Annotated in this window: 83 protein-coding genes and 1 tRNA gene (1 of these 84 running past the window's edge); 15 read left to right on the top strand and 69 right to left on the bottom strand. The window is 60.1% G+C overall.

Annotated elements, in window-relative coordinates:
- Window positions 1-99: 99 nt before the first annotated feature.
- From FGQ61_RS01530 to FGQ61_RS01500, 7 genes are all read right to left on the bottom strand, one after another.
- On the bottom strand, window positions 100-588 hold the full coding sequence (locus FGQ61_RS01530; RefSeq protein ID WP_099432485.1) for an S-ribosylhomocysteine lyase: 489 nt from the start codon (window positions 586-588) through the stop codon (window positions 100-102).
- 202 nt (window positions 589-790) lie between these two features.
- Window positions 791-1801, bottom strand: coding sequence for a LacI family DNA-binding transcriptional regulator (locus FGQ61_RS01525; protein WP_171021470.1), 1011 nt, complete (start codon window positions 1799-1801; stop codon window positions 791-793).
- A 182-nt stretch (window positions 1802-1983) separates the two neighbouring features.
- A complete protein-coding gene (locus tag FGQ61_RS01520) occupies window positions 1984-3402 on the bottom strand; it encodes a 6-phospho-beta-glucosidase (protein ID WP_171021469.1) in 1419 nt (472 codons plus the stop codon).
- 146 nt (window positions 3403-3548) lie between these two features.
- Complete coding sequence (locus FGQ61_RS01515; protein ID WP_138374337.1) at window positions 3549-4997, bottom strand: PTS transporter subunit EIIC; 1449 nt, start codon at window positions 4995-4997, stop codon at window positions 3549-3551.
- Window positions 4998-5067: 70 nt separating this feature from the next.
- Window positions 5068-5907: a PRD domain-containing protein gene (locus FGQ61_RS01510; RefSeq protein WP_040360113.1), complete on the bottom strand. Its 840-nt coding sequence runs from the start codon at window positions 5905-5907 to the stop codon at window positions 5068-5070.
- 249 nt (window positions 5908-6156) lie between these two features.
- A complete protein-coding gene (locus FGQ61_RS01505) occupies window positions 6157-7131 on the bottom strand; it encodes a nucleoside hydrolase (RefSeq protein WP_138374336.1) in 975 nt (324 codons plus the stop codon).
- Between the two features lie 30 nt (window positions 7132-7161).
- Window positions 7162-8124: a ribokinase gene (locus FGQ61_RS01500; protein WP_138374335.1), complete on the bottom strand. Its 963-nt coding sequence runs from the start codon at window positions 8122-8124 to the stop codon at window positions 7162-7164.
- 186 nt (window positions 8125-8310) lie between these two features.
- Between FGQ61_RS01500 and FGQ61_RS01495 the strand changes: the two genes are divergently transcribed.
- Window positions 8311-10527, top strand: coding sequence for an acyltransferase family protein (locus FGQ61_RS01495; protein ID WP_138374334.1), 2217 nt, complete (start codon window positions 8311-8313; stop codon window positions 10525-10527).
- 110 nt (window positions 10528-10637) lie between these two features.
- Here the strand turns inward: FGQ61_RS01495 and FGQ61_RS01490 are convergent, their stop codons facing one another.
- From FGQ61_RS01490 to trhA, 8 genes are all read right to left on the bottom strand, one after another.
- Window positions 10638-11834 carry an Nramp family divalent metal transporter gene (locus FGQ61_RS01490; RefSeq protein WP_138374346.1) on the bottom strand — a complete coding sequence of 399 codons (1197 nt, stop codon included), beginning with the start codon at window positions 11832-11834 and terminating at the stop codon, window positions 10638-10640.
- A 74-nt stretch (window positions 11835-11908) separates the two neighbouring features.
- Window positions 11909-13753, bottom strand: a complete 1845-nt coding sequence (locus FGQ61_RS01485) for a magnesium transporter (RefSeq protein ID WP_117758587.1) — start codon at window positions 13751-13753, stop codon at window positions 11909-11911.
- Between the two features lie 328 nt (window positions 13754-14081).
- On the bottom strand, window positions 14082-15488 hold the full coding sequence (locus FGQ61_RS01480) for a polysaccharide deacetylase family protein (RefSeq protein ID WP_229025834.1): 1407 nt from the start codon (window positions 15486-15488) through the stop codon (window positions 14082-14084).
- A 72-nt stretch (window positions 15489-15560) separates the two neighbouring features.
- Window positions 15561-16316 (bottom strand): PRC-barrel domain-containing protein, encoded by a 756-nt coding sequence (locus FGQ61_RS01475; protein WP_055252569.1) that lies wholly within the window; start codon window positions 16314-16316, stop codon window positions 15561-15563.
- On the bottom strand, window positions 16316-16705 hold the full coding sequence (locus FGQ61_RS01470; protein WP_117742967.1) for a YtxH domain-containing protein: 390 nt from the start codon (window positions 16703-16705) through the stop codon (window positions 16316-16318). The genes FGQ61_RS01475 and FGQ61_RS01470 overlap by 1 nt, the downstream gene beginning before the upstream one ends.
- A gap of 136 nt (window positions 16706-16841) precedes the next feature.
- The gene (locus FGQ61_RS09665) at window positions 16842-17675 is read right to left on the bottom strand and encodes a cyanophycin synthetase family protein (protein WP_229025833.1); all 834 of its coding nucleotides are present in this window, start codon (window positions 17673-17675) and stop codon (window positions 16842-16844) included.
- Window positions 17676-17699: 24 nt separating this feature from the next.
- Window positions 17700-19073 (bottom strand): hemolysin family protein, encoded by a 1374-nt coding sequence (locus FGQ61_RS01460; protein ID WP_055285343.1) that lies wholly within the window; start codon window positions 19071-19073, stop codon window positions 17700-17702.
- A gap of 110 nt (window positions 19074-19183) precedes the next feature.
- Window positions 19184-19867 carry a PAQR family membrane homeostasis protein TrhA gene (trhA, locus tag FGQ61_RS01455; RefSeq protein WP_006235740.1) on the bottom strand — a complete coding sequence of 228 codons (684 nt, stop codon included), beginning with the start codon at window positions 19865-19867 and terminating at the stop codon, window positions 19184-19186.
- Between the two features lie 186 nt (window positions 19868-20053).
- On the opposite strand from trhA, the gene FGQ61_RS01450 reads away from it, so the two are divergent.
- On the top strand, window positions 20054-21019 hold the full coding sequence (locus tag FGQ61_RS01450) for an alpha/beta hydrolase (RefSeq protein WP_138374333.1): 966 nt from the start codon (window positions 20054-20056) through the stop codon (window positions 21017-21019).
- Window positions 21020-21182: 163 nt separating this feature from the next.
- Here FGQ61_RS01450 and FGQ61_RS01445 read toward each other — a convergent pair whose 3' ends face one another.
- From FGQ61_RS01445 to FGQ61_RS01420, 6 genes are all read right to left on the bottom strand, one after another.
- A complete protein-coding gene (locus FGQ61_RS01445) occupies window positions 21183-22379 on the bottom strand; it encodes a DUF362 domain-containing protein (RefSeq protein WP_138374332.1) in 1197 nt (398 codons plus the stop codon).
- Between the two features lie 109 nt (window positions 22380-22488).
- The gene (locus tag FGQ61_RS01440; RefSeq protein ID WP_138374331.1) at window positions 22489-25155 is read right to left on the bottom strand and encodes an ABC transporter permease; all 2667 of its coding nucleotides are present in this window, start codon (window positions 25153-25155) and stop codon (window positions 22489-22491) included.
- Window positions 25156-25163: 8 nt separating this feature from the next.
- Window positions 25164-25877 carry an ABC transporter ATP-binding protein gene (locus tag FGQ61_RS01435; protein WP_138374330.1) on the bottom strand — a complete coding sequence of 238 codons (714 nt, stop codon included), beginning with the start codon at window positions 25875-25877 and terminating at the stop codon, window positions 25164-25166.
- Between the two features lie 128 nt (window positions 25878-26005).
- Window positions 26006-27211 (bottom strand): ABC transporter permease, encoded by a 1206-nt coding sequence (locus FGQ61_RS01430; RefSeq protein WP_138374329.1) that lies wholly within the window; start codon window positions 27209-27211, stop codon window positions 26006-26008.
- Window positions 27198-28385, bottom strand: a complete 1188-nt coding sequence (locus FGQ61_RS01425) for an ABC transporter permease (protein WP_138374328.1) — start codon at window positions 28383-28385, stop codon at window positions 27198-27200. Before FGQ61_RS01425 ends, FGQ61_RS01430 begins: the two co-directional genes overlap by 14 nt.
- A gap of 9 nt (window positions 28386-28394) precedes the next feature.
- A complete protein-coding gene (locus FGQ61_RS01420; RefSeq protein ID WP_138374327.1) occupies window positions 28395-29333 on the bottom strand; it encodes an ABC transporter ATP-binding protein in 939 nt (312 codons plus the stop codon).
- A 197-nt stretch (window positions 29334-29530) separates the two neighbouring features.
- Here FGQ61_RS01420 and FGQ61_RS01415 point away from each other — a divergent pair, with 197 nt between their 5' ends.
- Both FGQ61_RS01415 and FGQ61_RS01410 read left to right on the top strand, forming a co-directional pair.
- On the top strand, window positions 29531-30676 hold the full coding sequence (locus FGQ61_RS01415) for a sensor histidine kinase (RefSeq protein ID WP_138374326.1): 1146 nt from the start codon (window positions 29531-29533) through the stop codon (window positions 30674-30676).
- Complete coding sequence (locus FGQ61_RS01410) at window positions 30673-31302, top strand: response regulator (protein WP_138374325.1); 630 nt, start codon at window positions 30673-30675, stop codon at window positions 31300-31302. The genes FGQ61_RS01415 and FGQ61_RS01410 overlap by 4 nt, the downstream gene beginning before the upstream one ends.
- A gap of 769 nt (window positions 31303-32071) precedes the next feature.
- Here FGQ61_RS01410 and FGQ61_RS01405 read toward each other — a convergent pair.
- The 8 genes from FGQ61_RS01405 to FGQ61_RS01370 all read right to left on the bottom strand — a co-directional run bounded on the left by FGQ61_RS01405 (window position 32072) and on the right by FGQ61_RS01370 (window position 41295).
- Window positions 32072-32413 (bottom strand): 4Fe-4S dicluster domain-containing protein, encoded by a 342-nt coding sequence (locus FGQ61_RS01405; RefSeq protein ID WP_055251494.1) that lies wholly within the window; start codon window positions 32411-32413, stop codon window positions 32072-32074.
- A 7-nt stretch (window positions 32414-32420) separates the two neighbouring features.
- Window positions 32421-33509 (bottom strand): hydrogenase large subunit, encoded by a 1089-nt coding sequence (locus FGQ61_RS01400; protein ID WP_138374324.1) that lies wholly within the window; start codon window positions 33507-33509, stop codon window positions 32421-32423.
- 5 nt (window positions 33510-33514) lie between these two features.
- A complete protein-coding gene (locus FGQ61_RS01395) occupies window positions 33515-34234 on the bottom strand; it encodes an NADH-quinone oxidoreductase subunit C (RefSeq protein WP_138374323.1) in 720 nt (239 codons plus the stop codon).
- Window positions 34234-34815, bottom strand: a complete 582-nt coding sequence (locus FGQ61_RS01390; RefSeq protein ID WP_138374322.1) for an NADH-quinone oxidoreductase subunit B family protein — start codon at window positions 34813-34815, stop codon at window positions 34234-34236. Before FGQ61_RS01390 ends, FGQ61_RS01395 begins: the two co-directional genes overlap by 1 nt.
- Window positions 34816-34827: 12 nt before the next feature.
- Entirely contained in the window at window positions 34828-37710 is a 2883-nt protein-coding gene (locus FGQ61_RS01385; protein WP_138374321.1) for a proton-conducting transporter transmembrane domain-containing protein, read from the bottom strand.
- 180 nt (window positions 37711-37890) lie between these two features.
- A complete protein-coding gene (locus FGQ61_RS01380) occupies window positions 37891-38286 on the bottom strand; it encodes a helix-turn-helix domain-containing protein (RefSeq protein WP_089573462.1) in 396 nt (131 codons plus the stop codon).
- Window positions 38287-38735: 449 nt separating this feature from the next.
- Entirely contained in the window at window positions 38736-40766 is a 2031-nt protein-coding gene (gene bilR / locus FGQ61_RS01375; protein WP_229025832.1) for a bilirubin reductase, long form, read from the bottom strand.
- A 452-nt stretch (window positions 40767-41218) separates the two neighbouring features.
- Window positions 41219-41295 (bottom strand) — tRNA-Met (locus FGQ61_RS01370).
- Window positions 41296-41491: 196 nt separating this feature from the next.
- On the opposite strand from FGQ61_RS01370, the gene FGQ61_RS01365 reads away from it, so the two are divergent.
- Complete coding sequence (locus FGQ61_RS01365) at window positions 41492-42265, top strand: type III pantothenate kinase (protein WP_158557001.1); 774 nt, start codon at window positions 41492-41494, stop codon at window positions 42263-42265.
- 20 nt (window positions 42266-42285) lie between these two features.
- Here FGQ61_RS01365 and FGQ61_RS01360 read toward each other — a convergent pair whose 3' ends face one another.
- From FGQ61_RS01360 to FGQ61_RS01350, 3 genes are all read right to left on the bottom strand, one after another.
- Window positions 42286-42987: a hypothetical protein gene (locus FGQ61_RS01360; RefSeq protein WP_138374319.1), complete on the bottom strand. Its 702-nt coding sequence runs from the start codon at window positions 42985-42987 to the stop codon at window positions 42286-42288.
- Window positions 42988-44736 (bottom strand): dihydropteroate synthase, encoded by a 1749-nt coding sequence (gene folP, locus FGQ61_RS01355; protein ID WP_138374318.1) that lies wholly within the window; start codon window positions 44734-44736, stop codon window positions 42988-42990.
- 95 nt (window positions 44737-44831) lie between these two features.
- Window positions 44832-45584, bottom strand: coding sequence for an NAD-dependent protein deacylase (locus tag FGQ61_RS01350; protein WP_138374317.1), 753 nt, complete (start codon window positions 45582-45584; stop codon window positions 44832-44834).
- Window positions 45585-45719: 135 nt separating this feature from the next.
- Here FGQ61_RS01350 and FGQ61_RS01345 point away from each other — a divergent pair, with 135 nt between their 5' ends.
- Window positions 45720-46538, top strand: a complete 819-nt coding sequence (locus tag FGQ61_RS01345) for an exodeoxyribonuclease III (protein ID WP_138374316.1) — start codon at window positions 45720-45722, stop codon at window positions 46536-46538.
- 150 nt (window positions 46539-46688) lie between these two features.
- Here the strand turns inward: FGQ61_RS01345 and FGQ61_RS01340 are convergent, their stop codons facing one another.
- Genes FGQ61_RS01340 through FGQ61_RS01330 form a run of 3 tightly spaced genes read right to left on the bottom strand, consistent with a single transcriptional unit; the run spans window position 46689 to window position 49937 of the window.
- A complete protein-coding gene (locus FGQ61_RS01340) occupies window positions 46689-47402 on the bottom strand; it encodes a DUF6580 family putative transport protein (protein WP_006235785.1) in 714 nt (237 codons plus the stop codon).
- A gap of 4 nt (window positions 47403-47406) precedes the next feature.
- On the bottom strand, window positions 47407-49050 hold the full coding sequence (locus tag FGQ61_RS01335) for an ABC transporter ATP-binding protein (protein WP_138374315.1): 1644 nt from the start codon (window positions 49048-49050) through the stop codon (window positions 47407-47409).
- Window positions 49050-49937 (bottom strand): energy-coupling factor transporter transmembrane component T, encoded by an 888-nt coding sequence (locus tag FGQ61_RS01330; RefSeq protein WP_225094074.1) that lies wholly within the window; start codon window positions 49935-49937, stop codon window positions 49050-49052. Before FGQ61_RS01330 ends, FGQ61_RS01335 begins: the two co-directional genes overlap by 1 nt.
- 199 nt (window positions 49938-50136) lie before the next feature.
- Here FGQ61_RS01330 and glmU point away from each other — a divergent pair, with 199 nt between their 5' ends.
- From glmU to gltA, 5 genes are all read left to right on the top strand, one after another.
- Window positions 50137-51549 carry a bifunctional UDP-N-acetylglucosamine diphosphorylase/glucosamine-1-phosphate N-acetyltransferase GlmU gene (gene glmU / locus FGQ61_RS01325; RefSeq protein WP_138374314.1) on the top strand — a complete coding sequence of 471 codons (1413 nt, stop codon included), beginning with the start codon at window positions 50137-50139 and terminating at the stop codon, window positions 51547-51549.
- Between the two features lie 192 nt (window positions 51550-51741).
- The gene (locus tag FGQ61_RS01320) at window positions 51742-52728 is read left to right on the top strand and encodes a ribose-phosphate diphosphokinase (RefSeq protein WP_138374313.1); all 987 of its coding nucleotides are present in this window, start codon (window positions 51742-51744) and stop codon (window positions 52726-52728) included.
- Window positions 52729-52971: 243 nt separating this feature from the next.
- The gene (pth, locus tag FGQ61_RS01315) at window positions 52972-53601 is read left to right on the top strand and encodes an aminoacyl-tRNA hydrolase (RefSeq protein ID WP_171021467.1); all 630 of its coding nucleotides are present in this window, start codon (window positions 52972-52974) and stop codon (window positions 53599-53601) included.
- Window positions 53602-53962: 361 nt separating this feature from the next.
- Window positions 53963-54802 carry a sulfide/dihydroorotate dehydrogenase-like FAD/NAD-binding protein gene (locus FGQ61_RS01310; protein ID WP_006235793.1) on the top strand — a complete coding sequence of 280 codons (840 nt, stop codon included), beginning with the start codon at window positions 53963-53965 and terminating at the stop codon, window positions 54800-54802.
- Window positions 54793-56202, top strand: coding sequence for an NADPH-dependent glutamate synthase (gene gltA, locus FGQ61_RS01305; protein WP_138374312.1), 1410 nt, complete (start codon window positions 54793-54795; stop codon window positions 56200-56202). Before FGQ61_RS01310 ends, gltA begins: the two co-directional genes overlap by 10 nt.
- 475 nt (window positions 56203-56677) lie before the next feature.
- Here the strand turns inward: gltA and FGQ61_RS01300 are convergent, their stop codons facing one another.
- On the bottom strand, window positions 56678-58279 hold the full coding sequence (locus tag FGQ61_RS01300; RefSeq protein ID WP_138374311.1) for an LPXTG cell wall anchor domain-containing protein: 1602 nt from the start codon (window positions 58277-58279) through the stop codon (window positions 56678-56680).
- Window positions 58280-58358: 79 nt separating this feature from the next.
- Here FGQ61_RS01300 and FGQ61_RS09610 point away from each other — a divergent pair, with 79 nt between their 5' ends.
- Window positions 58359-59579 (top strand): helix-turn-helix transcriptional regulator, encoded by a 1221-nt coding sequence (locus tag FGQ61_RS09610; protein ID WP_212745424.1) that lies wholly within the window; start codon window positions 58359-58361, stop codon window positions 59577-59579.
- Window positions 59580-59630: 51 nt separating this feature from the next.
- Here FGQ61_RS09610 and FGQ61_RS01290 read toward each other — a convergent pair whose 3' ends face one another.
- From FGQ61_RS01290 to FGQ61_RS01210, 17 genes are all read right to left on the bottom strand, one after another.
- The gene (locus FGQ61_RS01290; protein WP_138374310.1) at window positions 59631-60254 is read right to left on the bottom strand and encodes a cytidylate kinase-like family protein; all 624 of its coding nucleotides are present in this window, start codon (window positions 60252-60254) and stop codon (window positions 59631-59633) included.
- Window positions 60255-60425: 171 nt separating this feature from the next.
- On the bottom strand, window positions 60426-61064 hold the full coding sequence (locus tag FGQ61_RS01285; RefSeq protein WP_138374309.1) for an amino acid ABC transporter permease: 639 nt from the start codon (window positions 61062-61064) through the stop codon (window positions 60426-60428).
- 3 nt (window positions 61065-61067) lie between these two features.
- Window positions 61068-61814: an amino acid ABC transporter permease gene (locus tag FGQ61_RS01280; RefSeq protein ID WP_035136546.1), complete on the bottom strand. Its 747-nt coding sequence runs from the start codon at window positions 61812-61814 to the stop codon at window positions 61068-61070.
- 25 nt (window positions 61815-61839) lie between these two features.
- Window positions 61840-62715 (bottom strand): transporter substrate-binding domain-containing protein, encoded by an 876-nt coding sequence (locus FGQ61_RS01275; protein ID WP_082435536.1) that lies wholly within the window; start codon window positions 62713-62715, stop codon window positions 61840-61842.
- 8 nt (window positions 62716-62723) lie between these two features.
- Window positions 62724-63455: an amino acid ABC transporter ATP-binding protein gene (locus tag FGQ61_RS01270; protein ID WP_124785724.1), complete on the bottom strand. Its 732-nt coding sequence runs from the start codon at window positions 63453-63455 to the stop codon at window positions 62724-62726.
- A gap of 248 nt (window positions 63456-63703) precedes the next feature.
- On the bottom strand, window positions 63704-64147 hold the full coding sequence (locus tag FGQ61_RS01265) for a GatB/YqeY domain-containing protein (RefSeq protein WP_006235801.1): 444 nt from the start codon (window positions 64145-64147) through the stop codon (window positions 63704-63706).
- A 54-nt stretch (window positions 64148-64201) separates the two neighbouring features.
- A complete protein-coding gene (locus FGQ61_RS01260) occupies window positions 64202-65422 on the bottom strand; it encodes a peptidylprolyl isomerase (RefSeq protein WP_138374308.1) in 1221 nt (406 codons plus the stop codon).
- 170 nt (window positions 65423-65592) lie between these two features.
- Window positions 65593-66057: a PTS sugar transporter subunit IIA gene (locus FGQ61_RS01255; RefSeq protein WP_138374307.1), complete on the bottom strand. Its 465-nt coding sequence runs from the start codon at window positions 66055-66057 to the stop codon at window positions 65593-65595.
- Window positions 66058-66122: 65 nt separating this feature from the next.
- The gene (locus FGQ61_RS01250; RefSeq protein WP_212745423.1) at window positions 66123-66590 is read right to left on the bottom strand and encodes a PIN domain-containing protein; all 468 of its coding nucleotides are present in this window, start codon (window positions 66588-66590) and stop codon (window positions 66123-66125) included.
- Window positions 66587-66931: a type II toxin-antitoxin system RelB/DinJ family antitoxin gene (locus tag FGQ61_RS01245; RefSeq protein ID WP_138374305.1), complete on the bottom strand. Its 345-nt coding sequence runs from the start codon at window positions 66929-66931 to the stop codon at window positions 66587-66589. The genes FGQ61_RS01250 and FGQ61_RS01245 overlap by 4 nt, the downstream gene beginning before the upstream one ends.
- A gap of 284 nt (window positions 66932-67215) precedes the next feature.
- A complete protein-coding gene (locus FGQ61_RS01240; protein WP_089572626.1) occupies window positions 67216-67407 on the bottom strand; it encodes a hypothetical protein in 192 nt (63 codons plus the stop codon).
- 41 nt (window positions 67408-67448) lie between these two features.
- Window positions 67449-69104, bottom strand: coding sequence for a hypothetical protein (locus FGQ61_RS01235; protein ID WP_138374304.1), 1656 nt, complete (start codon window positions 69102-69104; stop codon window positions 67449-67451).
- A 72-nt stretch (window positions 69105-69176) separates the two neighbouring features.
- Complete coding sequence (locus FGQ61_RS01230; RefSeq protein WP_118258817.1) at window positions 69177-69983, bottom strand: hypothetical protein; 807 nt, start codon at window positions 69981-69983, stop codon at window positions 69177-69179.
- Window positions 69984-70037: 54 nt separating this feature from the next.
- Complete coding sequence (locus tag FGQ61_RS01225; protein WP_118258819.1) at window positions 70038-70739, bottom strand: hypothetical protein; 702 nt, start codon at window positions 70737-70739, stop codon at window positions 70038-70040.
- A 12-nt stretch (window positions 70740-70751) separates the two neighbouring features.
- The gene (locus tag FGQ61_RS01220) at window positions 70752-72128 is read right to left on the bottom strand and encodes an SPFH domain-containing protein (RefSeq protein WP_138374303.1); all 1377 of its coding nucleotides are present in this window, start codon (window positions 72126-72128) and stop codon (window positions 70752-70754) included.
- Window positions 72129-72511: 383 nt separating this feature from the next.
- A complete protein-coding gene (locus tag FGQ61_RS01215; protein ID WP_138374302.1) occupies window positions 72512-74005 on the bottom strand; it encodes a zinc ribbon domain-containing protein in 1494 nt (497 codons plus the stop codon).
- 149 nt (window positions 74006-74154) lie between these two features.
- The gene (locus tag FGQ61_RS01210) at window positions 74155-74772 is read right to left on the bottom strand and encodes a zinc ribbon domain-containing protein (protein ID WP_138374301.1); all 618 of its coding nucleotides are present in this window, start codon (window positions 74770-74772) and stop codon (window positions 74155-74157) included.
- A 139-nt stretch (window positions 74773-74911) separates the two neighbouring features.
- Here FGQ61_RS01210 and FGQ61_RS01205 point away from each other — a divergent pair, with 139 nt between their 5' ends.
- Window positions 74912-76270 carry a hypothetical protein gene (locus FGQ61_RS01205; RefSeq protein ID WP_171021466.1) on the top strand — a complete coding sequence of 453 codons (1359 nt, stop codon included), beginning with the start codon at window positions 74912-74914 and terminating at the stop codon, window positions 76268-76270.
- Window positions 76271-76372: 102 nt separating this feature from the next.
- On the top strand, window positions 76373-77755 hold the full coding sequence (locus FGQ61_RS01200; RefSeq protein WP_138374299.1) for an ATP-binding protein: 1383 nt from the start codon (window positions 76373-76375) through the stop codon (window positions 77753-77755).
- 41 nt (window positions 77756-77796) lie between these two features.
- Here the strand turns inward: FGQ61_RS01200 and FGQ61_RS01195 are convergent, their stop codons facing one another.
- The 5 genes from FGQ61_RS01195 to FGQ61_RS01175 form a co-directional block, all read right to left on the bottom strand.
- Window positions 77797-79413 carry a hypothetical protein gene (locus tag FGQ61_RS01195; protein WP_138374298.1) on the bottom strand — a complete coding sequence of 539 codons (1617 nt, stop codon included), beginning with the start codon at window positions 79411-79413 and terminating at the stop codon, window positions 77797-77799.
- Between the two features lies 1 nt (window position 79414).
- The gene (locus FGQ61_RS01190) at window positions 79415-80632 is read right to left on the bottom strand and encodes a zinc-ribbon domain-containing protein (protein WP_138374297.1); all 1218 of its coding nucleotides are present in this window, start codon (window positions 80630-80632) and stop codon (window positions 79415-79417) included.
- Window positions 80633-81082: 450 nt separating this feature from the next.
- Complete coding sequence (purN, locus tag FGQ61_RS01185; protein ID WP_138374296.1) at window positions 81083-81781, bottom strand: phosphoribosylglycinamide formyltransferase; 699 nt, start codon at window positions 81779-81781, stop codon at window positions 81083-81085.
- Window positions 81771-82874 (bottom strand): phosphoribosylformylglycinamidine cyclo-ligase, encoded by a 1104-nt coding sequence (purM, locus tag FGQ61_RS01180; protein WP_138374295.1) that lies wholly within the window; start codon window positions 82872-82874, stop codon window positions 81771-81773. The genes purN and purM overlap by 11 nt, the downstream gene beginning before the upstream one ends.
- Before the next feature lie 156 nt (window positions 82875-83030).
- On the bottom strand, window positions 83031-84701 hold the full coding sequence (locus tag FGQ61_RS01175; protein ID WP_138113623.1) for an amidophosphoribosyltransferase: 1671 nt from the start codon (window positions 84699-84701) through the stop codon (window positions 83031-83033).
- A gap of 294 nt (window positions 84702-84995) precedes the next feature.
- Here FGQ61_RS01175 and FGQ61_RS01170 point away from each other — a divergent pair, with 294 nt between their 5' ends.
- The gene (locus FGQ61_RS01170; RefSeq protein WP_138374294.1) at window positions 84996-86225 is read left to right on the top strand and encodes a putative ABC transporter permease; all 1230 of its coding nucleotides are present in this window, start codon (window positions 84996-84998) and stop codon (window positions 86223-86225) included.
- Between the two features lie 106 nt (window positions 86226-86331).
- On the opposite strand, the gene FGQ61_RS01165 is transcribed toward FGQ61_RS01170, so the two are convergent.
- The 11 genes from FGQ61_RS01165 to FGQ61_RS01115 all read right to left on the bottom strand — a co-directional run.
- Window positions 86332-86748, bottom strand: coding sequence for a molybdenum cofactor biosynthesis protein MoaE (locus tag FGQ61_RS01165; protein ID WP_229025831.1), 417 nt, complete (start codon window positions 86746-86748; stop codon window positions 86332-86334).
- A gap of 53 nt (window positions 86749-86801) precedes the next feature.
- Window positions 86802-87800 (bottom strand): class B sortase, encoded by a 999-nt coding sequence (locus tag FGQ61_RS01160; RefSeq protein ID WP_138374293.1) that lies wholly within the window; start codon window positions 87798-87800, stop codon window positions 86802-86804.
- 36 nt (window positions 87801-87836) lie between these two features.
- Window positions 87837-88301: a 5-(carboxyamino)imidazole ribonucleotide mutase gene (purE, locus tag FGQ61_RS01155; RefSeq protein ID WP_138374292.1), complete on the bottom strand. Its 465-nt coding sequence runs from the start codon at window positions 88299-88301 to the stop codon at window positions 87837-87839.
- Between the two features lie 293 nt (window positions 88302-88594).
- Window positions 88595-95005 (bottom strand): discoidin domain-containing protein, encoded by a 6411-nt coding sequence (locus FGQ61_RS01150; protein ID WP_138374291.1) that lies wholly within the window; start codon window positions 95003-95005, stop codon window positions 88595-88597.
- Between the two features lie 775 nt (window positions 95006-95780).
- Window positions 95781-96131, bottom strand: coding sequence for a type II toxin-antitoxin system RelE family toxin (locus FGQ61_RS01145; protein WP_138374290.1), 351 nt, complete (start codon window positions 96129-96131; stop codon window positions 95781-95783).
- Window positions 96128-96448: a type II toxin-antitoxin system prevent-host-death family antitoxin gene (locus FGQ61_RS01140; protein WP_138374289.1), complete on the bottom strand. Its 321-nt coding sequence runs from the start codon at window positions 96446-96448 to the stop codon at window positions 96128-96130. The genes FGQ61_RS01145 and FGQ61_RS01140 overlap by 4 nt, the downstream gene beginning before the upstream one ends.
- Before the next feature lie 234 nt (window positions 96449-96682).
- Window positions 96683-97894 carry an ATP-binding protein gene (locus tag FGQ61_RS01135; protein WP_138374288.1) on the bottom strand — a complete coding sequence of 404 codons (1212 nt, stop codon included), beginning with the start codon at window positions 97892-97894 and terminating at the stop codon, window positions 96683-96685.
- 267 nt (window positions 97895-98161) lie between these two features.
- Window positions 98162-98416 carry an LPXTG cell wall anchor domain-containing protein gene (locus FGQ61_RS01130; RefSeq protein WP_171021465.1) on the bottom strand — a complete coding sequence of 85 codons (255 nt, stop codon included), beginning with the start codon at window positions 98414-98416 and terminating at the stop codon, window positions 98162-98164.
- A 14-nt stretch (window positions 98417-98430) separates the two neighbouring features.
- Window positions 98431-101850: a carbamoyl-phosphate synthase large subunit gene (gene carB, locus FGQ61_RS01125; protein ID WP_229025830.1), complete on the bottom strand. Its 3420-nt coding sequence runs from the start codon at window positions 101848-101850 to the stop codon at window positions 98431-98433.
- A gap of 1 nt (window position 101851) precedes the next feature.
- Window positions 101852-103291 (bottom strand): glutamine-hydrolyzing carbamoyl-phosphate synthase small subunit, encoded by a 1440-nt coding sequence (gene carA, locus FGQ61_RS01120; protein ID WP_138374286.1) that lies wholly within the window; start codon window positions 103289-103291, stop codon window positions 101852-101854.
- 281 nt (window positions 103292-103572) lie between these two features.
- Window positions 103573-104341, bottom strand: the 3' portion of a protein-coding gene (locus FGQ61_RS01115) for a hypothetical protein (protein ID WP_138374285.1). It continues 197 nt past the right edge of the window; the window shows 769 of its 966 coding nt (coding positions 198-966); its start codon lies off the right edge, out of view; the stop codon is at window positions 103573-103575.

Below are 104341 nucleotides of genomic sequence, written 5' to 3'. Positions count from 1 at the left end.
AGTCCCTTGCGGCGTAGTTCTTATTTAAGCCGTCCAGGTTTTGGGGTGCAGTTCAGAGCGGGAGCGCTTCTGGCGCAAACGCTATTCCTGCCAGCAGCCTTACGCCTGCTGATAGTGCAGGTGCTTCTCGTCGATATCGGCCAGGTCGCGGTCAAGGTAGCGGCGTGCGAGCCAGTTTGCCATGGGGAGGTTCTGGTCCAGGTAGTTACCGCACTCCTCAGGAGCAGCACCGGGGACATCGCCCTCAAAGCTGGCGACAAACTCGAACAGCTCACGCACGAGCGGCAGAATCTCCTCGCTCGTCAGCTCACCAAAAACAACCAGGTAAAAGCCTGTGCGGCAGCCCATGGGACCAAAGTAGACAATGCGGCTCGACCACTCGGCATGATTGCGAAGGAACGTGGCACCCAGGTGCTCGATGGTGTGGCACTCGGCCGTGTTCATGACCGGCTCCTTATTGGGCGTGGTCAGGCGCAGGTCAAAGGTGGTGACGGCGGCGCCGGTCGCCGGATCGCGGTCGATGCGGCTCACATACACGCCGGGCTCGAGCAGCAGATGGTCAACGGAAAAACTCGCGATACGCTCCATGGCAGATCCTCTCGGTAGTTAAATTGGGACGGGGCTCTTTTAGCTGGTTCGAATGGTCGCACCAATCATACCAGTCAAAAAAGCCCCGTCCCAAATGAGCTACCCGGGACGGGGATCAATGAGTTTTAAATCCCCGTCCCAGAAAAATCATTCTAGGTAATCTAGAAGGACTTTTCCGCTCTGGGGTCTGGCGCCGTTCCGACTAGATCTCGCGCACGCTTTGGCGCTCGACAAAATAGGTCGATACGGCCGTCTTGCAGGTATAGCTCTTGGGATTGCGGATGTTGCCCACCAGGCGGCGCACCGCGATCTCGCCCACCTCGTGCTTGGGAACGTGCACCGTGGTGAGCGGCGGATTGGAGAAGGCGCCCAGAGACAGATCGTCAAAGCCGATGATTGAGACATCCTCGGGGACACGTATGCCGTGCTCGTTCAGCGCGCGCATGGCGCCTACGGCGAGCACGTCGTTTTCGGCAAAGAAAGCCGTCGGCAGGTCGTCGCGCGAGACGCTGTCGAGCCATGCGCCCATGTCGCGATAAGCACCTTCGAGCGTGGTGCCCAGTGTGACGCGCCATGTCGGGTTGGCCTCAAGATCCGCGTCCTCAAGCGCTTGGCGATAGCCGCGCTCGCGGTCCTTAAAGTTGCGGATCCGAAGGTCGCCCGCCAGATAGCCGATTTGCCTGTGGCCTTTCTCGATAAGGTAGTCCACGGCACGCAGCACCGAATCGGTGTTGGCGATGACTACGGCATCGAAGTACTGGCGATCGCTCCAGCCGTCGAGCACAATCAGGTGGGCGGCAGCGTCGGCGAACAGGGCGTAGTCCTCCTCGCCCAGCTCGGTACCCATCAGCACGATGGCGGCCGACGGGTCGGCGATCAGGCCCTCGACCTGCGGGCGCACGGCGTCCAGGTCGCTAAAGTCGAGCGAGACAAAGCTCGTGCTCATGCCGTGGCGACGCGCCTGGCGCTCCACGCCCTCGATGACCGCGGGATGGAAGGTGCTCTCGTCCAGGATGGCGCCCGTCTTGCGCGCAAGCACAAACTGGATGCTCTCGAGCTGCGTCGACTGCTGATAGCCAAGCGACTGCGCGCACTCCAGGATGACCTTGGCGGTCTCCTCGCTCACGCTGCGCTTGCGGTTGAGCGCGTTGGACACGGTTGCGGGCGAAAAGCCGGTAATGCGGCTGATCTCGCGGACGCTTGCTTTAGCCATCGTTCCCCCTAGCATCGGTCGCGGCCGAGCATCGTGGCTTGACCGCCCCGTGGCTCGGCAACTAAACGACCGCAAATTCAATCTAAACAGAATAGTAAATGTTTAATAGCTAGTTTAGCCTGTTGTCAGGCGAAGTGGCACGACTATTCCCCCAACGGGCGCATTTGTCCATCTTAACGTTATTACGCAAGGTCTTCGCCATTGCTTGCTATTACGCGTCGGTACCATTCGAAGCTTTTCTTTTTACGTCTCTCAAACGAGCCCGCACCGCTATCGTCTCGATCGACATAGATAAACCCGTAGCGCTTACGCATCTGTCCTGTGGCGACCGAAACCAAATCGATCGGGCCCCAACAGGTATATCCCATGAGTTCCACCCCGTCGAGCTCGACGGTCTCCCTCATCGCCTCGATGTGGGCCCGCAGGTATTCAACTCGATAGTCGTCTTCTATTTCACCCGAATCTTCCGGCACATCAGGAGCACCCAAACCGTTTTCGACGATGAACAGCGGCTTTTGATAGCGATCCCAGATTTCATTCATGGTGACGCGCAGCCCTTTGGGGTCGATAAACCTCCCCCAAGGCTCCTGTTTTAGATACGGATTAGGCGCCGAGCGAAGAAGGTTCGAATCGAACTGACCTTCCGCATGCGCTTTTGCGACGCGCGTCGAGTAATACGAAAACGAGACGAAATCGACCAGGTTTGCAGCCAGTACTTCGCGGTCATCATCCCGATAGGGCACCTCAAAACCATGGCGGGCGTATTCCTTGAGAACATGGCTCGGGTACGCACCGCGCACCTGGACGTCGGTAAACATGTAATGGCTGCGATTCTCAGCCTGCGCAGCCAGCACATCGTCCGGATCACATGTAGCCGGATAGAAGACACCTGCGTTGAGCATGCAACCGATCTTCGCCCCGGGGCACAGTTCATGACACGCCCCGACCGCACGGGCACTCGCAACCAATACATGGTGCACGGCCGTGTGAACCGTTGCATAGCGATTCTCCCCTTGCTCGAAGATGATCCCCGCCGCCATAAAGCACGCCTGCGTCATGATGTTGATCTCGTTAAAGGTCAGCCAATAATTGACCAATCCCCGATAGCGCTCGAACACGGTACGCGAATATCGATCGAACAGGTCGACCAACCTGCGATCGCGCCATCCGCCATACGCATCGACGAGATGCATGGGGACATCATAGTGGTTGAGCGTCACCAAAGGCTCAATGCCATGCGCGCGGCACGTCCTAAAAACATCCTCGTAAAAGGCAAGGCCTTCTTCATTGGGCTCGGCTTCGTCTCCTTTGGGAAAAATGCGGCTCCAGGCGATCGATAAGCGCAGGCATTTAAAACCCATCTGGGCAAACAGTTCAATATCCTGCTTGTACCTATGGTAAAAATCAATGCCTTTGCGAGCGGGATAGAAGCTGTCGGGTGCCAACGCACGCGGATCAAGGTCTCCCCGCATGACGTCCATGCGCTGATCGCCAAACGGCAGCATGTCGGAATTGGCTAAACCGCGACCGCCTTCGTTCCATCCTCCCTCGCACTGGTTTGCAGCCAGAGCCCCGCCCCATAAAAAATCTTCTCTAAACATTATGGTGTCGTCCTTTCTATCAAATTCCCGGCCCACGCTGTCGAACGCAACGGACTCGGCAAGTGCCGCGCAACAGCACAGTACCGTTGCGCGGCCAAGGGGTCGGACCGCGCAACGGCTGGGGAGCATATTTGTGCAGTAGCCTCTTATGCCTCGACGGATTCAACAGCCTCAGAATCGCCGCTCTTGGACTTCAACGGCATCTTCTCCTGTCCTTCAAATCCAAAAACCATCGCCAACGCAAACGTCACGGCACCGCCAGCAAGACACCCGATGGTGCCGGGGATGATATCCTGAGCAAACATGAGCACGTTCATCCATGGGAAACCAACGCCAGTGAAGATATAGACGTTGGCATGAAGAAGGCTTACCAGCAGACCACCGACAGCACCACCAATCATGTTCCAGGCAAGAGCTTTCTTGTCGCGAAACAGGATGCCGTAGATGATGGGCTCACTCACGCGACCGAAGGCATAGGTGATGAACAAGTTCCAGCCCGTGGCTCGATTCTCCTTGTCCTTAGCGCGCAGGCCATAGGCGAGCGCGATGGCAAGCGTGGTGTAGGCTACAACCGCGGCGCCGGGGTATAAGATGGCGTCGTAACCGTTCTGGAGCGCGGCGGGCAATATGGCGGTATAGATCGGCACGTGCATGCCGGTGGCGATGATCAGATTCCAGAATGCGCCGATAACCGCGGTCGCAGCGGGACCGGCAACAGAGGCGAGCCAAATGATGAAATCGGCCACAAGGCCCATGACAAATTGGACGGCAGGGCCGCAGAGGCACAGCGCGACCGGCAACATCACGAGCACCGTACCCACGGGTACGATCAGAACGCGCAACATATCAGGCGAGATCTTCTTAAAGAAGCGCTCAACATAGGACTGGGCCCAGGTGATCAAGATGACCGGAAGAACAGCCTGGGTGTAGTTGACGAGCTGCATGGGGATGCCGAAGACGCTGAAAGGCTTTCCGTCCTCAACAATAGCGAGCATGTCGGGGTAAATCATCACAACGGCGATGAGCAGTGCCAGCACAGGGCTCGTTTTGAACTTCTTAGCCGAACTGTAGGCAGCAAATACCGGGAAGTAATAGTACGCCGCATCGCCCACCAGGGAAAGGATCCGATACAGGTCGCTCGTTTCGGACATAAAACCGGCGCCTTCGGGCCCAAACAGAATAACGAGCATCTTGAAGATACCGGCGACACAAAAGATCGGAAGGATCGGGGTGATAGCGCCGCTCACGGCATCGAGCAGCTGATTGAAGAGGTGCTTGGGCGCCAAGCGCTCCTTCCAGCTAAGCTGAGGGCCATCGAGTTCCTCGTCAATCGATACCGTGACCTCGAATCCGCCCTGCTTACAAACCTCGTCGTAGACCTTGTCGACCGTGGGCCCGATCACCAGCTGCACCTGCCCTCCGGCGTGCACGACGCTGATGATAGACGAGATGTCCTCAAGCTTCTCATCATTCGAGAGGCTTTCATCCTTGAGGCTGAAGCGCAGGCGCGTCATGCAATGCGTAACCGAAGCCACGTTTTCCGCCCCGCCCACAGTGGAGAGAATCTGCTCTGCCACCTTTTTGTAATTTGCCATCATTGGCTCCTTTGCACAATCTTGGCTTACTGTTCGAATCGGCAAAGGTCATGCCCCGAATGGCTACGGGTTACAATCCTTTTTTGGAGATGATCCGGTTGAGATGGATCATCAGATAGAGTTCCTCCTCCTCGGAGAGCGTGGCGTCCCACGTTTCACGACAATAGGAACCGATATGCTTCACGCACTCTGCCAACTGCGGAAACTCCTCACGAAAGTTCTTGTACATCTGCATGTTGGCGCTGTTCAGCGACTCGCCGGCTTGAATGCGCTTGAACAGGTACCGCAGATGCGTGGCGAAGCGGGTGAAATCAAAGGAATCGCGGTCGACAATAATGCGGAAATCGCTTTCGAGAATCTCGATAACGTCCTCGAGCATATCGTCGAACTGCTTTGTGGGCTCGGCCGTGGCTTTGACGGCTTCAACAACCCGTGCGTTCACGAGATTCATCGCAATACTGGCAATCTCATCCTTGGGAAGCCGCTCTCCGAGCTCCTTCTCGAGTCGCATGACGATAAACTGGGCAGCCTTGTATTCCTTCGGATACGTCTCCCGCACTTCATAGGCAAGAGGCATCGCGATGCGGACCCCCTTTTGGGCTCGCGCAACGGCAAACGACAGGTGATCAGCCATGAACAGCGTCGCATTGGTCGAGAGGTCGTAGGGCAGTTCGTTGGCAACGATGTCCATAACTTTCGCCGCAAACATCACGATATCCGAGGGAAGATCCCTCATGACATCTTGTCCTTTAGGATCAATGTCGTAAAACGTATGCTCGATTTTAGAAAGAGGGAGCTCTCGAGGAAAATCTCCGCCGAAACCGACGCCCCTGCCCATGGCGATGACATCTCGCCCCTGTCCGTCACGGCAAAGAACCGCGTTGTTGTTAAGCTTTTTAATTGCAAGCATGGTGAACCTCCTTTCAAGAACACTCACAGAAAAAGGCATGATAGCCAATAGCAGTGCTATTGCGGTCATGCCTTACGTAACAATCCGTGTTGTATTGCTCTTGGGCATGCCTCCACACAGGAGTAACAATCCAAGATGCAAAATGCATTATAGCGCTCTCCCCGCCCCGGGGACCATCGGGCTGGCGAACGGTAGATGTCGGCCCGCCAGCGGCCACATCGAGCAGATGGGCGTGCTTCGATCCCGAGCCTAGCCTAGGACACGGGCCATACGCGTCTTGAACTCGGACAGGAAGCGCGGAGCATCCACGGTCAGTGCCACAAGCGCGCTCTTGTCCGGATCGGACAGGCGACGCTCATCGCAGATGGTGCGACCGCGGTACTCGCCCAGCAGATCAACACGCAGGTTGCAGCCGAGCGCACCTACGAGCGTGGGGTCGATCGCCACGGCAACGGCCAGCGGATCGTGCAGCGCGCAACCACCCAGGTAGGGTGCGTTCATCTCGTACGAGCCAATGTAGTGCTCGACCATGCTCGCAAATGCGCAGCCCGCCATGGTGCCCGAGCCCGTCCAGCCGGCAATGTCGCGGCGTGTGAGCACCACGCGATGCGTCACGTCCAGACCCACCATGGTGAGCTTACGGCCCGAGCGCAGCACCGCGTCGGCTGCCTCGGGGTCGCTCGCCATATTGGCCTCGGCGCCCGCGCTCACGTTGCCGGGCACGGTAAGGGCGCCGCCCATCACGACCACGCGGCCGATGGACATCATCGCCGCCGCATCGCGCTCCAGGGCGAGCGCCAGGTTGGAGAGCGGGCCAGTCGCTACGTAGACCAGATCGGGACCATAGGTGCGCGCGGCATCGATCAGATAATCGACCGCAGCGTTGCCGTCGGCCGAGGTCGCCCCCACCGGCTCGTAGGGCGACGCGGGCACGCTCGCGCCGCCGATGCCGTTCTTGCCGTGAATGAGCGCGGTGGACGCCGGCGGCGTATAGGGCTCAGTCGCTTGCAGAGGACGGTCGGCACCCAGGTACACCGGAACCTCGGGGCGACCCAGCAGATCGAGCACCGCCAGGCAATTGTGCGCCGATTGCTCGACGCGCACGTTACCAAAGCACGTGGTGATGCCCACGAGCTCCACCTCGGGGCTCGCGATGGCATAGGCCAGCGCCATCGCATCGTCAACACCCATATCCAGATCAAGGATCAGCTTCTTGATTGCCATTGTTCTACTCCGCTTCTCCGTCTTTATCGTTTAACCAAACCAATGTTCAACTTCGGCGCGCGTGGGAATCGATTGCTGAGCGCCCAGGCGCGACACCGTCACTGCCGAGGCGCGAGCACCCGCGGCCATGCACTCAAAGAGCGGCAAGCCCTCTAGGCGAGCCGCCGCCAACGCGCCGATAAACGTATCGCCGGCGGCCGTGGTATCGACTACCGTACTCGAAAGTGCCGGCATGCGCAGCAGCTCACCGCCATCGCCGAGCGTAACCGAGCCGGCACCGCCCAACGTGATGACCGCAGCTCCGGCACCCTTGTCGAGCAGCGCATTGAGCGCGGTGACGCAACTCGCGTCATCCGTGGGCAGAATGCCCGTCAGCACCTGGCACTCGGTCTCGTTGGGGCAGACCAAGTCGACCGCAGGCCAGACCTCCGCAGGCAGCTCGCAGGCGGGCGCTGGATTAAAGACCGTATAGAACCCCAGCTCGTGAGCGCAAACAAGCGCCTCGGCCGTCGCTGCAAGGTCACATTCGCCCTGGGCGATAAAGACGCTTCCGGCAGCCGGGGCAATCTCGCTGGCGTCGCCGTCGAGCTCATGAGCCACCAGACGCCTCAGCGCGCAGGCAACGTCCGCGCCCGCAAGCGCATGGTTGGCGCCCGGTGACAGTACGATGCGGTTGTCGCCCTCGCAGCGAACGATGGTCGCCGTTCCCGTCTCCACGTCATCGCGATGCACTACAAAGTCACAGTCCACGCCGGCGTCTTGGAGCCCCACCACGAGCGACGCGCCGAACGCGTCGCGACCGACCGCGCCGATCATGTGCGTGCACGCGCCCATACGCGCGGCAGCTACGGCCTGATTGGCGCCCTTGCCGCCGGCGTTGGTGATAAACCCGCTGCCGCCGACGGTCTCGCCCGCGCGCGGTATGCGCTCGCACGCCACCGAAAGGTCCATGTTCATGCTGCCGAACACCGCAACGATGCCGCGATCTGCCATGGAAACCTCCTCATCTGCGGGCTTTGCACCCACCGTCGACCGTCGATTGCGCGCCTTCGCACCTCTATAACTTTAGTTCACTTTGATGTGAACGCACCCTTGAGGTTGCGCCAGCAGCAAGCATTCACAGGAGCAGGCAGCTACAATGAATACGTGCTGATTATTCTCGTCATTGGATGATGTTTTATGGAACAATTCTCGCAATCGGGCTCGCGCGGTCGACGCCGCACGGGCAACGAGCCGGCGCCGCACGAACGCGTGAAGAGCGAACGCCGTGCCAACGAGCCGCGACGCACCACGAGCCCCCATCGCGCTTCTGCCAACAACGCGGGCCGCGCCAACACTCCCGCCGCGGAGCAGATGCCTGCTCGCCCCAAGTCCCGCTACATCCCTGCCCTTGACGGCCTGCGCACGCTTGCCGTCGTCGCGGTGGTGCTCTATCACCTCAACCTCACGTGGGCGCAGGGCGGTCTGCTCGGCGTCACGATCTTCTTTGTGCTTTCGGGCTATCTGATCACACGCCTGCTACTCAACGAAGTCGCTAAGACCGGCCGTATCGACCTCAAGAGCTTCTGGATCCGCCGCATCCGTCGCCTGGTCCCCGCCGTGGTGACCGTCGTGGTGGTGACCTGTGCGCTGTGCACCGTCTTCAACCACGTGATGCTCACCAAGATGCGCCCCGATATCCTGCCGTCGCTGCTGTTCTTCAACAACTGGTGGCAGATTGCCCAAAACGTCTCGTACTTCAACGCCCTGGGCGATCCCTCGCCGCTTACGCACTTTTGGTCGCTCGCCATCGAGGAACAGTTCTACCTGGTTTGGCCCCCGCTGCTGCTCGCTATGGTATCCATGCACATGAGCAAGCCCAACACGCGCCGCGTGGTTCTGGGCCTTGCCGCGGTATCTGCCCTTGCCATGATGGTGCTTTACAACCCTGCCGCCGACCCCAGCCGCGTGTACTACGGCACCGACACCCGCGTGTTCTCGCTGCTGCTGGGTGCCTGGATGGCCTTTATCCCCGATCGCGACCTGGCGCCGGTGCGTCTCGCTCGTCGTTTGGGGCTCAATCGCCTGGCCGGCGCCGCCAAGCACGGCAAGAACGCCGAGGGCAAGCCTGGCGAGAAGGCCGACGAATCAGCCGAGACCGGCCCGGCACAGCCGAGCGCCCTCGTGCGCTTTTGGTCCTCGCCCGCATCCATCGATGTGTTGGGCCTCGTGGGTCTGGTTGGCCTTGCCGCCATGGTCGCGCTCACCAACGGCTACACCGCGTTCCAGTATCGCGGAGGCACGCTGCTGTGCTCGATCCTCACACTCATGGTCATCGCGGCCTGCGTGCAGCCCCAGGGAATAGTTGCCCGCGCGCTGTCCGCCGAGCCGCTCGTATGGGTTGGCAAGCGCTCGTACAGCATCTACCTGTGGCACTATCCCCTGCTGTTGCTCATGAACCCGGTCGCCAACATCAACGATACACCGTGGTGGCAGTACATTTTGCAGGTGCTGTTGGTGGTCGCCGTGGCCGAATGCTCATATCGCTTTATCGAGACGCCGTTTAGGAAGGGCGGCTTTGGGCGCACCGTTGCCGAATTCCGCGATGGCACCACCACGCCCGCCAACTGGGCACGCACGCACGTCCCCGTCTGCGCAGCCTGCGCTGTCGTATTGGTCGTTGCACTGGGCGGCCTGATCTTTGTGCCCGAGACGTCTGCGCTGAGCGGCGAGGGCGCCGAAGTCCTCAACAAGGAAGCCAAGAACACCGCGCCCACCGACCAGCAGGCGGCCGACGACACCGACAAGGACAACGACGGCTTCCCCGATGGCTCCTACGATCTGCTTATGATCGGCGACTCCGTGTCGCTGCGTGCCGTAGACACCTTTGACGGTGTGTTCTCGCACAGCCATATCGATGCCGAAAAGGGCCGCCAGTTTGATGCGGGCCGCGCGACATTTGAGGGCTATATCCAGCAGAACCTTGCCGGCAAGATCGTGGTCTTTGCACTGGGCACCAACGGCTTGGTAACCGACGACCAGATCGACGCCATCATGGACGATGCAGGAGATAAGCGTATTGTGGTGTTTGTGAACACGCGCAGCCCGCAGCCGTGGGTTGGCTCTACCAACCAGGCCATCGCTAACGCCGCTACGCGCTACAAGAACGTGCGCGTTATCGACTGGTACGGATACAGCGCCAACCGCAACGACCTGTTCGATGGCGATGGCACGCACCTATCGACCACTGGCGTGACTGAGTACCTCAACTTGATCCACGATGCCGTCAAGAAGGACCTGCCCGTGCATCCCGAGGATCACGTCAACGATCCGCAGCCGGCAGCCGTCAAGTCTGCCACCGACGCACTCGTCAATGCGCTTGCCTTCAAGCCGCACAAGCTGGGCACCGACAAATAGCCCGCAGCAAACAACCCAAAATCACTCTTTTCGAGCCGGCCCCAAGAGGTCGCGGGCAAAAAACAGGCCGCAGTCCATCGCTGCGGCCTGTTCGGAAGCAAAAGTGGGCGTTAAGCGCTGTAGCCCATCGCTTGCAGGACAAACATGACGACCGTGAGCGCCGTAATCACGCCGATAGTCGCCCAAGTGAGCACGTTCCACACGCGGCCGTTGCGGTTGGCGCCCATAATGTGACGCTCGGCGGCGATAACCACCTGGAACACCAGAACCACGGGCAGTAGCACGCCATTGATGACCTGCGAGGTCATCATAATCTGGAACAGATCGACGCCGGGCATAAGCACCAGCACGGCAGAGATACCGATGATGGCCGTAATGATGCCGCGATAGACCGGGGCCTCGTCCCAGCTGCGGTCGGCACCGCGCTCCCAGCCAAATGCCTCGCAGATAGCGCTCGACGTAACGCCCGGCAGCACGCAGGCAGCCAAGAAGCTCGCCGCGACCAGGCCCGAGGCAAACAGTACCGTGGACCACTGACCCGCAATAGGCTCCAGCGCGCGGGCAGCATCGGCAGCATCGCTAATCTGAATGCCCGCCGGGAACAACACCGTACCGGTCGTGATGATAATAAAGCCGGCAATGACATCGGCAGCAAGCGAGCCGCTCACGGTATCGATGCGCTGCAGCACGATATCGTCCTCGCCCGCGTTCTTATCGACCACGTTGTTCTGCGCCAAGAAAATCATCCACGGCGCGATGGTGGTACCGATCGTCGCGACCACGAGCGACACGTAGCTGGGGTCATTTTGAATGTTAGGCACGACCAGGTCGACCGCGACCTCACCCCAGTTGGGGCCAGCCATAAACGCGGCGACAATATAGGTCACGAACACGCAGCTCACCAGCAGCAGAATCTTCTCGATGCGCTGGAAACTACCCGACATGGTAAGCATCCACACCAGCAGCGCCACCAACGGCACCGAAATGCTCGCCGGCACGCCAAAGAGAGCAAGGCCGCTGGCGATGCCCGCAAACTCCGAAATGGTAACAGCCGTGTTGGCGATCAACAGCGCCGCCATAGCAAGTACACTCTTGCGCACGCCAAAGCGCTCACGAATGAGCGATGCCAGGCCCTTGCCCGTGACGCAGCCGCAGCGTGCCGCGGTCTCCTGCGTCACGATGAGCAGCACAGTCATGACGGGAAGCATCCAGAGCATCTTGTAGCCATAGCTGGCGCCCGCGCTGGAATACGTTGCAATGCCGCCGGCGTCATTGCCCGAAAGCGCCGCCAGCAGACCGGGACCCATAGCGCCAAAGATGGCCGCGATGGTCAACTTTTGCTTGGTGCCCGACTTTTGCTTGGTATTTTGCACGCGACCACCTAACCCATGACCGACATGGTGAGCAGCACCGCAGCGGCGCAGTACGCTACGCACGAGATCATGACGGCAATAACGTTCATGGCGGTGCCCGACGTGTTGAGGTCATGCTCGTCACGCCAGAACAGCACCATCAGGTAAATCACGGCGCTCATGTTGCCAACCAGGCAAATGATGGCAGCGATATTAAAGCACCCGGTAAAGAGTTGCTCCTCAAACATGGGCGCATCGGGGAACGCGGCAGTGCGCACCAGCTGCGCGCACAGGTAAGTAACAAGCGAAAGGATCAGGCCCATACCCGTGCTCTGGAAGAAGAATCCCAGGTACGGTTTGGGCTCGTCGTCGTGACCGTCGTACTCGAGGAAGTAGTTCTTGACGAACGACACCATGCGCGAGGCCGCCAGCAGCACGAGCGGCATGGCGCACATGGGGAACACCACCAGATGCGCGGAGCCCAGCGCCGTCCCCAGCACCGTCGCCATAATGCACGAGGCGATGCCCCACACGACGACCCAGTACTGACGATGCACGAACCAGCTGAGCACGTTCGTCGAGTCGTCCGACGCGCTATCGCCCGAGCCGACACCGGCGATCTGCAGGTCCTCCTGATGCTCCTCGGCGATAACGTCCATGGCGTCGTCGAAGGTCACGATACCCAGGATATGACGGTTCTCGTCGCAGACAGGGATGGCAACCAGGTCGTACTTGGTCATCTCGTCCGTCACGTCTTCCTGGTCCTCGTCGGGCGACACATAGACCAGGTCGCGATAGGCCAGCTGACCCAGCGTGGCGTCGCGGTCGGCTACGATCAGCGTGCGCAGCGAAAGCACGCCGGTCAGCATGCCGCTCGGATCCTCGGTATAGACGTAGTAGACGCTCTCGAAGTCCTCATCGAGTTTGCGAATCGCCTCGATGGCATCGCCGACCGTCGCCGTGGCGGGCAGCGAGACAAACTCCGAGGTCATGATGCGGCCGGCGGTGTTGTCCTCATAGCCCAGCAGGTTACGAATCGCCTTCTCCTCCTTGACGCCCATCAGGCGCAGGAGCTTCTCGGCCTTCTCGTAATCGAGCTCGTCGATCAGGTCGGCGGCGTCGTCCGGGTCCATCATGGCCAGCATCGACGATGCGTCCGTGTCGGACAGACCCTCGAGCATCTCGGTCATAAGCTCGTCGTCATCGAACTCCGAGATGGCCTCGGCGGCCTGGGCAGTATCGAGCTGTGCAAACACCTGCGCACGCAGGCGCGGGTCGAGCTGCTCGATAATGTCGGCGATGTCGGCAGGGTGCAGCTCGCCGAGCGTCTTGTGCGACACCGAGAGTTGAATGTTCTTGGTCGAGCGGTCGAGCAGGTCCATGTAGGACCAAGCGATGATGTCCTCACTGAGTGGCTTGCCCAGGTGCTTCATAAAGCCTTCGACGATATGCTCGAGCGCGGGGCTGATGGCGCGTAGCAGACCGCGAGCACCGACCTCGGCGCCCAGCAGGCGCAGCTGGTTTTCGCCCGACATGGAAAACTTGATGTCGTTTACGCGCACGACCTTCATGCCCTGCGTGTCGACAATCTGCTTGTTGAGCACGTCGCGGGCAAGCAAGAGTTCGGTCGGCTGCAGGTACGAAAAACGGATTTCGGTGGCCGACGTCTTAAGGTGTACACCCGTCTCGTCGATACGGTCGACCCATTTGCGCCAGCTGATCATAAACGGCGTCTTGCCGGGTCCGCGGAACGCGAGCGACGTCACGTGCGGAAAAACTTCGCCGGTAGCAATGCCAAAATCGTTGACCACGCCGAGCTTTTCGCCATCGACGTCCAAGACCGGCAATTTGAGCATCTCACTCAGATAATTCAATGGTGCTCCCCATCATTATTCCTCCGAACGCGGCCGCATGTGCGACGTCCGGGGGCTTCTGGATATGTATACGCATGCGCGGGCTGCACGCCGCTCGACGCTTACACCCCGTGCATGCGCAAAAAGCACCTGCATGGGGTCATCGACTGTATGGTCGAGGTTTGGATTTCACCTGTAACCTTTCTCTTGACCCTCATTAACCGCAGTAACTATAGCATCAGCATCGCCCTGCGGCATCGAATTTATGCGCTGCACATTGCAGGCATACCAAACGCTGACGTATCCGTGACATAGCCATTGGGGACGTTCTTAAATGACTACCCAATAACTACTCTGTGGTGTCATTGTCCTCGGCAAGTTGGGGGAGCACAGCGTCCTTGGGCATGGTGGCCTTCGTCAGCGAGGTGAGCTTTTTGCTCAGCGACGTGTCCGTCTTGACCAGGTCGCTGAGCGTCACGATCTTGTAGCCGTCGGCGATGAGGCCGTCGATAATCTGCGGCAGCGCCTCGAGCGTCTGCTCGGCGCATTCGTCTCTATCGGTGAGCAGCACGATATTGCCCGGCGTCACCGAATCGAGCACCGTCGAGACCTGCTCGTCGGCACCGTTGAGTAGCCAGTCGCCCGAGTCGATATTCCACGAGACCACGGCGGAGACCAGGTCCATCGCATCAATCCAGTTTTGCTCGTCAAAGGCAGCGTAGGGAGCACGCAGTAGCATCGTCTTCACGCCGGTCGCCGACTTAATCGCATCGGTGCCTTTCGTGATCTGTTCGCGTACCGCCTCACGGTCCTGACCCTTGAGCGAATCGTCGCTGTAGCTGTTGGATCCGATCTCGCACCCGGCATCGACAATCGCCTTGGCCGTGGCAGGCGAGGCCTCGACCGCATCGCCCGAAAGGAAGAACGTCGCGGTGACGCCCTTTTCCTTGAGCACCTGCAAGATCTGTTTGGTGGCGCCGCTCGGACCCTCGTCAAACGTCAGCGCCACGTACTTTTTGTTGCCCTTGGGCGCCACGCTGGCGCACGCAACAACGCAATCGGTGGCGGGCACAACCTCGCCGCGATCCTGCGTCTTGCCCGACTGCTCACCAACCCACACCTCGGAGCGGCCCTGGACACCCCACGTCTGCACATACTCGATAGCGCCCGTGCCCTCGACCTTGAGCTTGGGCTCGATAACCGTAGCCTGAACCTCGTGTTTCTCGTAGGTGTTACGGCCATTCTTGACCGTCACCTTCTCGCCACCCTCGAGTTCGCGGCTATCCCATTTGCCCTGCTTCACGCGCTTGCCGTCGACCTTCACCGACAGCTTTTCGCCTCCATGGCGCTTGAGCACACTGTCATCGACGGCCAGCAGGTCGCCTGCGTCGTAGGTGTCAGTCAAATCCTGTTCGTCGATGAGATTCTGCAGCGTAGAGCCCACGCGCACCGCGGTCTTCTGGCCGTTGAGCTCCACGTCCACGCTGCGGTTGACGTAGCCCACGACGGCAGCGATAAACAGCACGAGCGCGCAACCCACGGCGATGAGCGCATAGGGCAGGCGAGACGAACGACGGGGTGTGCGGCTGTTGCCGATGCGAGCGCTGCGATCGCTAAAGCCGCGGCTATGGTTGAGATACATCGCGCCGGGCTTACGGTGACGCTTGCGCTGACCGCTAGGCAGCTGCCCCAGGTCGCGGCGCGCCGTCGGACGCGCACCCGAACGCCCGTTTAAGTTGGATCCGTTTTGGCGCATGTGCCCTCCCCCATAAACACAGCAAGCCGGAGCAACAGGTCTCCGGCTTGCCTCCCATCATTTGGTACGTCGCTATTTTGTAGCTTTTGACGAGCCTCCGCTCGCCTTTTGGTATTCGTCCTTAAAGGCCTTGAACATGCCGCGCGTCTTGCCGAGCTGCTTGCCCAGTGCGCGACTGCCCTTGTCCACGGCAACCGATCCCTTGTCGTCGAGCACCTTGGCGCCCTTTTTGACCTTGTCGCCCACCACGACGCTGGCCTCGGCGGCCTTGGCAGCCGCACCGCCCGAATACCCGAGCGACTTGACCTCGTCCGAGACGACCATCGCGCCGTTCTCGTAGCCGCGCAGCATCGTCGGCGGCACCTGCGTGTCACCAACCAAAACACTCGAAGCAGCACCGGCGGTCACATAGAATGCCTGCACGATGCCCGAGCGTGGCTTGAACTCAACATCCGAGCAATAGCCCACGACGTCGCCCGATTCCGTGCGCACGTCCATACCGACCCAGATGATGCAATCGTCCAGGTTGATGTCGAGGCGCTTGGCGGCGGCGGCATCGTACGTGTCCTTGACGTCATCAACCGCAATGGCGCCCTCGTAGACACCAATGGCGTCGAGCGCCACGAATCGGTCGGGACGCTCGATCATGCCCGCGATATCGGACTGGCGGACCATAAAGCCGACCACGCGCGTACCGCCCGGGGTAAAGACCGGAAAGTGAATCTTTCCGAGCTTTTTAGGGCTGCGCGGCGTGCCGTCCTTTTTGGTGCGCTTGTCCTCGGTAGGCTTGCGATAGATCTTGGCGCCGACAAAATCCCCAGCGCGCATTATGCCTCGGTCGAGGGCTCCGCAGCCTCGGTATCAGCCTCGACGGCGTTCTCGACCACGACGTCGGCGGCAGGCGTCACGTTGCCGCCCGAAATGGCGTCGTTGAGCTGCTCGCGCAGCTGGTCCATGCGCTCGCGGGCCAGGTCGACCTTGGCGCGCAGGTCGTCGGTCTTGGCGTCGACCATCGGGCCAAAGTCATTCACCGCAGCACGGGCCTCCTCGGCGCCGTGCTCGTAGGTGTCGCGCATATTGTCCCAGGCGTCGTTGGCGATATCGGCAGCCATGGCGCGGGTCTCGGCGCCCGAGCGCGGGGCCAGAGCAACGCCGATAATAGCGCCGGCAGCGGCACCAAAAAGTGCGCCGGAGACAAAGCTGAAAGTCTTACCCATGATCATTCCTCTCCTGCGGGCACGTCGGTGCCCACCGTTTGAATGCTGTCCATTATACCCGCAGCGCATCACTTGCCGCTCCGCTCATCTGCGTACGGCAAAAGCGCAGGTACGTGATGGTGATAAACGAGTAGGCCTACTCCTGAGGCATAGCCGGCATGGCCACTGTGGCACCCGGGTCCTCGCCGGCGCCGTCCACGAGCGGCAGGCCGCCCTCATGCGCAGGTCCTGCCGGAACCGTCGCCGCGCCGCCAAAGACAGCCGCGGAAGCCTCGTGGTTCTCGGCAACCGCGCCCTCGGTATCGATCGCCACCTGGGGCTCGTCGTCAAAGTTGGGGACGCCCTGGGGCTCGGTGGGAACGGGCTCGGCGGTCACATCGGCAGCGGGCTCGGGGTCGACCGGCACATCGCCCTCGTCAGCGCCCTCGTCCTCGGCAGCATCTTCGCCGTTCGCAGCGGCGACGGCCTCGTGAGGATCCTTGCCCTCGGCCTCGGCGCGCATGCCCAGCACCAGGTTGCGCAGGCCCGCGACCGTGCCTTCCACGTCGGGGGTAGGCTGGTCGGCGTGCAGATAGGCCCAATCCATCATAAAGGTGGCCGAAGACAGCGCGCCGATGGCCAGTGCGTCGTCGGGGCACGAAAGCTCAACCTCAAAGACACGCTCATCGTGTTCGCTTACGCGGGTGCGGCCGCACGAGATGCTACCGGCAAGACCGGTCTCGTTCATGAGCTCAACCGTCACGTGCTCCAACAGGTGGCAGAGCTCGGTCTGGCCCATGCAGTCTTGGAACTCGCGGCCGGAATCGCCCAGGCACAGGTGCTTGGCAATCGCGGGCACCAGGTAGTACACGCGCGCCGTGGCCTCGATGTCCTCCGAGGTCATGAGCGGCATGCCGGGGTTCACCAGCACATGCGCGCAGATCTTGTCCTCACTGACGGTGACCTTAAGGATGTTGAACAGGCCTGCCATAACTCTCCCCTACTCTTCCTTGTCCTACTCGTCGCCGTCGTGCGGATTCGCGGAACCCGCACCCGACGTCGTCGGCTCGTCTACCGAAGACTCGGAATCCTTCTTATCGGTTTCGGCCGGAGCGATCACGCGAATGAGCGAGATGCGCTGGCCACGCATCGACTGCACTTTAAACTTGTACCCCGCGACCTCAAACACCTCTCCGATGTCGGGCACCGAGTCGCAAAGCTCCAAAATCCAGCCGGCGATGGTCTCATAATCATCGCTTTCCTCGAGCGGCCAACCAAGCTCAATCGCGTCATCGCACGAAAAACGCCCATCAACGAGCCACTCGCGGCGCGAAAGGCGCGTGAGATACTTGTTGTCGGGGTCGAACTCGTCCTCGATCTCGCCGACGATCTCCTCGACGATATCCTCGATGGTGATAATGCCGGCCGTGCCGCCGTACTCGTCCACGACCACCACGATCTGGTCGTGCGAGGTCTGCATCTCGGACAGTAGCGGCAGGATGTCCTTGGTGTCGGGCACAAAGGTGGCGTCGCGCAAAAAGCCGGCGATGGGCTGGTCACCCTTGCCGTCGAGCGCGGGTTGGATCAGGTCCTTGATGTGCGCAATGCCGGCGACGTTGTCGGGATCCTCGTGATAGACGGGGATGCGGCTGAAGCCGGTCTGGCGCATGGTGGACAGCACGTCGGCGACCGTCTCGTCGTCCTCGCACATGGTGGTGTCCACGCGCGGCACCATGACCTCGCGGGCAACGGTGTCGCCCAGGTCGAAGATCTCGTGGATCATGCGCTTTTCCTCGTCGAGCAGGTCGTCCTGCTCCGAGACCATGTACTTGATCTCTTCTTCCGAGACGTTCTGACGGTCGTCGGCACTCTTGATGCGCAGGATGCGGGCCAGGCCATCGGAGCAAGCGCCGGTCAGCCACACGAGCGGACGAGCGATCTTTTGGAAAAACGACAACGGCCCCACGACCTGCTTGGACACGCCTTCGGCGTTGGCCAGGCCGATGCGCTTGGGCACAAGCTCGCCGATCACGATGGACACGAAGGCGACCGCGACGGTGATGATGACCGGCGCCAGGCCGCGCGCGATGGCGGAGAGCGGCGCGATGCCAAAGCTCATGAGCCACGTGGCGAGCGGGTCGGACAGACTCGTCGAGGCGACGGCGGACGAGGCGAAGCCCACGAGCGTGATGGCGACCTGGATGGTGGCGAGCAGCTGGTCGGAGTCGGCAGCCAGCTTAATGGCACGCTCGGCGCGCTTGTCGCCTTCCTCGGCCTCGTGCTCCAACACGGCGCGCTTGGCCGTGGTGAGCGCCATCTCGGACATAGAGAAGTAGCCGTTGATGAGGGTCAAAACGAGGGTGGTGATAAGGGAGATGGTTATGTCCATCGGGAGTTTCTCGAACCTCCAAGATTCGGGACGTCAGGTTAAAACGTTGATGGCGGATACGGCAATTGCACCGGCGCCCAAACGAGAACGCGGGCGCGCAGGCATGGTCGCTAGATTACGAAGAGGATCACCGCCATGAACTGGAAGATGCTGCCGGCGAGCACCCACAGGTGAAACACGCTGTGCAGATAGCGCACGTTTTTGGCGATATAGAACGGCACGCCCGCGGTGTAGCACACGCCGCCGACGGCGAGCAGGGCAAGTGCCACGGGATTGAGCAGCGCAACAAGTTCGGGCAGCTTAAAGACAACGAGCCAGCCCATCAGCAGGTAGACCAGGCCGCTTACCCAATGCGGCTGGCGCTCGCGTAGGAAGCACTCGAGGGCGATGCCGATGATGGCGATGGCCCATACGGCAAAGAACAGCACAGCGCCGCCGTCGTTTGCGAGCGTGATGAGGCAAAACGGCGTATAGCTGCCGGCTATGAGCAGGTAGATGCAGCTGTGGTCGATGATGCGAAACACGCGCTTGGCGCGCGCGGGCTGAATCGCGTGGTAGAGCGTGGAGGCTAGGTATTCGAGGATAATGCTGACGCCATAGACAATCGCCGCGGCCATATGGGCCGGGCCTCCGCCGCGCAGGGCGGCGAATACGATCAGGAGCACCAGGCCCGCGATACCCAGCAGGCAGCCGACACCATGGGTGACGGAGTTCATGATCTCCTCGCCCACTGTGTAGTGTGGAACGACCGCGGTCTTGGGTCGCGGCTTAGAACTGTCGCTCGAATCGGACATGCCGGTTACATCCTCCAACGTAAAGAGTTCTCAACACTATATCAAAGCGTCTAGGTACGTGCGAAATTTGCACCATACGTGACCCTTTGTTTACCCATTCTTTGCCTGTTGACGCATCAACGGCGAACGTCCATAATGCGCTTGCATTAAATGTTGATGTATTAACATCTTATAGGAGAATACCGCATGGCTCAAAACGCACGTTCCCATCGAAAGCTCAAGATAGCCGGCATCGTTGCACTAGTGGTTGTCGTTGCGCTGCTCGGATTTGCCGGCAACTTTCTGTTTGACTTCGCGCTGAATCCCCGCGCGCCATACACCATGAAGATGATGCAGGATAGCAAGAACGACAAAGAAGGTGAGCAGCCGGATGCCGAGGATACCGAGGCGCGGGCGTGGTTTAAGGAGAACCGCGAGAGCAGCAGCCTCACCGCGGACGATGGGACCGAGCTTGCCGCCTGGTATTTTGCTGCGTCGGAGAGCGCACACGACTACGCCGTCTGCCTGCATGGATATACCAACGAGCCCATCGGTATGGCCCGATACGTCAAGCGATTCCACGACCGCGGCATGAACGTACTCGCACCCGCCGCCCGCGCCCACGAGCGCTCCGGCGGCGACTATATCGGCATGGGCTGGCCCGAACGCCTCGACATCGTCGCATGGATCGAGCGAATCGTTCAGGCTGACCCCAAGGCGCGCATCCTGGTCTTTGGCGAATCCATGGGCGCGGCGACCGCCATGAACGTCGCGGGGGAATCTCTGCCCGCAAACGTGAAATGCATTATCGAGGACTGCGGTTATACGAGTGTTTGGGACGAGTTTTCTCTGCAGCTCAAGGACGTGTTCGGCCTGCCCAGCTTTCCCTTGCTCGATGTAGCAAACTTGGTGTGCAACGTGCGCGCGGGCTACGACTTTCATAAGGCGAGCAGCGTGGAACAGCTCAAGCGCGCGACGGTTCCCATGCTGTTTATCCACGGTGACCAAGACACCTTTGTGCCGTACAGCATGCTCGACCAAAACTACGACGCGTGCGCCAGCAAGGTCAAGCAAAAGCTCACCGTCCATGGCGCCACCCACGCCAAGAGCGCGCAGGTCGACCCCGAACTCTACTGGAACACGGTCGACGACTTCCTCGACGAGTATTTTTAGGCAAAAAGCAACGTCTGGGGTTTTGTTGCCAAAAATCGGTTTGTGGTCGGCGCTATTCGATTTTCCTCGCACTTCCAAAAAGCCGCCCGTGGGCGCTGTGCTCACGGGCGGCTTTTGCTCAACTTACGCTACAAAGGCGCTTATTTTGTCCAATAGCTAGGCGCTACTTGACCTCGATAAGCTCGTACTTGCTCGTGCCCAGGCCGATCTTCTCGGCATGCGCGATGCACACGCGCCAGTCGGTGTCGGGATGCGTGATGCAGAAGGGATCCTTGGCCTGCTCGCCCTCCAGATGCTCGTGGTTGTGCTCCATCTTGGCCGCGCTATCGGTGAGCTCGGTGTTTGGCAGCGGCTCGGATGCCATGACGGCATCGGCGCAGGCCTGGTCGATGGCGACCGGGTCGAAGCTCGCGAACATGCCGATGTCGTTGACGATAGGCGTATCGTTTTCGGGATGGCAATCGCAATTGGGGCTGATATCCATGGCAAGCGAGATATGGAAGCTCGGGCGACCGTCGACGACGGCCTTGGTGTACTCGGCGATCTTGCAGTTGAGCACGTCGGCCGCGGCGTCATAGCCGGGCTTGATGCAGTCCTGGTTGCATGCCGCAATGCAGCGACCGCAGCCCACGCAGCGATCGTGGTCGATGGTGGCCACGTGCACCGTGCGGGTGTTGCCGTTGGCAAGCTCGCGCTCGCGGGTGTCGTTGAACGAGACAGCGTCGTGCGCGCAGATCTTTTCGCAGGCACGGCAGCCAACGCAGTGCTCGGTCGAGACGTTCGGCTTGCCGGCGGCATGCTGCTCCATCTTGCCGGCGCGGCTGCCGCCGCCCATGCCCAGGTTCTTCATGGCGCCGCCAAAGCCGGCCTGCTCATGACCCTTAAAGTGGGTGAGGCTGATCACGATATCGGCATCCATGAGCGCCTGACCGATCTTGGCCTCGTGCACGTACTCGCCGCCCTCGACCGGAACAAGCGCCTCGTCGGTGCCCTTGAGGCCGTCGGCAATGATGATCTGGCAACCCGTAGCATACGGGGTAAAGCCGTTCTGGTAGGCGGTATCGATGTGCTCGAGCGCGTTTTTGCGGCTACCGACATAGAGCGTGTTGCAGTCGGTGAGGAAGGGCTTGCCGCCCAGCTCCTTCACGACATCCGCGACGGCGCGGGCGTAGTTGGGGCGCAAAAAGCTCAGGTTGCCCAGCTCGCCAAAGTGAATCTTGATGGCGACGAACTTGTTCTCGAAGTCGATCTGCTCGATACCGGCGTGACGGATGAGGCGCTTGAGCTTGTCGAGCTGGCTCTCGCGAGCATGCGTGCGCAGGTTGGTGAAGTACACCTTAGCGGGTGCAGTTGCGGTCATAGATCTATCCCCTCGGTCTATATGGCGTTACAGACATAGAGGATGGTACCAGTTAAAGCAGAGTTAAAGTCAAGTACGGCACCTAGTCATTGGGGACGTTCTTAAATGACTACTCTTGGACTTTGAGGGCTTCGGCCAGACTGACGCGCTTGATGGAGCGCGTGTGCAGCAGCGCCACGACCAGGTAGGTCGCAAAGCCGATTCCTGCGCACGCCGCCATGGACCAAGCGGGCACGTAGATCTCGATATTGCCGTTATAGGCGAGCAGCATCGAGCGGAAGATGGCCGTTAGCGAGCCAATAATGACCGGCAGGCTCAGCACGAGTGACGCTGCCACGCACAACGTGATCGAGCGGATGTACAGATGCGAAATCTCGCTATCGCGATAGCCAAAGACTTTCATGTAGCTGATCGAACGGGCGCTGTGGTCGATCACAGCCTTGGTCAGCAGGTACATAAACAGCAAGAAGATGAACACCGCAAGCCCAACCATCATGCCGATCATTTTGCTCATCATGCCGATGAACTGGTCGCCCACGGCGCGCATGTCGTCGGGCGTGGTATCGCCGGCAAAGTAGCGCGCGTCGAGGTCGAGCTTCTCGTTGCTCACGTAGCCGTTAAAGTAGGCCGCATCGTTGTCAAACAGCTCGTTAAAGTCTTCGATGCTCATATAGACATTCATATCCGACTTAGAGCCCCAAACGCAGTCCTTGCCCACGTACTCAAAGGAATAATTCTCGCCCTCGTACTTGTCGCGAAGCTTAACCTTCTGACCCTCGCTCCAGCCAAACTTGTCGAGCAAGCCACCGCCAAAGACGACGCGTCCGTCGCTGACGTCCAGTCCTTTCCAGTAGCGCGAATCGGGCGAGATGCCGTAGATGGAAATCGTCTCCTCGCCATTTCCGTCGCCGCGGTCGTATTGCAGCTGGTAGACGGCGTATTTCTCGGCCTGTGCGATTGCGCCCGCGCCGTTATCGGTCGTATTGACCGGGTGGATATCGTCGTTGTCAGTGTCGATCTTAGAGGCCTTGTCGATCAGGTCGATAGCCTCATCGTGGTCGCAGCCGAGAGCATCGGCAAGGTCATCGAGGCGCGCATAAAGCGCATCCTTCTTGTCCTGGACCTTGGCGAGCGCGTCCTGCGCCGCAGCCAGGCTCTCGGCAGACGGGGATGCGGTCGCGGCATCGGCTGCCGCCTGCGCCGCATCGGCCGCGTCGTCGAGCTCGTCATCGGCATCTTGGGCGGCAGAAAGCAGCGCGCCGTCAACCGACTGCAAGCACTCGAGTGCCGACCACTGCTCGCGCTCCTCGGCAGTGCCCTCGAGCTCCAGCGGAGCCTTGAGCGTGTACTGGTGCTCGGCGACCAGGCTCGTCTCGAGGTTGTCCGCGTAGTGCGTCATCGTGGGCAGAATCGCCAGGCCAAAGAGCAGCAGCAGCGAGGCAAACGCAATGCCCACGAAGAGCGTGGCGAAGTTGCCCAGGTTGCGCAGGAAGATACGCAGGCGGAAGCGCGAGACAAAGCCCATGCGCTCCGGCAGCTGCAGGCCGCGCTTGGTGCCAGACTTGCCGCTCGCCTCGTGGCGAAGAAACTGCAACGGCGTCTTGCCCATCTTGCGAAGCAGACCCACCAGCGTGATGAGGATGAGCGCAGCGGCGGGAACCACGGCGCACTTCACAAAGATCTCCCAGCTCCAGTACACCTGGAAGGGCGGCAGGCTGTACGAGCCGTAATCGAGGCTGCGCATGGGCTCGGTAAAGAACACGACGCCGAGCGCAGTGCCCAAAAGCACCGCGACCACGCCCACGATGGCGGGAAGCGCAAGGTAGTGCAGCACGATCTCGCGTCGACGATAGCCGCTGGCGAGCAGCGTGCCGATGATGGCGCTCTCCTCCTCGATGGTGGCGTCGGTAAGGACCACAAAGACGAACGCCATGATCACGATGATGATGTCGAGCAGCGTCATCCACATCATGGAGTCGCCGTCTACGTCGTCGCGCGCGTAGCCAATGCCCTGGTTGGAATCGGCGTCGATGAGGTCATCCACGCGTGCGTCGGCATCGGTGAGCGCCTCCACCATATCCTGCTCCGCATCGACGCGATCCGCGGTGGAGAGATCGCGATCGGTAAAGGTAAAGGAGTAGGTGTAGGCAGGCGCGCCGCCGGCGTCCTTAAGCGCGGCAAAGCCGGCGTCGGTGACCTCGGCCACACCGTACGTGATGGTGTTCACCGTAAAGTCCGAATTGTTGAGGAACAGCGCCTGGCTATCGGGCTGGGTCATGATGCCGCAGATGGTGTAGGTGCGACCCTCGAGCTCGACTTTATCGCCCACGGACAGGTTGTTATTGGTGGCGAAGACACGGTCGATTGCCACCTCATCGTCCGCCTTAGGCTGCCTGCCTTCGCAGTAGGACGCGATATCGACCTTGGTGCGGTGCGCATAGGTGCGCAGCGTGCGCTTGGTTCCATCGTCGCCGGCGGTCTTTTTGATGATGGCATCGATGGAGAAATTCTTGTAGAGCGTGACGCCACCGACGTCGTCTGCCGCGTCCTCGGCTGCCTTGAGCTGGTCTTTGGTGGCCTCGAAGGAGGTGGTCACGCGGCCGTCCTCGATCGCGTACGCATCGCGCATGTCGTCGATAAGGCAGCCGATGGAATGCGCCGCGAGCAAAAAGCCCGATGTAAGGGCAATGCTTCCGCACATAAGCAAAAAGATGCCCAGGTACTTACCGATATTGCGGCGCAGCTCGCGCGGGAGACGTTTTGCGAGAGGTGTCATGGCGCCGCCTACCAATCGAGCTCGGCGGCCGCGACGGGCGACTCGTTGAGCTCATCCTCGACGATGCGCCCGTCGCGCAGGCGCAGCACGCGATTGGCCATGCGGGCGATGGCGGCGTTGTGTGTGACGATGATGATGGTGCATCCGTACTCGTGATTGACATCCTCCATGAGCTGCAAGATTTCCTTGGACGTCTTATAGTCGAGCGCGCCCGTGGGCTCGTCGCACAGCAGCAGACCCGGGTTTTTGACGAGCGCGCGGCCGATGGCACAGCGTTGCTGCTGACCACCCGAAACCTGGCGCGGGAACTTGTTGCGGTGCTCGTAGAGGCCCAGCGAGCGTAGCAGGTCGTCAATGTTGAGCGGCTTTTTGGACAGGCATGCCGTGACCTCGATGTTTTCCTTGATGGTGAGGTCGGGCACCAGGTTGTAGAACTGGAAGACAAAGCCCAGCTCACGGCGGCGATACTCGCCCAGGTCGGTAGGTTTGAGCACCGTGAGGTCACAGCCGTCCACCAGAATGGAGCCGGCATCGGCATCCTCCAGGCCGCCGATCAGGTTGAGAAAGGTCGACTTACCCGAGCCCGAGGGCCCCAGCATGACGCAGATCTCGCCGCGGTTGATGGACGTGTCGATGCCATCGAGTACCGTCAGGCGCGCATCACCGTCGCCGTAATGCTTTTTGAGATCCTTCACCTGGACATAGGCTTCCTGCGTTGCCATGGTATCCCCCGTTGTTAGCCTCGTACTACTTTATGAGCGTAATAGTAAACCATGGCGAACTATTTTGGAGCGAGGCCGGGGATTTATTTCAGACCAGTCATTGGGGACGTTCTTAAATGACTAGGTGGCTAGGCGTGGGATTTGGTGCGTGCGAGGGCGAGGCCTGCGGCGGCGATGGCCACGGCGAAGAGTGCCGTGACGCCCAGGTCGCAGGCGATGTCGCCCAGCACGGTGGACGTTAAATCCGAGGCGAGTGCCTTGCTGATCGCGTCGTTCACCCAATATGTCGGCACAAAATGCGCCACGGTCTGCACGGCCGAGCCCATGAGCGACAGCGGCATCCAGGCGCCGCCCAAAAACGTCATGAGCATGCCAAGCAGGTTGCCCACGCCGTTGAGCAGTTCCTCGCGCGCGCCCAAGCTCGACAACGTAAAGCCAACGGCCAGAGGCGTGCACGCCAGGGCAAACGTCGCCGCCAGCGCCAGACACACACGACCCACGCCGACCTCAGCGACCGCGCCGGCAAAGCCCACGACACCCATCATGCTCGACACAAACCAGATGCAGACGGTGAGCACGGCGGCGGCGGCAAACACGGCAAGCGAACGTTGGCGCTCGGAGATTGGGCCGGCATCCATACGACGCACGCGCTCGGGCTCGTTCATGCCCGAGAACACCAACCCCACCGATACGATGACCGACGAGATAATCGCGTACGCGCCAAAGTTGAAGTACGACTCGAGCGTGGCGGCAGCAGCCGAGTCGACCTTGACCCGCTCGATCTGGACCTCCGCGCGCTTTGCAGCGGCATGTTCGGCGGCCTTGGCAACGTCGCCGTTGGAGGCAGTGGGCTCAAGCGCCGCCGCAGCGCCCGCGAGCGAGATCCAGCGCGAGGCCTCGGCAGACGAAAGCGCCGCCGCCATGGTGCCGGCACCGTAGGTCACATCGAGCTTGGGCAGGGACTCCCCCGCGCGGGCAGCCGCGACCAGGTCGTCCTCGAACCCCTCCGGGATAAAGAACACGCAGTCGGCGCTGCCCTTGGCGCTGTTGCTCTTGGAGAGCGCGTCCGCAAGGTCGTACGTGTCATCGCCGACGCCCGTGACCAGGTCAAACCGCGAACCTAGGTGCTTGGTGAGCGCACGTGAAAGATCACTGCCATCGCGGTCGACCACGATCACGTTGGCGTCGTAGGGCTTGTACTCGGTGAGCTGCGACGAGTTCCAGCTCACCGATGCCGCGATGAATACGCCCATCAGCGAAATGAACACCGTGTAGATGAGCAGGTAGAACGGGTGAGCGAGCGCCATGCGAAGCGCGGTCTTAAAGGTGCTCATAGCGGCTCCTTCCAAAGATCAGCGTGGCGGCGGCAACGAACAGCAGTGCCATGAGGACCAGTGCGCCGGCGCGAACGGCAAAAGGATCCAGGTCCTCAAAGAAATACAGGCGGTTGAACATGTCGCAGATGAGCTTGACGGGGTTGAGCCAGCACTCGGCCGGACAGGCGCGGGCGACGTCATCGGCAAGCGCCATCGCCGGTTCGCCGTAGAGCCCAGCGAACAAAGCGCACGTGGTGGCAAAGCCTGTGAGGATGCCCGACTTGGATGCCTTGCCGCCCTTAACGGGAAGCGTGCCCACAAAGAGTCCCAAGCCCGTGGCGGCAAGCGCGGAAGCGGCACCGCCCACCAGACACAGCCCCTCGCGCCCGCCAAAGTCGACGCCCACAACCAGGCGCACGTAGCCGATCGCGATCGCCATCGAGGCAAAGGAGACCAGCCACGAGCCCACAAAGATACCGGCCAGCGACGCCGTTTTGGAAAGACCGCCCGCGCAGCGGCGCGCGCCAAGGCCCGACAGATTGGGCTGCAGATCGACGACGCTCAAGGCGGCAAACTCCGCAGACATCATCGCGACCAGGCCAAAGAGCGCGTAATAGTAGATGACCGTGCCATCGGGCGTGGTGCGTGTCAGGCTTACGCGGCGGGTGCCGCCCTCGAGCGACAGGGCGCGCGCAACCGCCTCCGGGTCGGCGAGCGCCGCCGGGTTGTCCTGGGCAATCTGAGACATGAGCTCGGCATTTTGTGTATACGAGCTTGCCACCGTCTCCAGAATGCTGCGGTCGGTGAGCACCGTTGAGGCACGCGAGCTGTCGTAGCTCGACAGCAACGTGAGCTTGGGTGCGCCCGCGTCGTCGACCGTATAGATGCCCGCGACCTCGCCGGCCTTAAGCACACGGTTCGCATCGGCTGCGTCGTCGCACTCGTGGATCTCGAGCAGCTGATTGTCGCTCTCCTTGGCAAGCGACGTCGCCACGTCCTTAAAGGTCGAGGCGTCCCAGGCCTCGTCCGCTATGACGGCAACCGGTACCGGGTCGACCGTGCCGTCAGAGCTCAGATTCGCAAACATAAACATGAACATCGTGGAAAGTGCGATGGGAAAGAGAGCGCCCCAGACCCACGTGCTCGGCCGGCGCAGCAGCGTCTTGACCGTAGTGATGATGGTGTTGAACATGACTGCCCCCTAGTCGCGCAGCTCGCGGCCGGTGATCTCGAGGAACACGTCGTTGAGGGTCGGCGGCTCGCTCCACACGCGGCCGAGCGCCACATCGGCGGCGCGCAGCGTGTCGAGGATGTCGACCAAATTGTGCGGGCTCGCTTCGCAGGTGCAGACGAGCTCGCCGCCGGACAGCTCAACCGAAAGCACGTGCTCGAGGGCGCGCAGCCGCTCGACCGTGGCGGTCTCGGCGGCGCCGACCTCGACAGTCACGCGCTCGCCCATTTGAATCATGCGTTTGAGCTCGTCATTGGTGCCCTGCGCCAGCACACGTCCGCCGTCCATGATCATGATGCGGCTGCAAATCTGCTCGACTTCCTCCATGTAATGGCTGGTATACACCACCGTGGCGCCCTCGTCGCGCAAGCGGCAGATGCCCTCCAGGATGGCGTTGCGGCTCTGCGGGTCGACCGCCACCGTGGGCTCGTCAAAGAAGATGAGCTCGGGCTTGTGCGCGATACCGCAGGCGATGTTGAGGCGACGCGCCAGGCCGCCCGAGAGCTTGCCGGGGCGAAACTTGGTAAAGTCGCCCAGCCCGACAAAGTCGATCGCCTCGTCCACCAGCGCGCGGCGGCGCTTGCGGTCGTTGACGTAAAGGCTGCAGAAATAGTCGATGTTCTCGCGCACCGTAAGCTCGTCAAACACCGCCACCTGCTGCGGCACCACACCGATGCGGCGCTTGAGGTCGTAGCGGGCGGGCGTCATGGGCTCGCCGAACAGCTCGATGGTGCCTTTGTCGTAGGCGAGCAGCTGCAGAATGCAGTTGATGGACGTGGTCTTGCCCGAGCCGTTGGGGCCCAGCAGGCCAAAGATCTCGCCGGGGGCGATGCTCAGGCTAAAGTGGTCGAGCGCGATAAGGTCGTCGTAGCGCTTGACGAGGTTTTCGACGTGGACGATGTCTGTCATGAGGCGGCCCTTCTGTTGATTGCGGCCCGGTACGATTGCATCATCGCAGGAGCGAGCGGCGCGCACCAGTGAGCTTTGTCACGAGTGCGGAGCTTGGCCGTGCGGCCTGCCGACGTCCCCGCTTTGCCGCGTGGGAGGAATGTCACGGTTGCGCAGGCGGTCCCTCCACCACGCGCGGCTTCGCGTACAATACCCGTATGAACAGGCTTTTCGACAAATCGATCGTGCTGGCGTGCTGTATTGCGGCCGCCATGGGTCTTGCTGTGGACGCTCGCCTGGTCGCGGCGTTTTGCCTTGGCGTTATTGCCACCTCGCTGGCCGAGGTCGTACAGGGAAACCGCGCCCGCCGTGTGAGCGAGGCCGCGAGCTACGCCTGCATCATCGCGGCTGTCTTCGTGCCGCCGTTTGTGCCGTTTGCGCCTCTCGCTCTCTATGACATCGCGCGACGCGTTCGCCGTGAACGAATCTGGCCCGCGCTGGCGATTGGCGCCGTGTTTGTCTGCGCGCTTGTCGCGGACCTTCGTGGTGGCGTGCTCACCACCCGAACGCTGCTGTTAACCGCCATCCTTTCGGTTGCCGCCACCTTGCTATCGCTACGCACCGCCCAGTTGGAGCGCGAGCAGCGGCGCATGCGCCGCACCCGCGACGAGCTGCAGGAACGAGCCCTCGCGCTCGAGGCGCGCAACCGCGATCTTGCCGATCGCCAGGACTACGAAGTCGAGCTCGCGACGCTCGCCGAACGCGCCCGCATCGCGCGCGAGATCCACGATAACGTCAGGCACCAGCTCACGCGCGCCTCACTGCAGGCCGAAGCCCTACGCGTGGTCCACGCCGACGAGCCTGGCGTCGCCGCCGATTTCGCCGACGTTAAACGCACGGTTGACGAGGCGCTCCAGCTTGTGCGCACCAGCGTCCACGCGCTCAACGACAACGCCGTCGACCTTTCCGTGCAGCTCGAACGCATTGTCGAAGGCACACGCTCGGACGGCGGCCCGCAGATTGAGCTTGAAGTTATGGCCGAACATGCGCCCGCAAACGTCGCCAACTGCTTTGCAGCGGTCCTGCGCGAAGCGCTCTCCAATACCATGCGCCACGCTTGCGCCCAGACCGTCACCGTACGGTGCATGGAGCATCCGTCGTTTTACCAGCTCATTGTTACCGACGATGGCGTGGGTGAGGTCCAAGCAAGCGGCCGCGGCACCGCGGAGGGCATGGGGCTCGCCTCCATGCGCGAGCGCATCGAGGCGCTTGGCGGCACCTTCACCGCCGGCCCGCGTGCCGGCGCCGGCGGCTGGCGTGTGTTTGCCACCGTTCCCAAACAGCAAGGAGATGAGGGCCGATGAGGCTCATCGTTGTCGACGACGACCGCTTGGTGGTCGATTCGCTCAAGATTATCTTGGGCGCCCAGCCGCAGATCGAAGTGGTGGGCACCGGTGCCAACGGCAACGATGCGGTGGCGCTCTACGCCGAGCACGCACCCGATATTGCGCTGCTCGACATCCAGATGCCGGGACGCGACGGCCTTTCGGCCGCGCGCGAGATCCTTGAGCACGACCCTGCGGCGCGCGTGGTGTTTCTGACGACGTTCTCGGATGACGAGTACATTGTGTCGGCGCTCAAGCTGGGCGCCCGCGGCTACTTGATTAAAACCGACGTCGCTGCCATCCCTCCCGCGTTGACACAGGTCATGGATGGCAAACGCGTGCTCGAGGGTAAGGCGATCGAGGATATCAACTTTGATGGGGCGGACGTCGAGGCCGGCGCGACCCGCCGGCCCGCCGCCTTTGCCGGTCTGACCGACCGCGAGTTCGAAGTCGCCGAGCTCATCGCCCGCGGCCTCGACAACAAGAAGATCGCTGCCACCGCCTATATGGGCGAAGGCACCGTGCGCAACCACATCAGCTCAATCCTAGCCAAAATGGGGCTACGCAACCGCACCCAAATCGCCATCGCCTATCTGCGAGGCTAGCCGCTGGCTGCCGCCAATTTGATGCCATTTCAAAACTATGCCGGTTTACTACGATGAACCGCATATCTCCGACCACGGCAAATTGCGCACTTACAAAACCGCAGGTAGAACACTTGCGATATTTGCAAAAATGCTGGTGTGGTCAGGAATCTCGGATTCATCGTAGTAAACCGGCATAGTTTTGTTCGGGCGGCCCTGCACGAGTGTCTCCGCCAGCCTCGCGGGACCAAAATGAGCCGTTTTCCTCCGTCCCCAAGGGATCAGCCGAAACCGCTCGCCACGAAACCTGCCCATCTACTACGTTTGACTCGATACCCTTGACCATACCCGCTTTTCATGAAAAACCGCAGGCGTTCTACCTGCAGTTTTTATTTCGCATTACTTGCCATGGTTGAGGGTAGCGGCTTAAACGTAGTAGATGAGCCCATTTCGTGGCAGACGGGTCACGTGACAGCCCTCGCAAGGCCAAAATGACCCGATTCCCTCTGTCCACGGGAGATCAAGGGCTGTTACGGATATGGTGTCATTTCAAAACTATGCCGGATTACGGAGCTAAAGTCGGGGCCCTCATCCATACCACCATTTTTTGAAAAACGGCAGGCTATCTACCTGCGGTTTTGTTTTTGCGTTTTTCTGCATGGTGGGAGGTTCGCTATCCAGCCCCGTAATCCGGCATAGTTTTGTTCGTGGCAGCCCAACCGCGCGCTCACGCGCGGGGCCGGTGGGGCATTTTTGCCCCTCCGGCCCCTATTCCAGCTCTATTCCAGCGCTACTCCGGCTTAGTTTCTACCGTGGGAGTCTTGTCCGCTGCGACTGGGGTGCGGGCGGTGTCCATAGTCAGGCAGTGCTTGGGGCAGCTCTCGATGCACTCACCGCACACCACACAGGCATACGGGTCGATCGACCACGTTCCACCCTTGCGATCGACCGCGAGCGCGCCCGCCGGACAGCGACGCGCACACATGCCGCAGCAGATACACACGTCCATGTCGTTGACGATATGCCCGCGCAAGCGCTCGGGTGCCGCGAGCTTCTCCTGCGGATAGCACACCGTTACCGGCTGCTTGACCATAGAGCCCAAGGCCGTCTTGGCAAATGTCAGCAAACTCATGCCGCGCCTACCTTTCCGTGCAGCTAATGCAGGGGTCGATGGTCAGGATAATCATGGGCACGTTGGCAAGGAGTACGCCCTGCAGCGCATGCGTCAGACCCGCCAAGTTCTGCGACGTCGGCGTGCGCACGCGGAAACGGTCCAGGTTCTTGGTGCCGTTGCCGCGCACATAGTAATACGCCTCGCCGCGCGGCTGCTCAATCACAACCTCGCCGCGCGCGCCGTCGGCCGGCGTAAGCTTGGTGCGCCCGCCAATCCCGTCGTGCGGAATCTTGCCCACAAGCTCCTTAATGATGTCCATGGCCTGCGTGACCTCGGCGCAACGCACCTGGCAGCGGGCATAGCAATCGCCATCGGTAGCAACGATGGGCTCAAACGCGGCCAAGTCCGCATAGGCGCCGTCACCGAACATGCGCACGTCGTAGTCCACGCCCGAGGCGCGGCCGAACGGACCGACCATCGAAAGCTCCAGCGCGTCTTTCTTGCTGATCACGCCCACGCCATGCAGGCGCTCGCCGCAGCTGTTGTCGTCCAAAAACGTATGCACCAGGGCCTCGTAGTCGGGGCGCATGGCGTCGAGCGTCTCGACAATGCCCGCCAGCTCGGAGTCCTCGATATCGTGCTTAAGGCCGCCGATCTCGTTAATCGACAGAATCACGCGCCCGCCGCAAGTGCTCTCAAAGATCTTGAGGATCTGCTCGCGCAGGGTCCACGACCGATAGAACAGCGCCTCGAAGCCAAAGGCGTCGGCGAGCAGGCCCAGCCACAGCAGATGTGAGTGGATGCGCGAAAGCTCGTGCAAAATGGTGCGGATATACTGCACGCGGCCGGACACCTCGATGCCGAGCATACGCTCACAGGCGCTGGCATAGCCGCAGCTGTGGCCCACGGCGCAGATGCCGCAGATGCGCTCGGCGATGTAGCCAAACTGGTGCATGTCACGCTTTTCGGTGAGCTTCTCGAGTCCGCGGTGCACAAAACCGATCTGCGGAATTGCCTCGATGACGCGGTCGTCCTCGATCACCAGGTCCAGATGAAGCGGCTCGGGCAGCACCGGGTGCTGCGGGCCAAACGGAATAACGGAGCGATGTGCCATGGGCCTTACGCCTCCTTTTTCTGCTTGTCGCGGGCGGCCTTGGCGGCAAGCGCCGCGCGGACCTTGGCTGCTTTCTCGGGATCCATGGCAGCGAGCTTTGCCTCCATCTCGGCAGCCTTGAGCGCGGCCTTCGCAGCAGTTTCATCGTGCTGAGCATCGGAGCCGGCAGCCGCAGCGGACTGGGCGCTCGCCGCAGCCGAAGCATCGCCGGCACTCGCAGCGCTCTCCCCTGCAGCAGCCGCAGCCGCGGCGGACTTCTCGGCAGCGGCCTTGCGCGCCTTGGCCTCGGCGGCGGCACGCACCTTCATGGCCTTCTCGCGCGCGGCCTTCACCTCGGGCGTGATAACGCTCATGGGTTCGGCAGTCGAGACCTGGTAGAAAAAGCCCTTAAAGTCGATCTGCATGTCGGTGATGGCAAGACCAAACAGGTCGTGCGCCTCGTTTTCAAACGGGAATACCGCCGGATAGTACGAGCTGATGGACGGAATCTCCTGGTACTGGTCGATACCCTCGACCACCAGATTCTCAATCGCATAGTTTCCGTCCCGCGCGGTCTGCTCCTGAGCAGCACGAACGTTGATAAACGTATAGACCAAGCGATACGTGCCGTCGTCGACGTTGCGCTCGGCGTGCATTTGCACAAAGCGCGCGCCGACGCCCTTGAGCACCTGAACATGCGGCAGGAGCTCGTCGATCCCGACGGTGGTATAGATAGCCTTTTGCATTACTTGGCCTCCTTTGCAGCGGCGGGCGCACCGTCAGCCGCGCCTGCGTCGACACCGGCCCCGGCCCCCGCAGCAGCTACAAACCCGTCCTCGCCTAGCTCAACGCCACCATCCCAGGTAGCGGCGCCGCCCACGGTAAGCGGGTCACCGCCAGCGCGCATCACGGCCTCCTTCTGGTCCAGAATGCCGCACGCCTCCACAATGGCGTCGATCACCGTCTCGGGGCGAATGGCGCACCCGGGCGCGTACACGTCCACGGGAATCGCGCGGTCCACGCCGCCGATCACGTTATAGGCATCGCGGAACACGCCGCCCGAACACGCGCAGATGCCGCAGGCCACCACGCACTTGGGCTCGAGCATCTGGTTGTAGATCTGGCGCACGACGGGCAGGTTCTGGGCATTGACCGACCCCGTCACCAAAAAGATATCCGCATGCTTGGGGTTGCCAGTGTTGACCACGCCAAAGCGCTCCGCATCGAACAGCGGCGTGAGCGAGGCCAGCACCTCGATATCGCATCCGTTGCAACTCGAGCCGTCGTAATGAATAACCCACGGCGAGCGCGACATTTTATGATCCATGGATGCTGCCTCCTAAATAAACACATCGACGAGTATGGGCATAAGGTTGAGCAGGCCAAACACCAGCGCCACGCCCCATCCGAGCCTAAAGCAGCTGCGCCAGGTGCTGCGTGCGAAGGTGTTGTCGATCAGGACCTCGACAAAATACGTCGCGACCATCACGACCAGGGCTACAACCCAGCTCACGGGGTTGTCCCAGACAAAGAACATGCCCACCCACATCAAAAACAGCACGGTCTCGCACCAGTGCATAAGGGTCATCTTGGCCAGCGTGCCGCCGCTCATCTCGGTGGCGACGCCCTGGACGATCTCCTGATGCGCATGATGCGAGTACGAAAGGTCAAACGGCGACTTGCGCAGCTTGATGGTGAGCACCGCGAGCAGCGCAAGGAAAATGGGCGCGCTGTACACGATGATGGGAGCCGACTGCCCCGTTACGGCGATGGAATCGAAGCTGTCGGTGGCAAGATACAGGCCCACACTCATCAGCAAAACGGCGGGCTCGTAACTCATAACCTGCAGCAACTCACGATCGGCGCCGACCTGGGCAAACGGACTTTGCGTCGAGGCGGACGCCAGCACCACAAAGATCGCGGCGAGCGTCACCATAAAAGCGCACAGCAGCGTGTTGGAACCCGACACAAAGATGCCGCCGCCCACCACGGTAAAGATGAGCGCGCACGCCATGTAGGTATCGTCCATGGTGTTTACGCTGGCAGGGGCTTTGCGCAGGAGCTTGGCAACGTCGTAGAAGGGCTGCAGCAGGCGCGGGCCCACGCGGCCCTGCATGCGGGCCGAAAGCTTACGGTCAAGACCGTCGATCAGACCGCCCACAAGCGGCGCCAGCAAGGCAAACGCCACGGTGCCAATAAAAATGCCCACGACGCCCGAACCTTCAAAATACTTGCCGCGCAGCACCGAGGGCGCGCTCATGGCAAGTCTCTCGGGCCCAATCCACGCGCAACACAGCAGCGCAAACAAGATAATGCTGCAGCACACGACGCTACCCGCGGGGCCAATACGCTTCTCGCCAAGGGCGTCCTCCGAGTACCAATTGCGCTTTTCGGCCTTCACCTCGTGTCCCATCGAGCCGCGGAAATGGCGATATTTGTCGGTTCCCACACCCGAAAGGTACACGTTGACGTGCGGCTTGTTGCTCACGCGGAATGAAGTCAGCAGCACCACGGCGATAAACGCCACGATAACCACCATCAGATACATAGCGTCCTTGCCGATAACGTACGGCACGCGGCCAAACACCATGGCCAAGTAAGGCGACACCAGACCGCTCGAGATAATCGGAAACGCCACGCAGCACAGAATCAGCAACGCGGCGATGGTGTTGAGCGCCATCCATTCGGTCTTATGGACATTGACCTCAACGTTTTGAGCCGTGGGGTCGACGCCCGAAAGCTTGGCAAGCCACTTGCCCCAGAAGTAAAACGTCGCGGCCGAGCCAAAGGCCAGAACCATGATCATGAGCACGTTGCCGGTCTGGGCAAACGCCACCAGGGCGCCCCACTTGGACACGAGCATGCCAAACGGCGCCACAAACATGCCCATGATGCCCAGCATCATCAGGCGCGTCAGGTGCGGCATGCGGCTGAACATACCGTCCATGTCCTCGATATTGCGGCTGCCGATATGATGCTCGGCCGTGCCCACGCACAGGAACAGCAACGACTTTGCCACCGTGTGGAACAGGATCAGGAAGATGGCCGCCCATACGGCCTCGGGCGCGCCGACACCCAAGCAGGCACTGATGAGGCCCAAGTTGGAAATGGTGGAGTACGCGAGCACACGCTTGGCGTTGCTCTGCGAGATGGCCATGAGGGCAGCGAGCAAAAACGTGATGGCACCCACACTCGTGACCATAAAGCCGGTCACGGGATAGATGGCATAGAGCGGGCTCAGCTTGACCATCAGGAACACGCCGGCTTTGACCATGGTTGACGAGTGCAGCAGGGCGCTCGTGGGAGTGGGGGCAACCATAGCACCCAACAGCCACGTGTGGAACGGCATCTGTGCGGCCTTGGTGAGTGCGGCGAGCGACAACAGGATGACCGGCATCACCAGCAGTGCGGATTGCGCGGTACCGGCGCCGGAAAGCTCGATCATGCCCGAGATGGTCAGCGGCATGCCGTTAACGTGCAAGAACATAAGGCCCGCCAAAAACGCGATACCGCCCAGCATGTTAAGGATGATCTGGGTGAAAGCGTTCTTGATGGCCTCGGGCGTGCGCGTGTAGCCAATCATAAGGAACGAGCACACGGTGGTGATTTCCCAGCCGCAGAACAGCCACTCAAGGTTGTCGCTCGTCACGATGACGAACATGGCCGAGAGGAACAGGAACATAAGCGCCAGGAACTGCGGGCGACGGTCGGGCGCGGTCTGCCCGCGCAGTGCGGCCTCGTGCTCGTCGTGGGCCTGGAAGTCCTTCATATAACCCAAGGCATACACGCAGATGAGGCTGCCAACAATGCCGACGGCGAGGACCATGATCACGCTCATGTAGTCCAGGTAGAGCGGCGTCGCCGTGACGGCTTCGACCGCGGGCAGCGTCATGGCTGCAAAGGCGAACGAGCCCACCAGCTGGACTATGCCGAGCACCGTGGCGAGCGCGTTCCTATATTTGTACGCGTTGTACAGGATTACGGCGCACAGGATGACGTCGATGACGGAGCTGATGATCGAGAGCACATGCGAGGTGCCGGAGGCAACCTCAAAGCTCTGCGGACCCATGCCAAAAAACATGACGGCGACTACAACTGTCACCGCCATAATAATGCCGGAGCCTATGAGCCCCACCGCATCGCGGGCGCGGTCACCGCGCGCGAGCAGCATGCCCAGCGCCGGTACCAGCGGAAACAGGGTAAGGAAATACAGTAGCGTCATACCATCACTCCCCCGTGCAAAAACGCTGCAATTGTTTAACGTTATAGCTCAATTGAGGAGTAGCGGCGGCAGGTTTTCGGTCAACTGGGGAGTTTTAGGCGTACGGGGTAAGGGCACGTCCGCTTTGGAGCAGAGAGGCGGCAAGAAAAATGCGCCCCTGTGGGCGCACCATCCCGTTTGCTATTCCGCCTTTTTAACGCGCGGCTTGCGACCTCGCGGCTTATCGACCAGTGCGGACTCACCGCTCTCGCGATACTGGCGGCACCAGGCCTTAACCGAAGACTCGCTTGGAATCTTGTGTTTGATCATGGCCTCGCGAACCGTTAAGCCGTTTTCCAAGCGGTCCTTGACCACGGCGAGCTTAACTTCGTACGAATAGGTGTGATGATGCGAACCGGCGTTGAGAACGGCGTCGGCACCGCCCACGGCATACGCGCGGGCCCACTGACGAGCCGTGGCCTGGGGAATGCCAAGCTCCGCGGCGAGGGCGCGATGACCGACCCCCTCTTGGAGGATCTCGACGGCGCGCTGCCTAACCTCGGGCGCATGCGTGCGAGTCCTAGTTGCTTCCGACATACCTGCCACTTCTTAGCCTTAACCGTTAATCTGCTTTCTTACGTGCAAGTTAGATAGTAGCATTTTACTGTTTGCTCAAAGCAGTTAATTAAAATAGACGCGGCGTTATCTGGGCATTTGGCACCAAATTACGACATTTCTTTATCGATTATTTACGCTGGTAGCTGACTCGCAGCTAATCGTCATTCGCTTGTCAACAAAATTGGCATCTCTTTATGTCCTTTGATATAGAGGATATAGTTATTAACCCCTCCCCCAATAATTTTGAGTGATCTGCGAGGCAGTAGACGTCCTCACTCCTCATGGTTACCGCGCATTGCCATCCACCGGAGCAAAACAAAAAGGGCGGGACCTGCTGCGCTTGCAGGCCCCGCACCGGTTGACACCCGACGGGGCACAGCCGGGCGAGACGGATCCGTGCTACCGCCCCGCCTGGCCGCGATGTTCAACTACAGCTCGTTGGCCGCGTGATACGCCGTGCGAATGGCGCTCGCAATGTCGGCGGTGCGCTCACCCGAGCAGTCGCCCACGCAGGTCACGGGCACCGTCACGCCATCCAGGTCAAACGCGTTGGCCTTGGAGCCCACGGCCATCACCACGTAATCGCAGGCGATCTTCACCGGCTCCTCGGCGCCGTCCTCGGTGGTGCGAACAGCCTCCACGCCCTCGTCGGTAATGGCGGTCAGGCGGGTCTTCACGTGCTGCTCCACGTTGTGCTCGGCAAAGTCGCTCATGATCAGCGGCAGAATGGTCTCGGACTCGCCCGCGGCAATCTTGTCGAGCATCTCCACGATCGCCACCTCGCAGCCGTGCTGCAGCAGGTACTCGGCAGTCTCGGTGCCCACCAGGCCACCGCCAATGACGGCGACGCGGCCCGTAAGCTCCACCTTGCCGGCCAGCACGTCCCAGCTCGAGACGACCTTGTCCGAATCGGCGCCCGGAACGGGAATGACCACGTCGTGTGCGCCCACAGCCACAATCGCGGCGTCGGCGGCGTTGAGGTCCTCAGCGGTAGCGGCATGGTTGAGCTCAACCTTCACACCCAGACCGGGCAGAATCTTCTCGTAATACTCGACCGAGCGCATGATCTCGTCCTTGCGCGGGGGCGCGGCCGCCAGCACAATCTGGCCGCCCAGATGGTCGCTCGCCTCGTAGACGGTCACGTCGTAGCCGCGCTTGGCCGCCACGCGCGCGGCCTCCAGGCCGGCGATGCCGCCGCCCACCACGGCAATCTTCTTGTCGCCCTCGCCCGGCTTAATGGCGATGGTCGCCTCGTCGCCGTTCTCGGCGTTGAGCACACACGAAATGTACTTGCGGTTTTGAATCGCGTCGACGCAACCCTTGTTGCAGTTGAGGCACTCGCGGATGGGCTCACCCGTGGCGGCCTTCAGCGCAATGTCGGGGTCGCACATGAGCGAGCGGCCGTAGGCGATGATGTCGGCCGCGCCGTCTTCCAGAATCTTCTCGCCGGCCTCGACCGAGACAACACGGCCCACGGTTGCCACCGGCACGGAGACCAGGGCCTTGACGCGCTCGGCCACGGGCAGCGTCCAGTTGTAGGGCATGGCGCCCATGGGCGGAATGGTGTCGCCCATGTTGCCGGTGTGGTTGGCCTGTGCGACCTGGATCATGTCGATGCCCGCGCCCTCAAGCAGCTTGGCAAACTCGCAGGCCTCGTCGGGCTGCAGGCCGCCCTTGCCGCGCGGCGTGCCGTCGGGGTTCTCCATAATCACGGGGAGTTTGTACTCCACCATCAGCTGCGGCGCGGCTTCCTTAATGGCAGCGACGACCTCCAGCGCGTAGCGAACGCGGTTCTCGAACGAACCACCGTACTCGTCGGTGCGCTGGTTGAGGATGGCCGAGCACAGCGAACCCACCAAGCGGTCGCCGTGGACCTCGATGGCGTCGATGCCGGCCTGCTGTGCGCGAGCGGCCGAGGCAGCGATGGCCTCCTTAATCTGGGTGAGCTGCTCTACGCTCGCCTCGTTCACAAAGTGCTGCATGTCGTGATGCAGCTTGGCGTAGGCCTGGTTGCGGATCTCGTTGGACTCGGCCATCTTGGCGGCAAAGGTCTCCTCGTCGCCGGCGGCCTTGGCCTCCTGCGCGGCCTTGGCGGCAGCCATGGATCCCATGACCATGCGGCCGACACCGGGCACGTCGTACTCGGGGTGGAACAGCTGCAGCGCGACCTTGGCGCCGTGTTTGTGGACGGCGTCGGCCAGCGCCTTAAACGTGGGGATCTGGGCGTCGGTTGCCAGCTTGGGCGTGGGGCTTGCGGTCATGACGGGAGCGACGTCGCCGATGACGATGTAGCTCACGCCGCCACGGGCCAAGCGCTCGTAAAAAGCCAGGCTGCGCTCGCCGATGGAACCGTCACGCTCCTCGTAGCCGGTGGTCAGCGGCGGAAACATAATGCGGTTCTTGAGCTCAAGGGGGCCAACCGTAATGGGCTGGAGCAGCTTGGATGCAGGTGTGGTCATGGACATTCCTCTCTTGTAGGCGCGGCGGCGATGATGCCGCGTAGTTATCTAGAGGATATGGCATGGGAATACAACAGCGCAACGGAAATCGGCGAATATCAGGTGGCAGCAGGTGGATGGGGATGGGCGGGGCGGCCCGTCGGTTTATCTCAATCTGTAACAGTTACGCGGCAAAACCGGGTCTTACTGTTACAGATCGAGACAAACCAAACCCGCCTGCTAGAAAATCTCAATCTATAACAACAACTCGGCAAAATCCGTCCCTCGTGTTACAGATTTAGACAAACACGACCCAACCCACCGGTATATCTCGGTCTGTAACACCTAGCCGCCCAAATCGGGTCTAGATGTTACAGATCGAGATTTTGTTTGAGAGGCCGAGAATTGGACCGAAAACACGGTCCCGAAATAACAAAAAAGCTCGCCGGCTAGGCCGACGAGCTGCAAGTTCTTGGTCGCGGGGGCAGGATTTGAACCTACGACCTCCGGGTTATGAGCCCGGCGAGCTACCAGACTGCTCCACCCCGCAATGTCTGGGCGCCTCATGTGCGCAAGAAAGAATATTACGCGGGAGTTCGGTAAACGGCAAGGAAAATCTCGTAGAGCATAATTCCTTCATATTTAAACCCCTCAGCCCCTATCACCGTAAACGAATCGCAGCCGAGCGCCGTCGGCGGCGCGTATACAATGGTGCGCGTCCTTTTATGCCAACACCGGGAGTAGACATGCTGCTCGCTATCGATATGGGAAACACGCAGACGGCCATGGGCCTGTTTGACGGAGACGAGCTGGTGCAGTCGTGGCGCATGCCCACCGACCGCTCCTATACCGCCGACGAGATCCATGTGCGCCTGATGGGTTTCTTTAAGATGTACGGCCTTTCGCTCGATGCGGTCGACGCGATCGCCTTTGCGGGCGTGGTGCCGCAGCTCTCGCGCGAGTGGCACGCCGTGGCCGACCGCATTGCCGCGGACGCCATCGTCATCGGGCCGCAGACGGCCGCCGTAACCAAGCTGCGGGCGGCGCGCCCCCAGGCCGTTGGTGCCGACCGCATCGCCAACGCCGTCGCTGCCGAGACCTTCTATGGCGCGCCGGCGATCGTGGTGGACTTTGGCACCGCGACCAATATCGACGTCATCGATGAGGACGGTTATTACATTGGCGGAGCGATCGCGCCGGGCATTCGCATCTCCATGGACGCGCTTGCCGCCCGTGCCGCCAAGCTCGCCAGCGTGCCGCTCGAGGCGCCCGAGCACGCCATCGGCCGCGATACCGAGGAGTGCATCAAGGTCGGCGCCGTAACGGGCGCCGCCGCCATGGCTGAGGGCCTGGTCGCGCGCATGAAGCGCGAGCTGGGCCGCGAGGATGCCACCGTTATCGCCACGGGCGGCCTCGCCAGCATCGTCGCCGATTCGACCGACGCCTTCGACATAGTCGACGGCCAACTCACCATCAAAGGCATCTGCGAAATCTACCGCCGCATGCAGGAGTTAGCGTAGGCTCTGGCGAAGCCGAGACGCTACAGTCCGCGAATTCGTACAGCCTCGGGCGGAAACTCCTGCTCGCCGGCATCGGTCTTGATGGTCGCTCGGCCCCAGATGTCCAGGCCCGCAAACACACCGACCGCAAGCGGCAAACCGTTGGGCGACACCGCCGCAACTTGGCGGCCCAGCAGCGGCACCATGTCGAAGTACTCGCCCAGCACGGGAGCCAGCGGCCCCGCGGCGCCTTGCGGCGTGTTGGCAACAACCGCCCAGGCGTCCACGCGGGCCAGCATGGCGGCGGCCAGCGCCTCGACCAGCGCTTCGTCAGCCACACCCACACCGAGCTCGCTCAACGCCGAACGCTCAATATCCACCGTCACGGCACCGAACATGCCCGCAGCACCGGCACCGCCGTTCACGGCAACACGCGCGAGCGACGTCTCAAACGCAGGCGCACCGCACACGATATCGCTCGGCCACTGGATACCCACCTTACCGGCAAGGCCCAACCCCGGCGTCGAAGCCGTGCCCACGAGCGCGTCCATCATGCCCATCGCGGCCACAAACGGCAGGCCGTGGAAGGCATGCATGTTCACATCCGGACGCACGACCAGCGAAAACGTCAGCGAAGCATCGCCCGCGCTCCACGCGCACCAGCCCGCGGACACGCCCTCGCGGCCCGCGTCGCGCGCCGCGTCGAGCTCGGTGCCGGCGGCAACAGCATTCATCTCGATCATCTACATACGCCCCAATTCGCCCACGATATGACCCACGCGGTCCTCGGGCTCCTTGACCTCGACGCCGTTGTAGCGGAAGAACCGCGCCGGGTCGTGCATCAGGTCCTCGAGCGGCACCAGCACAAAGTCGCGCTCGCCAATGAGCGGATGCGGCAGGCGCAGCTTTTTGCCGCCGTGGGTCTCGCCGTCCATCCACAGCAGGTCCAGGTCGATGGTGCGCGGGCCGTTGACCTTGACCTTTTTGGAGCGGTCGCGCCCCAGCTCGACCTCGATCTTCATGAGCTCGTCGAGCAGCACCAACGGCGCCAGCTCGGTCTTAATCTCGATGACAGCGTTGGCAAACGCGTCCTGGCGCGTCTCGTAGGCCGGCTCGCTCTCGTAGATCTTGGAGGAGTTGGACACGCAGGTGAGCGGAATCTCGGCGATCATGTCGCGCGCGGCGCGGATGTTGTCGCAACGATGCCCCAGGTTGGAGCCCACGGCCACAAACGCACGGCGCGGCTGCGGCTTGGCGACGGCCCAGTAACCGTTCAGGAACTGCGCAAAACCCGCGGCGTCGTGCACGCGCACGATGTTGGCACCGGCCTGGATGGCGCCCAGGCACACGCCAAACGTGGCGGCATCGCGCGCGGCGGCCTCGGTCACGCCCGAGACAGCGCCCACAAAGCGCTTGCGCGACACGGCGCACATGAGCGGGTAGCCCAGCGACGCCATCTTGGCAGTCTCGCGCTGGATGACGATGTCCTCGTTAGCCGACTTACCAAAGCCCGGGCCAGGATCGATGCAGATGCGGTCGCGAGACACGCCGGCATGGATGAGCGTGCGGGCCTGGTCGGACAGAAAGCCCATAACGCGGCGCATGATGGGCGCCGAATCGGGCAGGGTGAAGCGGCGGAGCTGCGAGGTGGGCACGTAGGCTTCCTCGCGGCGGGCGCTGCGGCGCATCATGGCTGCCAGGTGGTCATTGGACTCCGATGCGACCTCGGTGGCTGCGGGCGCGGCCTCGGGCGCGGGCGCGACGGTCTCGGCGGCAGCAACCTGCTCGGCGGCCGGCGTCTCCTGCCCCAGCTCGGTTGCGGGCTCGGACGTGGGCTCCGGTTCGCCAAACGGCAACGAGGGCTGCACCACGCCGCCCGGAAGCTTGGCCTCAACCTTGGGCTCACCCAGCAGCTTGCCGCGACGGCGGCGAGCCGGCTTCTCGGCCTCACGCGCGGCCTCGGCAGCCGCCTCGCGCGCCTTCTCGGCAACAAACGCCGCTGCCGAGGTATCGAGCTGCACCGTTGCGTGCGTGCGGGTGGGCGCGGCGACCTCGCCGGCATGCATCACGATGACGCCGCAGGTGCTCGTCTTAACAAACTCGACCATCTTGGGATCGGTGAAGCCGGTCACGTCGTTGACGATCGAGGCGCCGCAGCGCACGGCCGCCTTGGCAACCGCCACATGACGCGTGTCGATCGAGACGATGGCGCCCTCCTTGGCCAGCGCGCGCACCACGGGCAGCACGCGGCGAGCCTCCTCGTCGGGGTTGACCGGGGTAAAGCCGGGGCGCGTGGACTCGCCGCCCACGTCGATGATGTCGGCGCCGGCGTCGAGCATCGCCAGGCCGTACTCGATGGCAGCATCCGGGTCGAAGTGCTCCCCGCCATCGCTAAACGAATCGGGCGTCACGTTGAGGACGCCCATGATGCGCGGACGGTCAAAGCTGAGCTCGTACTTTCCGCACCGCCATGTCTTGCTGTCGTTCGCCATGAACATCCTCCTAAAATGCCCACGCCGCCGAGCTTGGGGAGCTGGCGGCGGGGTCGCTTTGCACTCAGTCTTTCTATTGTATCCGCGCGCGCGGGCTAGAACGCAAACGCGGCCGCGATGTCGCAAGAAATCAGCAGGTCGGCATTTGCATCCTGATCGGTGGGAGCAAGGTTGCAAATGGCCAGCGTATCGCCGGTAAAGTAACGCGTAAGGCCCGCCGCCGGATACACCACGAGCGAGGTCCCGCCCACGATGAGGGCATCGGCCGCGGCGATGGCGGCAACGGCACCGGTCAACACATGCTCGTCGAGCGGCTCTTCGTAGAGCACCACATCGGGCTTAATGCGCCCGCCGCACGCAGGACACACGGGCACGCCCGCGGCGTCCTCGTGCTCGCGCGAGCAAATCCATTCGGCGCTGTAGACTGCGCCGCACGTCTGGCAGACATTGCGGTGGACCGAGCCATGCAGCTCGAACACGCGCTGCGAGCCGGCCATCTGATGCAGGCCGTCGATATTTTGCGTCACCACGGCATTCAGCTTGCCGGCGCGCTCCAGCTCGGCCAGCTTGGTGTGGCAGCGATTGGGCTTGGCGCCAAGCGCGATCATCTTGGTGCGGTAGAAGTCGAAGAACTCGGCCGGATGCGCCTCGTAAAAGCTATGCGACAGCATGGTCTCGGGCGGATAGGCAAACTGCTGGTGATACAGGCCGCCCACGCTGCGGAAATCGGGGATGCCACTTGCCGTGGAAACACCAGCGCCGCCAAAGAAGACCACGCGCTTGTGGGTGTCAAACAGATCCGCCAGCGCGGCGGAGGCCTGCCTGGGGTCCGATATTGCCTGCGTCATATGAGTCCTCCGTCCTTGTTAGTCGGGCAGCGTTGAGCGACGTCCCAGCATGCGGCCTTTAAGTCAGCATGCGCGGATCCCACCCCGCCCCTGTTGCGCTAATCTTAAGCCTGCCAACCCCGTCGAAAGGACACCATGCCTCAGACTTACACTTTCGCCTCGTGGAACGTCAACGGCCTGCGCGCCGTGCTCAAAAAGGACCCGAGCTTTATCCAGATCGCGCAAGAACTCGACGTCGATATCCTGGCACTGCAAGAGACCAAGTTGCAAGAAGGCCAGGTCGATATTGACCTGCCCGGCTATCACCAAACCTGGAGCTACGCCGAGCGTAAAGGCTATTCGGGCACCGCGGTCTTTAGCCGCCAGGAGCCGCTGCGCGTACTGCGCGCCGATGCGCTGCTGCCCTACGCCGGCGGAGGCGAGGCGGCCGTGCTCGTCGCCCAAGTCGCAACCGAGGGCCGCGTCTGCGCGCTCGAGTTCGACAAATTCTGGTTTGTGGATGTCTACACGCCCAACGCACAAAATGAGCTCGCGCGCATCGACGTGCGTATGGCCTGGGACGATGCCTACCGCGGCTTTTTGAACGCGCTCGAGCGCGAGACCGGCAAACCCGTCGTAACCTGCGGCGACTTTAACGTGGCGCATGAGGAGATCGACCTTAAGAACCCCAAGTCCAACCGCGGCAACGCAGGCTTTTCGGACGAGGAACGCGGCAAGTTTACCGAGCTGCTCAACGCCGGCTTTACCGATACCTGGCGCGCGGCAAACCCCGACGTCGAGGGCGTCTACAGCTGGTGGAGCTATCGCTTTAATGCCCGCAAGAACAACGCCGGCTGGCGCATCGATTACTTTCTGGTAAGCGATTCGATCGCCGCCAACGTTCGCGACACCGGCATCCGCGGCGACATCTTTGGCAGCGACCACTGCCCCGTCACCCTCACGCTAGAGCTCTAGCCCCAAGTAATTCCTCTAGGGGACAGAGGAAAACAGATCATGTGACCCCTCTCCCTCTATAAGGTGCGGTGGAATAGTTCCTGTTTGGGCAGCAAATAGCCAAAAACGAGAACCATTCCACCGCAAGCTCGTGAGGGAACGCGAAATGCCTTACAGCCCGTATTTCACGACGACACGGTTAATGCGACGGCACCAAGGCTTGTACAAGGCAGCCAAGAACACGCAGGTCGCGAGGCCGTGTGTGATATCGAACGGCACTGCCGTGGCAAGACGTGCCATGGCACCCGCCCACGTGAGCGGTTGAACAAAACCGATAATGTCGTAGGCGTTGATCACAACGCCGTACAGCAAACCCGAAGCAAAGCCGTAGGTCAGCAGCGCCGGCATACGCACGGTGCCATCGGCGCGATCAAAAGCGCCGGCATGCGCCAGCGCACCGCCAACGTATCCCACGAGCCCCCAGGCATACATCTGCCACGGCGTCCACATGCCCTGCCCAAAAAAGAAATTGCTGGTCAGCGCCGCCAACGCACCGACCATAAAACCATTGCGGCGACCAAGCGTCGCCCCCGCGATAATGGCGATGGCACTCACGGGTTTAAAGTCGGGAATGGGGCCAAACAAGATGCGCCCCGCCGCGGCCAATGCTGCCAGAACCAGCGTGGGCATAATCTGGCGCAAACCCGGACGAGACGCCTCGTAACCCGCAAAGAACAGCGCGAGCACCAGCGCCACCACAACCAGCATGGCCAATGCTGCCTGCTCAACACCCGACAGCAACGCGGCAGCCATCACCGCCGGCACCGCCAACAACAGCGGGACCTCCAGTTTTGCAAGCAAGCGCGCGACGCGATAATCCGTCATCCCATCACGCCCTATAAAACACGTTATCGGCAAAGAAGTCGGCCGGCGGCTCCATGCAGGCAATCTCGCCGTCAAACATCATGACGACGTCGTCGGCTACCTGCTCGGCAAAGTCCAAATCGTGCGTAGCCATGATGACGGTGCCGCCAGCCTTCGCATGGTCACGCAGGGCGCGGGCAATGATGCGGCGGCTGAACAGGTCTAGACCCTTGGTGGGCTCATCGAGCAATAGCAGTTCGGGGCCGATTAGCAGCAGTTTTGCCAATGCAAGCAGTTGACGCTGCCCGCCCGAAAGATCGTACGGATGGCGTCCATCCAGACCCGACAACCCCAAGCTCGCCGCACGCTCCCGCGCCAAGTTCTCGTCATATCCGCAGGTCGAGGCCCATTCCATCAGCTCATCGCGAACCGTCTCGGCAACCAGCAATGCTTTGGGATTCTGAGGCAGCAGCGCCGCCGAGGCCGCTCCGCGCACCATGCGGCCGCGCTGCAGCTTGGCGGTCTTCGCCAGCACCGAGAGCATCGTCGACTTGCCGCAGCCGTTACCGCCAACAACCGCATGCACCGCACCGGCCGAAAACGACGCATCGAGCCCACGCAACACCCAGCCGGACGCTCGATCGTAGCGAAACCAGCCTTCCGACAGGGTGGTAGCCGACCCGCCGTGCATTTTTTGGAGTATTCTGCTTCCATCCGTGCGCGAGAAGGCTTCCGAGCCGTTCTCGAGCGACGTTTGCGCCACAAATTCGGACGATTTGTCCAATTCCGAACTTTTTTTCGCGCTCGATACGTCCCCGGGCGGCTCCAGAGAACCCAAATTGTCCTCACGCCTGCTGAATACTCCGTTTTTTGCACATCGGATGGCACCCCACCCCAACATGTCATCGGAAAACAGCGATTCTCGGCGTCCCAAAGAAGACATATCCGCCACCTCGCGCACGCGACCGCCCTCAATCCGGTGCGTACACGTCGCATACTCGAGCATCGGCCGCGGCTGATGCGTCGCCACAACAACCGTGCAGCCCAGCTCGCGATTCACACGAAACAGCGCGTGCAGGAAATTCTTCTCCGCAACCGGATCAAGCTGAGACGTGGGCTCGTCGAGCAGCAGCACGCGCGGGCGCAACGCCAGAACGGCCGCCAACGACAGCAACTGTTTGCGACCACCCGAAAGCGTGTCAGTATCGCGGTGAAGCCAATCTTCCAGCCCAAAGAAATAGCTGGTCTCAGCTACGCGACGGCGCATCTCATCACGTGCTAGCCCCAAGTTTTCCAGGCCAAACGCCATCTCGTGCCACACGGTTTCGCACACGATCTGGTTCTCGGGATCCTGGAACACATAGCCCACGCGCTCCGCCGATGCCCGCACATCCATGTCGGCGACGGGCTCGCCCAGCACGCGCAGCTCGCCGGAGCGCGTACCCGCCGGCGCGATCTCGGGCTTGAGCAGCGACAGCAGCGTCGACTTGCCCGAACCGGTACCGCCAACAAGCAGTGCAAACGCACCTTGGGAAACACGCCAATCAAGCCCCTCGAGCACCGGTGCCTCGGCCCCGGGATAGGCAAAACTAAGGCCTCGCACCTCAATCGCCGGCGCGGCCGAGCCATATGCCACACCCGCCGCCGAGCTCCTATCCAACCGAGCCATCAGCCAAACCTCTTCTCATCAATCGCGTGCGACGCGCAAGGCAGCATCATCCAGGCAGCGTACACGACATAGCCCAGCCACGGCGCCGGCACCGATAGTTGCGGGTAAAACGAATACTGCATCGTCGCAGTCCACGCCACTGCCGTCGTGGCCATGCCAAACAGCGCAAGTCCAACCAGCGCGGCAACATCGCCGCGCCCCAGCCGATACCGCGCATACGTCGTTCGACGCGTCGCGGCGCCCCACCCACGGGAGCGCATGGCGTCCGCACGCTCCAGCGAATCTTCCATGCCCCAGCCCATCAACACGCTCGACGCCCGCAGGCGCGATCGCACGGGATCGGTGGGCGCGCGGCCCGGCACATCAATCGCATCCTGCACCGCCAGCACCGTACGACCGCGGCGTAAAAACTGCGGGATAAGCCTCATGCACATCGAGATCATGAGCGCAATCACCGGTGCGGCATTGCCCAGCAGCGCGAGCACCTTGTCGTATTCGAGCATCGACGCCGCGGCCTCAAACCACAGCACGCTCGCCACAAACAGCCCGCCCATGCACAGGCCGTATACCATGCTTTCCAGATACACCGCGCGCATGCCAATACGGAACAGCTCCGTCGAGCCCGAGGCGCTAAACAGCGGATTGACCAGCGCGATAATCAAAATCACCGGCAGCTGCCAGCGGAGTGCGCCCAGCGTGCGGGCAGCCCCGCGCGTCGCAAATCCATACGCCAGCCCGCCCGCAAGTGACAGCGCAATCAGCACCGGCTGCATCGAGAACATGGTGAGCCCCAGCGTCAGCACCATGTAGAGGGCCGGCACAGCCGGATGCGACATCGAGAATGCCGCGACGGGCTCGCCGCCAAACTCCTCTTGTATGTTGTCCACGGGCACCCCCGTCCCCTCGCTCAAACGACAGCTCCGCAGCACCGCCAACGCCGCACGCAAGCAGCGCAAACGCCACGCCGGCGGCACCGACATCGGCCGCCATGAGCCAATCGCTACGCGCTCAACATATGCCTGCGGTATCATATTGCGCCGTGTATCGTTTCCAAACACACGTCTCTATAACGTAACAGGAGATCACATGGACGCAACCGCAATTATCCTCGCTGCCGGCGAGGGCACCCGCATGAAGTCGAACCACTGCAAGGTTTCGCACAAGATCCTGGGTAAGCCCATGGTTCAGTGGATCGTCGACGCCACCATCAAGGCCGGCTGCAGCCGCGTCGTGGTCGTCATCGGCAGCCACGCCGACGAGATGCGCGCCCTTATCGACGGCGCCTACGCCAACAGCGCCACCAAGGTCGAGTGCGTCGAGCAGACTGAGCGCCTGGGCACCGGTCACGCCGTGAAGGTCGCGCTCGAGGCCTGCGGCATCACGCAAGGCCCCGTCGTCGTGCTCAACGGCGACTTGCCGCTCATCACCGCCGACACCGTCGCCAAGTTCGCGCAGACCGTCGCTACCGGCGAGCTCGCCTGCACCGTCATGACCATGACCCCGCCCGATCCTTTCGGCTACGGCCGCATCAAGCTGGGCGCCGATGGTCAGATCGAGCGCATCATCGAGCAGAAGGACTGCACGCCCGAGCAGGCCGCCACGCTGCTCGAGTGCAACGCCGGCTGCTACGCCTTCGACGGCGCGCAGCTCGCCGCACACATCAACGAGATCGGCAACGACAACGCGCAGTCCGAGTACTACCTGCCCGACATGCTCGAAATCCTCAAGGGTCACGGCCAGGCGGTCTCCATCTTCCACTGTGACGACTACCGCGACGGCTTGGGCGTCAACAGCCGCATCCAGCTCGCACAGCTCACCGCCATCGCGCGCGACCGCATCAACGAGCACTGGATGGCCGAGGGCGTTACCTTCATCGACCCCACGCAGGCCTGGATCGGCCCCGACGCCACCATCGGCCGCGACACCGTCGTGTGGCCGCAGACGCACCTGATCGGCCGCGTCACCGTGGGCGAAGAGTGCCAGCTCGGCCCCAACAGCCGCCTCACCGACACCACCGTCGGCAGCGGCTGCACCATCGATGAGACCATCGCCATCGAGGCCGTCATCGAGAACGGCGTCGACTGCGGCCCGCGCGCCTACCTGCGCCCGGGTACCCATATGCTCGACGGTTCCAAGGCCGGCACGCACGTGGAGATCAAGAAGTCCACGATCGGCGAGGGTTCCAAGGTGCCCCACCTGTCCTACATCGGCGACACCACCATGGGCTCCGGCGTCAACGTAGGCGCGGGCTCCATCACCTGCAACTACGACGGCGTCCACAAGCACAAGACCGTTATCGGCAAGGATGCCTTCATCGGCTCCGACACCATGATGGTCGCGCCCGCCCAAATTGGCGACGGCGCGCTCGTGGCCGCCGGCTCCGTCATCACCGAGCCGGTCCCGGCAGACGCGCTCGGACTGGGCCGCGCCCGTCAGGTAAATATTGAGGGCTGGGCCGCCGATTATCGCCGCCGTCTGCACGAGGACGACGAGGTATAACGTTTTACCAAGCATCTAAGGAGCTGTTCCCATGGGGGACGGCTCCTTTTTCTATGCTGACCTGCGTGGCCGGATGAGTGGTCGGTTCGTGTCCGTTGACGGTAAAGACGTTATCAAGACTCGATAAACCCCGCCGCGCGGTTACAATGCAACAAGGCATCTATATGGCATTCGATATAAAGGAGAAGGGTAATGCCGATTAATGATCCCGAGAAGTCGGAGAATATGCGCAAGTCCATCCGCGTGTATTCCGGTTCCTCCAACCGTCCCCTCGCTCAGAAGATTGCTGAGTACCTTGGGGTCGAGCTTTCGGGCCTTACGCTAAAGCAGTTCGCCAATGGTGAGATTTACGCCCGCTACGACGAGACCGTCCGCGGCGCCGACGTCTTCCTGATTCAGTCCGTGGCCGGCGGCAACGTTAACGACATGCTCATGGAGCTGCTCATCGCCACCGACGCTGCCAAGCGCGCATCCGCCCGCTCCATCACCGCCGTTATCACCCACTACGGCTATGCCCGCCAGGACCGCAAGGCCGGCCCGCGCGAGCCCATCACCGCCCGCCTCGTCGCCAACCTGCTCGAGCGCGCCGGCGTCAACCGCATCATCACCCTCGACCTGCACCAGGGCCAGATCCAGGGCTTCTTTGATATCCCGGTTAACCACCTGTCCGCGCTGCCGCTGTTTGGCCAGTACTACAACAACATGCACTTCGACACCGACAACCTGGTTGTCGTCTCCCCCGACGTGGGTCGTGCCAAGGCCGCCAAGAAGCTGTCCGACATGCTCGGCTGCGACCTGGCCATCGCCCACAAGGGCCGTCCGCGCCACAACGCCGCCGAGGTCATGGGCATCATCGGTGACATCAAGGGCAAGACCTGCATCATCAACGACGACATGATCGACACCGCTGGCACCCTGTGCGCCAACGTCAAGGAGCTCAAGGCTATGGGCGCTGGCGACATCTACGTCTGCGCCACCCACGGCATCTTCTCCGGTCCGGCCATCGAGCGTCTGAACGACGCCCCGATCGTCGAGTGCCTCGTCACCGACGCCATTCCCGTCGAGGTCGGCGGTAAGATCAAGACCATCTCGGTCGCCGAGGAGTTCGCTCAGGCCATCTCCGCCGTTTACCACGAGGAGCCCGTCTCCACGCTCGTCGGCGGCGACTTCGCGCTGTAGTCGCTCGACCCTCGCATCCCTCCGGAAGCCCCGGTCACGCCTGCGGGGTTATCACGCGAACGTCCTCGCCGCTTTGCGGCTGCGGGATGTTCGCTTTGATAACCCCTCCCGGCGTGTCCGGGGCTTCCTGCTGTCTAGGGGCAGCTGTTTTCTGAAATGACTTTGCTGCAACCTTTCCTCGCCTTCGGCGGGCGTGGTAGCCTTTGTCGTTGATTGAACTATTTGTGTAACGAAGGGACAAATATGGCAGCTGCACAGCCGCTTAAAATTCGCATGGTTGCCGGACTTGGCAACCCTGGCGAGGAATATGCCGAGACCCGCCACAACGCTGGCTTCAAAGCAATCGACGAGTTGGCCCGTCAGGCCGGTGTCACGTACTGGAAAAACCAGGCAGGCGCCGAGGTCGCGCTCATCAACATCAACGATCCCGAGGAAGAGGGCGGGAAGCGCCAGATTGTGCTGGTCAAGCCGCAGTCGTATATGAATACCTCGGGTGGCCCCATCTCCAAGCTCTGCCGCGAGTACAAGATCAAGGCCGAGGAGCTGCTCGTGATCCATGATGAGCTCGACATTCCCGCCGGCGACGTACGCGTTAAGGTGGGCGGCGGCCACGCCGGCCACAACGGCCTGCGCTCCATCATCGACAAGATGGGCAGCCGCGACTTTAGTCGCATCCGCACCGGCATCGGCAACCCTCCCGGCAAGATGGCCGTGGCCGACTACGTGCTCAAGCGGCTGCGCACCCGCGAGGCCGAGGACTTCCAGGACACCTGCACCCGCGCGGCCGACGCCGCGGGTCTCGCCATCGTGCACGGCGTGGTCTATGCCCGCGACCATGTCAACGGCGCCGCCTCTGCCAACGGCAAGCACTAAAACCTGCCAAAAAGGGACAGGTTTATTTTGGCGGGTTTTATCTACGGAAACGCCCCGGTGTCCGCATCGCAATAGACGCCGCACCGCCATGCATACACAACGCTCCAAAGGGGGCCGGCCTCACCGATGCGCGAGGCCGGCCCCCTTTGCCGTTTTGCCTGATAAAACCTGCCAAAATAAACCTGTCCCTAAATGGCAGGTCACTTTTCCCGCCTGCCAAAGACACACGTAAGCGACATGTCCATGAGGGTATAATTTGCACCGTATGTCTGCACAACGCCTGTGCGCGTACGGTTTTATTCGGGCTACCGTCCATTTCCGTGGAGGCACGGTTCGGCGGCCCTAACAAGAGAGGGGTTCTATGTATAAGATCCTGGAGAAGACGCAGTTCTCGGAGAAGGTGTTCAAGTTCCGCATCGAGGCGCCTGCAATCGCCAAGCATGCGCACGCTGGACAGTTCCTCATGGTCCGCGCCAACGAGACGGGCGAGCGCGTCCCGTTTACCCTGGCCGGCTGGAACGGTGACGAGGGCTGGGTCGAGTTCATCTTCATGGTGATCGGAAAGACCACCGAGATGCTGTCCACCTACGAGGCCGGCGAGTCGCTGCGCGACGTCGTGGGCCCGCTGGGCGTTCCTACCGAGATGGCCGAGGGCCCCTGCGCTGTCATTGGCGGCGGCGTCGGCCTGGCAATTGCCTTCCCGGTCGCCAAGCACCTGGTCGAGACCGGTCACGAGGTGCACGCCATCATGGGCGCCCGCACCAAGGACCTCCTGCTCATGGAGGACCAGTTCCGCGAGCTCCTCGACGAGGACCACATCCACATCACTACCGATGACGGTTCCTACGGCGAGCAGGGCGTTGTCACCGCTCCGCTGGAGCGCCTGCTGCAGGACAAGGCCGTGAGCCAGGTCTTCTGCGTCGGCCCCGTTCCGATGATGAAGTTCTCAACCCTCACCGCCCAGAAGTACGACACCCCCATCACCGCGTCGCTCAACCCCATCATGGTTGACGGCACCGGCATGTGCGGCTGCTGCCGCGTCGAGGTGGGCGGCGTGACCAAGTTCGCTTGCGTCGACGGCCCCGACTTCGATGCCACCCTGGTCGACTGGGATGACCTTCGTGCCCGCCAGGCCGCTTACCGTTCCGAAGAGGGCGAGTCCCTCAAGGCCTATGAGGAAAAGAGCTGCGCATGCCACTAGTTAACGGTCGTTTCGTTGCCGATATGAAGTCGCCCCGCACCCCCGATAACGAGGAGCCGGCTGCCGAGCGCGCCTGCGACTTCCGCCCCGTCGACAAGGGCTTCACCGAGGAGATGGCGCTGGCCGAGGCCGAGCGCTGCCTCAACTGCAAGAAGCCGTTCTGTGTTGAGGGCTGCCCCGTCAACATCAACATTCCCCGCTTTATCGAGCAGATCCGCGCGAAGGACTTCGGCGGCGCTCTCGATACCATCCGCGAGGACTCCATGCTTCCCGCCATCTGCGGCCGCGTCTGCCCGCAGGAGAACCAGTGCGAGGGCAAGTGCATCCGTGGTAAGAAGTCCGAGCCCGTGGCCATCGGCCAGCTCGAGCGCTTCCTGGGTGACCGCCCCGAACTCGCCTCCACGCCCAAGATGGCCCCCAAGAACGGCAAGAAGGTCGCCGTCGTCGGCTCCGGCCCGTCCGGCATCACCTGCGCCGGCGAGCTCGCCCGTAACGGCTTTGACGTTACCGTCTTCGAGGCATTCTTCACCGGTGGCGGCGTGCTGGTCTACGGCATCCCCGAGTTCCGTCTGCCCAAGGCAGTCGTCAAGCGCGAGATTGACGGCTTGGAGGACATGGGCGTCAAGTTTGAGTACAACTCCGTCGTGGGCAACATGGCCACGGCCGAGGAGCTGTTCGAGCAGGGCTTCGACGCCATCTACGTGGCGACCGGCGCTGGCCTGCCCAAGTTCCTCAACGTCCCCGGCGAGAACCTGCCCAACGTCTTCTTCGCAAACGAGTACCTCACCCGCGTGAACCTGATGAAGGCCAACAAGTTCCCCGAGTACGACACCCCCACCAAGCACGGCAAGAACGTCGTCGTCTTTGGTGGCGGCAACGTGGCTATGGACGCCGTCCGTACCGCCAAGCGCCTGGGCGCCGAGCACGCCATCATCGCCTACCGCCGTACCGAGGACGAGATGCCCTGCCGTCGCGCCGAGCTGCATCACGCCAAGGCCGAGGGCGTCGAGGTTCTGCCGCTCGTCTCCCCGCTCGAGTTTGTCGCTGGCGAGGACGGCACCGTGTGCGCCGTCAAGGTCCAGAAGATGGAGCTCGGCGAGCCCGACGAGTCCGGCCGCCGTCGTCCGGTTGCCATCGAGGGCGCCATCGAGGAGATCCCCTGCGACGTCGCGATCTCGGCTATCGGCACCAACGCCAACCCCTTCGCCGCCAAGATCGGCGGCAAGATGGAGCTCAACAAGTGGGGCTACATCGTCGCCGACGAGGAGACCGGCCAGACCACCGATCCTCGCATCTGGGCCGGCGGCGACATCGTCACCGGTGCCGCTACGGTCATTCTGGCGATGGGCGCCGGCAAGAAGGCCGCCGCTTCCATCACCAAGAGCCTGCTGGGCGAGTAATCACCCGCAGCGCTAGCCATCAAACGGCAAAGTCCCCGTCGAGCACACGCCCGGCGGGGACTTTTTCTATACCGCTCGCCCAAACCACCACAAAGGGGACAGGCACCTTTGTGGTGGTTTTAGACTCGGCCGACCGTTTTGTCTCGATCTGTAACAGGTAGACCCTGCTGATCCCCGTAGATGTTACAGATCGAGACATTATGTCGGCGCTTCGCCCGTTCATCTTGATCTATAACAGTAAGAGGCCAAATCTCCCGCCACGTGTTACAGATCGAGACGTTGTTCCGACACTCGCCAGCTTGTCTCAATCTGTAACATCTGGAACCCAAATTACTCGTTTGGTGTTACAGATCGAGACATTAGGTTGGCAGTCAGACGGTTCATCTCAATCTGTAACATCTAGGACCGTTTTGAGCAGCTACGTGTTATAGATTGAGATTTTGCTGAGGACGAGGCCGAGGGCAGCCACCAAAATCTAGCGCTTGCGGCGCTTGGACGCGACGAAGCCGGCGCCAATGACGGACGCACCGGCGATACCAAGGGCGGCTGCGGCCGTCGCGGCGTTGTCGCCCGTGGCGGCCAGAACACCGGAAGCGCTTTTGGCGCCGGCAGCAGTCTTGGTCGCAACGGTCATGGTGGTCTTTGCGTCCTTATCTACGGGCTTGAGGTCAGGCTTCTGCTCGGGATTGGGCATGGGATCGGGGTCCGGAGTCGGCTCGGGGTCCGGCGCTGGTTCCGGCTCCTGCCCGTCCCCAAAATTAATCACCACATCATGGGCAACCTCGGCAGAACCGACGATATCCGAAATCGCAGACGAACCGGCAACACCGATGACCTGCCCGTTCTGGGAACTCAGCCATTGCCCTGTATCGACAACCTTTTTCACATCGCGAACGGCACCATCCGTCGGAGTCGTAATCGTCGCATTTCCTCGCAAATCAATCATCGCGGCATGGAACAGTGTCGCATTCACGACGTTGCGGTTGATCGCATAGATTCCCGCAGTCGCACCCGAAGCCTCGATCTTCGAGTTGAAAATCTGGATACGAGGCGTTTCCGACCTGGTGTTTGCCTCTGCCATGATTCCAAAACTTTGATTGCGGGCGGCATCGATGCTGCTTGCGGCAGATAGACTTCGAGACGTAAGATTCGACTTCTCGACAAGCATCCACACCGCACCGTCTTGCGAGCGTGCGCCGATGCCCGCCGAGAACGAGGCCGCACTACCGGCGGAAAGCACGACATCGGCTCCGTTAACGATTTTCATGAAGGTATTCTTCTTGATACCGACCGTATAAATGCACGCGGAAGCCCACGGGGCATCGGCAGTCTTAATCGACAGATTGGCGTCATCGATGGTGACATCGGCACCGCGCTCGTAAGAGGAATCCGGCTCTTCCTGCTCGCCTTCCTGAGCAGTGTGTCTGTTGGGAATGTTATCGGCAAAGATACCGTAGATGCTCTGCATTGGACGCCAAGATCCTTCCGCCGATTTCGCCTCGATTTTGACATCGGCGCCCTTATCGATCGTCACGCTGCCGGCCGTCGCGCGAATGCCCGTCACATGATCCGATGTACCCGAAGCCGTCACGTTGACGCTGGTGCCGCTGATGGTCACATCGCCGCCGACATTGCCGTCGCCTTCCGCCGCAATAACATCGTTCTGAGCCGTCGCATTAAGGGTGCCGTCGCCGGTAATGGCGAGGTTGCCGTTTTTAACAGCAATAGCGTTCTGACCGGCATCGGCCGTGATGGTGTTATTGCCCGTCACGCCGATATTGAGGTTGCCCTGAGCACTGATGCCGGCGCCGTCGTAGCCGTTGAGCTTCATGTCGTCGCCACCGTCCCAGGACCAGGTTCCCGCCTCGTCGCCGGCGGCCGTGCCCCTGTTGTACTGCGTGCCGCCCACGTTGACCCACTCGGCGGCGAGCGCCACACTCGGCAGTAGCAGCTGACCGGCCATGAGCACGCAGGCCCCTGCACAGGCGAGCTTGGCGCCCACGCGACGCCACGTTCCGTGGGAGAGCGAGCATGCGCGGCCGCGGTTGATTGAACTGTCATGGATTTGCTTTTGCATGTGAACCTCCTTGTCGAAAGGGGTGCTTCTGTAACACCATGTTACGAAAAGTTATCCGGGTCCCGGGGTACAAATTCGCATGCGGGCCATCTGCCGGCGCAAAAGGCAGCCCCAGGCAATCGCCACCGCTGCCGTCCCCATCGCCATCTTGGGATTGACCCAGATTCAGTTCCCCGCGGGCACGCTTGCGCTCGAGATTCTGGGGTGCACGTCATTCCTCGGACTCGGCCTGCTGGGTGCCGCGGCACATCATACCTTCGCGATGACGTTCCAAGACGACCCCAAGCTCGCTACCGGCGCAGGAGCGGCCTATGCCGCCGGCATCCTGATGCAGTTTGCCACTAACCTGATTGATTGCGGCGGCATCGTCGAGCTCATCATTCTTGGCGCGGCGACAATTGTCATCGCCGCCCTCAGCGCCGCTCCCCAAAAGGCCGCCAAGAGCTCCGGCGACCTTGCCAATCCCTTTACCGAGCCCTCGCACGCCCTCGCCAAGCAGGCATGCTGGAGCATTGCGCTCGTCATGATTCTCGCCTGCCTGTTCTCGACGCTCGATAACGTCGTCACGTTTTCCAACGCCCACGGCACCATTGCGGTGCAGACCTGGCCACGCCTCTTTTTGGCAGCGAGCGGTCTCGTCGCCGGCATCGTCTTTGACCTTGCCGAGCGCCGCTACATGGGACTCGTCATGCTCGGTGTCACGGTGCTCTCCACCATTTCGATTTTGGCTGTGGAAGCCGGCGCCGACCTCAACTTAGGCCTCGTCGTCTTTTACCTGAGCTCGGGCTTTTTCGTCACGTTCTTTACCGCCACGTTTACACAGCTGGCACCGCGCATGCATGCACCCGCCCTGTGGGCCGGCATGGGTCGCGCAGCCAACAACGTGTGCGCGTTCACTACGTCGGGCGTCTCGCTGGCACTGGTTGCCTCGGGCAATGTTGCCCTCATCATGATCGGCGCGCTCATGCTGCTTGTGGCGGCGAGTGTTGCGTTCGTTGCCGCCGGCCTGTTCCGCCTGCCCCAAACCGAGCAGGAGCGCGAACACCAGCAACGAGCCGAGGAGGCACTCGCAGCACCCAGCATCGAGGAACAGCGCCGAGCCTTCATCACCGATCACGCTCTCACCCCACGCGAGGTCGACGTGCTGTTCGCCGTAACCCAAGACGAGCGCCCGCTCAAACAGATCGCCGAGGAGCTCGGCATCTCGATGCGCATGGTGCAGCGCCACCTGAGCTCCATCTACCAAAAGACCGACACGCAAACGCGCGCCGGCCTCACCAAAGCCTTTCCCTCAGCCTAAAACAAAAACCACCACAAAGGTGCCTGTCCCCTTTGTGGTGGTTTCGGTCGACTAGCCTTCGAGCCGCGCCAGCTTGTAGCGGTAGGCTGCGGCGATGACATCTTTGCAGCCCTCGCGGCCCAGCTTGGCGCGGTTGACGACGATGTCCTTGCCGCTCGTCATCTTCCACTTGCCGGCGCTGTAGCGCTTGTAAAACGCCTCACGCGCCTTCTGCTGTTGCTTGACCAGCTTGGCACCCTTCTTTTTGTTGAGGCCACGCTTCTTGCGAACGATCTCGACGCGGTCCTCAAAGGGGGCAGTCACCAGCACGGCAATGTGGTTGGGGTTGTTGCGCAGCAGATAATCGGACAGGCGACCCTCGATAATGCAGCTCTCGGTCTCGCCCAGGTCCAAAATCACCTGGCTCATTTTTTGGAAAAGTTTGTCCGAGTACGAACGGGCATCGTAACGGTCGGGCAGAAACGCCATGTTCTCCACGGCCAGGCGCTCGTCGTAGGCCGCCATCTTATCGAGCGACTCACCCGCGCGCAGCGACGCGCGCACCAGCAGCTCGTTGTCGTACAGCGGAATCCCCAGCTCGTTGGCGAGGATACGGCCAATCTCGTGGCCCTCGGCACCAAAGTCATGCGCGATGGTAATGACCACAGGGCTCTTCTTGTTCACCAGATCGCTCATCGCGAATCCTTTCTAACAAATGAGAAAAAGGCTGTCCTCGTTTCTCATTTTGTCACTTACGACCGTCCTGGTTTCCCAAGTGCGGCAGATTGTCCCGAAAGAGGAGCGCCGCGTACTAAATGTACGCAAGCGACGATTGAGGGGCAAGGTGCCGTGCTTGGGGAAGCAGGACTATGCGGCTACGACTCGACGTTGATACGCACGGACCAGCAGCGAAATGCCAAAGTTGAGTGCAAAGTACATCGCAAACACCAGGCCGTAGAGCATAAGCACCTGCGACAGGTCGATCGCATGCGCCATCACGACGTTTGCCGTGTACATGAGCTCGGCCACGTTAATGCCCGAAAGATACGAGCTGTCCTTGATGACGGTCGTGCATTGGCTAAACAGCGCCGGAATGATCGTCTTAAACGTCTGCGGCAGAATGATGTAGCGCATGGTGGCAAAGAAGCCGAAGCCCTGGCTCTGCGCTGCCTCAAACTGGCCGCGCGGAATCGAGTTGAGGCCGCCGCGCACAATCTCGGCCATAACAGCGCTGGTAAACAGCGTAAAGGCGATGGTCGAAATCACAATGTCCAAACCCTGCACCGTAAAGTAGATAAACAGGATCCACAGCAGGTTCGGCGTGCAACGGAACAGCTCGATATAGGCGCTCACCAAAATACGGAACGGGCGGGGCGCATAGCTCTTAACGAGCGCCAACACCGTGCCAAAGATGAGCGAGAAAAAGATCGACAGCGCCGAGATCTCGATTGTCTTAACAAAGCCGCCCCAAATGTAGAGCAGGTTGGTCGCGTTAAAGATTTCCATGCGCTAGGCCTCCTCTACGTTGTCGAGCCCCAGCTCGGCCAGGCTCACGCCGCGCGGACGCTCCTTGGAGCGGCGCTCGAGCCACTGCACCAGCATGGCGAGCGGAAAGCAGATGATGAAGTACATAAGGCAGCAGACGATGTATCCCTGCAGGTAACCGTACAGACTCACAAAGTTGTCGGAACGGTACATAAGGTCGCCGCCGGCCACGAGCGCCAGCACCGACGTGTTCTTGACCAGGTTGAGCGCCTGGTTACACAGCGGCGGCAGAATGATCTTGAATGTCTGGGGCAGCACGATGTACCAGTATGCCTGCGCACGGGTGAAGCCCTGGCTCTGGGCCGCCTCCATCTGACCGCGCGGAACCGCCTCGATACCGGTGCGGATGACCTCCGAAATGTAGGCTGCGTGATACAGACCCACACCCAAGAAGCCCAGCACGAACGGCGCAATGCGCACCGGCTGGTCGGCACCGGTTATGGCCTGCAAAAACTGCGGACCGGCCATGTACATAAAGAGCACCTGCACGGGCAACGGGGTGTTCTGGTAAAACTCCACGTACACGCGGCTTATGGCGCGCAGCACGCGCGAGCGAGTGGTAGAGAACACGCCCAGCAGCGTGCCCAGCACCAGCGACAGCAGCAGACCGGCAACGACCACCTGCAGCGTCACGCCAAAGCCCTCCCAGAAGGGCCCCATGTTTTGAAATGTCGTCGACCAACGGTCGGCGTCAAATAATCCTTCGAGCATTTGATTCCTTCCTTGGACGATGCGCCTATACAAGACCCCAGGTCTTGACCTCTTGGTCGAGCCAGCCATCGGCCAGGCGATCGCAAATCACCTGATCGACCACGGCCGAAAGGTCGCAGCCCTTCTTGGTCGCCACACCGTAGCCCTGCTCGCCAAACTTGACCTCGGGCTGCAGCAGCTCAACGGTCTCGTTCATGTAACCGGCCAGCGTGGAGCGGTCCATGGCAAAGACATCGATATTGCCGGCGTCGAGCGAACTCTTGATGATGGGGTAGCCACTAAAGGCCCTAAACTCGGGCTTGCAGCTAAAGCCGTTGTCCTTGATCATCTGCTCGATCAGGCCCTGCGTGGTAGCACCCTGGCTCACGCCAATGACCTTGCCGTCCAGATCCTCAATCGAGGTAAAGCCCGAACGCTTCTTAACCATGAGTCCCACGTAGTCGGTGCGGTACGGCGTCGAGAAATCCCAGCTCTTCTTGCGCTCGTCGGTGATGGTGTAGGTCGCTGCGACCACGTCGAGCTGGCCGTTATCGATCAGCGGACCGCGCGTCTTGGGCGTTACGTCGGTAAACTCGACAAGCTCCTGAGCACGGGCCTCCTTGTAGCTCACGCCAAAGACGGCAGCGGCGATCTGGTAGCACAAATCGACTTCCATGCCCTCAAAGCGGCCCTTGGCGGTGTCGTAATAGCCATAGCCGGGAACGTCCTTCTTAACGCCGGCATTCAGATGGCCACGCGACTTGATGGCCGCAAGCTTGGAGCCCTTGTCGGAGCCCTCGCCGCTGGTGGAGTTGCCGCAACCGGTAAGCGCGGTCCCCGTCAGCGCAAGCATGCCGGCGCCCGCCAGCTGCAAAAAGTGACGGCGCGACACGGCCGCCCTCGTCATATCCGTCATGTCCATCACCGCGCCTAGTGCAGAATCTTGGACAGGAACTCGCGGCAGCGCGGGTTCTCGGGGTTATCGAAGAAGTGCTCGGGCGTGCCCTCCTCCAGAATGCGGCCGTCCTCCATAAAGATGACGCGGTCGGCCACCTGGCGCGCAAAGCCCATCTCGTGCGTCACGCAGATCATGGTAATGTCCTCCTGCGCGAGCTCAATCATAACGTCCAGAACCTCCTGGACCATCTCGGGGTCGAGCGCCGAGGTCGGCTCGTCAAACAGGATGATGGGCTGCTTGGTGCACAGGGCACGGGCGATGGCGATGCGCTGCTGCTGACCGCCCGAGAGATTCTGCGGATACTCGCCGGCCTTATGCGCCATGCCAACACGCTTGAGCGCGGCAACAGCGATCTCGGTCGCCTCCTCCTTGCTCTTCTTTTGAAGCTTGATGGGCGCGAGCGTCAGGTTGCCGAGCACCGTCATGTTGGGATACAGGTTGAACTGCTGAAACACCATGGAACTATACTTGCGAGCCATCTCCAGGTGATTCTTTTTGGTGAGCGGCGTACCGTCGATGACGACCTCGCCCGACGTGGGCTCCTCCAGATAATCGACGCAACGGATGAGCGTCGACTTACCCGAACCGGAAGGCCCGATCATTACGAGCTTCTCGCCGCGTTTGACGGTGAGGTTGATATCTTTGAGCACATGCAGGTCGCCAAAGTACTTGTTGAGATGCTTGATCTCGATCATGTCTGCCATGAATGTCCCTTCCCTGCGTTTACACGAGTTGAACTATTGTACGGAAAGAATCACGTTTCCGCAGCCCACACTACATTCCCGTAAAGAACCCGCAACCTTCCACCTAGTCATTGGGGACAGACTTAAATGAGTACCTGCTCATTGGGCACTCATTTAAGCCTGTCCCCAATGAGTGCCCAGCCCAGCAAAAAGGGGCGCGACCATGACGGCCACGCCCCCCTAAACATCAACTATGTACCGCTCGGCCCCTACGCGAGTTTGGCTCCGACGATCTTTGCCGCGGCCGGCTTATCGAAGTTGCCACCGGTGGCCTTGCCGAGTGCGCCCATAACCTGGCCCATCTGCTTCTTGGACGTGGCGCCCAGCTCGGCGATAACCTGCTCGATCAGGGCCTCGAGCTCCTCGCCCGAAACCTGCGCGGGCAGCAGGCTCTCCAGAATCTTGACCTGCTCGGTCAGGTTGTCGGTACGCTCCTGGTCGGTGCCGGCCTTGATGGACATCTCCAGCGTCTCGCTCGTCTGCTTGATCAGACGCTTGATCATGCTGTTGACGTCTTCCTCGGTCACATCGCGGCGCTCATTGACCTCGATATTCTTCACCTCGGCCTTAACCTGGCGAATGATGGACAGGCGAACCTTGTCCTTGGCCTTCATGGCCGCAATCATTTCCTTCTGCAGCTCTTCGTTGGTCATCTGCAAATCCTCCTCAATAGTGTGGGCGGCACTCGCGCGAGCACCGCCCCATGATTACTCAGTCGTCGACGAATCGTCGGTCGAACTCTTGGTGACACCCTTCAGACTCACGTTATAGGGTACGTCTTTGGGCATGGGGTTGACGGTGATGTCGGCATCCTTCTTGTACTGCTCCAGCCACTCGCTGTACGCGGTGCTGGCCGCTTGCGTCTTCACCACGTTGGAGACGTACTTTTTGATGTCCTTGGGCACCTGGTTGATGTCATCAACCTGATTATCGACATGGAAGTAGTCGGTGCACTTGATGATGTGGTAGCCATAGGTCGACTCGACGACTTCGCTCACGTCGCCCTTGTTGAGTCCCTCGAGCGCCGTCTGGTAGCTGTCGACAAAGGTGGTGAGCTTATCCCAGCCCACATCGCCCTTCTTCTCCTTGGAACCGGTGTCCTCGGAGTACTGCTCAACGGCGTCCTCAAAGCTCAGCTCACCGGAGTTGATCTTGTCCAGGCACTCCTGCGCCTTGGCCTTGGCGGCAGCCTTGTCCTCGTCGGAAGCGTCGGAATCAACCTTGATCAGGATGTTCGACGAGCGGCGGGCGTCGTTGTAGCTGGACAGATTTTCGTTGATGTAATCGACAATCTCGCTGTCCTTGGGCTTGCTCGTGGGCGCGACGGCATCCTTGAGTTTCTGTTGCGCCAGACTCTCCTTGAGCGAGTCCTTGTAGGTGTCCTCGGTATAGCCGTAGGTCTTGAGGGTCTTCTTAAAGGCCTTGGCTCCGCCCGCGCTCTTGCACGCGTCCTTCCAAGCCTTCTCGACCTCCTCGTCCGACACCGTCACGCCGTTCTCCTTCTGTGCCTGTTGAAGCAGAATCTGCTGCATGTAGGAGTCGATGAGTTGCTTGCGGTACTTCTTGGGCGTGAGGTCGTTGTCAACCAGATACTGCGCCCAATCCTCATCCTTGGTGTAGCCGTAGGACGTGCGCATGCTCATGATCTGCTTGGTCACGGTGTCCTCGGTAAGGTTGGTGCCGTTGATAGTGGCAGCAACACCGCCGGTCAGCTTGTAGCCCGAGGTGTCCTCAGCCTGCGACATAAGGCCGGAGCACGCCATCGCCGAGACGGAAAGCAGCATCGCCAGCACGCCGATGACCACCAGAACGATCTTGACGGTCTTAGACACGTACGTCTTGCGCTGCTTCTTGCGAGAGCTGGAGGCAGCGCGGGCCTGCTGCTCGGGCGTCGGCGCGGCCTCGGAGTTCTTTTTCTTATTTGCCATAGTTGGCCTTTCGCATAACGAATCGAACAAACGCCATTGTGTCACAACGCAGCCCCCGCGGCACGCTTGGTGCATTGGGGACAGATTAATCTGCACCATTTTGGTGCAAAGGGGACAGCTCTGGCAGCCGGCAGTTAGGGACAGTCCCCAAGTGCCGACTCAGCCCCACCTTAGAAGTGGCGGCGGATGGCGTCGACCATGCCCTGGGGCGTGGTCTGGCCGAGCACGTCGGCTGCGGCATCGGCGCCCATAAAGATGTTCATGAGTGCCTGCAGGGCCTCGACCTGGCCGCCCGGCTCGGCGATGCCCAGATTGATGACGATCTGCGCCGGCACCGGAGCGCCCATGCCAGCCATAGCGTTAAATGTCACGGGCGCGGCGGGCTTCACCACCGCGATATAGGGCTTGGCCACAAATCCCGGATCGGTATGTGGGATGGCAATGTTGGCCGCCGGCATGGCAAGGCCCGTGGGATAGGCATCCTCACGTGTGCGAACGGCGTCGAGCCAACCGGGCGCAATGTAGCCACGCGGAGCGAGCTCGTCCTCGAGTTGCGCAAACACCTCATCCGGCGTCGCACACTCCCAATCAAAAAACACCAGCTCAGGCGTAAACAATGCTTCGTTATCCGCCATACTGTCCTCCAAAGTTGCATGAGGTTCACAATGCCCCATATGATAGCGAAACGAAACAGACAAGGTTAGCCGAGGATCCCGATCATCTCGAGCGCACGAGCCGGTGTCAAGCACACCTCGGGCATCGCCTCCAGCATGCGTCGGTCGCTCGTGACCACGTAGTCGACATCTGCCGTCTCGCCCGAAGCGATGATGAGGTTGTCTTCAAGATCCGGCATGCGCTTGCCAAGCATGCGCGCCATTTCGCACTCTGCCAACGAAAGCGGAGAGGCCGTCGCCACCTGCATCATGTGCTCGATGCAGGCCCATGACGCCGAGGCAAACGGCACGTTCATCCCATTCGCATTCCGCCGGGCTAGGCGCCGCGGCAAAATGTAGAACACATCCTTTGCCGTCGTCGGCGCGTACAGAAGGTCAATCTTTCCCGCCTCGGCAAGTTCCACCAGGCGCTTCGCTTCGTCGAATGCCCCCTCTTGCAGGTAATAATCAAGCCACACATTCGTATCCACAAGCAGGTGCTTTGCCTCGATCATCGGCAATTCGCCTCCATGTCGGCAATCATCGCGTCATACATATCATCGCGTACGGCATCCCAGTCTTCCGCAGACGATTCAGCTGGCGCAAAATCCGAAGCGCTTAGCCCCAACGAGGAAAAAGCTAGGCCACACCCCTGCTCGGCCAGGCTCTCCGCACGGGGCGCCTCGCGCTTATCCGCCACCATAAATCCCGGCAGCGCTTGATGCTCGACAAGATAGACCCAAAGCGCGCGAATGGCATCGCTCGGCCCCAACCCATTGCGAGTTAGGACCGCATCGCCACCAGCTTTGAGCATAGGATCAATTCGCGTGTTGAGCTGCACCATTGCCGTTCCCATAGCGGCTCCTTTCTACGTGCTAGCAGTATAGCAGACATAAAAGGCCACGCAAAAGGGCCCCGTCCACACGCGGACGAGGCCCTGTCAGATTGGTAGTCTCGAGAAAGTTAGTGTAGCGCCCGATCCGAAGCGAGTCGGCCTGGCATCCAAGAACCTAGAATACGGTTGATGCCCTATGCCGCCGACCGGCATATGAAAGACAGCGGGCCAAAAGCCCCATGGCTTCTAGCCCGCAGAAACATCGATGTTTCCAAATGATCGCAGCTTGTGTTTCAAGCGCTTTTCTACGCTACCGGCGGATGCAAATCCCAATCGGGAAAGCAGTTTGCAAAGCCTGAGAGATTTTGAGTCAAAACATTGTTCTCAGCTTGCTTCAGTCGCTCGTCCTCTTCAAACAGACTATCGAGCTCGCTCAATGCATCGAAGTCCTGCATCGCGGCATCGTTATGGTCGAAATCAGTCACTTCATCAGTCATCTATTTCACTCCATTCATGGTTATCGAGTCAATCCTATCGGCTAGGCAACCTTATCGAGCTTAAGCAGGTCGCTGCGCTCGGCCGCCGCTTCCTTCGCGCTCTTCCACTGATTAAGCGCCAGATCGATCTCGGAACAGCCTTCCTGGATGCGTTTGGAGTATTTGGCCTCAATCTCTTCTGCCTCCGCAGCGCGCTGCTTGCTCGAGAGGCCCGTCTTTACTAGACAATAGCCAGCCCCCGCAAGAAGCAGAATGCCAATAACCTGGTTTACAAACGCAAAGCAAGCTACTCCCAAAACAGCGAGGACAACGGCCGCTATCTTGTGGCTCTTGTTGCCCTTCGCAACCTTGACATCAAGCTCAGCGAGCTCCTTTTTCTTCTCTTCACCGACATAGCGAACATAATCGCCGCGCAGCGCATTGCCCTCATCGCCGGTGACCGCTCTGCTTGTCCATCCGTCGAAGTCAAGGGTGATCGCCTGCGGAAATTCGGGGACATCGCTCTTGCGATACCGGTTGAAACCACCGTTGATATAGGAACCCAAAAACTGAATCGCGGTCTTCTTTTTATGCACATCCACAGACGCACTCTGGTCGCGCATCGAGCGTGTCATCTGGTCGATGATATTCATCGTCTGCTGACGCTTCTCATCACGGCGACGATTGACGAGCTCTCGGGCGCGCTCCACGTCTCCGCCAAACGCCTTGACCGCAAGAAGATACTCCTCCTGGCGGCGCAAATTTCGCTCCTTGGAGTCATCGGAGTTAACGAGCTCCATCAGATGCCTGTCAACCTGCTCGGCAAGCGTCCTCTCGTCAACATCAGAAGCCTTGAGGTCGGCGAAGTCATTGGAGATGCTCTCGATTGCCTCGACTTTTCCGAGATACTTATTGATGTAGTCAAACTCCTTGACCACCACCTTGAGTGCCGGATATCTCGAGCTCATATCCTCCTCGTAGCCGGTAAAGTACTCCGCCCATGACTCTGACTGCTCATTCTCGAACTCAGGGCTCTGATTTCTGATCTGCTCGATCCAGCCCGCCATATAGTCGTCGCACAGGTGCTTTTCGTCGGTTCCGAAGATGCCGTTGATATAAGCATCGATGTAGACCATCGCATCGGCATCGATGCGGGCGGCGTTTTGCGTCGAGAAGTAGCGTGCTAGCCATTCGTAGCACGTAGCCGTGCGGTTATTACGTCTGCAGATCAGAGCCATCGCAAGCGACGTGTGCTCGTTGTCACGTTTGACAGCCTCGCGTATTGCGCGCTCTGCAAGATCTCGGTTGTTGTTGATCCATGCCGCAAGGGCAACCAGGACAGGCGCCAGCCAGTAGTCCGGGGTAGAAATCATTAACTCCTCGGAGACCGTCGAAATCGTCGCCTTGCGCACGAGCGCTGCATCGGTTGCCTGGAGAATACCGACCATGGTGTTTCGAACCACCGAGTAGTTGCCGAACTTCTTGTCCATCTCCTGCCGGACGCTCACGAGCTCCGTAGTCGCCTGCTCAAGTGCGGCGGTACGACGCTGTTCGAGCATCATCTCGAGAAAGTCCTTTCGGAGCTTTTTAAGGTCCTTCCGCACTTCCTCCATTTGGGATTCGACCTTATCGACCTTCGTGGTCATCTGGTCAACTTTTGTTCCAATAGCGGCGATTCTGCGCTCGATAAGGGCAGTATCTAAACCCGAATCACTCATCTGTACCACCTTTCAGTTTGAACTGTTTAGATCATCCAATAGCTTTAAGCGAGTAAGCACCCGCCATCCGCTTTATTGAGAGGCCATGCTTCGGTATTGCTCGGACACCTGCTGATAGGCCACGAGAAACTTCTGTTTGTATTGGCTTGCCTTCATCGAATTGACGATGCGCCCGACGGGCTCCACATAGTGTTCGAGAAAGTACGAGGTCCTTCTTCGTAACGCAAACGAACCAGTTTTATAGGGGGACCCGGGGTTCTCTCTAATGCCCTTGAGTAGTGCGAGACACGTCTTGGGTATGTTGCAGTTGGCGGCGATATCTTGATAGAAGCTCTCCCGCTCTGCGGTCATAAAGTCTTCCGAAGCATACCGCGCTATGCAGAACGGGCACACAGCATCGATAAAGCTCTCAAGCCGAGACCGATCCTCCATGCTCTGCATATTGGCGACCACGAGCGATACCATCTGAACCTCAAAGTCACGCATGTTGTAGAGCGTCGACTCAAACAAGTCGATCAAGTCACGCACTTCGTCATATTCGAGAGGGATATCTTCGGCCCTTTTAAAGAAAACCGTCATCGAACCCGAAAGACCTTCGCAAAACTCATCGCAGTACGCAACCATAAACTGTGCTGCCGCGTTGTCTTGCATCATATTGAGCACGTCCGCGGCAAATTTGCGGGCCTCCGGAAAGTTACCACCCTTAAAAAACTTGATGGCATTGTCCTTGGCAAACGCGATTTTGCCCGTGGCCCCCAGACGCGCCCGCGAATAGTACATCTCGCGACCGCACTGGTTGCAATGAACCTTTCGAGTTGCGGGGTCAAACTCGACATCGGTGCTGCCGCAGCCCTCACAAGTTATACCGTTGATTTCCAATAGCTTCCCCCACTTCAACCATCAAAGTGCCCTGGCAAAAAGCAGCGCGAGCCCTTATTTGACAGCGGTCAGCGCCGCATTGCGCTTTTTCCAGATATTGCGCGCATCATGGACAAGGCCAACCGTAACATCTGCCGGCTCATCGGCACTCATGGAATTCGAGACCGCCTCAAGCGCGGCGGAGAACTGTCGCTCGATCTCTTGAACATGGGGTTGCGACATGTTGGAACTAAAGGAGATGTCATCCTTAAGCGCTTTGAGTTCGGCTTTGACCTGAGCGTCCTGCGCCACGGCGAGGAGCTGTCCCACATACGATCCGAACTGCGCCGTTTGAACCGTCTTTGCGGCCACGGCAGCAACCTTTTGGTCAACCTGGCGGCCATTGAAGCCCAGACCCATCTGCACAAGGACAAGCACAGCAAGAAGGACAACGTTTACGACGACTGGAATCGTGCTGCCGCCCCACCCATATGCCGCAAACACAAAGTACGTGTTGGCCAGAAGGGCAACGACAAAGTAGGCACAGCTGGATGCGACCGGCAAATAATGGATTTCGGTCGTGCTTTTGACCGTGGACTGCTTATCGGACATGGCAGCCGAAATCGAAGCCGCCGCAAAAGCCAAAACCCCAAAGCCAAGCGACATAGCAAAGACGATAGGGTTCATCAGCGCGTTTTTGCAGACAAACATGATTACAAGCCACGCCACCAAGACGATTGCCTCGCCCAAAATGACACGTTTAACAGAACCGTTCATCTTTGTTTCTCCTTATTGGATCTTAGTTCCACAATCGGGGCAGAATTTGGTCCCTTCGGGCAACTCGGCTCCGCAGCTCGGGCACCTTGGCGAGATCAACCGGTTCCCGCATTCCAGGCAGAACTTGGCACCGACCGGGTTAAGATGCCCACACGCCAAACACGCAACACCCTGCTCGAGCTTTTGTCCGCATTCCAGGCAGAACTTAGCACCCATCGGATTAACGTTTCCGCAACTGGGACACACGGGACCGTTTTGCATACCTGCGGACGCGGAAGCCGTTCCAACCATGGGAGCAACAGCGCCCATGGCCTGGTTGGCCAAGTTGGAGAAGCCAGCTCCAAATGCACCGCCCATGCCAACGCCCATGCCGAGTCCCATGCCGGCTCCCATGAGGCCCGATGCGGCACTCCCCTCATTGCCCGCAGCACTCTCCATTACGTCCATGCCGCGCTCCTGCTGATAGTTGTAGCCTTCGCGCGCACGCTTCCTGGCAAGTGCCTCGGACTCGATGTCCATCTGGGCAGCGTTACCCTGCGCCTCGAGAATGCTCCGCTTACGCTGGATCTTCATCTCGTTGATGGCAGCAAGATCCTCTTCGAAGGGCTTGATGCTGTTGAACGAGAAGTTATCGAGCGTGAGACCAAACTCATCGAAATAGTTAACGAGCTTGCCCTGCATCTGAGACGAGAAGTCGCTCAGATGCGTCGCAATTTTAAGAACGGAAACCTCCTGGTCAACAATCGCCTTGGCAAGCAGGTCAGGAACATACTCAAGGATTTTTGCCCGCATAAAGGAAGTAAGTTCTTCTCGCGTATAGCGATCTCGCGTGCCCACGACCTTAACGAGGAACTTCCTCACCTGAATGGGAACCAGGCTCGAGTCATTCTGCTCGATATGCGCGCCAAACAAACCGAAGGCGCGAACATGAACGTTGACGTCTTCCTCAGGGTCTTGGACAATGATGGGCTCGGTCGTGCCCCAGCGCAGCTCGTTCATGTAGTTAGTATTGATAAAGTACACAACGGAATGAAACGCCGAGCTACCGCCGGTAAGCGAATGGGCGGCATTGCGGAACGGGGCGAATCGGCTGTCTCCCGTGTCGAGCTTGATCTTGCACGGACCGACAAACACGCTTACCTGAGAATCGCCGGCACCCGTAGCGTCAGTAGAACTGCCCGCCCCCATATTGTTGGTAAAAACGGCAATCTGCGATTGCGCAACCTGAAGATAGGACCCGTTGGGAAAATCCTCGTAGGGATAGCGGAATGAGACAAGCGAGGCATCTTCGTCGTTGCCAGGCTCCCATTTGATATTGTCGACAGAAAAGGCACCGAGAATTCCGCTGTGCTTTTCTTCCTTTTCGTTATCGCTATGGAACAGTGACATGCTGATTCCTTTCGTTAATCCCAAACCACGCGTTCCGCGTGTCTAATAAATTGTGAACTGCCGAGTCGACAGGCGCATCGAAAGCCTGTGCGCCTCAATCTGTCCCCAACTTAGCTTGGCTAATTATAGCCCTCAAGTCATCTCATTTAGCCACCCCCGATGAGCGGCAATAATGTCGCACCTTTGGTCAACTGACGAAGAACCGGGAGGGTTCGAACCCCAGATGCCCTTTTGGGGCATACCCGCTGAGCGGGCGAGCGCGTTCGGCCTCTCGGTCAGCTCTTCGTAACGTCCGTTTTAGCCGCAACTAAACTCGTCGGATGGAACAAGGGGAAAGGCATAAGAGCTGCGCGCGCTGTAATGCCAAAACGGCTCGGTTAAAGTTACCAGCTCTCGTGATAGGCCATAATCGACCGACATGGGTACCCTTCGGAGCCGCATTCCGCAGACGCTACGACCTTTCCGTCTTTATAAAACTCGACGTACCAAACGTACGTTGCCGCCCCCTCCCAATAGTTTGGCTTATCAGCGACCTTGAACGTAATAGAGGCGTCATCTGGCACAATCAACTCGCGCTTGGCGTTTGCAATGAACGCATCCATGTCGGCGATCACGCCATCGCCGCGCGCAGCGGCCTCCCCATCGTCGCTGCTATCGGATGCCGCTTCAGATGGTGCTTGAGATGCGCCAGATCGATCGTCCGCAGTGCCAGAGCCGTCCTTCAAAGAGCCCTCCGAAGGCTCCACCCCTTTGAATGCCTTCCACATATCGCTGCTTGCGGACGGCATTTCAATGTCGGCCTCCGGATACTTCCCGGCGAGCTCGTCAAGAATTCTGCACGCTTCCTCACGCCCCTGGACCATCGCCTCCTGCGGTTTGCCACCATCCTCAACGGTCCTCACCAAGTAGGCGCCATTCTGCCTATCGAATTCCTTATTTTGAATTTGCACCGCGTCTACGACCTCAGGACCCTTTGCAGTAAGCGAAATATAGAAATCTGCCTGGTTACAATCCTGACTACAAGTAAATTTAACGATGCCGTCCTTACAGACAGTAATGACTTGGCTCTCACCCTGAGCAATAAAACCGTCATACTGATTCGTCATATTGCTGGAGCCTTCTACCATCTCTGACGAAGGCATAACCGAAACGGCCTCTCCATCAACAAAGCAGTAGGCACCCACAATCGCCGAAATATCGTTCTGCGCATCGACAAACCCAACAAGCAGCTCGTCAATTCCGTCGCCATTCAAATCATCGAAAGCATAGTAGTAGCTTAAAAAGCCGGGGGCAGTCTGGTTGTTATAAACGAATATCTGCCCCAGTCCAGAATCATCACCGCGTCCCTGGGCCCAGTCGTCGTAGCTGGCAGCACCAGCCCCCTTCCGCTCGCAATAGCTCGCAAAGTCCTCGTAACGCGCAACCACGCCCTCGTAAGCCCTGCGTGCTTTCTTGTTTGTTGCCGCGACCTTCTTTTTAGACGACTTCTCCTCGACTGCAGCCGGCTGCTCCTGCTGCTGCGCTTGAGGCAGCACAAAGGCTTCGTAAGCTTTGACCAGGGCGTAAGCGACACCAGCGGTAAAGATGATTGCTGCAAGAATGGTGACAAACGTAGGCACAGCAAAACGGCCGATCTGCCGACGCTGCATCATAAAGGCCGCAAAGGACATATGATCAGAGGGCGCCAGAGAAGGGCCCTCTGCGCGAGATACAGCAGGATCGCTTGTCGCTTTTCTATCAGCAGACGCCTTTGGTGTACCTGAAGGAAGCGGCTGCTGAGCATTCGCCGGCGCATCATCCACATCCAACGGTTTTCCGCATGCAGAACAGAATCGCGCCCCGTCTTTGATCTTTGCCCCGCAGCTTGCACAGTACATAAATCCCCCTAGAACTTCAGCATATCGAAACGATAGCCCACAGCCTGCAAACAGAAAAGGCCCAGGAGCAATTTGCTCGACTGTAAACCTTTTCTTTCACCTTTCAAATTCGCCTGACCCCACGCGGAAGGCATGCGACGGGCTACTTGCTAGGCGCGAGCCATGTGCAGCTTGATTGCCTTGAAGATGATGTTGGCAACCGAGGCAATAGGCCAGAGCGCCACGATCGTCATCGGAACCGATTCGGGAATAACAGGAACCGCCCCGTGAATCACGCTGCCCAACCAGTAAAAAAGCATCAGAACCACGACAGGAAGGCCCACGAGAACCACAAGCTCGATTAGCATAATCGTGATACCGATAATGCCGCTACCATAGACAAGGGGAAGCCTTACACCGCTGCGGTACAGCGAGATAATCACCTTCCAGGGACCAATCAGAAGCAGCGCCAGCGGAATCATATTGTTAAGTCCCAGCGAGCCACCTCCCAGCACGTAATTGAAAAAGAGCACATAGAGCAATGAAATCACCGCTGCTCGCCCAAGCGACCCGATGGACTCGTGAAGCGAATCCTGCAGGCAAGCAGCGGCCTCTGCATCCTCCGCCGCTTGAAACTGAGCCTCGACAGACTGGCTCTCAATCGGCTGGGCCTCGACGTAAATCGCGTCCCCCACCGCGCTGGCCGCAGCCGCGACCGTAGGCGTTCCGCACACGCCGCAGAACTTGGCGCCGTCGTTAATCTCTGCTCCACACTGTTTGCAATGCATAATCGGGTCCTTTCTCGTTACCCCTTTTCTTGACGATCACAAGATACGATTTGTCGTTTATCCGATATAGAGATTTTGACCGGGTAATTTTCCTAAACGTGCTACGCTATTAAACCTGCAGCTAGAGACAGGGGTAACAATGTTTGAGTTCTCCCAAACACGCACCGTTGAAGGTTCGATTCCGTTTAAGAAAGTCAACCTCATAGAGAACGAACCCAATAGGCCCGTTGGCGAGGCCCAGCTTGTCTTTGAACTCTACATGCCCACCGAGCTGGCCGGCAACAAAAGCAACGAAGGGCCCGCACACAGCGAGCGCCATGCCGATCTGATCAGGCTGGCATCATGCATCGAACCCACCGCCGTTAAAGAGCAGCCCTTCCGCGCAAGCCTCTTTAACGTACTTGATTACGCCGAACAGACCGGGCCGCTTTTTGGCAAGCACGCAATAGAATCCGTACGCGATTGGGCCAATGCCGCGATGGCAGCACTTATTGCCATGCGCATCCAGGAATACCTCAACGGGAGCTGCACCATCGCAAAGGTCTCCGCATTGGAAAGAATCGAGAAATCAGTGGTGACCTGCGCGGCAAACGGGTCATCCTTCAAGATCTACACCACTATCCTGAGGGCGGGCGGTGATTATACCGACTCATTCAAAAGCCTGCCCATCGTGCGCAAAATCGAATCCGATGCGGGATATTTCTACGCCTTTATGTTTATGATCGACGAGGAAGAATCCCTCGTTGCACTCAACGTGCTCTCTTTTGAACACGAGCTCACCGCCAATGACTTCAGTGTTTTGCAGGCGATGTTCTACATGGACGAAGACTCCAGCTCGGAGATTTCAGCGCGACTCAAGGTCAGCAATAGCGAGGAGAGCTTCTATGTAATCGACCCTCAAGCAGATATCCAGGAGCGCCGCGAAGAACTTGAAAATGATGACCGCGATGCACTCACTGCTTTGGTGCAGGCGCTCGTGATCTCGCATCTCTCGGGCGCGCACGTGGATGTGTTCCAGGGTAACGAGTCCACAGGGTTCCTCTCCTTTGACAGCTATCTCTCGTGGCTCTGGTTTGATTTTTCACGCAAGCTGAGCACCGTCAAAATTGGTTATTGCGAGCAGTGCGGACGCGCCTATTCACTTGCCGGGCATCGTGGCGTCAAACGGCACTACTGCAGCGATCGATGCAAGACCGATGCCAAAAATGAGCGCACGCGCAAGGAGACGGCAAAGATACGCGAGCTGTTTGGAACGGGCACCAGTGTACGCGACATCGCCAACGAGATAGAACGTCCCGCGGCCTACGTGCGCTCGCAGCTCAATAAATGGACCAAGCTCAAGCACGATCTGGATGAAGACATTGAGTCAAACGGCTTTGATAGCTCCGCGCTACTCAAACGCTGCACCGCTGAGAAGCTCGACCTCAACAACCTCCTCAACGCCAAGCGCAAAAAGCAAATTCAGGACTATGCCAAGCTCAAGCGCCTCGTTAAGTAGAAACGCTGTCATTTCCTTGCCATCCGATTGACGGGTGGAAAGTTGCTCATATACGTGTTAGTAATATATATGTTAGTAATACGTATATGAGCGAGGCGCATCATGTTTGTTGGACGTCGGGAAGAGCTTGAATCCCTGGAAACCGCCTATCAAAAGAGTTCTTTTCAGTTTGCTGTAGTCTATGGAAGGCGTCGCGTAGGTAAAACCAGCCTGCTTCACGCCTTTACACAGGGCAAACCCCATGTGATCTTCTTTACTGGGCAGCAAACCGTTGCAAGCGAAAATCTCGCGCTGCTCAGCCGCGAGATACTTGGCGATAGCGCCGCAGGAGCAGCGTTCCCCTCTATCCAGGTTGCACTCGAATCCGTCTTCGAACACGCCAAGACAGAGCGAATCGTTCTGATTATTGACGAGTATCCCTACCTCGCCGAGAGCGATCCGGGCATCTCTTCGTGCTTGCAAACGCTTATCGATCGACATAAAGACACGAGCAAGCTGTTCCTCGTACTCTGCGGGTCGTCCATGAGCTTTATGGAACACCAGGTACTAGGACACCAAAGCCCTCTTTATGGACGCCGCACCATGCAGCTGCGCATTGACCCCTTCACCATCTTCGACGCGGCGCTCATGCTTCCCGATGCACCCATCGAAAGGGTCATCGAGCTGTATTCCGTTGTTGGCGGGATGCCGCTCTATCTATCACAGCTCGATGGCACGCGTTTCACTCAATGGAACCTTGAGCATGCGCTGTTGCGTCAAGATGCGTTTTTGTATGCCGAACCCCAGAACTATCTGCTGCAAGAGGTCCGCAGCCCGGCTATCTACAATGCCGTCATAACCGCCATTGCCAACGGCTATGTACGCTCCAAAGAGATTGCCGATGTTACCCACCTCGCAACGCCACAGGTCGCGCGACTGCTCGACGCATTGATCGAGCTGCGAATCGTTGAGCGCGTCACGCCTGTTGTAAAGGCAACAAAACGCCAGGTAGTCTATCGGATCTGCGATAACCTGTTTAGGTTTTGGTATCGTTTTGTTCCACAGTACGCAGGAACAATTGAGGAGGGGCTCGGAGCCGCTGTGGCCGCGCGTATCGCCAAGCATGATTTGTCCACCTTTGTAGGTCCTGCATTTGAAGAAGTGTGCCGCCAGTGGTTGATGCGGCAGGTTGTTGAGAGCGAGCTGGATGTGCTGCCCAAGGCAATCGGCTCTTGGTGGGGCACGAACCCGAACACGCGCCGGCAAGAAGAGATTGACGTTGTGTTAGAGGGCGCCGATGGGGAGCTCATCGTTGGCGAGTGCAAATGGAGAAACGAGCCCGTAGATACCGATGTTCTTGAAACACTCGAGCGGCGCAGCGCGCTGCTGGGTCGGCCGATCGAACAGTATTACTTGTTTAGCAAGAGTGGATTTACCAAAGCGTGTCAAAATAGAGCGGCTCAAGCAAGCAGCGCGAGGCTTGTTGGACTCGAGCAACTACTATAAGAAAGGGGCTTGGAAACAGTTTTCCAAGCCCCTTTCAGTTTTTATTCGATTCCCACCTTTTTGAGCGTATCTTTGGTGACTTCCGCAACTTGATTGGGATCGACGTGGGATTCCCCCGAAATAGAGCCGTAACCTGAGGTTGAAAAATCAAAGAAGTAGTATGTCCGGTAATTGTGCCCATAGCCAAATTGCTGATATAGGGCATTATAGTCCGTCTCGGAAATGTCCTTGCCCTCCGACGCATAATAGTATTCGTAGCCATTGCCCTCGCTCGGCGCAACTCCCCAGGACTCGCAGTTGCTTACAAGCGAAAAAACATCGCCTTTCTTGCCGTATACCGAAGTATTGTCCCCAGCCAAAGCCTGCCTGCCAGCAAGCAATGCCGTAATCGCATTGCTCATCTCATATGTACTTTGGCTTACGAGGATGCTGCCGTCATCCGCTTTAATCAGCGGAAGAAACATCGTTCCTCCGTTGCTGTTATCAAGCCAATTTTGACTGTAAAGCCTCTTGACGCCACCATCAGCTGCCGACCAAACCTCTACGGTGTAGGACTTCTGAAGTCCCTCTATATCTCCATTCCAAGCGCTCTTTAATTCGTCATCGCTCATACCGTTCACAACGGTCAAGAGCTCAGGCTGGCCATCCTGATCAAAATCAACGAGGTCGACAAGACAAAGCCCCCGCATCGCATAGACAGAATCAGTCGCCTCAACAATTCGTGGCTCTCCATAGCACGCGAGATATTCCTGGCACTTTTGCTTGTAAGCGGCATACGCAGCGGTATTGTCCGCAGCGGCGCCTCCATCCTTCTTGTCGCCTTCGCCTGTCTTTGTATCGTCCTCGTTGGCCTTAGGCACCTCGAGGGAAACCTCTTTTACGGCATCAGTGGATTTAGAGTTATCGACGACTTTGACGGGAATGCTCCACTCGACTTTTGACTTGGAGTCCCTAACGGTGAGGGTATATTTTCCCGGTTTGATATCGGGAAACTGGCTTACCGTGAAGCCCTCGTCACCCTTAACCTCAGCATTGGTGCTGTAGCCGTTGTCGCCGTTCAGGGTCACCGAGTACTTCTTGATCTTCTCGCCCTTTGCGTCGGTCGGGGTAATCTTGGATTCTTGGGCCACCACGATGGCCTTGTCCTGGCCGTAATGGGCAACGTCGCCGGACTTGCTAAAGAACAGCAGATAGCTAAAGATGGCAATGACTGCCAGACCAACGACGATACCAACGATATAGAGCGCCTTGGGCTCCTTTTTCTGTGCGGATACATTCGCCGCAGGCGCAGGGGCTGGCGCCGCGACGGGCTTGGCGACCGGATTGATCGGCTTTGGCCGGTCGGCGCGCACGGCTGGAATCGAAGGCGTTGCATCGGACGACACGTCGTCCTTGGGCCGGTCGTCTTCTTCGTCCGCTACGGGCCCGCTCTCCACGGGCGACTTTTCCTCCCCCGCCTCGGCACCGGCGGAAGGCTCCTTCTCCGTTTCGTCACTAGCGAAAATCTCTTCCGCAGCCTCATTGATAACGGAAGGCTCTTCTGCCACTTCGTTGCTGGCAGAGTTCAGCACCGCCTTTGCATCTTCGAGTGCATAGCCACACTCGGTGCAGTATCGCAAATCGCCATCAAGCTCAAATCCACAGTTGGGACAGAACATGTTAGTCCTCCTTATCGACTTTCACCGTTGTACCGTCCTTGACCTCATCAGGGGTTACTTCGGACCCCACTTGAGACTCATCATCCCAGGACGCAACCAAAATCTCGCAATTGCCGTCCGCAAAAGTACCGAGCTCATAGTCTTCGGTGTGATACACCAGTCCCTTGGATGTCACACACAAGCACGTTGAGCCCTTGATTGAATAGTCCGAAGAATTACTCCGCATGAGCATCGAATTGTAATCAGACGGATGTTCTCTGCCCATTTCCGTAAGATACGGCCAAACTGCCGAACTCATGGAACTGGCAAGATCCTCGGTATCAATGCCAAACATGTCCTGAGGACTAACAGTATCACCCGTATGCAAATCAAAAATAACACCAGTCACAACCGTGCCGCCATGCGGACCCCATCCCGTCGAATAGCGCTCGTCACGGATACAGAAAAAGTTCTCATCCATGTACGTTACCGTCACGTTTCTCGATATGCAGGGAAATTCGCCGTCGGGGTACAACTCAGCATCTGATTGCTCATTATCTGATGCTCGATTTGTTCGCTCCGCGTCAATTTGAAGGGGCTCGAGAATCGCCTTGTTAATTTTGTCTGCAACGTCGTCTTTGGTGGAGCTCTTAAGTTGCGGATAGGACCATTCCATGTCCCTCCGCTCGCCCTGTTCGAGCATAGGGTCGACCGGAGCAGACACCGTCAATGACTTTGCCTCCAACGTATAGACAACTTCTTCGACCGCTCTCTCGTCCTTCTTGGGCCTTTCGGTCGCTTGCTCCTGTTGCACGGATTGCTGCTGGAGATTGGGCTCGATGACGTTCTTGTAGAGCATGAAAGCAGCGTAAGCGATGCCTGCAGCGGCGATAAATGCGGCGATCATGATAGCAAACTGCGGCACTAGGCGGTTACCGACCTGACAGCGTTGCATAAAGAAGTTGTACATCTGGGAGTGACCGCTACCCGCGGTCTTCGAGACCGGCTCGGGGCTCGGTTCTGCTGTGGACTCGGCATTCGCGGATCCTATCGCAGAGTCCGTTTCGGTATCTGTGGGTTCCATTATGACTTCAGCGGACGATGATTCTCGCTCCGACGGCTCGGCCTTGGGCCCCTCCTCGGCCGCAGTCTTGCCCGAGAGCCCGCCCAAGGGCAGACCGCATTCGGTACAGAACCGCGCATCATCACCAATCTTGCTGCCACATTTGGGGCAAAACATGAACCTTCTTCTCCTATTCCTTTTACTCTCGCTGAGTCGTGAGTTACCCACGTGCCGTTTGTTTCGTAGTTTAACTATTTCTTAAACAAATCGATGGGTGACTTGAACAGACGCATACCCACTCAAGTGACCCTATACCGGCTAGTTATCCTGGCTCATGGCATGAGTGTCAGTGTAAGAATTTTCGCTGAACAGGTCCGCCCCCTCGAAGTCCGAGCCGATGCTCAACTTGAAGCCATTTTTTGCCGAGATGGAGAAATCGCCGCTGATATCCATATCATGCTCGCGGCCAACCGCCCTCATTTTCCGAAGTCCCACCCGTCACGTTATCAGGAGCCCGAAGTCAAAGAGATAGTAAAAGCCGATTGGGGCACATGTGATTCCATATGCCCCAATCGGCTTTATAGTCGTTTACGCCTCAGAGAAACCTAGGTGACCCGTTTACACGCGCTAGCGCGGCGCATCAATTGCGACCTTGCCGCTCTCCAGCACGTGAACGCGACCGTCGGCGAGCATCTGCACGACCTCGGGATACAGCACATGCTCGATCGCGTGGATGTGCTCCTCGAGCACGTCGACGTCCCAGCCCTCCTCGACAGCCAGCGCACGCTGGGCGATGATGGGGCCGTTGTCGTAGATCTCGTTGGCAAAGTGCACGGTCACGCCGGTCACCTTGACGCCGCGAGCAAACGCATCGTCAATCGCATGGGCACCGGTAAAGCTCGGCAGCAGCGCCGGATGCAGGTTGACCACGCGATTGGGGAACGCCGCCAGCAGCGGCGTGTGCACCATGCGCATGTAACCGGCCATCACCACGTACTCGCAGCCGCGCTCGAGCAGCTCATGCGCGATGATCTCGTCAGCCGCGATGGGGTCGGCATAGACGTCCTTGGACAGCGTGAGCGTCTGGATACCCGCACGCTCGGCGCGCTGCAAGCCCTTAGCCGATGGACGGCTCGACACCACAAGCTCAATCGAGGCGTTGAGCTTGCCGGCGGCGATCAGGTCGATCAGCGCCTGCAGGTTGGTACCCGAACCGCTGATAAGCACGCCGATCTTGAGCGGCTCGGCCGTATCGGTGCCGGTCGGACGGGTGTAGGGCACAAAGCCCAGGCCCTCGGCGGCAGCCATCTGCTCGTTAGCGCTCATCGGAGTACACGACCTTACCGGAACCCTCGACGCACTCGCCCACGCGGAACGGCTTCTCGCCCAGCGCGACCAGAGCCTCGGTCACGGCAGCCTCGTCCTCGGGGGCGACGATCAGGCACAGGCCGACGCCCATGTTGAAGGTCTTGCATGCCTCATTGGGCGCGAGCTCGGCCTGACGCGACACGTAGGTGATGACGGGCGGAACATCCCAGCCCATCTCGGCGCCGTTGCGGGTGACCACGGCATCGACGTCGTCGGCGAGCGCGCGGTTGAGGTTCTCGGTAATACCGCCGCCAGTGATGTGGGCAATGGCGTGCACCGGAGCGCCGCCGCGCAGCAGCTCCAGAATCGGCTTGACGTAGATGCGCGTGGGAGCCAGCAGGGCGTCTGCCAGCGAAGCACCGCCGAGCTCCTCGAGCGGACGGCTCAGCTCCTCCGCCTTAGCGGCGGCCTCGGGCGTGCCCGGCTTAATGCCGTCGACGCCGATGACCTTGCGCACGAGCGAGTAGCCGTTGGAGTGCACGCCGGTGGAAGGCAGGCCCAGGATCACATCGCCCGGGCGGACGTTTGCGGGGTCGAGCATCTTGGGACGGTCGACGACGCCCACGGTAAAGCCGGCAAGGTCGTAGTCGGCCGGAGCCATGACGCCGGGGTGCTCGGCCATCTCACCGCCCACGAGCGCGCAGCCCGCGAGCTTACAGCCATCGGCCACGCCCTTGATGATCTTTGCCATGTGCTCGGCCTCGATGTGGCCGATGGCAACGTAGTCCAGGAAGAACAGCGGCTCGGCGCCCGAAGCCAGAATGTCGTTGACGCACATAGCGACCAGGTCCTGGCCCACCGTCTCGTGGCGATCCATGATCTGGGCGAGCACGAGCTTGGTGCCCACGCCGTCGGTACCGCTAATCAGAATCGGGTCTTCCATATCCTTAAGCGCGGCGGCCGAGAACAGGCCACCGAAGCCGCCGAGGCCGCCGATAACCTCGGGGCGATTGGTGTCCTTGACCATCTGCTTAATCGCGTCGACGGCGCGGCCGCCCTCGGCGGTATCGACGCCGGCATCCTCATACGTCACATGCTTGCTGTCGCTCATCTGAGCCTTCCTCTCCCACTACCGTTTGACGCACAGACGCCAAACGGTGCTCATAGTTGCGTTCATTTCGGCGCGCGCCATAACAACGCGCGCCGTCATATCAACAAAACAGCAGGTAAAACCTACCAAAATAAACCTGTCCCTACATGGCAGGTTTTAGGCCTCGCCGTGTTCCTCTTCCCAGCTGCGGTCGTCGTATTTCTCGACCACGGCGTCGTCATCAAAGTGCAGCGGCTTGTCCAGGTTGCGGGGCTTAAAGCCCTCCATGAACTTGTCGCGACCAAAACTCTCGGGAATCGCCACGGGGTAGCGGCCGGTAAAGCACGCATCGCAGTAACCGCCCTTGGGCATGACCTTAAGCAGGCCCTCGACCGAAAGGAAGGCCAGCGAATCGGCGCCGATATACTCGCAAATCTCGTCGACCGTCTTGTTGGCGCTGATAAGCTGCGACTGCACGTCGGTATCGATACCGTAGAAGCACGGCCAGATAACCTCGGGTGAGTTGATGCGGATATGAATCTCCTTGGCGCCGGCGTTGCGTAGCATCTTGACGAGCTGCACCATGGTGGTGCCGCGCACGATGGAGTCGTCGATGACGACCAGGCGCTTGCCCTCGATGTTGTCGCGCAGCGGGTTGAGTTTCATACGCACGCCCATGGCGCGCAGCTCCTGCGTGGGTTCGATAAACGTACGGCCCACGTAGCGGTTCTTGATAAGGCCCTCGCCAAAGGGAATACCGCTCTCGTGCGAATAACCCTCCGCGGGCGGCAGGCCGGAATCGGGCACGCCGATGACCAGGTCGGCCTCGACGGGCTCCTCGTGTGCCAGCTGACGACCCATGTCATAACGGCAGGCGTAGACGCTCTTGCCGTTCATGATGGAGTCGGGGCGAGCGAAGTAGACCTGCTCAAAGATGCAGTTAGCAGGCTCTTCGGCGGCAGGCACGCCCTGCTCGGACACAAGGCCCTCGGCGCTGATGCGCAAGATCTCGCCGGGACGGACGTCACGAACATACTCGGCGCCCACAATGTCGAGCGCGCACGTCTCGGAAGCAACGACCCAGCCGCCGGCGCGGGTGACATGGGTGGTGGCGTCGACCGTCGCGGCGCCGTCCTGCGACGGCAGCTGCGAAACGGATGCGGCATCGGCTTGGTCCAGACCCTCGTCCACCAGCTTGCCCAGCACAAGCGGGCGAATGCCGTGCGGATCGCGGAATGCGTAGAGCGCCTGCTCGTTGATGAGCGTCATGGCATAGCCGCCGCGCACGAGCTCCATGGTCTTGCGAATGCCCTCGCGTAGATGGCCTGTACGCTGAGTAAAGTAACCGATAAGCTTAGTCGCGACCTCGGAATCCGAATTGGAAAGGAACGGCACGCCCAGCTCGATCAGCTGGCGGCGCAGCTCGTCGGTGTTGACGAGGGTACCGTTGTGCGCGAGCGCGATAATGACGCTATTGATGGTAGAGAGGTGCGGCTGAGAGGCCTCCCAGCTCTTGGCACCGGCAGTGCCATAGCGCACGTGGCCCACGGCCAGCTGGCCGGAGAGTGTCGACAGGTCGGCGTTGGAGAACACGCGGTCGAGCAGGCCCAGGTCCTTGCGAACCATAACCGTGCCGCCATCACCCACGGCGATTCCCGCCGATTCCTGGCCGCGATGCTGTAGCGCGCGCAGACCAAAGTACGTCAGTCGAGCCACATCGCGATCGGGTGCCCACACACCAAAAATGCCGCATTCCTCATGCAGCTGGTCGGAGTCCGGATCATACGTCGACATGGTCTTCACCTGTCCCGCGGCACGCTCGGCCGCGCGGATGGTTTCTTGAGACATGGCATCCCCTCAGAGCCTCGTTATTTGGCGTTACCTGCCCTATTATACGCACGGCAAGACAAGCACTCCCGCGCATGAACAGCGCTTTTTAAAAGCCCACCGAGCTTATAATCCGTTTTGCAGCCAAACATTTTATTGGGCAACCGCCTCGGGGCCGACGATCCCGCATGCTTCCGTCGCGACGCGTCTCGTCCACCGCTAGGGCTTACATTGCTGCAATTGGGTCGTTTGTCTTGTCTTTTAGCAGGTCGGCGGCGTATCCTTGTACCTACAGCAAAACGAGAAAGGTTATGTATGGATCGAAACGAACTCGACCCCAGCGTCCCCAGCGCCACGGAGGTCAAGAAGATCCCCCTCATCATTAAGGTGTATGCCGTCCTGTGCATCCTGTCCGGTGTTGGTACGCTCCCGTCGGTCGGCGCCTTTATGTGGCAGGTCATCACCGCGCTCATCAACGGCAACGCCGCCGCCAACCTCGGCGACAACACGCTCGTCGCAGTCGGCCTTATCGTCGCCGGCATCATGCTCTCGGCTGCCAGTGCCGTCATCTTGATCATCTTTGGCCTGGACCTCATCAAGAACCAGCGCCGCAACGCCGCCCGTCTTTCCTACATCCTTATCGCGTTTACCGTCGTCGAGCTTTTAGTTGACGTGATGCTCCAGGGCATCGGACCCTTCCTGCTGCGCCCCGCCGTCCAGCTTGTCATCCTCATTGCGCTGTCGGCCACCGTCGACCCCACGCTACGCCAGGAGCGCGAACTGCAGCGCCGTCTGCAAGAGATGCTCGACCGCGATGCCGCCGCCGAGGGGATGCTCGGCCGCGACGAAACCGGCGAGGGCTACATCAAGCTCAACTACTTCAACCTGTTCTGGGTATTCTTCGTCTGCAGCGTGTTAGGTCTCATTCTCGAGGAAGTCTGGCATATGGTCGTCGTCGATCCCGGCGTCTATCAGGACCGTGCCGGTATGCTATTTGGCCCCTTTAGCCCCATCTACGGATTTGGCGCGGTGCTCATGACCATGGCGCTCAACCGCTTCTATAAAAAGAATCCTCTGATCATTTTCCTGGTAAGTGCCCTGATCGGCGGCGCTTTCGAGGTGTTTGTAGGCTGGTTTATGCAGACCTCATTTGGCGTGGTGTCGTGGAGCTATTCACACATTAGGCTATTCGGCATGCCCGATCCCATCGCGGTATTGACCGGGGGACGCACATGCACGCCGTTTGCCTGCATGTGGGGCCTGGGTGGCCTCATCTGGATCAAGGTCTTGCTGCCGCACCTGCTTAAGCTCATCAATATGATTCCATGGAAACGCCGCTACTCTGCTACCGTCATCCTGACCGCCGTCATGTTGATCGACGGCGTCATGACGTTGCAATCGCTCGACTATTGGTATCAGCGCGTCAACGGAACCGTTCGAAATATTCCCGTCGCACAGTTCTATGACAAGCATTTCGATAACGAATATATGGAGAACCGTTTTCAGAGTATGACCATGAGCCCCAAGGACGCCACACGCGTGTAGCAAACGCCAGAGCAAAATAGCTCCAACACATCAAAGCCCGCTGGCAGATCTACATGAACTGCCGGCGGGCTTTCGCTATAGACAGACTCGGATTGCCGACGAGGCCTTACGCCTCGCGCTCGACCTCGCTCACGCACTCGTTCTTGATGGTGCCGACGAGCGACTGCAGCGCATCGACCACATGCGGGCGAATGTCTCCGCCAATGAGCACGAGCATGATGTCGTCGCCCACGGTAAGCTCGCCGCTCGCCAGCCACACGCGCACATAGCCGATACCCGGCATCGTGCGCGTCGCCTCGATAGCGGCCTGCACCTTTTCGGCATCGAAGCCAAACACCATGCCGCCCACCTTGTGGCCTGGCGCCACGCCATCGGTCTCGACTCCGCGCACTTCGGCCTTGGGCGTCGCGCGCACCACGCCGTTGTGTGTCAGGTACATCCCACAATCAGCCGCCGAAACATCGGCCTTGGCTTCGCGCAGCCAAGCATCAACCGAAGGCATCGATTTGCCGTTCTCAAGCATCATTTCTCCTTTTGATTTCCAGGGTAGTCTTTTTGGGACGGGGCCCGGACACTTTATTCCTCGACCGGCGTGAGCACCATGACGGCGCGCGTATTGCTAAATGACAGCGAACGGCAGGTCACAAGCGTTACGACCTTGGTTGCCGAAGCGGCACGATCGGTGGCATCGCTCGCCACGGCAGAGGCACCGTCGAGCATCTCGGACAGATAATTCTTCAGTCCGTCATCGCCCTCAAAGTTGGGCGTGCGCGCCTTGGCATACGTGTCCTCGACCACCTTGGTCGCCAGCGGACGCAGCTTATACGTCGCGTCACGTGTGATGTAGTACACGTAGTCCATGCTGTCGAACGTCGCTTGATCGGTCGTATCCGAAATCACGTTGAACATCGAACCGTCGTTCATGTGATGACCGTAAATCGTGGTCTGCTGATCCACCATGCCCGGCGCGGTGTCGTCGCTATCCAGGAAGATGGCACCCGACGCATTGGCGGTGCCGTCGAACAGCGTGTTGAGGTACTTGGAGTTGTTGTTGGTCTGCACCACGGGGTAGTTGATGTTGGTGCCGGGCGCGTAAATCCAACCCACAACCTCGGGATTTGTCTGGGCAAGCGCATTGAAGTCGATAATTGGCACGCCACTGGCGTCCTTGTCGCTCACATATTGCTTTTCGATTTTTTGATACGACTCGCTCGCCTGCTTGTAGCCAATCTGCGCGTTGATAAAGATAGCGGCCGCAGCAACGATCAGGCCAATACCGATGATGATGAGCAGAATGGGAATGACGGAGCGGCGATTTTTGCGCGGCGGCTCGGTATAGCTCGATGGCGCGGCATGCGCCGAAGAGCGAGGTGACTTCTTGGCCGTACTGTATGACGAAGGGCGATATGCAGCAGGTGTATCCTGACGGCGATGCTTCGCCGGCGTCACGGGGCGCGGCGCACGTGACTGCTGAGGAGAGGATGTCCGACCCCGCTGCGGCGCGCGGGCCGCTCCCGACTTGGCTGGATCGGGAATCCGAGAAGCCGAAAAACGCTTTCCCTGATAGTCGGACATGGCTCTCCTTATGCTGCAAATGGACTGGCAGAGCGCTTAAGCGTCAGCCATCTCCTGCTTCATCTTCTCGACAACCTTGCGGTACTCGGGGTCGCAGGCGCCCAGAATCTGCGTGGCGTAAATGGCAGCGTTCTTGGCACCGTTGATGGCCACACAGGCAACGGGCACGCCCGAAGGCATCTGCACCATCGACAGCAGCGAGTCCATACCACCCAGATCGCTCGTCTTCATAGGCACACCGATGACCGGCAGCGGCGTAAACGCAGCAACGACACCGCCCAGGTGAGCAGCCTTGCCGGCAGCAGCGATAATCACCTTGATGCCGCGGTCGGCAGCGGTCGAGGCCCACTCATGGACCTTCGCCGGCGTGCGGTGTGCGCTTGCAATCACGAGCTCATAGGGCACGCCCAGTGCCTCGAGCTCGGCGGTGCAACCTTCCATAACGCCCAGATCGGACTTGGAGCCCATGATGATCCCGACAACCGGCTTCTGATCTGCCATAAACAAAGACCTCCTGTTGAGAGCGGTGACGCGGCGGATCCGCGACCCTTAACTACTGAGAGTAGTATAGCTGCTCCCGTCCCTGCGGTCTCTGTGGCGCTTCGCGGGCGGGCCAGGCTTTATCTTCACTCCGGTTGCTTCGCAAAGTCGTTCAGATAGAGCCTGGCCCGCCCGCCCGCGAAGCGCCCTGCGACCTACCGGATATTGCCATGACGTACGTTGGCTGAAATAATAAAGCAATGCCCGCCGTCCTTGACGGAGCGGCGGGCACGTTTGCTTAGTTGTCGCTGGGACTACTTAGCCTTGCTGCGACGATGGAAGAAAGCGCCGATCGCGGCGATGATGGCGCCAAGACCACCGACGGCCGCGACGGTCGCCGCCGTCTGGTCGCCGGTATTGGGGATCGCCGAACCGCTCTTCTTGCTGCCCTGGGCCTTGTCGCCTGCGGGCTTGCCCGCCTGGTTGCCGCCGTTTGAGCCATTGCCGGAACCCTGGTTGCCCGAGCCGCCCTGGTTGCCGGAATCGGCATCCTTGAGGCTCTCAATGGCCAGCTTGAGCTGGTCATAGGCCGCCTGGAGCTGGATGTCGGAAGCATTCTCATCACCCAAGACGTCCTCGGCGTAGGTAATGGCATCCGTCAGGGCCTTGACAGACTCGTCCGTCTTGCCCCTGGTGTCAGTCTCCTTCGCCTGCTTGACCAAGGCCTTGAGCTGCTTCTTGGTCGGGTTCTCGACCGGGGTCACCGGAGTCTTCTCAAGCGCGTCGCGAGCACTCTCGAGTGCCTTGAGTGCCTGGTCGACCTCGTCCTGCGTGGCGTTCTCGTCGTTCAGGATGGCGCGGGCGCTCGCCAAGGCGTTCTGGAACGCGGTCCAGGAAGCCTCGGTGTAGTCGCTGGCCTTAAGGTCGCCGGCTGCAACCTCGGCATCAACCTTTTCAATCGCGGCAGTGAGGTCGTCCTTCGCCACCGGATTGGGAACGGCCGTACCGTAGAACTTGAGCTCCGCCATGCTGCAGTAGGCGTCAACGCTGCCACCGCCGGCGTGGAGCACCTTGACGGTCACGTAGCGACCGCGCGCGGCACCAAAGCTCATCTGCTTCCAGTCGCCACGGTCGGTGAGCACGCGGCCGTCGTTGTCGAAGGTAAACGTACCCATCGACGTGGCGGTGCCCATCTCATAACCGTCGGCGGTGTCGGAAACCAGCACCTCGGCCTCAAAGATATCGCCGTTCGTGCCGCCGTCCTGGCGCGGCAGGAACGTGACGTCGGTGAGATCGTAGTCGCGGCCCAGGTCGACGGTCAGGTACTGGGGCATACCGGCCTTATAGGCCCAGTCGCTGTGCCAGAGCGTCTGCTCATCGCCGTCAAGAGCGTTGACGGCGTTGCTGCCCTCATAGTCGGCCTCGCTCGAGAAGCCGGTCACCTTGACGTTCTCGCGGTTCTCGGGCGTGTTGATGAGGCTCTTCTCATCGACGGGGCGCATCTTGAGGCCGTCGATTGCCTTCTCGATCTTGGCCGTGGCGTCTGCGACATCCTTCTTGCTATAGCTGCCCTGGCCGCCATCGAGGAGCTTCTGAGCCGCCTCGACCGCAGCGGTGAGGGCTGCATAGGAATCCTTGGTGTAGACGGACTCGCTGTAGCCCGCGGCCTTGGAAAGCGCTGCCATGAGCGCAGAGGTGTCGACACCAGCCTTGACCTCGACCTCATAGGATGCGGTCTTGGAGGGATCGAGCACCGACGCCACCGTGATCGTTGCCTTGCCGGCCTTGTTGGCGCGCAGGTAGTAGCTCACGCTATCGCCGGCCTGGACAGCGGAGACGCTCACCACAGAAGGATCGGAGCTCTCGACCGTCACATAGGGGTAGCCGGCGCTCTCGGGCGTGGCCTTGGCGTCGACGAGCGTCACATCGCCCTCGAAGAACTCGGTCTGGTTCTTGCCCAGTTCGACACCCTCGATGGCCTCGACACCCTGTGTGTAGTTGAAGTTGATCTCGCGCAGCGTGAGCATCTGGTCACCCGATGCCTCAAGCGGCGTGATCTCGACCTTGGTCGCCTTCTTGCCCTTGTTCTCGGCAGAGAGGCCAAAGGCGTAGCGAGCCTGATAGGAATCAAAGCTTCCGCCCGAGAACTCCTGGGTCGAGCCGTCCTCGAACGTCACGACGGACTTAATCTTCTGCACGGTGCCGTTGCCACCGTTGCGGTTAACGACCTCGACGCTATCGAGTTTCGACGGCGTCTTGAAGGCGAACGTCATCGTGGCGGGCAGCTTGACGTAGGTCGGCATCTTGCCGTCGATCCAGTTGGGCCCATAGTTCCACAGGAACTCGAAGTCGTTGCCGCCCTCATTGTTGTCGAACAGTCCGTCATAGCTCTTCTGCTGGATGAGCTTCTCGACGTTGGTGCCGTCGTCGGTGGGGAGCTCGTCGTTGGTCATCGTGATGTCAAAGGCGTCGCGGCCGTACTCGGACTTGGTGGGCTGCGGGACACCGGGCATCGTCACGGTGCCATCACTCACGAACTCGAGCGCGTCGCACGCCGGGCCGACGAGCCAAGACGTCGAGGGCAGCTCGACCTTGCCGGCCGTCTTAGCCTTGAGTTTAAAGCTCGCGACCACACCAGTACTGTTGAAGAGCTTGGCGTCGCCGCGGTTGGCGAAGGCCAGGTTGATGGTCTGGTGGCCATCCGTGAACTGCACTTTCTCGCGCGAGAGGTTCTCCATGCCCGCCGTCGACGCATCCTGCGCGATGCTCTCGGAGACATACTCGAACTGGTCGCTGTTGAAGTTGACGAGCGCACCGAGCGCGTTGATGTTCTCGGCGTCGGTGGCGTAGACGTCGACCGTGATCTCGTCGCCGGCCTCGACCTCCATCTTGCTCGGGATCACCGCGAGGGTGCCAGCAGCCTTGCCCTTTTGCTTGGTGCCGCCGTCGAGCGCCGCCATGGTGAAGGAGTAGTCGTACACGTCGTAGACGCCGTTGCCGTTGAGGTCGGCGAAGTGGGCGCGGATCTGGGAGTCGAACGTCGAGGTGTCGGGCTCGCGGTTCTCAAGACCCAGGTAATTCTTCATGTTGGAGTAGTCGCCGTCGGAGACCGTGGCCTTGTTGAGGTTGGAGCCCACAGCGAAGCCGTCCGTGCCGTCGGTCTTGTAGATGGCGATCTCGGAGGCGGAGAAGAAGTTGCCCACGGACGCGAGCGGCGTCATACGCACGTAGCGCGCGGCCACGGCGCCGTCGAACGCCACCGTCTTGCAAGCGGCGGAGCGCTCCCAGTCGACCTCCTGCGTCGTCCAATGCACGCCGTCGAGGCTCGTCTCGATGCGCATCTTGGTCACAGTGCCGTTACCGGCATCATCGCGCGGATAGTACTCGAGCTTGTCGAGCTTGTAAGCGCGACCGTAGTCAACGGTAAGCGCCTTGCCCAGATCGTTGCCACCGGAGTGGAAACCGCCGTCGCCCGACTGGAACTCATGGTCGAAGGCGAGTTCGGCCTTATGGCTACCGTAGAGCGAGCCCTCCCAAGTGATTTCCTCGGCCTCAGGCACGTTCCGCCACGGGTCGAGCGCAGAGTTCGCCTCAAGCACGTCGCTCCATGCGGAGTAGCCATCGGCGTTGCGCGAACGAATCTGGTAGGTATGCTTGCTGTTGTAGGCAAGATCGGTATGCGTGAATTCTGCCGCATCGCCCACGGCGAACACAGTGCCGTCTACCTTAAGGTCGTAGGAGGTAGCACCATCGACCTTCCCCCAGGTGAGCTTAATGCTCGTGGGGGTCGTGGCGTCCTCGGGGGCAGCAAGGTTCGCGGGTGCGGAGAGGTTCTCGTTGAAGCGGTCGGCCGCGAGCGTGGCATCGGCGTTCACGAAATCGCCCAGTTCGAGCGTCTGCGCTGCCGTGGCGACATCGGTCTTCGCGAACTTGACGTAGACCTTGGGATTCGTGGTGATCTTGGTGTTGTTGAAGCTCTCGCCCTGCTCGGCCTCGGTGCTGCCTGCGTCGCTACCGTAGTGGTTGAGGTTGGGGGTCTCGTTGTAGAAGTAGACCGCCTGGCCGGCCTCGGGGGTCGCGGCGTCAAAGGCCTCCTGCGAGTCGACCTCAACCACGTTGAGCGCGGATCCGCCGTTCTTGGCGGAGACGCTCGTGGGCTTGGCGGAGACGTTGGCCACAAAGGTCGTGGTGCGGTTGGAGTCGTAGCCGCTGTAGCCGCCCTGCGATGCCTCGGCGGTAAAGGTCGCCGTGCCGCCCACCACGCTCGACTTATAGACGGTGCTCACATGCTCACCGTAGGAAATATTGTCGATTGTGCCGTAGGAATCGTCCTCGGTCGTGTTGTTCTCGATGGAGGAGCCGTCATCCTCGTACTGCGTAAAGCTGCCCTCACCCTCGGTGGCGAAGAACTCGACGATACGCTGGCTGCGATTGGTGCCCTTGGTGTTGGTCTCGGTCACAGCCTCGGGGTTGTTGTTCTCGGCGTACATCGGCACGATGGCGTTGGCCTTAACAAAGAGTGGCAGCTTCCAAAGCGGAGCCTCGTAGTTGTTGAGGACCTGACCGCCGCGGTACTGCTTGCCCGAGAAGTAGTCAATCCAGATGGCGGGATTCTCGTCGGTACCGTAGTTGGGCAGGTAGATACCGTTGCGGACATCGTTGCCGTTCTCATCTGCCTGGGTATCCTGATACACCGGTGCCACCAGGAAGTTCTCACCGAACATGTACTGGTACTGCGTCGAGGTGCTTGCGGCGTACTCGGAGTTGTCGGAAAGCAGCATGGCGCGGATCATGGGAAGGCCGGTATCGCCGTTGCCCGTGTCGATGTTGGCCGCCGAGGCCGCGCTCGTGTAGATATAGGGCATGAGTTGTGCTTTGAGCTTGAGATAGAAGCGCGAGATGCCCGTGTATGGATCGCCGTGCGTCATGGGCGACTTGCGGTAGGTGCCCCAACCGTCCATGTCAAGCATAGAGGGCGTGAATGTCTTCCACTGGTAGTCGCGAGCGGAGATGATGGGATCGCCACCAAAGATGCCGTCCATATCGGAGCCGATGTTGGGGTTGCCCGAGAGGCTCTGGCCGATATACGTGGGGATATGGAAGCGAATGTACTCCCAGTTACCGCCGTACTGGTCGCCGGTCCAGATGCCGCCAAAGCGCTGCGTGCCGGCCCAGCCGTCAAGCGTGATGATGTTGGGGCGCTTGTTGGCGCCGGTGGTCACGGTGTCATAGGCCGTCTTGATGCCGTTGAGGCCAAAGGAGTAGCCAGAGCCCACCCAAGCGACGTCGGTCTTGAGCGTGGTGATGCCACCAGTCTTAACCTCAGAATCGAAATCGCGCAGCAGATGCCACGGGGTCTCGGAGTTGCTATCGGGCTCGAGGTTCGACTGGGTCCAGAGACCGGTGCTCACGCCCTTGGAGTTGGCATACTCGGTGAACTTCTTAAGATTGTCGACGTTGGCGCGCACGGCGTTGAGGCGCTCGGCAGAACTCGTTCCGTCGGAGTTGACGCCGCCGGTCTTGTAGTAACCGTTCTGGCCGTAGCCAGCACCGTAACCGTCGTTCGGCAGGAACCAGCCGAGCGGCATGTCGTTGTCCTCGTAGTCATCGATAACCTGCCGGGCGGAGAACTGGCGGTCGAAATCGGTCGCCTTCATGTTCTCGGTATCAACCGTAGGGCCCTCACCGTTGAGCGTCTCGGCCGCAAGCGTGCCGTCGAGCTTGTAGCCCGTCGACATGCCGGACTCGTATTTAACGTCGCCCTTCTCACTCGAGGACTTGCTGCCCTTGGTCTCCCACTTCTTTTGACCCGAGGTCGTTGACCAGCCATCACGGTTATAGGCATTAAGATGACCCAGGTAGAAACCGTACTCGGGCAGCAGCACCGGATTGCCGGTCACCTTGTAGTAGTCCTGCAGCATCTCGGTTGCCACGTTCGAGGCGCCCTCGTTGGTCGCCACGAAGTAATAGGCATCAAACTCATTCTCGCTGTGCAAAGTCGTGACCGTCGATGAGTCCGTGGAACCGAAGTCGTAGGAACCCTCTGCAAACGTGTTTCGGAGCACGCCGTAGCCGTCGCTCGTCCAATAGAACGGGTTGGGCGAGGCAACGCCGCCATCGGTCCAGTTGTTAGTGTTGGAGATGGCGATGGTCTGGTTGGTGTGCAGGAAGCGGCCGTTCTGGGTGCCGCCGCCAAAGAAGTTCTCGGACTTCTCCTTGGCGAGCGTCTGGACGGTACCCTTCTTATCAAGGTCGAGGGGCGCAGACTCAGAAACCACGCCACGGTCGCCTGACTTGATACTCATCTTGCCAGTCGCCTTGTCCAGGATCACGGTCGCCTTTCCGCCGGTGATCTCGATAGTGTCGCCCTTGTCGGCAACCGTCGCACTCGGCTTGCTGTAGGTGTCCGAGGTATCGGGCTGAGCCTGGATCTTAGCCGTGTGGGACTTACTGCGCGGCGTGGCGTACTCGGAAAACTCACCCTTGGGGTCGACGTTATAACGGAAAATACCGTCCTCGAGGAACGTAATACGGCCCTTGATGCCGTCAGCGAAATCGATGTCGACGACGTTCGAGGCAGACTGAGACACGGTCGCTGAGTCGACACCCTTGAGTGGCGTGGCAATCGCCTGCTGGGGATTGGCAAACACAAGCGTCGCTGCAGTGGCAACGAGGACCGCGCTTCCCTTCACCCACCGTTTCGTAAAAATGGAATTCCTACGCACCTGGACTCCTTCCCTCCGACATGCGGAAGTGTCGCGGACGCGCGCCCCGCAGCATGGGCGAACGCATCAAACGGGGGGGGGTGTTCGGTACATTCCGTACAATTGGCCCACCCGTTACCAAGGGGTCAACTGGTAGTAACCAGATAGCCACCTATAAGGTTGGACCAGTATACGTGAGCAGTTGCGCAAATTAAGTTTGGAATTCTCCCAGCGGTATAAAAATGAACGTAGATGGCGAAGTGGGTCTAATCAACCATACCAATTGGTTCTCCAGCCAGATACCACTTAAGCATAGTTTTACTGTTTAACTGGTATTACATAACCAATACCTTTCCTCGGAAAACGGGCTTCGCGAATTATCCTGAGGGAAAGTCGTAGCCGCCACCCCGCGACCCACCGGGAATATCCATGACGCACGGTGGCTGATTTGATTTGAAATAGGAGGTTGTTGGAGGGTGGTGGACAGTTAGTTCAGATACGTATATTTTGGCGGTGCTAATTGGCGCTAACAAACTGGTTTTAAGTCGCTTTAGATCTAATAATAGGTCTTTCTCGCTATTGCCCGCGCGGCCTTGTCGGTCCAGACTATCAAAAATAGCTCAATTGTGCCCAAATTGGCCTCCACACGTCCTCTGAAAAATACGTATCTGAACTAACTGTCCAAGAGGAATGTCCACAGATAGAAAAAGGCTCTGGCGGACCTCCGAATCACCAGAGCCTTTCAAAACTCGCACACCTGAAGCACATCGCTGCATTCCTGTTTTCGCCCATGAAGTTAGAGAGCCTCTTCCGCCCACTTCTCGAAATCAATCGCACGCCTTTGGGCGGTTCGGTACGCTTCCATGTCTTCACGAGCGCCTACCACTACGATGGCCATTTTTCCTTTGATTTTAATGAGGCGGTACACAATCCGAATGCCACTTCCCCTGAGCTTGATTTTCATGAAGCCCGTCAAATCCGTGCCTGCCTTGTTTCCAAGAGGCTTGCCGAATCCGCCTTCGTTCTGCGGCAATGGGTTCGTTCTGATTCTTTCTATAGCCTTAAACACGTGTTTTCGCTGGGAACCATCGAGACGCTTGAGATCCTTGAGAGTATCCGGGTAGAAAGCGACTTCGTACCCGCTCATTCAAACTCGACCTCATCCATCTGATCGAGTTCGTCCTGGCCCACACCCAACTCTGCCATAACATCAGATAGGGAAACGAGTTCATCATCGCTTGTCGCAGCCGTCCTCTTAAGGGCCAACGTCAACAAGGCGAGGTCCTCCTCCGCCTGCTTAGCCTCTCGGTATTCATCGGGCGTCACGATAACGAACGCCGGCTTGTTGTGTTTCAAAACTACAACCGGGTTGTCGTTGCTCACTCTCGAAAACGCAGCGGGACCCTTACCGTGACTGAAATCGCTGATGGGAACAAGATTGTCGAGCATCTTTAAAGCAGGCATCGAGACCTCCAAATATAAAGTCTTTTATGCATTCATTTTAGCATGCAGAAAATACCAGCAATCACGGAATAGTGGCACGGACGAGGCATCGCTTTCCACCAACCGTTGATCATCGACCGAGCAAAATGTCCCGCCAAGAGATCGAGCGAGGATTCCGTCCCTCGAAGAGGGCCGTATTGGCCTCCTCGCGGGACGGAATCCTCGCTCGTTCGTTCCAGCCCGCGTCATCGCGTGCTAGACGGCCAGCTCGCCTGATTCACCCATAAGCCATCGTGCCAGGTCGACGACCTTGATGCCATCCCAATCAGTCGTTTCGTGCCCTGTTCGGGCGATGACGCACTTGGGATAGGCGTCTCGAATCCGTCGCAGCGGATCAAGCTCACGCTCAAGCGTCGCTTCTTGGGAAATGTCGTCACTCACCTGGATATAGACACGGCGGTCACGCCTGATGGCGACAAAGTCTACTTCCTTTTGGTAGAGAACGCCCACGTAGACTTCCCATCCGCGGCGCATAAGCTCGATTGCCACCATATTCTCGTAAACATGGCCAAAATCGAGCTTTTTCGTACCAAGCGCGGCGTAGCGAAACGAGTGGTCGGCCAGGTAGTATTTATCTCCCGTCGACAGGTATTTCTTTCCTGAGACGTCAAAGCGACGAAACCGGTAGAACGCAAACGCATCACACAGGTAGTCGATATACACAGCCAGCGTCTTGTCGCTTATCTTAAGGTTCGCTCGTGACAGCTCAGCCGCCATCCCCTTGAGAGAAGAGATGTTTCCGACGTTATCCATCAGGAACTCGCAGGAACGTTTAAGCTGCTCCGCATTACGTATACGATATTTTTGTCTGATGTCGCGCAGGATAAGAGTTTCAAGCACATCCGAGATGTATGAGAAACGCATCCTTTCGTCCTGGTAGATATAGGAACCCGGCATTCCTCCCTCGCGGACATAGCGAGCAAGGGCCTCGGCTGGAGAAGTGATCTCGTGATACGCCGAGAACTCCGCAAGTGAAAACGGAAAGACCTCGATCTCCACCGTTCTTCCCGTGAACAACGTCGAGAGGTCGCTTGAGAGAAGAAAGGCATTCGACCCCGTGATGTAAATGTCATATTTCTCTGACGCATGAAGACTGTTGATAGCCCGCTCGAACCCTTCACACATCTGGACCTCGTCGATCATGACGATATTCCGGCAACCCTCGATATAATGCTTTTCCACATATGTATGCAGCGCATGGTATTCCGCCAACGGCTCGAACTCAAGTAGATTGAAGTTGACGTGTATGACGTTGGCCGAGGGGTCGTTTGAACGAAGTTGGCTGGCAAACGCCTCAAGCAATTTCGATTTTCCGCATCGCCTGATTCCGGTAATCACCTTGATGTCTGGCGAACCCGCCACCTTGGAGAGCTTATCCATATAGAACGGTCGATTAATAAGTCTCATGGCAATCCACTTCGCAAAATTAAGATTAACTGAAAAACGCGAAGTACAATATATCATCTACTTCGCGTTTTTGAGAAATCCTAGATTTCGCGTAATTATATTCGCCAAGCTATCGCAAACCCGACACGGGTGAGATCTCCGCCTGATTGACCCTGCGCAGCAGTCCGAAGCGAAAGACGCGAGTCCTCAGACCGCTCCGGTAAAGTGAGGGCCGCGACGGTTACCGCGGCCCTCTTGGGAAACGTGTGCGATTGTCAATCGCTCGCGCTAGTCTTCCTTGCGGCGGAAACGAGCAAGGAAGACTCCGATTGCGGCGATCGCGGCACCCAGGCCGCCGATCGCGGCGACGGTCGCCACCGTTTGATCACCGGTGCTCGCAAGTGAGTTAGCGGACTTGCCACCCTGAGCCTTGTCACCAGCGGGCTTTCCCGCCTGGGCGCCATCGTTCGAACCGCCGGATGTCTGCCCACCGTTGCCGGAACCCTGATTGCCACCGGACGCACAAAGCCCCTTCTGCAGCACACGGCACAACCAAGTCACCGCAGGCCGGGGCGGGGGAGCCGAGTTTCCCACTGAGCGACTCTGCTTGCAGCCGGAGCGAAGGGGGAAACTCGGCCCCCGCCCCGGCCGGACAGGTCACCCCACACCGTGTGCTGCGGCAGGTCCTGCAGGGCGATGACGTCCATGCCCATGTCGTTGGCGCTGCCGTGACCCTGCTGGTCCTCGCGCACGGCCTCGATGGCACTCACGTACGTGTTGGCGGCAGACATCGCGGTCACGCAGGTCACGCCGCGGCGCACGGCCTCGGTGCGCAGCAGATAACCGTCGCCACGCGAGCCCGGGCCGTATGGCGTATTGATGATCACCGCAATCTTGCCATCGGCGATGAGGTCGCCGATGTTGGGACGCTCGCCGTCGTGCGGGCCGCTGATCTTCTCCACAACCTCGCAGGTCACGTTGCCGCCGCGCAGCACGCGCGCCGTGCCCTCGGTGGAGCAGATGTCAAAGCCCAGGTAACGCAGGATACGCGCGACCGAAAGGATATGACGCTTGTCGCGGTCGCACACGCTAATGAACACCTTGCCGGCGCTCGGGTCGGGCAGCTTGTAGTCAATCGCCAGCTGCGTCTTGGCATATGCCTCGGGATAGCTCTTGGCGATACCCATGACCTCGCCCGTAGACTTCATCTCGGGCCCCAGGATAACGTCGGCGCCCGGGAAACGGCCCCAGGGCATAACGGCTTCCTTCATGCAGAACCAGTCCAGCTGACGCTCGTCGCTCGGCAGGCCCAGGCTCGCGATGGAATCGCCTGCCATGATACGCGCCGCGCACTTGGCCAGCGGCACGCCGGTGGCCTTGGAGATAAACGGCACGGTACGGCTGGCACGCGGGTTGGCCTCGATCACATAGACGGTCTCGCCCTTAATGGCGTACTGCACGTTGACCAGGCCGCGTACGCCCAGCGCCATCGCGATGCGGCGCGTAGTCTCGCGAAGCTTTGCCTGCAGGCTCTCGCTAAAGCTGAACGGCGGAATGCAGGTCGCAGAGTCGCCGGAGTGAATACCGGCCTCCTCGATATGCTCCAGAATGCCGCCGATGTAGACCTCTTCGCCATCGCACAGGGCGTCGACATCGGACTCGATCGCGCCCTCCAAGAAGCGGTCCAGATACACCGGGTAGTCGGGGCTAATGCGCGCAGCCTCGGCCATGTAATCGCGCAGATGCTCGGCATCGTAGGCGATCATCATGCCGCGGCCGCCCAGCACGTAGCTCGGACGCACCAGCAGCGGGTAGCCAATATGCGCGGCCACGGCCTCGGCCTCCTCAAACGAGGTTGCCTGGCCCGCCGGCGGATACATAATGCCCAGCTTGTCGAGCAGGGCGGCAAAGCGCTCGCGGTCCTCGGCAAAGTCGATGGCATCGGGCTTGGTGCCCATGATGTTCACGCCGCTCTCCTCGAGCATGCGCGCCAGCTTAAGCGGAGTCTGGCCGCCGAGCGTCACCACGACGCCGTCGGGTCGCTCAACATCGATGACATCCATGACGTCCTCGTAGGTGAGCGGCTCAAAGTACAGACGGTCGGACGTGTCGTAGTCGGTCGAAACGGTCTCGGGATTGCAGTTGACCATGATGGTCTCGAAGCCGCGGGCCGCCAGCGCATAGCTCGCGTGCACGCAGCAGTAATCGAACTCGATACCCTGGCCAATGCGGTTGGGGCCGGCGCCCAGGATCATCGCCTTGGGCTTGTCCGCCGGCGTGGTCTCGTCGGGAGCCACGCACTTCTTGGCATCCGGGCTCGTGCGGTAGATGTTCTCGTACGTCTTGTAGTGGTACTCCGTGGCGCTCGAGAACTCCGCAGCGCAGGTATCGACCGTCTTCATGCTGGGAACCACGCCCAGACCCTTGCGATAGGCGCGCACAAAGCGCTCGTCCGAGCCGGTCAGCGCAGCGATCTCGGCATCGCTCGTGCCGTACTGCTTGAGCAGGCGCATCGCGTCGGCGTCGATATCCTCCACACGCAGGCCGCGGATGCTCTCCTGAACCTGCACCATGTCGTTGATGCGGTTGAGGTACCACGGGTCGATGCCGCAGATGGCATGGATGCGAGCGATGTCCCAGCCACGGCGCAGGGCCTCGACCACAAAGAAGATGCGGTGCTCGGTCGGCGTGGCCACGGCTTGAGCGAGCTCATCGTCGCTCAGCTTATCGGCACCCTCCTTGCCACCGGCGCAGATACCCTGGTGACCGTCCTCCAGCGAGCGCATGGCTTTGCCGAAGGCCTCCTCAAAGGTGCGGCCAATCGCCATGATCTCGCCCACGGCCTTCATGCGCGTGGTGAGCGTGGGGTCGGTACCCTTGAACTTCTCGAAGGCAAAGCGCGGCACCTTGACCACACAGTAGTCGATTGTGGGCTCAAAACAGGCGGGCGTAGCCTTGGTGATGTCGTTAACGATCTCGTCGAGCGTATAGCCCACGGCCAGGCGCGCGGCAGCCTTGGCGATGGGGAAACCTGTGGCCTTGGAAGCGAGGGCGGACGAGCGGCTCACGCGCGGGTTCATCTCGATGACGATCAGGCGGCCGGTGTTGGGGTTCACGGCAAACTGTACGTTGGAACCACCGGTCTCGACACCGATCTTCTCCAAGATGGCGAGCGAGGCCACGCGCATGCGCTGATACTCAAGGTCGGAGAGCGTCTGCGCCGGCGCCACGGTGATGGAGTCGCCGGTATGCACACCCATGGGGTCGAGGTTCTCGATGGAGCACACGATGATGCCGTTGCCGGCGTGGTCACGCATGACCTCCATCTCATACTCTTTCCAGCCCTCGATGGACTCCTCGACCAGCACCTCGTGGGCGGGCGAGAGTTCAAGGCCCTGGCTCACGATGGAGACGAGCTCCTCGTGGGTATGCGCGATGCCGCCGCCGGCGCCACCGAGGGTAAAGCTCGGACGCAGCACGCAGGGATAGCCCACGCGCTCGGCGATGGCCTCGGCGTCGGCCACGCTGTAGGCATAGCCCGAGCGCGCGACCTCCAGGCCGATCTCGGCCATGGCCTCGTTAAAGAGCTTGCGGTCCTCGCCGCGCTCGATGGCGGCAAGGTCACAGCCGATCATCTCGACGCCGTACTTGTCGAGCGTACCGTCTTTCGCCAGCTCGACGGCGGCGTTCAGACCGGTCTGGCCGCCCAGCGTGGGCAGCAGCGCGTCCGGGCGCTCTTTCTTGATTACGCGCTCGATAAACTCGGCGGTGATGGGCTCGACATAGGTACGATCGGCAAGACCCGGGTCGGTCATGATGGTCGCCGGGTTGGAGTTGACCAGGATGACCTCAAAGCCATCCTCCTTGAGCACCTTGCAGGCCTGGGCGCCGGAGTAGTCGAACTCGCAGGCCTGGCCGATAACGATGGGGCCCGAACCAATGACGAGGATGCGCTTGATGTCAGTACGTTTAGGCATATTAGTTCTCCTCGGTCTCAGCGGTCTCGGACTCAGCAAAGTTCCAGCCGGCAAGGCGGTCCTTCGCGGTGTCGATGTCCAGGTAGTTCTCCTCGCCGTCCATGAGTCGCGTAAAGGCGGTAAAGAGATAGTGGGCATCGGTGGGGCCAGGCGAGGCCTCGGGGTGGTACTGGACCGAGAAGCACGGGGCGTCGAGCAGCTGGATACCCTCGGCGGTGCCGTCGTTGAGGTTCACATGTGTTAGGCGAATGCGGCCAAAGCGCTCGTTCATCACGACCGGCGCGATTCCGCGGCGCACCCAGACGCGCAGATCTCCATCGGCCGCATGCTCGGTCTCGCCGCCGGAAAGCTCGGGGACAAGCTTGCCCAGGCTGGGGAACAGCAGGCCAAAGCCATGGTTTTGCGCGGTAATCTCCACGCGACGGCTTACCAGGTTCATGACCGGCTGGTTGCCACCGCGGTGACCGAATTTAAGCTTTTCCATCTGGGCGCCGCAGGCCAGGCTGATCATCTGATGGCCCAGGCAAATGCCAAAGACCGGCACCTTGCCGATCAGCTGCTGCACCTGCTCGTAGGTCTCCACCACGGCGTCGGGGTCGCCGGGGCCATTGGACAAAAAGACGCCGTCGGGATTCATGTCGAGCACCTCACTCGCGGGCGTGTCCCACGGCACGACGGTAAGGTCGCAGCCGGCGCGGACCAGCCCCTCCAGAATGCCGCGCTTCACACCGCAGTCGTAGGCGACCACTTTGTGACGGGCAGGAGCGGCAGTCGAAAGCGCAAAGTCATGCGTGGCAGGCAGGTCGACGGCGGCAAACTCGTGAGGCGCGGGGCAACTTACGGTCTTGACCAGGTTCTCGCCTACCAGCGCGGGCGCTGCGGCCAGACGCTCGGCAAGCTCGTCGACATCGAAGATCTCGGTCGAGATAATGCCCATCTTGGAGCCGTTGTCGCGCAGGTGGCGCACCAGGGCGCGGGTGTCGACGCCCTCGATAGCGACGATGCCGTGTGCACGCAGGTACTCCGGCACGCTGACGGCCGAGCGCCAGTTAGAAGGCGTGGCGCACATGTCGCGAACGATCATGCCGCGCATAGCCGGAGCGCTCGCAGGGCGCACGGCGTCGCCGGGGAAGGCCGACTGGACGTCGGTCTCGTCGATACCGTAGTTGCCGATCTGCGGATAGGTCATGGTTACGATTTGGCCGGCATAACTCGGGTCGGTCATGACCTCAAAGTAGCCCTCGAGCGAGGTGTTGAAGCAGACTTCGCCGGTCGCGGTGCCCTCGGCGCCGCATGCACGTCCATAAAAAATGGTCCCATCCTCAAGATACAGGATGCAGGGACCGCAGGTGCCCTTGCTGGTTTTGGCCAGCATGCGCTGGCAAAGCTCGCTGGGCGCGAAGGTGCGGGCGGCAGCGCCCGCGGTATGGTTGTTCGCCATAATTCTCCTTCCCGGTCTCACAGGACCGGCTTAAAGGTGTGTAGTTAGGCCTCGCGGTATTGTAACCGCAAGCATGCCTCATGGCGTTAATTTCATCGAAATGTTTACGAAATGATAATTATGACTTTCTATGCATAATGATTTTTCTGGGACGGGGATTAAAAAATCATTCTGAGAGCAGAGCTTTGTCGCCAACTGCATACATGACAGAATGATTTTTTAATCCCCGTCCCAGAAAAATCATCCCGCGAGGCTTGTGGCTCACGCGGGATGATGACGTCTTACTTTCTCTTGTCCTGCTCCAGCAGTTCGGACGGTGTGCGATCGGGCTTGCCGCCGCGGAAAATCTCGCGGCCATGCAGACGATGTTCCAGGTCACGCTCGGCCTTTTCCTCGTCAATCTTGGTCTGGCTCACCACCGGGTCCTCAATCAACGACGACACCGAGTTCACCTGCTTCTGAATGCGCTCGGCGATGGTGTCATCCATACTCACGATGCGCATCTTCCAGTCGATACTCGTGGCGTTGGATGAGCTCTTGGTCCACACGAACGTCAAAATGGCGCTCTGGTGGCCCCGCGCGGGGAACATGCCAAAGAAGGAATCGTGCTGAATGTTGCTATCCTCGTCGATATAGGCGTGAACGTTATACACCACGCGGTCGATCTTGTCGTTGAGCAGCGCGTTGGTCGCAAGCGCCGCGGCCTGGATCTGCCCGTTGGACAGCAGCTCGAGCTCGTTGGCAGACGATGTGTCCAACACCGTCACCTCGACCGTGCCCGTACGCTCATCGGCTTCATCGACGGTAAAGTCGAGCGGGAACTGCGTAAAGCCGTTGCCCCACTCGAGTCCACCCTTGAGTGCTGTAGAAACGGTATCAACCGAAACGCTCTCGGACAGGTTGGCGGTATTCAGACGGCGCATCACGCCGTAGCCGATCTGCATGCCCACGATCAGCACCAAAATACCGATGACCACGGCCATCGCGGTCTTCGTAATGGTATGGCTCACCTGCGAGCCCGAAGGATCGTCCTCGGACAGCGGGTCGATA

The organism is Collinsella aerofaciens (assembly GCF_005844325.1).
GTDB lineage: Bacteria > Actinomycetota > Coriobacteriia > Coriobacteriales > Coriobacteriaceae > Collinsella > Collinsella aerofaciens_G.
Note: the sequence above shows the minus strand (reverse complement) of the source record. Positions and strands in the feature narration are given on the sequence as shown.

Coding starts and splice junctions, on each gene's coding strand:
- FGQ61_RS01475 (WP_055252569.1), bottom strand. CDS start 16,316: ATGCGCGCTGGGGATTTTGTCGGCGCCAAGATCTATCGCAAGCCTACC.
- FGQ61_RS01350 (WP_138374317.1), bottom strand. CDS start 45,584: ATGACGCAGGCAATATCGGACCCCAGGCAGGCCTCCGCCGCGCTGGCG.
- folP (WP_138374318.1), bottom strand. CDS start 44,736: ATGGCGAACGACAGCAAGACATGGCGGTGCGGAAAGTACGAGCTCAGC.
- FGQ61_RS01235 (WP_138374304.1), bottom strand. CDS start 69,104: ATGAGTGATTCGGGTTTAGATACTGCCCTTATCGAGCGCAGAATCGCC.
- FGQ61_RS01240 (WP_089572626.1), bottom strand. CDS start 67,407: ATGACTGATGAAGTGACTGATTTCGACCATAACGATGCCGCGATGCAG.
- FGQ61_RS01410 (WP_138374325.1), top strand. CDS start 30,673: ATGAGGCTCATCGTTGTCGACGACGACCGCTTGGTGGTCGATTCGCTC.
- FGQ61_RS09665 (WP_229025833.1), bottom strand. CDS start 17,675: ATGGCAGGCCTGTTCAACATCCTTAAGGTCACCGTCAGTGAGGACAAG.
- FGQ61_RS01220 (WP_138374303.1), bottom strand. CDS start 72,128: ATGTCACTGTTCCATAGCGATAACGAAAAGGAAGAAAAGCACAGCGGA.
- FGQ61_RS09610 (WP_212745424.1), top strand. CDS start 58,359: ATGCGGGCCATCTGCCGGCGCAAAAGGCAGCCCCAGGCAATCGCCACC.
- FGQ61_RS01275 (WP_082435536.1), bottom strand. CDS start 62,715: ATGGACATGACGGATATGACGAGGGCGGCCGTGTCGCGCCGTCACTTT.
- FGQ61_RS01165 (WP_229025831.1), bottom strand. CDS start 86,748: ATGCTTGAGAACGGCAAATCGATGCCTTCGGTTGATGCTTGGCTGCGC.
- FGQ61_RS01225 (WP_118258819.1), bottom strand. CDS start 70,739: ATGAACGGTTCTGTTAAACGTGTCATTTTGGGCGAGGCAATCGTCTTG.
- FGQ61_RS01425 (WP_138374328.1), bottom strand. CDS start 28,385: ATGTTCAACACCATCATCACTACGGTCAAGACGCTGCTGCGCCGGCCG.
- FGQ61_RS01450 (WP_138374333.1), top strand. CDS start 20,054: ATGGCTCAAAACGCACGTTCCCATCGAAAGCTCAAGATAGCCGGCATC.
- FGQ61_RS01335 (WP_138374315.1), bottom strand. CDS start 49,050: ATGGCTCGGTTGGATAGGAGCTCGGCGGCGGGTGTGGCATATGGCTCG.
- FGQ61_RS01405 (WP_055251494.1), bottom strand. CDS start 32,413: ATGAGTTTGCTGACATTTGCCAAGACGGCCTTGGGCTCTATGGTCAAG.
- FGQ61_RS01420 (WP_138374327.1), bottom strand. CDS start 29,333: ATGACAGACATCGTCCACGTCGAAAACCTCGTCAAGCGCTACGACGAC.
- FGQ61_RS01360 (WP_138374319.1), bottom strand. CDS start 42,987: ATGATCGAGATGAATGCTGTTGCCGCCGGCACCGAGCTCGACGCGGCG.
- purE (WP_138374292.1), bottom strand. CDS start 88,301: ATGGCAGATCAGAAGCCGGTTGTCGGGATCATCATGGGCTCCAAGTCC.
- FGQ61_RS01140 (WP_138374289.1), bottom strand. CDS start 96,448: ATGCCTGCTTTAAAGATGCTCGACAATCTTGTTCCCATCAGCGATTTC.
- FGQ61_RS01280 (WP_035136546.1), bottom strand. CDS start 61,814: ATGCTCGAAGGATTATTTGACGCCGACCGTTGGTCGACGACATTTCAA.
- FGQ61_RS01510 (WP_040360113.1), bottom strand. CDS start 5,907: ATGCTTGCAATTAAAAAGCTTAACAACAACGCGGTTCTTTGCCGTGAC.
- FGQ61_RS01340 (WP_006235785.1), bottom strand. CDS start 47,402: ATGACGGATTATCGCGTCGCGCGCTTGCTTGCAAAACTGGAGGTCCCG.
- FGQ61_RS01210 (WP_138374301.1), bottom strand. CDS start 74,772: ATGCATTGCAAACAGTGTGGAGCAGAGATTAACGACGGCGCCAAGTTC.
- FGQ61_RS01525 (WP_171021470.1), bottom strand. CDS start 1,801: ATGGCTAAAGCAAGCGTCCGCGAGATCAGCCGCATTACCGGCTTTTCG.
- FGQ61_RS01160 (WP_138374293.1), bottom strand. CDS start 87,800: ATGTCCGACTATCAGGGAAAGCGTTTTTCGGCTTCTCGGATTCCCGAT.
- FGQ61_RS01265 (WP_006235801.1), bottom strand. CDS start 64,147: ATGACCAACGAAGAGCTGCAGAAGGAAATGATTGCGGCCATGAAGGCC.
- carA (WP_138374286.1), bottom strand. CDS start 103,291: ATGGCGAACAACCATACCGCGGGCGCTGCCGCCCGCACCTTCGCGCCC.
- FGQ61_RS01435 (WP_138374330.1), bottom strand. CDS start 25,877: ATGGCAACGCAGGAAGCCTATGTCCAGGTGAAGGATCTCAAAAAGCAT.
- gltA (WP_138374312.1), top strand. CDS start 54,793: ATGCCACTAGTTAACGGTCGTTTCGTTGCCGATATGAAGTCGCCCCGC.
- purN (WP_138374296.1), bottom strand. CDS start 81,781: ATGAGCGCTAACGAGCAGATGGCTGCCGCCGAGGGCCTGGGCTTTGTG.
- FGQ61_RS01460 (WP_055285343.1), bottom strand. CDS start 19,073: ATGGACATAACCATCTCCCTTATCACCACCCTCGTTTTGACCCTCATC.
- FGQ61_RS01285 (WP_138374309.1), bottom strand. CDS start 61,064: ATGGAAATCTTTAACGCGACCAACCTGCTCTACATTTGGGGCGGCTTT.
- FGQ61_RS01490 (WP_138374346.1), bottom strand. CDS start 11,834: ATGGGTCCCGGTCTGCTGGCGGCGCTTTCGGGCAATGACGCCGGCGGC.
- FGQ61_RS01135 (WP_138374288.1), bottom strand. CDS start 97,894: ATGAGACTTATTAATCGACCGTTCTATATGGATAAGCTCTCCAAGGTG.
- FGQ61_RS01365 (WP_158557001.1), top strand. CDS start 41,492: ATGCTGCTCGCTATCGATATGGGAAACACGCAGACGGCCATGGGCCTG.
- FGQ61_RS01170 (WP_138374294.1), top strand. CDS start 84,996: ATGGATCGAAACGAACTCGACCCCAGCGTCCCCAGCGCCACGGAGGTC.
- FGQ61_RS01270 (WP_124785724.1), bottom strand. CDS start 63,455: ATGGCAGACATGATCGAGATCAAGCATCTCAACAAGTACTTTGGCGAC.
- FGQ61_RS01310 (WP_006235793.1), top strand. CDS start 53,963: ATGTATAAGATCCTGGAGAAGACGCAGTTCTCGGAGAAGGTGTTCAAG.
- FGQ61_RS01250 (WP_212745423.1), bottom strand. CDS start 66,590: ATGATCGAGGCAAAGCACCTGCTTGTGGATACGAATGTGTGGCTTGAT.
- FGQ61_RS01195 (WP_138374298.1), bottom strand. CDS start 79,413: ATGTTCTGTCCCAACTGTGGATTTGAGCTTGATGGCGATTTGCGATAC.
- FGQ61_RS01200 (WP_138374299.1), top strand. CDS start 76,373: ATGTTTGTTGGACGTCGGGAAGAGCTTGAATCCCTGGAAACCGCCTAT.
- FGQ61_RS01175 (WP_138113623.1), bottom strand. CDS start 84,701: ATGTCTCAAGAAACCATCCGCGCGGCCGAGCGTGCCGCGGGACAGGTG.
- FGQ61_RS01400 (WP_138374324.1), bottom strand. CDS start 33,509: ATGGCACATCGCTCCGTTATTCCGTTTGGCCCGCAGCACCCGGTGCTG.
- FGQ61_RS01245 (WP_138374305.1), bottom strand. CDS start 66,931: ATGGGAACGGCAATGGTGCAGCTCAACACGCGAATTGATCCTATGCTC.
- carB (WP_229025830.1), bottom strand. CDS start 101,850: ATGCCTAAACGTACTGACATCAAGCGCATCCTCGTCATTGGTTCGGGC.
- FGQ61_RS01390 (WP_138374322.1), bottom strand. CDS start 34,815: ATGGATCATAAAATGTCGCGCTCGCCGTGGGTTATTCATTACGACGGC.
- FGQ61_RS01445 (WP_138374332.1), bottom strand. CDS start 22,379: ATGACCGCAACTGCACCCGCTAAGGTGTACTTCACCAACCTGCGCACG.
- FGQ61_RS01345 (WP_138374316.1), top strand. CDS start 45,720: ATGCCTCAGACTTACACTTTCGCCTCGTGGAACGTCAACGGCCTGCGC.
- FGQ61_RS01500 (WP_138374335.1), bottom strand. CDS start 8,124: ATGGCAGATCGCGGCATCGTTGCGGTGTTCGGCAGCATGAACATGGAC.
- bilR (WP_229025832.1), bottom strand. CDS start 40,766: ATGACCACACCTGCATCCAAGCTGCTCCAGCCCATTACGGTTGGCCCC.
- FGQ61_RS01395 (WP_138374323.1), bottom strand. CDS start 34,234: ATGCAAAAGGCTATCTATACCACCGTCGGGATCGACGAGCTCCTGCCG.
- FGQ61_RS01215 (WP_138374302.1), bottom strand. CDS start 74,005: ATGTACTGTGCAAGCTGCGGGGCAAAGATCAAAGACGGGGCGCGATTC.
- FGQ61_RS01380 (WP_089573462.1), bottom strand. CDS start 38,286: ATGTCGGAAGCAACTAGGACTCGCACGCATGCGCCCGAGGTTAGGCAG.
- FGQ61_RS01530 (WP_099432485.1), bottom strand. CDS start 588: ATGGAGCGTATCGCGAGTTTTTCCGTTGACCATCTGCTGCTCGAGCCC.
- FGQ61_RS01515 (WP_138374337.1), bottom strand. CDS start 4,997: ATGGCAAATTACAAAAAGGTGGCAGAGCAGATTCTCTCCACTGTGGGC.
- glmU (WP_138374314.1), top strand. CDS start 50,137: ATGGACGCAACCGCAATTATCCTCGCTGCCGGCGAGGGCACCCGCATG.
- FGQ61_RS01205 (WP_171021466.1), top strand. CDS start 74,912: ATGTTTGAGTTCTCCCAAACACGCACCGTTGAAGGTTCGATTCCGTTT.
- FGQ61_RS01430 (WP_138374329.1), bottom strand. CDS start 27,211: ATGAGCACCTTTAAGACCGCGCTTCGCATGGCGCTCGCTCACCCGTTC.
- FGQ61_RS01190 (WP_138374297.1), bottom strand. CDS start 80,632: ATGTTTTGCCCCAAATGTGGCAGCAAGATTGGTGATGATGCGCGGTTC.
- trhA (WP_006235740.1), bottom strand. CDS start 19,867: ATGTCCGATTCGAGCGACAGTTCTAAGCCGCGACCCAAGACCGCGGTC.
- pth (WP_171021467.1), top strand. CDS start 52,972: ATGGCAGCTGCACAGCCGCTTAAAATTCGCATGGTTGCCGGACTTGGC.
- FGQ61_RS01260 (WP_138374308.1), bottom strand. CDS start 65,422: ATGGCAAATAAGAAAAAGAACTCCGAGGCCGCGCCGACGCCCGAGCAG.
- FGQ61_RS01290 (WP_138374310.1), bottom strand. CDS start 60,254: ATGAGCGATCTGGTGAACAAGAAGAGCCCTGTGGTCATTACCATCGCG.
- FGQ61_RS01440 (WP_138374331.1), bottom strand. CDS start 25,155: ATGACACCTCTCGCAAAACGTCTCCCGCGCGAGCTGCGCCGCAATATC.
- FGQ61_RS01505 (WP_138374336.1), bottom strand. CDS start 7,131: ATGGCAATCAAGAAGCTGATCCTTGATCTGGATATGGGTGTTGACGAT.
- FGQ61_RS01415 (WP_138374326.1), top strand. CDS start 29,531: ATGAACAGGCTTTTCGACAAATCGATCGTGCTGGCGTGCTGTATTGCG.
- FGQ61_RS01385 (WP_138374321.1), bottom strand. CDS start 37,710: ATGACGCTACTGTATTTCCTTACCCTGTTTCCGCTGGTACCGGCGCTG.
- FGQ61_RS01495 (WP_138374334.1), top strand. CDS start 8,311: ATGGAACAATTCTCGCAATCGGGCTCGCGCGGTCGACGCCGCACGGGC.
- FGQ61_RS01520 (WP_171021469.1), bottom strand. CDS start 3,402: ATGTTTAGAGAAGATTTTTTATGGGGCGGGGCTCTGGCTGCAAACCAG.
- FGQ61_RS01255 (WP_138374307.1), bottom strand. CDS start 66,057: ATGGCGGATAACGAAGCATTGTTTACGCCTGAGCTGGTGTTTTTTGAT.
- FGQ61_RS01300 (WP_138374311.1), bottom strand. CDS start 58,279: ATGCAAAAGCAAATCCATGACAGTTCAATCAACCGCGGCCGCGCATGC.
- purM (WP_138374295.1), bottom strand. CDS start 82,874: ATGAGCGACAGCAAGCATGTGACGTATGAGGATGCCGGCGTCGATACC.
- FGQ61_RS01145 (WP_138374290.1), bottom strand. CDS start 96,131: ATGAGCGGGTACGAAGTCGCTTTCTACCCGGATACTCTCAAGGATCTC.
- FGQ61_RS01320 (WP_138374313.1), top strand. CDS start 51,742: ATGCCGATTAATGATCCCGAGAAGTCGGAGAATATGCGCAAGTCCATC.
- FGQ61_RS01480 (WP_229025834.1), bottom strand. CDS start 15,488: ATGCGCCAAAACGGATCCAACTTAAACGGGCGTTCGGGTGCGCGTCCG.
- FGQ61_RS01470 (WP_117742967.1), bottom strand. CDS start 16,705: ATGGGTAAGACTTTCAGCTTTGTCTCCGGCGCACTTTTTGGTGCCGCT.